This is a genomic window from Streptomyces sp. NPDC045899, from assembly GCF_056431485.1.
On sequence record NZ_JBWKKP010000004.1, the window covers coordinates 396,448 to 491,493 of the forward strand.

At 73.0% G+C, this 95,046-nt stretch carries 82 protein-coding genes (1 of these 82 only partly in view); 42 read left to right on the top strand and 40 right to left on the bottom strand.

The genetic code is table 11. The annotated features are described in order from the left end of the window. From AC07FT_RS08595 to AC07FT_RS08605, 3 genes are all read right to left on the bottom strand, one after another. Positions 1 to 687, bottom strand: partial view of a D-2-hydroxyacid dehydrogenase family protein gene (locus AC07FT_RS08595; RefSeq protein ID WP_479175069.1) — the 5' portion only. The gene continues 279 nt to the left of window position 1, outside the view; only the first 687 of its 966 coding nucleotides appear in the window; it begins with the start codon at positions 685 to 687; its stop codon lies beyond the left edge, outside the window. A 71-nt stretch (positions 688 to 758) separates the two neighbouring features. Then, a complete protein-coding gene (locus tag AC07FT_RS08600; RefSeq protein ID WP_479175071.1) occupies positions 759 to 1,637 on the bottom strand; it encodes an alpha/beta fold hydrolase in 879 nt (292 codons plus the stop codon). Further along, the gene (locus tag AC07FT_RS08605; protein WP_479175072.1) at positions 1,634 to 2,236 is read right to left on the bottom strand and encodes a TetR/AcrR family transcriptional regulator; all 603 of its coding nucleotides are present in this window, start codon (positions 2,234 to 2,236) and stop codon (positions 1,634 to 1,636) included. The genes AC07FT_RS08600 and AC07FT_RS08605 overlap by 4 nt, the downstream gene beginning before the upstream one ends. A gap of 402 nt (positions 2,237 to 2,638) precedes the next feature. Here AC07FT_RS08605 and AC07FT_RS08610 point away from each other — a divergent pair, with 402 nt between their 5' ends. Continuing rightward, on the top strand, positions 2,639 to 3,385 hold the full coding sequence (locus AC07FT_RS08610; RefSeq protein ID WP_479175074.1) for a prephenate dehydrogenase: 747 nt from the start codon (positions 2,639 to 2,641) through the stop codon (positions 3,383 to 3,385). 276 nt (positions 3,386 to 3,661) lie between these two features. On the opposite strand, the gene AC07FT_RS08615 is transcribed toward AC07FT_RS08610, so the two are convergent. Further along, positions 3,662 to 4,798 (bottom strand): MGDG synthase family glycosyltransferase, encoded by a 1,137-nt coding sequence (locus AC07FT_RS08615; RefSeq protein ID WP_479175076.1) that lies wholly within the window; start codon positions 4,796 to 4,798, stop codon positions 3,662 to 3,664. Between the two features lie 131 nt (positions 4,799 to 4,929). Between AC07FT_RS08615 and AC07FT_RS08620 the strand changes: the two genes are divergently transcribed. From AC07FT_RS08620 to AC07FT_RS08630, 3 genes are read left to right on the top strand one after another with little or no spacing between them, the layout of a single operon-like run. Beyond that, positions 4,930 to 5,748 (top strand): SDR family NAD(P)-dependent oxidoreductase, encoded by an 819-nt coding sequence (locus AC07FT_RS08620; RefSeq protein WP_479175077.1) that lies wholly within the window; start codon positions 4,930 to 4,932, stop codon positions 5,746 to 5,748. A gap of 6 nt (positions 5,749 to 5,754) precedes the next feature. Continuing rightward, positions 5,755 to 6,726, top strand: coding sequence for a DMT family transporter (locus AC07FT_RS08625; RefSeq protein ID WP_479175078.1), 972 nt, complete (start codon positions 5,755 to 5,757; stop codon positions 6,724 to 6,726). After that, positions 6,723 to 7,463, top strand: a complete 741-nt coding sequence (locus tag AC07FT_RS08630; RefSeq protein WP_471198558.1) for a polysaccharide deacetylase family protein — start codon at positions 6,723 to 6,725, stop codon at positions 7,461 to 7,463. Before AC07FT_RS08625 ends, AC07FT_RS08630 begins: the two co-directional genes overlap by 4 nt. On the opposite strand, the gene AC07FT_RS08635 is transcribed toward AC07FT_RS08630, so the two are convergent. Together AC07FT_RS08635 and AC07FT_RS08640 are read right to left on the bottom strand one after the other, a co-directional pair. Further along, positions 7,453 to 8,919, bottom strand: a complete 1,467-nt coding sequence (locus AC07FT_RS08635) for a class II fumarate hydratase (RefSeq protein ID WP_479175080.1) — start codon at positions 8,917 to 8,919, stop codon at positions 7,453 to 7,455. The two genes, AC07FT_RS08630 and AC07FT_RS08635, sit on opposite strands and share 11 nt — an antisense overlap. Before the next feature lie 133 nt (positions 8,920 to 9,052). Next, complete coding sequence (locus AC07FT_RS08640; protein WP_479175223.1) at positions 9,053 to 9,928, bottom strand: TauD/TfdA dioxygenase family protein; 876 nt, start codon at positions 9,926 to 9,928, stop codon at positions 9,053 to 9,055. A 334-nt stretch (positions 9,929 to 10,262) separates the two neighbouring features. Between AC07FT_RS08640 and AC07FT_RS08645 the strand changes: the two genes are divergently transcribed. Then, a complete protein-coding gene (locus AC07FT_RS08645; RefSeq protein ID WP_479175082.1) occupies positions 10,263 to 10,946 on the top strand; it encodes a GNAT family N-acetyltransferase in 684 nt (227 codons plus the stop codon). Between the two features lie 15 nt (positions 10,947 to 10,961). Here AC07FT_RS08645 and AC07FT_RS08650 read toward each other — a convergent pair whose 3' ends face one another. Further along, positions 10,962 to 11,882 carry a LysR family transcriptional regulator gene (locus AC07FT_RS08650; RefSeq protein WP_479175084.1) on the bottom strand — a complete coding sequence of 307 codons (921 nt, stop codon included), beginning with the start codon at positions 11,880 to 11,882 and terminating at the stop codon, positions 10,962 to 10,964. 88 nt (positions 11,883 to 11,970) lie between these two features. Here AC07FT_RS08650 and AC07FT_RS08655 point away from each other — a divergent pair, with 88 nt between their 5' ends. The 5 genes from AC07FT_RS08655 (at position 11,971) to AC07FT_RS08675 (ending at position 16,156) form a co-directional block, all read left to right on the top strand. Then, positions 11,971 to 12,354 (top strand): YybH family protein, encoded by a 384-nt coding sequence (locus tag AC07FT_RS08655; RefSeq protein ID WP_479175085.1) that lies wholly within the window; start codon positions 11,971 to 11,973, stop codon positions 12,352 to 12,354. Positions 12,355 to 12,562: 208 nt separating this feature from the next. Next, positions 12,563 to 13,705: an inorganic phosphate transporter gene (locus tag AC07FT_RS08660; protein WP_479175087.1), complete on the top strand. Its 1,143-nt coding sequence runs from the start codon at positions 12,563 to 12,565 to the stop codon at positions 13,703 to 13,705. 50 nt (positions 13,706 to 13,755) lie between these two features. After that, positions 13,756 to 14,007, top strand: coding sequence for a hypothetical protein (locus tag AC07FT_RS08665; RefSeq protein ID WP_432589987.1), 252 nt, complete (start codon positions 13,756 to 13,758; stop codon positions 14,005 to 14,007). A gap of 69 nt (positions 14,008 to 14,076) precedes the next feature. Then, positions 14,077 to 14,925: a pentapeptide repeat-containing protein gene (locus tag AC07FT_RS08670; protein WP_479175089.1), complete on the top strand. Its 849-nt coding sequence runs from the start codon at positions 14,077 to 14,079 to the stop codon at positions 14,923 to 14,925. Positions 14,926 to 14,962: 37 nt separating this feature from the next. Then, entirely contained in the window at positions 14,963 to 16,156 is a 1,194-nt protein-coding gene (locus AC07FT_RS08675; protein ID WP_479175091.1) for a damage-control phosphatase ARMT1 family protein, read from the top strand. Positions 16,157 to 16,198: 42 nt separating this feature from the next. Here AC07FT_RS08675 and AC07FT_RS08680 read toward each other — a convergent pair whose 3' ends face one another. Continuing rightward, complete coding sequence (locus AC07FT_RS08680; protein ID WP_479175093.1) at positions 16,199 to 17,161, bottom strand: hypothetical protein; 963 nt, start codon at positions 17,159 to 17,161, stop codon at positions 16,199 to 16,201. A gap of 389 nt (positions 17,162 to 17,550) precedes the next feature. On the opposite strand from AC07FT_RS08680, the gene AC07FT_RS08685 reads away from it, so the two are divergent. The 3 genes from AC07FT_RS08685 to AC07FT_RS08695 all read left to right on the top strand — a co-directional run bounded on the left by AC07FT_RS08685 (position 17,551) and on the right by AC07FT_RS08695 (position 20,118). Further along, a complete protein-coding gene (locus AC07FT_RS08685) occupies positions 17,551 to 18,141 on the top strand; it encodes a GNAT family N-acetyltransferase (protein ID WP_479175095.1) in 591 nt (196 codons plus the stop codon). A 134-nt stretch (positions 18,142 to 18,275) separates the two neighbouring features. Then, the gene (locus AC07FT_RS08690; protein ID WP_479175097.1) at positions 18,276 to 18,944 is read left to right on the top strand and encodes a pentapeptide repeat-containing protein; all 669 of its coding nucleotides are present in this window, start codon (positions 18,276 to 18,278) and stop codon (positions 18,942 to 18,944) included. 64 nt (positions 18,945 to 19,008) lie between these two features. Further along, positions 19,009 to 20,118, top strand: coding sequence for a diaminopropionate ammonia-lyase (locus tag AC07FT_RS08695; RefSeq protein ID WP_479175098.1), 1,110 nt, complete (start codon positions 19,009 to 19,011; stop codon positions 20,116 to 20,118). Between the two features lie 25 nt (positions 20,119 to 20,143). Here the strand turns inward: AC07FT_RS08695 and AC07FT_RS08700 are convergent, their stop codons facing one another. Beyond that, positions 20,144 to 20,905, bottom strand: a complete 762-nt coding sequence (locus tag AC07FT_RS08700; protein WP_479175225.1) for an ArsR/SmtB family transcription factor — start codon at positions 20,903 to 20,905, stop codon at positions 20,144 to 20,146. 124 nt (positions 20,906 to 21,029) lie between these two features. Here AC07FT_RS08700 and AC07FT_RS08705 point away from each other — a divergent pair, with 124 nt between their 5' ends. Beyond that, entirely contained in the window at positions 21,030 to 21,413 is a 384-nt protein-coding gene (locus AC07FT_RS08705) for a tautomerase family protein (RefSeq protein WP_254746786.1), read from the top strand. Positions 21,414 to 21,438: 25 nt separating this feature from the next. On the opposite strand, the gene AC07FT_RS08710 is transcribed toward AC07FT_RS08705, so the two are convergent. The 4 genes from AC07FT_RS08710 to AC07FT_RS08725 form a co-directional block, all read right to left on the bottom strand. Then, positions 21,439 to 21,945, bottom strand: coding sequence for a mycothiol transferase (locus AC07FT_RS08710; protein WP_479175099.1), 507 nt, complete (start codon positions 21,943 to 21,945; stop codon positions 21,439 to 21,441). 97 nt (positions 21,946 to 22,042) lie between these two features. Then, positions 22,043 to 22,861: a maleylpyruvate isomerase family mycothiol-dependent enzyme gene (locus AC07FT_RS08715; protein ID WP_479175101.1), complete on the bottom strand. Its 819-nt coding sequence runs from the start codon at positions 22,859 to 22,861 to the stop codon at positions 22,043 to 22,045. Between the two features lie 98 nt (positions 22,862 to 22,959). After that, on the bottom strand, positions 22,960 to 24,249 hold the full coding sequence (locus tag AC07FT_RS08720; protein WP_479175103.1) for a cytochrome P450: 1,290 nt from the start codon (positions 24,247 to 24,249) through the stop codon (positions 22,960 to 22,962). Between the two features lie 49 nt (positions 24,250 to 24,298). Beyond that, complete coding sequence (locus AC07FT_RS08725; protein ID WP_479175227.1) at positions 24,299 to 25,618, bottom strand: glutamine synthetase family protein; 1,320 nt, start codon at positions 25,616 to 25,618, stop codon at positions 24,299 to 24,301. Between the two features lie 305 nt (positions 25,619 to 25,923). Here AC07FT_RS08725 and AC07FT_RS08730 point away from each other — a divergent pair, with 305 nt between their 5' ends. The 10 genes from AC07FT_RS08730 to AC07FT_RS08775 all read left to right on the top strand — a co-directional run bounded on the left by AC07FT_RS08730 (position 25,924) and on the right by AC07FT_RS08775 (position 34,794). Beyond that, complete coding sequence (locus AC07FT_RS08730) at positions 25,924 to 26,121, top strand: ferredoxin (protein WP_254746796.1); 198 nt, start codon at positions 25,924 to 25,926, stop codon at positions 26,119 to 26,121. Beyond that, complete coding sequence (locus AC07FT_RS08735; protein ID WP_479175105.1) at positions 26,118 to 27,371, top strand: NAD(P)/FAD-dependent oxidoreductase; 1,254 nt, start codon at positions 26,118 to 26,120, stop codon at positions 27,369 to 27,371. Before AC07FT_RS08730 ends, AC07FT_RS08735 begins: the two co-directional genes overlap by 4 nt. 11 nt (positions 27,372 to 27,382) lie before the next feature. Next, the gene (locus AC07FT_RS08740; protein ID WP_479175107.1) at positions 27,383 to 28,204 is read left to right on the top strand and encodes an acetoacetate decarboxylase family protein; all 822 of its coding nucleotides are present in this window, start codon (positions 27,383 to 27,385) and stop codon (positions 28,202 to 28,204) included. A gap of 38 nt (positions 28,205 to 28,242) precedes the next feature. Continuing rightward, positions 28,243 to 29,718 (top strand): aldehyde dehydrogenase, encoded by a 1,476-nt coding sequence (locus tag AC07FT_RS08745; protein WP_479175109.1) that lies wholly within the window; start codon positions 28,243 to 28,245, stop codon positions 29,716 to 29,718. Then, positions 29,711 to 30,631, top strand: coding sequence for a 3,4-dihydroxyphenylacetate 2,3-dioxygenase (locus tag AC07FT_RS08750; RefSeq protein ID WP_479175111.1), 921 nt, complete (start codon positions 29,711 to 29,713; stop codon positions 30,629 to 30,631). Before AC07FT_RS08745 ends, AC07FT_RS08750 begins: the two co-directional genes overlap by 8 nt. Continuing rightward, on the top strand, positions 30,624 to 31,472 hold the full coding sequence (locus AC07FT_RS08755) for a fumarylacetoacetate hydrolase family protein (RefSeq protein ID WP_479175113.1): 849 nt from the start codon (positions 30,624 to 30,626) through the stop codon (positions 31,470 to 31,472). Before AC07FT_RS08750 ends, AC07FT_RS08755 begins: the two co-directional genes overlap by 8 nt. Positions 31,473 to 31,529: 57 nt before the next feature. Next, on the top strand, positions 31,530 to 32,210 hold the full coding sequence (locus AC07FT_RS08760) for a TetR/AcrR family transcriptional regulator (protein ID WP_479175115.1): 681 nt from the start codon (positions 31,530 to 31,532) through the stop codon (positions 32,208 to 32,210). Between the two features lie 125 nt (positions 32,211 to 32,335). Next, positions 32,336 to 33,784: an APC family permease gene (locus AC07FT_RS08765; protein ID WP_479175117.1), complete on the top strand. Its 1,449-nt coding sequence runs from the start codon at positions 32,336 to 32,338 to the stop codon at positions 33,782 to 33,784. 45 nt (positions 33,785 to 33,829) lie between these two features. Further along, positions 33,830 to 34,069, top strand: coding sequence for a hypothetical protein (locus tag AC07FT_RS08770; RefSeq protein ID WP_479175119.1), 240 nt, complete (start codon positions 33,830 to 33,832; stop codon positions 34,067 to 34,069). After that, a complete protein-coding gene (locus AC07FT_RS08775) occupies positions 34,066 to 34,794 on the top strand; it encodes a gamma-glutamyl-gamma-aminobutyrate hydrolase family protein (RefSeq protein WP_479175121.1) in 729 nt (242 codons plus the stop codon). Before AC07FT_RS08770 ends, AC07FT_RS08775 begins: the two co-directional genes overlap by 4 nt. Before the next feature lie 10 nt (positions 34,795 to 34,804). On the opposite strand, the gene AC07FT_RS08780 is transcribed toward AC07FT_RS08775, so the two are convergent. The 3 genes from AC07FT_RS08780 to AC07FT_RS08790 form a co-directional block, all read right to left on the bottom strand. Then, complete coding sequence (locus AC07FT_RS08780; protein WP_471198484.1) at positions 34,805 to 35,377, bottom strand: MarR family winged helix-turn-helix transcriptional regulator; 573 nt, start codon at positions 35,375 to 35,377, stop codon at positions 34,805 to 34,807. A 124-nt stretch (positions 35,378 to 35,501) separates the two neighbouring features. After that, entirely contained in the window at positions 35,502 to 36,497 is a 996-nt protein-coding gene (locus tag AC07FT_RS08785) for an ArsR/SmtB family transcription factor (RefSeq protein ID WP_471198481.1), read from the bottom strand. Between the two features lie 184 nt (positions 36,498 to 36,681). Beyond that, complete coding sequence (locus AC07FT_RS08790; RefSeq protein ID WP_479175124.1) at positions 36,682 to 38,733, bottom strand: phosphocholine-specific phospholipase C; 2,052 nt, start codon at positions 38,731 to 38,733, stop codon at positions 36,682 to 36,684. A 232-nt stretch (positions 38,734 to 38,965) separates the two neighbouring features. Between AC07FT_RS08790 and AC07FT_RS08795 the strand changes: the two genes are divergently transcribed. Together AC07FT_RS08795 and AC07FT_RS08800 are read left to right on the top strand one after the other, a co-directional pair. Then, entirely contained in the window at positions 38,966 to 40,087 is a 1,122-nt protein-coding gene (locus tag AC07FT_RS08795; protein ID WP_479175126.1) for a CapA family protein, read from the top strand. 30 nt (positions 40,088 to 40,117) lie between these two features. Further along, entirely contained in the window at positions 40,118 to 40,759 is a 642-nt protein-coding gene (locus AC07FT_RS08800) for a class I SAM-dependent methyltransferase (RefSeq protein WP_479175127.1), read from the top strand. 9 nt (positions 40,760 to 40,768) lie between these two features. Here AC07FT_RS08800 and AC07FT_RS08805 read toward each other — a convergent pair whose 3' ends face one another. From AC07FT_RS08805 to AC07FT_RS08830, 6 genes are all read right to left on the bottom strand, one after another. Beyond that, a complete protein-coding gene (locus tag AC07FT_RS08805) occupies positions 40,769 to 41,776 on the bottom strand; it encodes a lysylphosphatidylglycerol synthase transmembrane domain-containing protein (RefSeq protein WP_479175129.1) in 1,008 nt (335 codons plus the stop codon). A gap of 74 nt (positions 41,777 to 41,850) precedes the next feature. Next, the gene (locus AC07FT_RS08810; protein ID WP_479175131.1) at positions 41,851 to 43,086 is read right to left on the bottom strand and encodes a glycosyltransferase 87 family protein; all 1,236 of its coding nucleotides are present in this window, start codon (positions 43,084 to 43,086) and stop codon (positions 41,851 to 41,853) included. Beyond that, the gene (gene mptB / locus AC07FT_RS08815; RefSeq protein WP_479175133.1) at positions 43,083 to 44,546 is read right to left on the bottom strand and encodes a polyprenol phosphomannose-dependent alpha 1,6 mannosyltransferase MptB; all 1,464 of its coding nucleotides are present in this window, start codon (positions 44,544 to 44,546) and stop codon (positions 43,083 to 43,085) included. The genes AC07FT_RS08810 and mptB overlap by 4 nt, the downstream gene beginning before the upstream one ends. A gap of 149 nt (positions 44,547 to 44,695) precedes the next feature. Then, entirely contained in the window at positions 44,696 to 45,904 is a 1,209-nt protein-coding gene (locus AC07FT_RS08820) for an NAD(P)/FAD-dependent oxidoreductase (RefSeq protein ID WP_471198462.1), read from the bottom strand. After that, on the bottom strand, positions 45,901 to 46,098 hold the full coding sequence (locus AC07FT_RS08825) for a ferredoxin (protein ID WP_471198459.1): 198 nt from the start codon (positions 46,096 to 46,098) through the stop codon (positions 45,901 to 45,903). The genes AC07FT_RS08820 and AC07FT_RS08825 overlap by 4 nt, the downstream gene beginning before the upstream one ends. 70 nt (positions 46,099 to 46,168) lie before the next feature. After that, positions 46,169 to 47,404, bottom strand: a complete 1,236-nt coding sequence (locus AC07FT_RS08830) for a cytochrome P450 (RefSeq protein WP_479175135.1) — start codon at positions 47,402 to 47,404, stop codon at positions 46,169 to 46,171. Positions 47,405 to 47,882: 478 nt separating this feature from the next. On the opposite strand from AC07FT_RS08830, the gene AC07FT_RS08835 reads away from it, so the two are divergent. Next, positions 47,883 to 49,820, top strand: coding sequence for an FUSC family protein (locus AC07FT_RS08835; protein WP_479175137.1), 1,938 nt, complete (start codon positions 47,883 to 47,885; stop codon positions 49,818 to 49,820). A 19-nt stretch (positions 49,821 to 49,839) separates the two neighbouring features. Here AC07FT_RS08835 and AC07FT_RS08840 read toward each other — a convergent pair whose 3' ends face one another. The 6 genes from AC07FT_RS08840 to AC07FT_RS08865 all read right to left on the bottom strand — a co-directional run bounded on the left by AC07FT_RS08840 (position 49,840) and on the right by AC07FT_RS08865 (position 53,949). Next, a complete protein-coding gene (locus AC07FT_RS08840; protein WP_479175139.1) occupies positions 49,840 to 50,505 on the bottom strand; it encodes an alpha-ketoglutarate-dependent dioxygenase AlkB family protein in 666 nt (221 codons plus the stop codon). Further along, positions 50,493 to 51,077 carry a type 1 periplasmic-binding domain-containing protein gene (locus AC07FT_RS08845; protein WP_479175140.1) on the bottom strand — a complete coding sequence of 195 codons (585 nt, stop codon included), beginning with the start codon at positions 51,075 to 51,077 and terminating at the stop codon, positions 50,493 to 50,495. The genes AC07FT_RS08840 and AC07FT_RS08845 overlap by 13 nt, the downstream gene beginning before the upstream one ends. Beyond that, positions 51,074 to 51,364 carry an Ada metal-binding domain-containing protein gene (locus AC07FT_RS08850; RefSeq protein ID WP_479175142.1) on the bottom strand — a complete coding sequence of 97 codons (291 nt, stop codon included), beginning with the start codon at positions 51,362 to 51,364 and terminating at the stop codon, positions 51,074 to 51,076. Before AC07FT_RS08850 ends, AC07FT_RS08845 begins: the two co-directional genes overlap by 4 nt. 17 nt (positions 51,365 to 51,381) lie before the next feature. Continuing rightward, entirely contained in the window at positions 51,382 to 52,107 is a 726-nt protein-coding gene (locus AC07FT_RS08855; RefSeq protein ID WP_471198441.1) for a 2OG-Fe(II) oxygenase, read from the bottom strand. Beyond that, positions 52,104 to 52,610, bottom strand: coding sequence for a methylated-DNA--[protein]-cysteine S-methyltransferase (locus AC07FT_RS08860; RefSeq protein WP_479175144.1), 507 nt, complete (start codon positions 52,608 to 52,610; stop codon positions 52,104 to 52,106). The genes AC07FT_RS08855 and AC07FT_RS08860 overlap by 4 nt, the downstream gene beginning before the upstream one ends. Before the next feature lie 268 nt (positions 52,611 to 52,878). Further along, a complete protein-coding gene (locus tag AC07FT_RS08865; protein ID WP_479175146.1) occupies positions 52,879 to 53,949 on the bottom strand; it encodes a DMT family transporter in 1,071 nt (356 codons plus the stop codon). 116 nt (positions 53,950 to 54,065) lie between these two features. Here AC07FT_RS08865 and AC07FT_RS08870 point away from each other — a divergent pair, with 116 nt between their 5' ends. Together AC07FT_RS08870 and AC07FT_RS08875 are read left to right on the top strand one after the other, a co-directional pair. After that, positions 54,066 to 54,596 (top strand): DUF4240 domain-containing protein, encoded by a 531-nt coding sequence (locus tag AC07FT_RS08870; protein WP_479175148.1) that lies wholly within the window; start codon positions 54,066 to 54,068, stop codon positions 54,594 to 54,596. Between the two features lie 297 nt (positions 54,597 to 54,893). Further along, positions 54,894 to 57,236 carry a transketolase-like TK C-terminal-containing protein gene (locus tag AC07FT_RS08875; RefSeq protein ID WP_479175150.1) on the top strand — a complete coding sequence of 781 codons (2,343 nt, stop codon included), beginning with the start codon at positions 54,894 to 54,896 and terminating at the stop codon, positions 57,234 to 57,236. 43 nt (positions 57,237 to 57,279) lie between these two features. Here the strand turns inward: AC07FT_RS08875 and AC07FT_RS08880 are convergent, their stop codons facing one another. Further along, on the bottom strand, positions 57,280 to 58,056 hold the full coding sequence (locus AC07FT_RS08880) for an SDR family NAD(P)-dependent oxidoreductase (protein ID WP_479175152.1): 777 nt from the start codon (positions 58,054 to 58,056) through the stop codon (positions 57,280 to 57,282). 165 nt (positions 58,057 to 58,221) lie between these two features. On the opposite strand from AC07FT_RS08880, the gene AC07FT_RS08885 reads away from it, so the two are divergent. Together AC07FT_RS08885 and AC07FT_RS08890 are read left to right on the top strand one after the other, a co-directional pair. Continuing rightward, the gene (locus AC07FT_RS08885) at positions 58,222 to 58,812 is read left to right on the top strand and encodes a TetR/AcrR family transcriptional regulator (protein WP_479175154.1); all 591 of its coding nucleotides are present in this window, start codon (positions 58,222 to 58,224) and stop codon (positions 58,810 to 58,812) included. A gap of 45 nt (positions 58,813 to 58,857) precedes the next feature. After that, a complete protein-coding gene (locus AC07FT_RS08890; protein ID WP_479175156.1) occupies positions 58,858 to 60,072 on the top strand; it encodes a DUF4032 domain-containing protein in 1,215 nt (404 codons plus the stop codon). A 58-nt stretch (positions 60,073 to 60,130) separates the two neighbouring features. Here the strand turns inward: AC07FT_RS08890 and AC07FT_RS08895 are convergent, their stop codons facing one another. Continuing rightward, entirely contained in the window at positions 60,131 to 60,889 is a 759-nt protein-coding gene (locus AC07FT_RS08895; protein ID WP_471198407.1) for a thioesterase II family protein, read from the bottom strand. Between the two features lie 231 nt (positions 60,890 to 61,120). Between AC07FT_RS08895 and AC07FT_RS08900 the strand changes: the two genes are divergently transcribed. The 6 genes from AC07FT_RS08900 to AC07FT_RS08925 all read left to right on the top strand — a co-directional run bounded on the left by AC07FT_RS08900 (position 61,121) and on the right by AC07FT_RS08925 (position 65,494). Further along, positions 61,121 to 62,245: a PfkB family carbohydrate kinase gene (locus AC07FT_RS08900; RefSeq protein ID WP_479175158.1), complete on the top strand. Its 1,125-nt coding sequence runs from the start codon at positions 61,121 to 61,123 to the stop codon at positions 62,243 to 62,245. Further along, a complete protein-coding gene (locus tag AC07FT_RS08905; RefSeq protein WP_471198401.1) occupies positions 62,242 to 63,180 on the top strand; it encodes a pseudouridine-5'-phosphate glycosidase in 939 nt (312 codons plus the stop codon). The genes AC07FT_RS08900 and AC07FT_RS08905 overlap by 4 nt, the downstream gene beginning before the upstream one ends. A gap of 91 nt (positions 63,181 to 63,271) precedes the next feature. Further along, positions 63,272 to 64,048 carry a GNAT family N-acetyltransferase gene (locus AC07FT_RS08910; protein ID WP_479175229.1) on the top strand — a complete coding sequence of 259 codons (777 nt, stop codon included), beginning with the start codon at positions 63,272 to 63,274 and terminating at the stop codon, positions 64,046 to 64,048. 34 nt (positions 64,049 to 64,082) lie between these two features. Then, positions 64,083 to 64,409 carry an MmcQ/YjbR family DNA-binding protein gene (locus tag AC07FT_RS08915; protein ID WP_479175160.1) on the top strand — a complete coding sequence of 109 codons (327 nt, stop codon included), beginning with the start codon at positions 64,083 to 64,085 and terminating at the stop codon, positions 64,407 to 64,409. Between the two features lie 265 nt (positions 64,410 to 64,674). Beyond that, positions 64,675 to 65,085 carry a hypothetical protein gene (locus tag AC07FT_RS08920; RefSeq protein ID WP_479175162.1) on the top strand — a complete coding sequence of 137 codons (411 nt, stop codon included), beginning with the start codon at positions 64,675 to 64,677 and terminating at the stop codon, positions 65,083 to 65,085. A gap of 109 nt (positions 65,086 to 65,194) precedes the next feature. After that, positions 65,195 to 65,494: a hypothetical protein gene (locus tag AC07FT_RS08925; RefSeq protein WP_479175164.1), complete on the top strand. Its 300-nt coding sequence runs from the start codon at positions 65,195 to 65,197 to the stop codon at positions 65,492 to 65,494. A 228-nt stretch (positions 65,495 to 65,722) separates the two neighbouring features. Here the strand turns inward: AC07FT_RS08925 and AC07FT_RS08930 are convergent, their stop codons facing one another. The 3 genes from AC07FT_RS08930 to AC07FT_RS08940 form a co-directional block, all read right to left on the bottom strand. Then, entirely contained in the window at positions 65,723 to 68,146 is a 2,424-nt protein-coding gene (locus tag AC07FT_RS08930) for a tetratricopeptide repeat protein (protein ID WP_479175166.1), read from the bottom strand. A gap of 90 nt (positions 68,147 to 68,236) precedes the next feature. After that, the gene (locus tag AC07FT_RS08935; protein WP_471198387.1) at positions 68,237 to 68,545 is read right to left on the bottom strand and encodes an AzlD domain-containing protein; all 309 of its coding nucleotides are present in this window, start codon (positions 68,543 to 68,545) and stop codon (positions 68,237 to 68,239) included. After that, positions 68,542 to 69,210, bottom strand: a complete 669-nt coding sequence (locus AC07FT_RS08940; RefSeq protein WP_479175168.1) for an AzlC family ABC transporter permease — start codon at positions 69,208 to 69,210, stop codon at positions 68,542 to 68,544. The genes AC07FT_RS08935 and AC07FT_RS08940 overlap by 4 nt, the downstream gene beginning before the upstream one ends. 66 nt (positions 69,211 to 69,276) lie before the next feature. Here AC07FT_RS08940 and AC07FT_RS08945 point away from each other — a divergent pair, with 66 nt between their 5' ends. Beyond that, positions 69,277 to 69,846: a helix-turn-helix domain-containing protein gene (locus tag AC07FT_RS08945; RefSeq protein ID WP_471198381.1), complete on the top strand. Its 570-nt coding sequence runs from the start codon at positions 69,277 to 69,279 to the stop codon at positions 69,844 to 69,846. Between the two features lie 39 nt (positions 69,847 to 69,885). Here the strand turns inward: AC07FT_RS08945 and AC07FT_RS08950 are convergent, their stop codons facing one another. Continuing rightward, complete coding sequence (locus AC07FT_RS08950) at positions 69,886 to 70,662, bottom strand: FHA domain-containing protein (RefSeq protein WP_479175170.1); 777 nt, start codon at positions 70,660 to 70,662, stop codon at positions 69,886 to 69,888. 35 nt (positions 70,663 to 70,697) lie between these two features. Next, the gene (locus AC07FT_RS08955; RefSeq protein ID WP_479175172.1) at positions 70,698 to 72,572 is read right to left on the bottom strand and encodes a serine/threonine-protein kinase; all 1,875 of its coding nucleotides are present in this window, start codon (positions 72,570 to 72,572) and stop codon (positions 70,698 to 70,700) included. A 360-nt stretch (positions 72,573 to 72,932) separates the two neighbouring features. Here AC07FT_RS08955 and AC07FT_RS08960 point away from each other — a divergent pair, with 360 nt between their 5' ends. Beyond that, a complete protein-coding gene (locus tag AC07FT_RS08960; RefSeq protein ID WP_471198372.1) occupies positions 72,933 to 75,464 on the top strand; it encodes an ATP-dependent Clp protease ATP-binding subunit in 2,532 nt (843 codons plus the stop codon). Between the two features lie 46 nt (positions 75,465 to 75,510). Here AC07FT_RS08960 and AC07FT_RS08965 read toward each other — a convergent pair whose 3' ends face one another. Beyond that, positions 75,511 to 76,680 carry a CapA family protein gene (locus AC07FT_RS08965; RefSeq protein ID WP_471198369.1) on the bottom strand — a complete coding sequence of 390 codons (1,170 nt, stop codon included), beginning with the start codon at positions 76,678 to 76,680 and terminating at the stop codon, positions 75,511 to 75,513. Positions 76,681 to 76,982: 302 nt separating this feature from the next. Here AC07FT_RS08965 and AC07FT_RS08970 point away from each other — a divergent pair, with 302 nt between their 5' ends. Further along, positions 76,983 to 77,846, top strand: a complete 864-nt coding sequence (locus tag AC07FT_RS08970; protein WP_479175174.1) for a class I SAM-dependent methyltransferase — start codon at positions 76,983 to 76,985, stop codon at positions 77,844 to 77,846. 162 nt (positions 77,847 to 78,008) lie between these two features. Here the strand turns inward: AC07FT_RS08970 and AC07FT_RS08975 are convergent, their stop codons facing one another. From AC07FT_RS08975 to AC07FT_RS08990, 4 genes are all read right to left on the bottom strand, one after another. Further along, a complete protein-coding gene (locus AC07FT_RS08975) occupies positions 78,009 to 79,910 on the bottom strand; it encodes a Xaa-Pro dipeptidyl-peptidase (protein WP_479175176.1) in 1,902 nt (633 codons plus the stop codon). A 132-nt stretch (positions 79,911 to 80,042) separates the two neighbouring features. Continuing rightward, positions 80,043 to 80,273: a DUF5988 family protein gene (locus AC07FT_RS08980; RefSeq protein WP_471198360.1), complete on the bottom strand. Its 231-nt coding sequence runs from the start codon at positions 80,271 to 80,273 to the stop codon at positions 80,043 to 80,045. A gap of 29 nt (positions 80,274 to 80,302) precedes the next feature. Continuing rightward, on the bottom strand, positions 80,303 to 81,073 hold the full coding sequence (locus tag AC07FT_RS08985; protein WP_471198358.1) for an AfsR/SARP family transcriptional regulator: 771 nt from the start codon (positions 81,071 to 81,073) through the stop codon (positions 80,303 to 80,305). 720 nt (positions 81,074 to 81,793) lie between these two features. Then, positions 81,794 to 82,606: an SAM-dependent methyltransferase gene (locus AC07FT_RS08990; protein WP_471198355.1), complete on the bottom strand. Its 813-nt coding sequence runs from the start codon at positions 82,604 to 82,606 to the stop codon at positions 81,794 to 81,796. Positions 82,607 to 82,850: 244 nt separating this feature from the next. Between AC07FT_RS08990 and AC07FT_RS08995 the strand changes: the two genes are divergently transcribed. Then, entirely contained in the window at positions 82,851 to 90,194 is a 7,344-nt protein-coding gene (locus tag AC07FT_RS08995; protein WP_479175179.1) for a type I polyketide synthase, read from the top strand. A gap of 41 nt (positions 90,195 to 90,235) precedes the next feature. Continuing rightward, a partial coding sequence (locus AC07FT_RS09000; RefSeq protein WP_479175181.1) for a beta-ketoacyl synthase N-terminal-like domain-containing protein occupies positions 90,236 to 95,046 on the top strand: 4,811 nt, incomplete at its 3' end.

Below are 95,046 nucleotides of genomic sequence, written 5' to 3' on the forward strand. Positions count from 1 at the left end.
GGGCCGCATCCGCCGCAGCTCGGCCGCGCCCAGCAGTCCCCGGCTGCGGTCGCCGAGCACCAGGTGCACCGAGAGGACATCGCTGGTCCCGAGCAACTCCTCCAGGGAGGAGGCGAGCCGGACGCCTTCGGTGTCCGCCCGCTCCGCCGTGAGGTTCTGGCTCCAGGCGGCCACCTCCATGCCGAACGCCTGCCCGATGCGCGCCACTCTGGCGCCGATCTTCCCCAGACCGAGCAGCCCGAGACGGCTGCCGTGCAGATCGGTGCCGACGGTGCTCTGCCACGGACCGCCGTCGCGCAGCGCGGTGCTCTCGGGAACCACATGGCGGACGAGACCGAGGATCAGCGCCCAGGTCAGCTCGACGGCCGGGTCCGAACTGCTCGCCGTGCCGCAGACGGTGACCCCGTGCCGGGCGGCCGCCGCCAGGTCCACTGCGGCATTGCGCATCCCCGTGGTGACGAGCAGCCTCAGCCGTGGCAGCCGGGCGAACACCTCGGCGGGGAAAAAGGTGCGCTCCCGCATGATGACCACGATCTCGCAGTCCCCGACCGCCTCGACCAGCGCGTCCTGACCGGCGATGGGCCGGCGGTGCACCACCACGTCCACCGCGTCGCGCAGCTCCGACCAGTCGGCCATCGACAGCGCCACGTCCTGGTAGTCGTCGAGCACCGCGCAGCGCCGCTTCATCGTCGTCCCCTCGCCTGGTACGGGTAGGTCGTTTCTACCACCCCGCGGAACCGGCGGTGCCGGTACGCGTCTCAGTCCAGCGTCGCGGAGAGCACCTCGGCGAACTCCGCCGGGTGTTCGGCGAGGCCCACATGGCCGCCGGGGAACTCCGCCACCGCACTCCCGAAGCGCTCCGCGAGCAGTGCGGCGGGCCGCCGCAGGAGCTGACCGCGGGACTCCCGGCCCGCGGCCAGGACCAGCCGGTCCGCCACGCTCCCCAGGGCTGCCACATCCGGTACGTGGGAGGTGAACTGGCGCAGGATGTGCTCCAGGAAGTACGGCGTGTTGGCGTACATCCGGCTGAGCATGGGGGCCAGATGCGGCGGCAATTCGTCCGCCGGCGGGCTCTGCGCCCCTTCCCCGGCCGTCGGCCGCTCGCTCTCCCGCTCCCCGCCACCGGTCCCGGCGCTCATCGTGGCCATCGCCGCCGCGACGCCCTCCCTGCGGTACGCCGCGTGCACCTCGGCGAAGAGCGCACGATGGCGCTCGGCGTCCGGCAGCAGCTCCACCAGCGGCGGCTCATGGGCCACCACCCGCCGCAGCCGCTCCGGATGGCGGGCCAGCAGGTCCAGCGCGGCGATGGCGCCGGAGCTGGTGCCGAACACACAGGCCGGTGCGCCGTCCGGCGCCACCTCCTGGAGCAGGCGGTACGCGTCCTCGCCGTGCCGCTCCACCCGCTGGTCCTCCGGCGGGCCGTCGAGCGGGCTGCGCGACATCCCGCGCGGGTCGTAGGAGACCACCGTGAAGCGGTCGGTGAAGACCGGTGCCACCGCGTCGAAGAGGGCCGCGTCCGCGGATCCGCCGGGTATCAGCAGCAGCACCGGACCGCTGCCGCGCACCTCGTGGTGGAGGGTCGCGCCGGGCACCCGCAGGGTGCCGGTGGTGGGTTCGCCGGTGGTGTGCGTGCTCATGAGGTGCGTCGCCTTCCGCTCGTTCGGGACCCTGAGGCGGGCCAGTTCTCCAGTGCGATGTGCAGGGCCTCGACGGACCGTTCCCAGGACGCTCCGAGGTCACGGGGGTGTCCGAAGCCACCACCGGCCTCGAGGCTGACGAAGCCGTGGAAGGTGCTGCGCAGCAGCCGTACCGCGTCGGTGAGATCGGGCTCCGCCAGCCCGTAGCCCCGCAGCATCGAGTACGTGAGGTCGATCTTGCGCCGTGCGCCCGCCGATTCGGCGGCCAGGGCGGGATCGATCCGGAGCTGGGTGGCGGCGTACCGGCCGGGGCGCTCCAGCGCGTAGGCGCGGTAGGCGTCGGCGAACGCCACCAGGGCGTCCTTGCCCGAACGGCCCGCCACGGCCGCCCCGAAGCGGTCCGCGATCTCCTCCGCGGCCAGCAGTGCGATCCGCTCCCGCAGCTCCGACACGTTCTTGATGTGCGAGTAGAGACTCGCGTCCTTGACGCCGAAACTCCGCGCGAGCGCGGACATCGTGACGCTGTCCAGTCCGACGATGTCCGCCAGATCCGCTGCCGCCCGCACCACGCGCTCGGTCGTCAGACCGGCACGGACCATGTGCCACCTCCGTGTTGCTCATCGTGCTCACCCGGCAAAAAAACCTAGAGGCCCTAGGCAGAAAGCTAAGATACACAGGAAGTGTGACTGCGCACATCGATTAATCAGCGGGTGGGACGGGGTGCCGGGTGCTTCGCACGGGACCGTGCGCGCCATGCAACCAAGGCCACCATCAGGAGTTCTGACGTCTCGTCATCGTGTTTGTGGCGCCACTCTTCCGGATGACATCCGGGGCCCGCACATGGTGTCCGAGGACCGGTTCTTCACCAGAAGTTGGCCTCTCACGAGGGATCCGGACCCCTCCAGTTGTTTTGCGTCGTTGCACACCGGGCACCGCACACTTCTGATAGCAGGCATAATCGCAGCTGCGATGGGCCCAGAGGCCCAGAAAGGGGACGAATGATGGCGCACGCGTTGAGCGCGGACAGCAGTGTCGGATCCACCATCGAGGCATTGGAGGCGGAACTCCCGGAGCTCCAGAAGCAACAGCAGGCCCTCAAGGACGATTTGGACGCCGTCACCAAGCGGCTGGAAGCGGTCAGCACCGCGCTGAGCAGCCTTCAGCTGCTTTCCACCGGAGCGGTGTCCCCGCGGGAGGCGGCGACCGCGGTGGCCGTGGCGGCTTCGGTCACCGAGCCCGCCACCGGTGACGCGGCCGCGGACGAGGCCACCGAGGAGGCCCCCGCCGCCACGCGCAAGGCGGCCATCGGCCGTCAGCGCAGCAGGGGCAAGGCCAAGCCGGCCACCGGCCGGGCCACCAAGACCGCGGCCAAGAAGACCGCCACCGCCAAGAAGGCCACCAAGAAGGCCGTGGCCAAGGCCCCGAAGGCCACCAAGGCCGCCGCGGTGAAGGCCGCCAAGGCGCCCAAGACCGCCACCAAGGCCGCCAAGCCCGTGGCGAAGGCCGCCGAGAAGGCCAAGGAGTCCGGCACCGGTTCGGAGCGCGCCACCGGGCTCTCGGACAACGTGCTCGCCGCCCTGCGCAAGGCCGGTCGCCCGATGCGCGCCTCCGAGGTCAACGAGGCGCTGGGCCGCGACGAGACGCGGACCAACGTCAACTCGGTGCGCAACACCCTCGAGCGGCTGCGTTCGACGGACCGGGCCCAGCGCTCCGGCCGTGGCCTGTACGAGGCCGCGGCCACGAGCTGACGGCCCGGTGTCGCGCCGGTTCGGCACCGGCGTACCACATGGTCCCGCCCCCCACCACGGCCGCGCCGCCACCCCACCGCCACCCACGGGCAGCGGTGTTGGCGACGGCGCGCTCGCGGATCCGGACGGGTCGGGCCGACGTGGTCCGCGGTGCCGGCGATCGGCGCGGAGCGGCCCGGGAGAGGGTGGATCCGGCAGGCTTCGGCGGTCCGGAACCCGTCGAAGGCCACACGGTCCACCTTCTCCCGCCCGGTCTCACCGCGCCCGGCGCCCCGTTCAGCGCGGCGCCGCCGCGTTCCGCACCGTCTCGGCGAGCCGGGCCGCGGCGTCGTCCGCGAACAGCTCCCGCCCCGCCGCGATCCGGCGCTCACGTGTCCCGGACGGCACGGTGAGCACATCCAGCAGCCGGAGCAGGTCCCATGAGTCCCTCGCGTGGTCGGACAATCCCAGGGCGGCCATCCTGCGGACACCTTCCCGGCCGTGCCCCGGGATCGGGCGGTAGCCCACCACCGGCACCCCCGCCGCCAGCGCCTCCAGCGCGGTCTGTCCGGCGGCGTTGTCCACCAGGGCCCGGGAGGCCGCCAGCAGCCCCGGCATATCCGGCTCCCAGCCCAGCGCCAGCACCTCGGGCCACCGTGCGAGACCGCGGCGCAGCCGCTCGTCCCGGCCGCACAGCACCACCGGCAGATAGCCGCCGCCGTACAACAGCCGCGCCGTCTCCGCCACCCGGGAACCGGCGCCCCACGCGCCCACCGACAACAGCACCGGGGGCTGCCCGGGCGCCCGGGCGGTGAACCGCCGCCGCCAGTCGTCGGCGCCCGGCGCGGGTGCGGAGAACCGCGCCGCCACCACCGGGCCGGTGGCCGTGGCCGGACGCCCCAGCGTCCGCCGCACGGTCTCCGCGGCCTCGGCGGAGACGCACAGGTACCGGTCGTTGCCGGGGTGCAGCCATTGCCGGTGCACCGAGAAGTCGGTGACCACGACGGCGCTCGGCACGGTCAGCGCACCGCGCTGCCGCAGCCGCCCGGTGAGCTGGGCGGCGAGGTGGAACACCGGGACCACCGTGTCAGGCCGCAGCCGTTCCACGGTGTTCAGCAGACTGCCCTCGGCGAGTCCGGCCAGGGGAGCGGTGCCCGGACGCGGACCCGGGCCCGGGCGGAAGAACGCCCGGTAGATGCCCGCGTACAGCGCCGGGGCACGGCGGATCGTCGTCCGGTAGAAGGACCGCAGTCCCGCCCCCACCCCGGCGGGCAGCAGATCCAGCACATCGACCCGGTCCGCCCGGTGGCCCATCGCCTCCAGCCTGCGCACCAGCTCCGCCGCCACCGCGTCGTGTCCCGCGCCCATCCCGGCGCTCACCACCAGCAGACGCCCGGTGGCGGAGGCGCCGGACCGGTCGGACGTGGGACGCATGGACAACCTCCGATGGTGCGAGGCGCGCCGGGACATGGCTCACTGGAGGTATCCGCTCCGCGTGCCGTCAAACCGCACCCCACCGGCCGGTGTCCCGGCACCCCCGGTCCGCAGCGAGACAGGGAGATGACATGATCCGCCCCCTCCCGGACGTACACCTCCACCGCGGCGCGGGCCGGGACTCGGGACGCGCCACTCGTGCCGGGGCCAGGTTCGCCCTGGTGACCGGTGCCTCGTCGGGTATCGGCGCGGCCATCGCCGACCGGTTCGCCGCCGAGGACGACTGGCGGCTGCTGGTCAGCGGCCGCCACCGGGAACGGCTGGCCCGGGTGGCCGGGAGGACCTCGGCCATCGCCCTGCCCGCCGATCTGGCCACCCCCGAGGGCGGTCACGACCTGGTGCGCGACGCTCTGGACGCCTCCGGGCGGATCGATCTGCTGGTGGCCGGTGCGGGTGTGGGCTGGGCCGGATCGTTCGCCACCATGCCACCGGCCGCCATCGACCGGGTGGTCGGGGTCGACCTGCTGGCCGCCGTACGGCTCGTCCGCGCCGCGCTGCCGCATATGCTCGACCGGCGGCACGGACACATCGTGCTGATCGGGTCGGTCGCGGGCAGCGTGGGCGTCCGCGGCGAGGCGGTGTACTCGGCCGCCAAGGCGGCCCTGGGGGTCTTCGCCGACTCCCTGCGCTACGAACTGCGCCGGGCCGGGGTACGGGTCACCCATGTGGTCCCCGGTGTGGTGGACACCCCGTTCTTCGCACGCCGTGGCACCCCGTACACCCGCGCCCGCCCCCGGCCGCTGCCGCCCGAACGGGTCGCCGACGCGGTCTGGGACGCCGTCACACGCGGCCGCGAGGTGGTCTACGTCCCCGCGTGGCTGCGGTTGCCCGCGCTGGTCCACGGCGTGGCGCCGGGGCTCTACCACCGACTGGCCTCCCGCTTCGGGTGACACCCGGTGACCATGCTGACCGTCCTGCTGGCCCTGTTGTCCGCACTGGGCAACGGAGCGGCGTCGGTGCTCCAGCGACGGGCCGCGATGGACCAGGAGCGCGAACAGCCGGGCGGAGAGGGCCTCGGCCACGCGGTACGGCGGCTCGGCCGGCTGTTGTGCCGCCCGTACTGGCTGGCCGGGGGAGCGGCGATGGTGGTGTCGGCGGTGGCCCAGGTGGGCGCGCTGGCGGTGGGGCGGCTCTCCGTCGTACAGCCCCTGCTCGTCAGCGAGCTGCTGTTCACCCTCGTGGTGGGCAGCCTGGTGTTCCGGCAGCGTCCGGACGGCCGTACCTGGCTGGCGTTCGTGATGCTCGCCGCCGGTCTCGCGCTCTTCCTCGTCGCCGCCGACCCCTCGCATGGACAGGCCACCGCCCAGAACGGCCGCTGGCTGCCCGTGGGCGTGGTCGTGGTGCTGGCCGTGGCCGTACTGGGCGCGGTGGCGCGGGCGCTGCGCGGCGCGGCCCGCGCCGCCGTCCTCGGCTGTGCGACCGCGGCCTGCTTCGCCTGTACCGCCGCCCTGATCAAGGAGTTCACCGGCCGGTTCTCCGGCGGTGTGGCCGCGGTGTTCACCAGCTGGCCGCTATACGCCGTGTGTGCGGTCGGGCTGCTGAGCTTCCTGCTGCTGCAGAGCACCCTGCGCGCGGGCACCCTGGCCGCGTCCCAGCCCGCGCTGACCCTCGGGGACGCGCTGGTGAGCATCGTGCTGGGCTGGGTGCTCTTCGGCGAACGCGTCGAACTGGGGCTGCGCATCATCCCGGAGGCCATCGGCATCGCCCTGATGGCCGTGGGCATCGTCGGTCTGGCCCGCTCGCCCGCGATGGCGGGCGGCTGGGACGCCGACACCTCCGGGGCGGCCGAACCCTCCGCGGCCGCCAGCGCCGCCGTGGACGTCCCCGGCCGCCGCGACGGCCCCGGGAGCCCGGGGAGGAGCCCGTGAGCGCCCGCGGCCGGTCCGGTGCGCTGGCGCGGAACACCGCGCTGCTGGTGGCCGCCGCCCACGCGGTTCCGGCCGGCACCTGGCTGGCGGGTCCGCGGCGCGCGCTGTTCCCCGCGCTGGCGGGCAACGGCCGTGACGACCACGTCGCCCTCACCTTCGACGACGGCCCCGACCCCCGGTCCACCCCGCGGTTCCTCGATGTCCTCGACGAGCTCGCGGTGCGGGCCACCTTCTTCGTCCTGGGCGAGAGTGTGGTGCGCTATCCGCGGACCACGCGCGACATCGCCCGCCGCGGCCATGAACTCGCCGTCCACGGCTGGACCCACAGCCGTCCCTGGCTGCCCACGGTGGCCCGGGACGTGCGTGAGGTCACCCAGGCCGCGCGTGCCGTACGGATGGCCACCGGATCGGAGCCGCAGTGGTACCGGCCGCCCTACGGCATCCTCACCGGCGGCCGCTGGCTCGCGGCGCTCCGGGCCGGGCTGCGGCCCGTCCTGTGGTCGGCCTGGGGGCGCGACTGGTCCGCGGACGCCACCCCGCGCTCGGTCCTGGCCACCGTACGGCGCGATCTGCGCGGCGGCGCCACCGTGCTGCTGCACGACTCCGACCGGGCGGCGGCACCGGGCTGCTGGCGCGCCACGCTGGCCGCGCTGCCCGCGCTGGTGGCCGAATGCCGGGTGAACGGCCTGGAGGTGGGGCCGCTGGCCGACCACGGACCGGCCGGGCTCATTCGGTGAGCCGGGCCATCCTCCGGGGGTCGACGATGCGGTCGAAGTCCTCGGCGCCGATATGACCGCTGGCGATGGCCGCCTCCCGCAAGGTGGTCCCCTCGTCGGCGGCCATCTGCGCGATCCGGCGCGCCTTGTCGTAACCGAGCTCCGGGCAGAGCGCGGTGACCAGCATCAGCGAACGCGCCACCTGGTCGTCGATCCGCTCGCGGTTCAGCTCGGCGCCCTCGACGCAGTGGATCCGCAGCATCTCGCAGGCGTCGGCGAGGATCCCGGCGGAGTGCAGCACGTTGTTGATGACCAGCGGCCGCATCGTGTTGAGCTCGAAGTTGCCCTGACCACCGGCCAGCGCCACACTGCCGTCCTCCGCGAGCACCTGGGCGCAGACCATCATCATCGCCTCGCACTGGGCGGGGTTCACCGCGCCGGGTACGAGGGTGCTGCCGGGCTCGCTGGGCGGCAGGATCAGCTCCCCGATGCCGCAGCGCGGGCCGGACGCCATCCAGCGGATGTCATTGGCGATCTTCATCAGCGGGACCGCGAGGGCCCGCAACCCCGCCGAGGCGGCCACCATCGCGTCCAGACTTCCCTGTGCCGCGAAGGAGTTGACCGCCACCCGGAACGGATGGCCGGCCGCCTGGGCGATCTCCTGCGCCACCGCTGCGCCGAACCCCTCCGGGGCACCCAGCCCGGTGCCCACCGCGGTCCCGCCGATGGCCAGCTGGTACAGGCCGGGCAGAGTGGTGCGCAGCCCCTCGATCGCGTCGGACAGCTGCGCCGCGTAGCCGGACCACTCCTGTCCGACCGAGAGCGGGGCCGCGTCCTGGAGATGGGTGCGGCCGGTCTTCACCACGTCGTACCAGGCACGGGACTTGGCGGCGATCGCCTCCTGCAACAGGCTCACCCGGGGCAGTACGTGGTCGTGCAGGGCTGCCACGGTGGCGAGGTGCATGGCCGTGGGGAAGGTGTCGTTGGACGACTGGCCCATGTCGACATGGTCGTCGGGGTGCACCGGGTCCTTCGACCCCAGCACCCCGCCGACCAGCTGGATGGCGCGGTTGGCGATGACCTCGTTGACGTTCATGTCGACCTGGGCACCGGATCCGCTCTGCCACACGTGCAGCGGGAAGTGGTCGTCCAGCGCGCCCGAGACGACCTCGTCGGCGACATGGGCGATCAGATCGGCCTGCCAGCCCGCCAGCCGTTCCTCACGGCCGTTGACCAGCGCGGCGGCCTTCTTGACGGAGCCGTAGGCGTGGTAGACGGCCAGCGGCATCCGGTCCTGGCCGATCGAGAAGTGGACCAGTGCCCGCTGGGTCCGCGCGCCCCAGTACCGGTCGGCGGGTACGTCGATGGTCCCCAGCGCGTCCGACTCGCGGCGGCGGCCGGTGGCGTCGATACGTGTGGGCAGGTCCCACACCTGCGGGACCCCCTCCCCGCCCTGGCGCCCGGGGCGCTCGGTCATCGCGGCGGCCCACCCATACGCATACACCCCGCATCACAGAGATCCACCTCCCCCTGCCAGTGTGGCCCCGCACCGGCCGGGTCGCATCCGGCCCGTCCGGCGGGAGGGCCGGGACGGACCGGACACCGGCCGGTCAGAACGGGCGGTCGCCCTCGACGGCCACACGTTCGGCCACCCTGCGGTGCGGGGCGTAGTCACCCACCGCGTAATGCTGGGTGGCGCGGTTGTCCCAGAACGCCACATCGCCCGGCTGCCAGCGGAACCGCACCTGGTACTCGGGGGTGTGCGCCTGCCGGCACAGCAGGCTCAGCAGCCGGTCGCTCTCCGCCCGCTCCAGACCGGTGATCCGGGTGGTGAAGGAGGTGTTGACGAAGAGCGTCCGCCGCCCGGTCTCCGGATGGGTGCGCACCACCGGGTGTTCCACGGGCGGGAACACCTCCTGGAACGGGGCCAGCCGTTCGGGCCCGTAGAAGCGGGCGAAACCGGGGATGAAGTCATGGACCGCCGTGGCACCCTCGATCCGCTCCTTCACCTCCGCCGGGAGGTTGTCGTACGCGGCGGCCATGTCCGCCCACATGGTGTCCCCGCCGAACGGCGGGACCTCATGGAGCTGGAGCACGGCGCCGAGCGCGGGCCGCTCGCGGAAGGTCACATCGGTGTGCCATACGTTCTCGAAGGTCACGGGGGCACCGGCGGTCTTGTCGAAGCGGGCGACCTCGTCACTGGAACCGGCCGCGAGCAGCGGGTTGGTCTCCAGCGGCCCCCAGTGGCGGGCGAACGCGCGCTGCTGCGCGGAGGTGAGGTGCTGCGCGCGGAAGAACAGCACCTTCCACTCCAGCAGCGCCCGGTTCAACTCCTCGCGCAGTGCGGGCTCCAGGGGTCGTGACAGATCCACGCCCCGCACCTCGGCCCCGATGGTGGCGCCCAGCGGTACGACGTCGAACCGCCGGAACGGACGGTCCGGCCACCCGTCGGGCAGCCGGCGCAGGGTGCGCGGCCCTTCGTACATCCCGTCCGGCGGGATCCGGGCCTCGCGCAGGGCGGACGGTGGCGTGCTGGAGGTGGTGGCGGCGATGCTCACGGGGGCTCCTGACCGGCGTGGACGCGGTGATACGGGACGGGCGGAACGCGCGGGGCGGAGCGCCCGCGCGGCGGTGTCCGGCTATCGGCCGGAGCGCTCGCACCCGGTGCGGTCCGGGGTGCGCGGACATCCCGTGGTGGTGAACCGGCGCCTGGTCATGCGGGCAATTCTGGAATTCCCCATGCGGCCCTGTCAATGCTGTGTAATATGCGAAGTGCCTAGTTGCCTATTACCGACGGGGGATGCTGTGATGCTCTATCAGATGGCAGCCGAGCGCGTGGACGCCGCACCGGTGGATCCGGAGCTGGTGCGGGCGTGGGTCGAGGGATGGGTCATCTCGCGGCTGGCATCACCGCCGGAGCGGACCGCGTACGGCTTCGTCCTCGATGTGGGGGCACAGCCCCGTCAGGTGACCCGCCATGTGCTGCCCGCGCCGGACGAGGCGCTGGTGCGCGAGCTGACCGGCACCGTCACGGCGCCCGGCACCTGGATCAAGACGTTCGTGCCGGAGGAGGTCATCGGCCCCTGGATGGCGCCGGGCTGGGCCTTCGACGATCCGGGCTTCCTGATGTCCACCTCCCTGGAGCCGGTGGCCGCGTCGGTACCCGACGGCTTCCACCTGCGCACCTGGACCCGGGGCGGGCTCACCCGGGCGCTGGTGGTCACCGACGACGGCACCTTCGCCGCCCGTGGTCAGGTGGCGGTGCCGACGGGTGCGGGGACCGCCGTGGTGGACCAGATCGAGACCGCCACCGACCAGCGCCGCCGGGGTCTGGGCCGCCTCGTCATGAGCACCCTGGCCAATGAGGCCTTCGCGGTGGGCGCGCGGTCCGCGGTGCTCGGCGCGACCCTCGAGGGCCGCGCGCTGTACGAGGCGCTGGGCTGGCGCACCGACGCCCCGCTGACCGGGCTGATCTACAAGGCGTCGGCGGCGCCGGAGGTCTGATTCCGCGCCGGCTTCCTATCGGGCCGGGGCGGTCCCGGGCGGGGTGCCGGGTGCTGTTCCGGCCAGCGCTTCGCGGGCGCGGGCGACCAGGGCGCGTCCGGCCGGACCGCTCGGGCCGCCCGCGCGCCAGGCGAAGACCAGCCGTCCGCGCAGTGCGGGCGGATCGATGACGATCGTCCGCAGCCGGTCCGCCCGCGCCTCGGCGAACGAGCGAGGCAGGATGGCCGCGCCGAGACCGCGCGCCGCGAGCTGGGCCAGCACATCGGGATCGCTGGCCTCGAAGGCGATATGCGGGGTGAAACCGGCCGCGGCGCACGCCTCGTTCAGCCGGGTGCGCAGCCCGGTGCCGCGCGGCAGGCTGATGAGTGCGCGGCCGCGCAGGGTGTCCAGGGAGATGACCGGGTGGACGGCCAGTTCGTGGTCATGGCTCACCGCCGCGACGATCGGCTGGTCGGTGAGCACCTCCATCTCCAGACCGGCCGGGGGTATGGGGCCCACGCTGGCGATCGCCGCGTCCAGGCGACCGGTGCGCAAGCCCTCGACGAGCTCGTCGGACGTGCCCTCGGTCAAGGTGATCTCCACCGCCGGATGCGCGTCGTGGAACTCGGCCAGCAGCCCCGGGAGATCGACGCTGTGCGAGGTCACGGTGCCCACCGCCACATGTCCCCGCAGCAGCCCGGTCAGCTCGTCCACGGCGAGCCGGGCACCCTCCACGGCGGCCAGCGCGGCCCGTGCGTAGGGAAGCACCGCGGTGCCCGCCTCGGTGAGCCGCACCGAGCGCCCGGAGCGGTCGAGCAGTTCCTCGCCGAGCTCCCGCTCCAGCCGTCTGATCTGGGCGCTGACGCCGGGCTGGGCCACGTGCAGCCGCTCCGCGGCCCGGGTGAAGTTGTGCTCCTCCGCCACCGCCACGAAGTAGGCGAGCTGTCGCAGTTCCATAACCATTGATTCTAGCTGCCAGACCAACCATCTCTTGGACTTCTGGTTCTGATCGCGACAGGGTGGAAGGCGACGAAAGGAGCCGATCATGACCGAGACGACACGTGAACGCGCCACCCTCCCCGAGGACCTGGCCCGGCTGTTCGTGGAGCGGGCCAACGCGGGTGACGCCGAAGGACTGGCCGAGCTGTACGCGCCGGACGCGGTGCTCGCGTATCCGCCGGGGTCCTCGACCGTCGGCCGGGCCGCCATCCGCGCGGTGTGCGAGCGCATGCTGGAGCACACCACCGAGCCCTTCCGGCTGGAGGAGGCGATGCCGACGGTCCGCTACGGAGACCTCGCCCTCACCTGCACCCGCCCCGCCGACAACACCGGGGGCCGGGTGCAGGTGGCGCGGCGCCAGCCCGACGGCACCTGGCTGCGGATCATGGACCGTCCCGAGGTCCGGGCGCCCGGCCGGGACGGCGGATGACGGTACGGGGGCGCCGATGTCCATCGGCGTGCCACCGGCGGTGCCCGAGGGGAACCCAACACCCGCCCCCCGCCGGGCCCGACGCCTTCCCGGGAGCGTCCGGGGGTGTGCTCCGCACCGCGTTGGCGGCGCTCCGGCACCGCGCTTAGCGTGGAGGGGACAGCGTCCTCGCAGGGACGGTCCGCCGCGCGGTTGTGGGAGGTCCGAGGTGGAATCTGTCCCCTTCCTTCTCGTCGCCGTGGTCCTCACCGCGCTCGCCTTCGACTTCACCAACGGATTCCACGACACGGCCAACTCGATGGCCACCTCCATCGCCACCGGGGCGCTCTCCCCGCGCGTCGCGGTGGCCGTGGCCGGGGTGCTCAACCTCGCGGGGGCGTTCCTGTCCACCGAGGTGGCCAAGACGATCTCGGGCGGCATCATCGACGACACCAAGGTGTCCCCAGTGATGATCTTCGCTGGGCTGATCGGCGCCATCCTGTGGAACCTCATCACCTGGCTCGCCGGGCTGCCCTCCAGCTCCTCGCATGCCCTCTTCGGCGGGCTCATCGGCGCGGTGTGGGTCGGGTCGGGAGGCTCCGCGGTGCGCTTCGACGCCATCATGGAGAAGATCGTGATCCCGGCGCTCGCCTCACCGGTGGTGGCCTGTCTGGTCGCCCTGCTGGCGACCTATCTGGCCTATGTGATCACCCGGCGGGTCTCCGGCCGGACCGTGCGCAGGGGCTTCCGCGCCGGGCAGGCGGGGTCGGCGTCCCTGGTGGCGCTGGCCCACGGCACCAATGACGCGCAGAAGACGATGGGCGTCATCACCCTCGCCCTCATCTCCGGCGGTGTGCTCAGCCATGGCGCCGGACCGCCGTGGTGGGTGGTGCTCAGCGCGGGCCTCGCGATCTCGCTGGGCACCTACGCGGGGGGCTGGCGGATCATCCGGACCATGGGCAGAGGGCTGACGGACATCCAGGCGCCCCAGGGCTTCGCGGCCGAGACCAGTGCCACCGCGGTCATCCTCTCCTCCTCGCACCTGGGCTTCGCGCTGTCCACCACCCAGGTCTGCACCGGCAGCATCCTGGGCGCCGGGCTCGGCCGCAGACTGGCCCATGTGCGCTGGGGCGTGGCCGGGCGGATCGCGGTGTCCTGGCTGCTCACCCTGCCCGCGGCGGCGGCCGTGGGCGGCACCGCCGCCTGGGTCGCCGACCGGGGTGATGGGGGAGTGGCCCTGGTGGCGGGTGTGGCCGTCGCGGCGGCCACCGGCTTCTACGTGCTCTCCCGGCGCCGGCCGGTCAACCCCGACAACGTCAACGAGCTGCCCGCGCCCACCGCCGAGGGGGACACGGTGCGCTCGGCGGCGTGACACCGGACGTGGTACCGCGGAGGCACGGCACCAGGGAGGAGCCGGACGGGATGGACATCGAATGGGGCAGCCTCGGCGGGGTCCTGGGCGTGAGCCTCGGGGTCACCGTGGTGGTGGTCGTCATGTTCTCGCTCGGTGTCGCCGCGTGGAGCCGCGCCGAGTCGCACGGCGGGCGCGCCGGTGCCACCCGGCACGGTCTCCTCCACCGCCCCGGTGCCGTGGCCGCCGCCATCGCCGTGGTGTGCTTCGCCGCCTGTCTGGCGGTCGCCGCTTATGGAATCGACCTGATCGTTCCCGGCTGAGACACTGGGCGCTTGTGCCGAGCGCCGCTCCGGGCCCGCGGCGCCAGTGGAAACGGGAGATCACACACGGTGTCACAGCAGTCCGAAGCCCCCTCGGGCCATACGCCCTCCGATGAGGCGGACCGCCTCGGTCTGCGGGCCGACTGCGGCAGCTGCTTCGCGCTCTGCTGCGTGGCGCTGCCCTTCGCCGCCTCGGCGGACTTCGCGTTCGACAAGGACGCGGGGCGGCCCTGCCGCAATCTGCGCGAGGACTTCGGCTGCGGCATCCACGCCCGGCTGCGCGCCGAGGGCTTCTCCGGCTGCACGGTCTTCGACTGCTTCGGCGCCGGTCAGAAGGTCTCCCGTGACACCTTCGCCGGACGGGACTGGCGGCGCCATCCGCACACCGCCGCCGATATGTTCGCGGTGTTCCCCGTGATGCGGGTACTGCATGAACTGCTGTGGTACCTGAGCGAGTCGCTGGCCCTCCCGGCCGCGCGCCCCCTCCACGGTGAGCTGCGGGCCGCGCTGGACGAAACCGAACACCTCACCCGCGGCGGCGCCGACGAGCTGAAGGCCCTGGATGTCGCGGCCCACCGGGAGAAGGTCAACGGGCTGCTGCTGCGCACCAGCGAACGGGTCCGGGCCACGGTCCCCGGAAAGAGGAAGAACCGCAGAGGTGCCGATCTCATGGGTGCCCGGCTCCGTGGCGCCGATCTGCGCGGTGCCAACCTCCGCGGGGCCCTGTTCATCGCGGCCGACCTGACCCGCGCCGATCTGAGCGCGGCCGATCTGATCGGCGCCGACCTCAGGGACGCCGATCTGAGCGGAGCCGATCTCACCGGCGCCCTCTTCCTCACCCAGGCCCAGCTCAACGCGGCCCGGGGGGACGCCGCCACCCGGGTGCCGGGCACCCTCACCCGCCCCGCGCACTGGTGACGCCCGCCGCGGGCCGCGGTGTGGAATCCTGGCGGGCATGTCCGACGCATCCGCCGCGCCCGTGATCCGGAGCGACGCGCCCGGGTCGTTCGCCCGGAGCGTCCTGGCCGAGCGGCATCCGGCGCTCATCGAGAAGGTGCGCGACGCCTTCCCCTACGGCCCCGGACAGCACCGCGCGCTCGACGCCCTGCGCGATGAGTGCGCCGAGGGCGTCATCACCCCGCTCCCCGCCACCGCGTACGACCACGGCCAGTGGCAGGAGTGGGGACGGGAACACTTCGGCCGGTCCTGGTTCGAGGTGCCCTTCCTGTGGGCCGAGAGCTACTTCTACCGCCGACTCCTGGAAGCCGTCGGCTACTTCGGCCCCGGTCCCTGGCAGGGCGTCGATCCGTTCCGTCCCTTCAAACACGCCGAACTGCACACCCCCGAGGCCGCCGCGGAACTGGCCGCGCTCGACGCCGTGCTGCGCATGCCCGCCGAGGGGCAGCGGGACGCGCTGGTGCACGGGGCGCTGTGGGGCAACCGCGCGGACCTCGGCTTCCGGCTCTCCGCGACCGGTGACACCTCCGGCGCGGCCGGTACCCCGCTCGTCGCGGACGACACCGGCACCCTGTGGTCCCTGCTGCCCGGCGGGTCCCCGGCCACCGTGTACCTGGTGGCGGACAACGCCGGGCGGGAACTCCTGCCCGACCTCGTCCTCCTCGACCACCTGCTGCGCCACGACCGTGCCGACCGGGCCGTGCTGGCGGTGAAGCCGTGTCCGTACTACGTCTCCGACGCCACCACCGCCGATGTCATCGACTGTCTGCGCCGGCTGACCCGGGCCGGGGGCGCCGCCGCCGAGGTCGGCGGACGGCTGTGGTCGGCGATGGGCGACGGCCGGCTCACCGTCCGGGCCCATGACTTCTTCCGGGCGCCGCTGCCCTACGCCGATATGCCGGGCGACCTGCGGAGCGAATACGCCGCGGCCACCGTGACCATCATGAAGGGCGACCTCAACTACCGCCGTCTGGTGGGCGACCGGTTGTGGTCCCCGACCACCCCCTTCACCGAGTGCACCGCGTACTTCCCCGGACCGGTCGCCGCGCTGCGCACCCTGAAGTCCGATGTGATCACGGGCCTCGACGCGGCCACCGTGAGCGCGCTCGACACGGAGCGTCCCGACGGCTGGCGCACCACCGGCAGCCATGCGCTGATCCAGGTCGACCCCGGCCCGCCGCACCGGCGGTGAGACACCGCCGGTGCGGGGCCGGGACCGGTGGGAGCCGCCCGGTCAGCCGAGGCGGATGCCCAGCGCCCAGGTGGTGAGGGTGGCCGGATCGGGTGTGTGGTGGTCCTTGGACGCGGCCGCGAAACTGGGGGTCTGCGTGGTGGCCGGTTCCAGCTTCCACAGCAGATTGCCCGAACCGTTCCAGTGCACCTCGGCGCCGCCGCCGGTCAGCGCGTAACCGGGCGTCAGCGACGCCACCGCGGCCGGGTGCGGGGCCCGTCCGGCGTCGGCCCGGGTGAAGGTGTTGAACACCGTCCCGACCCGCAGCCGGCGCCGCAGCGCGACGGCGTACGCACGGATGTTCGCGGGGTCGGAGACGATGTGGTCCTTCGACCGCGCCTTCCAGGAGGTCTCGGTGGCGGGGAAGGACGCGGTGGCGAGATTGCCCCCGCCGTGCCAGTCCACCCGGAACCCGCCGCCGACCAGGACGTACTCGTTCGACGACGGCAGCCCGGCCTCGGCCTCCGGGTGCGGGGCCACACCGCTGTCCGCGCGCGAGACGTACACCGACCGCAGCAGCTCGTCCCGGCTCATCCCGGCGATCTTCAATCCGATGACGTAGGAGACCAGCTCGTACGCCTGGGCGTCGATGTGGTCCTTGGCGCCGACGGTCCACCCCGACAGGTCGTCATTGGGGTACGACGCGGTCAGCAGCGCGCCGTGCGGGGACTCCACCGCCGTGGCGCCGCCACCGATGGCCACCATGTCGCCGTCGCCGACGAGCACGGTCTCGTCGATCCAGTGCTGCTGCGGCGGGTTCCCCCGGTGCGAGAACACCGACACGGTCACCCGGCCCGAGGCGTCGTGGAAGGTGTTGAGCCGGGTCCCCACCGAACTCAGCACTCGTCTGGTGCCCCGGGAGCCGCTGGACACGGCGGCGGCCGCACCGGCCCCGGCAGCACCGACCGCGGCGGCCCCCGCCACGGCTGTCGCCGCCCTCAGTACGTCCCTTCGGCTACGCGTCACGTCAGTCAACCCACCTTCTCCATAAGAGACCTGACCTGATGTCAGGGCGAGCAGAAAGCTAGCCGTGCCCCGCAAGACACGGATATACCCGAAATGACGGATTGACAATGTCCTGGGTGGCCGAGCAGACACCCCAGGTACCTGTCCACACCGTCCCCACCTGGAGGAAACCGCTCCGCCGAGGGTCCCGTCCCGGGCTTCCAGGACGCCGGAGAACCACTCGGGTCCGGCCGGACCCCGTCAGGTCGGCCAATTCGGGCCCCGGCAGGGCGTGCCCGTCGGCCAATCTCGCCGTGGGGAGGATGAACCGGGGACCGAGGTCCGGGCGGTGTTCGCGGGGCGCCGAAAAGCCGTGGCGGATCGCTCGCCCCTCCCAACAGAATCCACGGATGAGCTCGCTGCCCCCCGGCCCGACGGCCGGCTTCGCCACCAAACCCGTCCTCGTCGGTCAGAAGGTGGCGCTGCGCCCGTTCACCGAGGACGACGCGGTGGAGATGGCCGTGATCCTCGAGGACGAGGAGGTCCGCAGGTTCACCGGTGGATCGGACTCCACCGTCTTCGATGAGCAGCGGCTGCGGGACTGGTACGGAAGCCGGAGCGCACAGCCGGACCGGCTGGACCTCGCCGTCGTCGACCGGGCCGATGACTCCCTGGTGGGCGAGGTGGTGCTCTACGAATGGGACGAGCCCAACCGCAGCTGCGCGTTCCGTACGCTGCTCGGGCCGCGTGGGCGGAACCGGGGCCTGGGCACCGAGGCCGCCCGGCTGGTCGTCGGCCACGCCTTCGAACGGCTCGGACTGCACCGTGTCTCGCTGGGTGTCTACGCCTTCAACCCCCGCGCCCGCCGCGCCTACGAGAAGGTCGGGTTCGTCGCCGAGGGAGTGGAGCGCGAGGCGCTGTGGCACGACGGCGCGTGGGCCGACGCCGTGATGATGTCCGTGCTGGACCGGGAGTGGGCGGCGCACCGCGGCCAGCCGTGACCCGCGGCGCCACCCCGACCTCCGGACCGCGCGCCGGGGGACGGTGGGTCCCGGCCGGTGGGGCGGGCCGTGCCGCCATGATGGGAGCCGCGCCGCGAAGCCCGGCGCCCCGCTCGTTCCGGAGGAGAGACCCCATGCCCTCGCCCCGTCGGTTCACCGATCTGCCGTACGCGCGCCATCTGCACGCGTACGACGGTCCCCTGGCCGAGGGGGGCGACTACGACACCGTTCATCTGGACGGCGCCGCCTTCGACGGGGCCGTCGCCGACCACGCCCGGTTCCTCGAGTGCGCCTTCTCCGCCGTGACGTTCACCGAGGGGCGGCTGCGCGGCACCCGTTTCAACGACGTCTGGCTGGACGGGGTGCGCTGGGTCGGTACCGGCCTGGCGGAGACGGAGTGGATGGACGCCGAGCTCATCGGCTGTGTGCTCGCCGGTCTGGAGGCGTTCGGCGCCACGCTGCACCGGGTCACCTTCCACCGCTGCAAGTTCGAGTCGGTCAACCTCCGTACCGCCACCCTGCGGGAGGTCATCTTCGCCGACTGTCTGCTGCGGGACGTCGACTTCGGCGGTGCCGCGCTGCGGCGGGTGGAGTTCCCGGGCTCGGCCCTGGAGGGGGTCCGGTTCGCGGGGGCGCGGATGGACGGGACCGATCTGCGGGACGCCACCCGGCTGGAGATCACCGACGGCCATGACGCGCTGCGCGGGTCCGTCATCACCGGGGCACAACTGATCGAACTGGCACCGGCGTTCGCCGATGTCCTGGGGGTCACGGTGAAGGACCACGGGCGTGCCGGGCGCTGAGGGCACGGCGCCCCGCCCCGGGGACGACTGGACCCGGGGCGGGGGAGGACGGCACGGTGGTCGGGTGCACACGACACCTGCCACTCGGCCCGCTGCCTGGTTCGCCCGCCCCGCCGCCCGGTCCTGGCGGTGTTCGCCCGCCCCGGAGGCGGTACGCCGCTTCCACGCCGGACAGCCCGGCCACGCACCCACCCCGCTCAGGGAACTGCCGGAACTCGCCGATGAGTTGGGCGTCGGCCGGGTGTTCGTCAAGGACGAGTCGTGCCGCTTCGGGCTGCCGGCGTTCAAGGCGCTCGGCGCCTCCTGGGCGGTCCACCGGATCCTTTCGGAGCGGGCGCCCGGGGACCCCGTACTGCTGGTGACCGCCACGGACGGCAACCACGGCCGGGCGGTGGCCCGGATGGCGCGGCTGGCCGGCCGGCCCGCCCATGTCTTCGTACCGCGCGGGGTGCACCCCGGGGCGGTGGCCGCCATCGAGGCCGAGGGCGCGCGGGTGACCCGGGTGGACGGGCCGTACGACGCGGCGGTGCGCCGCGCGGCCGGGGCCGCCGCCGAGCCCCCGGCCGTGCTGGTCCAGGACACCGCCTGGCCCGGCTACGAGGAGATCCCGGGCTGGATCGTCGAGGGCTACGCCACCCTGTTCCACGAGATCGACGGACAACTGCGCGCCGCGGGTGCCGAGGCGCCCGGTCTCCTCGCCGTACCGGTGGGTGTGGGCTCGCTCGCCCAGGCCGCCGTCACGCACTACCGGAGCCGGCCCACCGGGCCCGCTCCCGCCGTACTGGCCGTGGAACCGGTGGCCGCGGCCTGTGTGCTGGCGAGCCTGGTGGGCGGGGAGCCGGTGACCGTGGAGACCGGCGAAACCGCCATGGCGGGTCTGAACTGCGGCACTCCCTCCAGCCTCGCCTGGCCGTCACTGCGCGAGGGGCTGGACGCGGCGGTCGCCGTGACCGACGCCGACAGCGCCCGCGCCGCGTCCGACCTCGCCGCCCTCGGGCTCTCCTCGGGCCCGTGCGGCGCCGCCTCACTGGCCGGGGTGCGGGCCGCCCTCACCGGGGCGGACGCCGGTGAGCGCCGTGCCGCGCTCGGACTCGGAAGCTCGGCCACCCTCGTACTGCTGAGCACCGAGGGCACGGCCGCGAATCCCGCCACCGCGCCGGAGGACCCGTCCTGACTGCCCCGCACCCGGCGGCAGCCGGTCAGCCGTTCATCAGCCACGGCTGCCGGGACAGCGGACTTCCCGTCTCCAGCAGGGACTTCAGGTTGGACAGCACCGCCGCCCAGCCACCGGCCGCCGCCTCCCGCTCGGCCTCGTCCGCCAGGTTCTCGTGGGTCACGGTCAGCCGGACGATCCCGTCGTACGGCTGGATGTCGAAGGTGACCCGCGAGGGGCCGCCGGCCGGTTCCTCCCCGGGTGCGGCCCAGGTGGTCACCAGCCGCGTCGGCGGCACGCTCTCCTCGACCGTGCCGACCACGTCGGCGATGCCCGAACCGTCCGTCCGCCGGTGCTCCCAGGGGGAACCGGCGCGCCAGTCGGACACATTGCTGTGGCCCCAGTACGCGGCGGTCAGATCGGCGTCGGTCAGCGCCTGCCACACCTTCTCCGGTGTGGACTCGATGTAGATGACGTACACGAACGTCGGCTTCCCGGTCATCGCTTCCTCCGCTTGTCGTCTCACCGCGCTCAGCGCGCGCAGCCGCGGGCGCTCGAACCGGTCGATCCACCGCTCCTGGACCTCCTGGAGGGGGACGGGGTTGAGGTAGTGGAGCTTCTCGCGCCCGCGCCGGACCGTCGTGACGAGGTGGGCGGCTTCGAGCACGGCCAGGTGCTGGGTGGCGGACTGACGGGTCATCTCCAGCCGGCGGCACAGCTCGCCCAGCGTCTGCCCGTTCTGCTCGCGCAGCCGGTCCAGCAGGTAGCGCCGGGTCTGATCGGCCAGCGCCTTGAAGACCTTGTCCATCTCCGTACTCACACCTCACGTTATGCAGGCGATTACCTGCATGTCAACCGGTCTGGTGCACCGCAATTGTACCTACTAGTATGTACAGCTCCTTGAGGCCGCGACGACGAAGGAGAACCCTGTCATGCCCCTGGTCCGCATCGACGCGCTGAAGGCCGACCGCGAGCGGCTGGACGCGCTCGGCCGCGCCGTGCACGACGCCCTCGTGGAGACGATCGGCTTTCCGCCCGACGACCGGTTCCAGATCCTGACCGGCCACGACGGCATCAGCGGCACTCTGGTCTACGACGACTACCTCGGGGTGCGCCGCGACGACGGCATCGTGTTCATCGCCATCACCATGCGCTCCGGGCGCCCGGCCGAGCGGAAGCGGGCGCTCTACCGGCGGATCGCCGAACTGGCCGAGGAGTACGCGGGGACCGCGCCGCGGAACGTGTTCATCACGGTCACCGAGAACGAGTCCGTCGACTGGTCCTTCGGCCACGGGATCGCGCAGTACGCGCCCTGACGCCCCCGGCCGCCGGTCTCGCTCCCTAACGCCGCAGCAGCGCCCCGCGCACGAAGGCCGCCTGCCCGGCGTGCTGCAGATCGTCGGCGATGACGCTCACCAGCCGGACGCCGAGGGTCACCGCCGGGGTCCACGCCTCGTCCACGATCCGGTCGAGTTCGGTGTCCCGGAGCCCGCGTACGTAGGCCAGGGTGTTCTCGTGCACGGCGTCGTGGTACCCGGTGAGCAGTTCGGCGTCCGCGCGGACCGCCGCCACGTCCTTGGCGCGGTGGCCGAAACCGGTGGCCGCCGGGGGGAACGGCAGCCCGAACCGCTCGTACCAGCCGTCCGAGGTCCACAACTGCTCGGTGCCCGCCGCGCCGGCGATGTGGTCGTCCTGAATGCGGGTCAGATGCCACACCAGCCAGGCGATGGAGTTGGCCCCGGCGTCGAGCCGTACGGTGAGCTCCTCCTCGCCGAGGCCGTCCACGGCCTCGTGTACGGTCTCGGACACCCGGTCGAAGGCGTCGGCCAGCAGATCTGCGCTCCTCATACGGGCTCCTCGTCGCTGTCGGGCGGTTCGCCTCCCGGGTGGCCGGTCGCCCGGTCCGTGGGTCATCGTCGCACCCCGCGACGGCCGGACGGCGGGCTCAGACCGGTGGCACGAGGGTGAAATACCGGTCGAGCACGGCGCGGTCGCCCCGCACGGAGGTGAGCCGGTCCGCGGGCAGACGCTGCCAGAGGAAGAGCATCAGCTCCGAGGCCGTGCCGGTCAGCTCCACATCACACGGTTCTTCCGGGGCGCCGGAGTCGGTGTGCGCGGTGAGCCGGACATCGGGGCCGTCGAAGCGGACCGACCAGACCTCCGGGCCGTCGGCGCGGCGGAACCGGAAGTGTTCGCCCGCGCCGGGTGGCGCCTGCTTCCAGCGGCGCCGGGCCGGTGCCATCACCTCGAAGGTGTGGGGGATCGCGTCGACCGCCAGCGCGGCGGCCATCGGCCGGGGCGGCAGGGAGGCGGCGCGTTCGGCGTCCCAGCGGTGCAGGGCCGCCTCGATGGTCTGGATCCGCAGCCAGAACCCGGCCGTCTGCTCCGTGGACCAGGTCCACGCCGGCTCGTCCGGATCGACGGTCCGGAACAGGGAGTCCAGCGCGGCGGCCCCCTCGGCGAACCAGTCGAGGAGACTGAGCGGAACCGGTCCGAGATGCGGTCCGCCCTCGGGCGCGGGCCAGCCCTCACGGTCCTCCGGCGGCTGGAACAGGGAGAGGTCCGAGGTGTCCGGTGCCTCCGTGAGCCGCTCGCGCACGGTGTGGGCGACATAGCGGTGGACCGCGCCCAGGTGGAACACCAGGTCGGACATCGACCAGCCGGGACAGGACGGGACCAGTGGTGCGTCACTTCCGTCGGCGGTCCGGCGGGCGGCGGCCTCGAAGTCCGTGATCTCACGGTGGAACTGCGCGGTGAAGTCCATGCCCCTCAGTCTTCCCGCCCGGCTCCGGCCGCAGGCCGCCCGTTCACCGGTGGCGGATCTTCTCGGCCGAGAGCCGAATTCCGCCGCCCGCCGGACCGTCAGGTGGTGACCACCTCGACCGGCAGGTGCTTGATGCCGTTGACGAAGTTGGAGCGCACCCGGGGCACCTCACCGGTCAGCCGGATGTCGGCGATGCGCGGGATCAGCTCCTCGAACATGATGCGCATCTCGGTACGGGCCAGCAGATTGCCCAGGCAGAGATGGGGGCTGCCCTTGCCGAAGGTGACATGGTCGTTGGAGGTCCGGGTGACGTCGAAGCGGTACGGATCGGGGAAGACGGCCTCGTCACGGTTGCCCGAGCCGTACCACATGACGACCTTGTCACCCTCCTTGATGTGCTTGCCGCCCAGCTCCACATCGCGCGTCGCGGTGCGGCGGAAGTGATAGACGGGGGAGGCCCAGCGCAGGAACTCCTCGACGGCGCCCGGGATCAGGGACGGGTCACGGCGCAGCAGTTCGAGCTGGTCCGGGTTCTGGATCAGCGCGAGCATGGAGTGGGTGATGGCGTGGCGGGTGGTCTCGTTGCCCGCGACCACCAGCAGCAGGAAGTAGTTGTCGAAGTCCTGCCCGGAGAGCGGTACGCCGTCCCGTGGGGTCTCGTTGACCAGCCGGGACACCAGGTCGGTGCCGTTGCCGCCACGCCGCCGGCGGGCCAGTTCCCGGCCGTAGGCGAACACTTCGAGGGAGGCGGGGGAGCGGAACGGCAGATCGCGGTAGTCCTCGCTCTCCGCGCTGTCGAGCAGGACGTCGGCGTAGTCGGGGTCGGTGTTGCCGATGATGCGGTTGCCCCAGTCGATGAGCTGCTGGGTGTCGCCCTCGGGGACATCGAGGAGACGGGCGAGCACATTGATGGGGAAGTCCGCTGACACCTCCCGGACGAAGTCGAAACCTCCCCTGACCAGGGCCGCGTCCAGGGTCTTGGCGGTGAGTCCGCGCAGGAAGTCGGTGTAGGTGTTGATGACCCCGGCGCCGAACTGGCGCTGGAGCAGCCTGCGCAGCGCCTGGTGGCGCAGCCCGTCCAGTTCGAGGATGGAGGCGCGGCGGGCGATCTGGTCCTCGTCCACCTCCTCCAGGTTGACGAACCGGGTGGAGGTGAACGTCCCGGGGTCGCGGTCGACCCGGACGATGTCCTCGTGCCGGGTCACGGCCCAGAAGCCGTGGTGGGGCGCGGCCTCGGGCTGCCAGTGGACCGGGTCCTGGTGGCGCAGGGTGTGGAACATCCGCCAGGGGGTGATCCCGTCGCGGAAGCTGTCGAGGTCGGTCAGGTCCACCTCGTCGAGCGGGAGGGGTTCGGGAACCCCGGTGCGGGCGGTGGCGGGGGAGGTCACGCTGGCTCCTTCGCGGGCGGGGTCGTCACGGCCGGGCTCGGCGCGGCCGTCAGAGGTGGTAGGCGTACTCGGTGAACTCCCAGTCGGTGACATGGCGTTCGAAGCGCTGGACCTCATCGCGTTTGTAGGAGAGGAAGGAGGCGGTGAAGTCCTTGCCGAGGACTTCGGTCAGGGCCTCGTCGGCCTCCAGGGCGTCCAGCGCCGCGCCCAGGGTCCGCGGCAGCTGTGCGGACTTCCCGGGGTCGTAGCCGTAGCCCTCGAGCGGGGCGGGTGGCTCCGCGGCGTCCCGGATGCCGAGCAGCGCGGCGGCGCACACCGACGCGATGGCGAGGTAGGGGTTGGCTCCCGCGTCGCCGAGGCGCAGTTCGAGACGGGTGCCGGCGCCGCGCTCGGGCGGTATGCGGACCATGGCGCTGCGGTTGTCCAGACCCCAGTCGATGAGCCAGGGAGCGAGGGTGTCGGGCCCGAAGCGCTTGTAGGAGTTGACGGTCGGGTTGTGCAGCGCGGCCAGCGCCGGGGCGTGGGCGAGGATGCCCGCGACGGCGTGGCGCGCGGTGTCGGAGAGGCCGAAGGGGGCACCGGTGTCGGCGAAGGCGTTGTGGCCCTCGGGGGTCTCACAGGACAGGTGGAGGTGGAAGCCGGAGCCGCCCGCGTCATTGCGCGGTTTGGCCATGAAGGTGGCCAGTTTGCCGTCCTTGCGGGCCAGTTCCTTGACGGCCGACTTGAAGCGGAAGGCGCGGTCGGCGGCGTCCAGACAGGCGGAGTGGATCAGGTTGATCTCGTACTGGCCGCCGTCGAACTCGTGGTTGCCGGTGACCACCCCGATGCCGAGGTCGCGCAGTTGCCGCAGGGTGCGCAGCAGATGGTTGCCGGGGTCGGCGCGCAGTCCCGCGGTGTACACGGCGCCGGGGACCTCCGAGTGGCGCCGCCAGCCGGACGGCGCGGCCGGGTCCGGTTCGAGCAGGAAGTACTCCAGCTCGGGGCCGACGACCGGGTGCAGCCCGGCCTCGGCGCAGCGGGCGAGGACGGAGCGCAGCAGATCGCGCGGTGATTCGGGCGCCGGTGCGCCGGTCGCCGGATCGGCGGTGTCACCGAGGCACCAGGCGACCCCGGGCTCCCACGGCAGGGTGACCAGGGTGTCCAGATCGGGGGTGACGACCACATCGGGCAGTCCCGCGTCGAGGCCGCCCGCGACCGGGACCACGTCCCCCTGGGGGCTGGTGTGGTAGACGGCGCGGCAGAAGGCCAGTCCGTGTGCGCAGGCGGACGGGAGGTGCTCCAGCAGGACGTCGCGGGACCGGTCGATCCCGATGAGATCGGGGAAGGACACCCGGACCACGTCGATGCCCTCGGTGGCGAGCCGGTCCATGTGGTGGCGGATATGCGCGGGGTCGTGGGCGGTCACCGATGCCTCCTCGGGCGGTTCGGATACCTGGGGGGCGTTCATTTGACGCCAAACGTTATGGAGGGAGGTCTCGCCCCGCAAGGGGGTCGGGCCACATATTTATCCATCTGGATAGGCATTGACCAGGGTCCGATGGCTGCCTATCTTGTTTGAAGCCAAACGAGTCAAGGGATGCGTTCCGCGCCCCTTGTGGCCGGGGCCCGGCCACCGTGCCGGGCCCCTTTCTCCCCGCACTCCCCGGACGCCCTCACCTCCAGGAGGAACCGGCCATGAAGGTCGTCGTCGACATGAACAAATGCCAGGACCACGGCCAGTGCGTCTTCGCCGCCCCCGATGTCTTCCAGCTCGACGACGCGGGACATCTGGTGTTCGTGAGCGAGCCGGACGAGGCGCTGCGCACCGATGTCGAGGACGCGGCCGACGTCTGTCCGCTCCAGGCCATCCGGGTCGAGGACACCACCCCGTGACCGGCCGCATCGCCGTCGCCGGTGCCTCCATGGGCGGACTGCGCGCCGCCGAACAACTGCGCGCCGCGGGCTGGGCCGGAGAGATCACCGTGTTCGGCGACGAACCCCATATGCCCTACAACCGGCCGCCCCTCTCCAAGGAGGCGCTGGCCGGCGAGACCCCCTTCGCCTCCCTCGCCCTCACTCCGCGCGCGAGCGCCGCCGATGTGATGTGGCGGCTGAACACCACCGTGACCGGCGCCCGGCTCACCGAGCGGGTCCTCGAACTGGACGGCGGCGAGCGGTTCGGCTACGAGGGACTGGTGGTCGCCACCGGTACCCGACCCCGGCGGCTGCGCTGCGCGGGCCCCTCCGGCCCCGGCAGCGGCCGCCACACCGTACGCACCCTCGACGACGCCCGCGGTCTGCGGGAGGAGCTGTCTCCCGGCGCGCGCGTGGTCGTGATCGGCGCCGGGTTCATCGGCTGCGAGGTGGCCGCCACCGCGGCCGGACTGGGGGTCGCCGAGGTGACCGTGGTCGACCCCGAACCGCTGCCGATGCTCCGCCCGCTCGGCGCGCCCCTCGCCCGTGAACTGCTCCGCCGCCATGAGCTGCGCGGGGTGCGCTTCGCGCTGGGCCGCGGCGTCACCGGCCTCGAAGGCGCGCGGCGGATCAGCGGTGTGCTGCTGGCGGACGGCTCGGTGCTGCCCGCCGACGTGGTGGTCGAGGCCATCGGCTCGGTCCCCGGCACCGGATGGCTGGAGGGCAATGGACTCGACCTGTCCGACGGGGTGCTGACCGACGCGCACCTGCGCGTGGTGGCACACGGGGAGGCCGTACCGGAGGTGGTCGCGGTGGGTGACGCGGCCCGTTTCCCCAACGCCCGCTACGACACGGTGGCGCGCCGGGTCGAGCACTGGTCCATCCCCGGCGACACCGCCAGATGCGCCGCCAGGAGCCTGGTGGCGGCCCTCACCGGAGCCGAACGCGACCCCGCGCCGTTCGCGCCGCTCCCCACCTTCTGGAGCGATCAGCACGACTTCCGGCTCCAGTCCTTCGGCGTCCCCGGACTCGGCACCGCCGACATCCGGATCCTCGACGGCGACCTCGCGGGCGATGTGGTGGCCGGCTACCACACCGCGGACGGACGGCTGACCGGAGTGGTCGCGCTCGGCGGCCGCGGCGCCGTCGCCCTGGCCGCCCGCCACCGCGCCCGGCTGCTCCAGCAGCCCGCCCTCACCGCCCCCGCCCCCACTCCCGCCACTGTCTGAGGAGCCACGCCATGTCCGGCCTCCGCGGCTACTTCCATCCCAAGACGGCGACCGGAGCGTCGTCCCTCATTCCCTCACCGCCCTGGCACTACTCCGGCGACCTGCTCACCGTCGAGTACCGCACCGACCCCGCGCGGGTGCGGGAGCTGCTGCCCGGTCCGCTGGAGCTCGCCGAGGAGGACCCCGGCGCGGTCGCGCTGATCTGGGCCGACTGGCAGTCGTGTTCGGCCACCGGGGAGGAGCTGCTGGACCCGGTGCGCGCCCAGTACAAGGAGGTGTTCGCGGTGGTCCGCTGCGCCTACCGCGGACAGATCTACTCCCGCTGCGTCTACATCTGGGTCGACAAGGACTTCGCCATCGCCCGCGGACTGCACCAGGGCTACCCCAAGAAGCTGGGCTCGGTGCACCTGACCCGCCCCCACCCCTACGGTCCGGCGCCCCGGATCGCCGCCGGCGCCCGCTTCGGCGCCACCCTGGCCGCCGCGGACCGCCGGCTGGCCCAGGCGGTGCTGACGCTGCGCGAACCCTCCGAGACCGGTGGCTTCGTCAACGGCCACCCCATGGCCCACCACCGCTGGCTGCCCTCCATCGAGAAGGGCGGGGGACTGGCCCTGGACGAGCTGATCGCCACCGGCGCGGCCGCGTTCGAAGCCGGTCAGGCATGGACCGGTGACGCCGAGCTCGAGCTCTTCGAGGCGCCCACCGAGGAACTGGCGCGGCTGGAGATCCATGAACCGATCGCCGCGTACTACCGGCAGGTCGGCGTCGTCTGGGACGGCGGCCGCCTGCTGGAGTCCGGCACCTCGGGCGCGTCCCGACCGCCCTCGGCATGAGCCGGACGACCCGACCCCCTCGTCACACGGAGCGCAGGATGACCCACCGGACCACCGTCGCCGGAATCCCCGTCGACACCCGGCACTGGATCGGCGGCCGGCGTGTCGCCTCCCCGGACACCTTCACCGATGTCTCTCCTGTCGATGGCACCGCCCTCGCCGAGATCGCCCGGGGCGGCGCCACCGAGGCCGCGGCGGCGGTGGCCGCCGCCCGCGACGCCTTCCCCGCCTGGGCCGCGACCCCGCACACCGAGCGGGCGCGGGTGCTGCACGCCATCGCCGACGGCGTGGAGAAGCGGCTGGAGGACCTCGCGGCCGTCGAAACCGCCGACAACGGCGCGCTGCTGCGCTCCCACCGCCGCGGAGTGATGCCCCGGGTCGCCCACAACTTCCGCTTCTTCGCCGACTGGCTGCTGAAACTGGACGGGGAGCACGAGGACTTCACCACCCGCGGCCACACCAACCACATCACCTGGGACCCGGCCGGGCCCTGCGCGCTCATCACCCCCTGGAACGCGCCGCTGATGCTGGCCACCTGGAAGGTCGCCCCGGCCCTCGCCGCCGGGAACACGGTGGTCCTCAAACCCGCCGAATGGTCCCCGCTGACCGCCTCGCTGCTCGCCGACATCGCCGCCGAGGCCGGGCTGCCGCCCGGTGTGCTCAACGTCCTCCAGGGCTTCGGGGCCGAGGCGGGCAGTGCCCTGGTCTCCGACCCCGGGGTGCGCCGCATCAGTTTCACCGGCTCGGTGCCCACCGCCGGGCACATCGCACGGGCCGCCGCCGCGCATCTCACCCCGCTCAGCCTGGAACTGGGCGGCAAGTCGCCGCTGCTGGTGTTCGCCGACGCCGATCTCGACCTGGCCGTGGACCTGGCCGTGGAGCAGTACGACAACGCCGGGCAGGTGTGTCTCGCCGCCACCCGGCTGCTCGTCGAATCCCCGGTGGCCGAGGAGTTCACCCGGCGCTTCACCGAGAAGGCCGCCGCACTCGTCCAGGGCGACCCCCGGGACGAGGCCACCGACATCGGCCCCGTCATCCACGCCCGCCAGCTGGAGAAGATCGACGGCTTCGTCCGCCGCGCCCTGGATGCGGGGGCCCGCGCGGTGGTCGGCGGCGGCCCGCTCACCGGACCCGGCGGCCCGTACTACGCGCCGACGCTGCTCACCGACGTCACGCAGGACTCCGAGATCGTGCAGGAGGAGGTGTTCGGACCGGTGCTCACCCTCCAGACCTTCGACACCGAGGAGGAGGCCGTCACCCTCGCCAACGACACCCGGTTCGGTCTCGCCGCCACCGTCGCCACCGGCGACCGGGAACGCGCCGGGCGGGTGGCCGGCCGGCTCGTCGCGGGCACCGTCTGGGTCAACTGCTTCTTCGTCCGCGACCTCCAGGCGCCGTTCGGCGGCTCCCGCAGCTCCGGTATCGGCCGCGAGGGCGGCACCTGGAGCTTCGACTTCTACTGCGACCTCAAGAACACCGTCACCGCCCCGAAGGGATGGCAGAGCCATGGGTGAGATCTCCGGGGCGGGACTCCTCGCCCATGTGCCGACCATCGTCCTCCCGAAGGAGGACCGGCTGCGGCTGAACGAGGGCCGGGAGATCACCCTCGTCACCGGGCTCGAACAGCTCCGCGGCGAGGTGTTCGAACGCGATGACTACGACACCGTGGTGGTGCTCGACTCCCACTGGGCCACCACCGTGGAGTTCGTGGTCACCGCCCAGTCGCGCCGGGCGGGTCTGTTCACCTCAGAGGAACTGCCGCGTGGGATGTGCCGGATGCCCTACGACTTCCCCGGCGACCCCGAACTCGCCCACAACGTCGCCCGGTTCGCCGGACAGCACGGCACCTGGATCACCGCCGTCGACGACCCCTGGCTCCCGGTCCATTACGCGACCGTCAACCTCTGGACGTTCCTCGGCGCGGGTCTGGCGGACAAGCGCTGGGTGTCCATCGGCGTCTGCCAGACCGGTGACACAGAGGACCACCTCCGGCTCGGCCGGGCCCTGGCCGACGGTATCGCCGCCACCCCCGGACGCCGGGTGCTGCTGATCGCGTCCGGTGCGCTCTCGCACACCTTCTGGCCGCTGCGCGAACTGCGTGACCACGAGTCCAGCGACCCCGCGCACATCTTCACCTCCGAGGCCCGCGCCGCCGACGAAGAGCGCATCGCGTGGTTCAAGGAGGGCCGCCACGACGAGGTGCTGCGCACCATGCCGGAGTTCCTCGTCCACAAGCCCGAGGCCCGCTTCTCCCACTACCTGATGATGGCCGGAGCCCTCGGCGGGACGGACTGCACCGCAACCGCCCGCCAGTTCGGCGCCTACGAGAACTCCATCGGCACCGGCCAGGTCCACCTCTGGTTCGACCGTCCCGCCGCCGGCTGGACCGCGCCCCGCACCGTGACACAGGAGTCCGCCCATGCCTGAGTACCGCCGCATCCTGCTCGACGGCGCCGTCGTCCAGGCCGTCGTCGACGGTGAGGAACTGGTCGCCGGGGACGGCCGGAGGGTCAAGGCGGAGGACGCTCGCCACCTGCCGCCCGTGGTGCCCACCAAGGTGATCGCCGTCCACCTCAACCACCGCAGCCGGGTGGAGGAGTTCCGGATCGAGCTGGCCTCCGCGCCCACCTACTTCCACAAGCCCACCTCGGCGCTCAACGCCCATCGGGGCGCCGTGGTCCGCCCCGAGGGCTGCTCATGGCTCAACTACGAGGGCGAGGTGGCCATCGTCATCGGCCGGACCTGCCGCAATGTGTCCCCGGACGAGGCGGGCGCGTACATCGCCGGATACACCGTGGCCAACGACTACGGACTGCACGACTTCCGGGACACCGACGCCGGGTCCATGCTGCGGGTCAAGGGCTCGGACACGCTGTGCCCGCTCGGCCCGGGGCTGGTCACCGACTGGGACTTCCGCGGCAAGTACCTGCGGACCTACGTCAACGGACGGGTGGTGCAGGACGGTTCGACCGACGAGATGGAGTGGGACATGCACTACCTCGTCGCCGACATCGCCCGCACCATCACCCTCCACCCCGGGGATGTGCTGCTCTCCGGCACCCCGGCGGGCTCGCGCCCGGTGCGGCCCGGCGATGTGGTGGAGGTCGAGGTGGAGGGGCTGGGCAGGCTGAGCAACCACATCGTGACCGGGCCCACCCCGATCCGCACCGACGTCGGGGCCCAGCCCACGGAGTCGGAGGAGGTGCTGTCCACCGCCCTCGGCGGGGACTGGGAGTTCCGCGGCATCCGCCCGCCCCGGCGTGGCTGAACCCTCCCGGGGCGCCACCGGTCCGGTTCCGGACGGCCGCCGGGTAGGGTCGCCGCCATGACCGAATCCGCCGGAGCCGCCGGGAGCGGCGAGGCGGCCGCGAACGGCGGCAGGGCCGCGGCCGGTGGCGGCACGTCCCGCAGACGGGTGTCCTATGGGGCGGGCCGCGAAGCGCTGCTGGCCGCCGCCGTGCGGGTGGTGGCACGGCGCGGGCTGCGCCACCTCACCTACCGCGCGGTGGCGGAGGAGGCCGGGGTCACCCACGGGCTGGTGGTGCACCACTTCGGTTCCCGTGACGCGCTGATCGAACAGGCCCTGGCCCACTCCGTGCGCACCAGTCTCAGCGTCAGCGCGGTCGAACCCGGGACCGGCCGGGCCACCGATTTCGCCACCGGCCTGTCCGCGATGGTGACCGGCGATCCGGACGCCCAGGCGTTCCAGTACGAGCTGCTGCTGGAGTCCCGGCGCAGGCCCGAGCTGCTGCCCCAGCTCCGCGGCCTGTACGAGGAGTACTTCGACGCGGCCCAGCGCGAGCTGTCCCGGATGCTGCCCGAGGGTGCGAACCGCGCACTGGCCCGGCTGGTGTTCGCGGCGCTGGACGGCCTGGTGCTGCACCAGCTGGTGCTGGGCGGGGCGGAGCACACCGACGCCGCCCTGGCGGAGCTTCGCTCGCTGTTGCGGGCGCTGACGGCCGGCACCGCGCCCGGCGCACACACCGACACCGCCGACGACGCCTGACGGACGTCCGCCGGGGGAGATCCGGTGGTCCGGCCCCTTGCCAAACGTGTCCGAGCGGCCCACCATGAGGCAACTCGTTTGGCTCAAAACGAAAATTCGTTCCTCTCCCCGGACAGGTGATCCGCGTGGACAGTCAAACGGTCGCCCGACGCGAGACCGTGCAGGACACCCCCCGTACCACCCAGCTCAAGCCCAACGCCCTCGGAGTCCTGGGCATCCTCTTCTTCGTCCTCTCCGCACAGGCCCCGCTCACCGGGATCGCGGGTGCGGTGCCCATCGCCATCGCGGTGGGCAACGGACCCGGCGCCCCGGCCGCGTACGCCGTGGCGGGCGCCGTGATCCTGCTGTTCTCGGTCGGCTTCGTCGCCATGGGGCGCCACGTCGTGGACGCCGGCGCCTTCTACACCTACATCGGCAAGGGGCTCGGCCGGACGGCGGGCAGCGGCAGCGCGGCGGTCGCGCTGTTCGCGTACTGCACGGTGCAGGCCGCCATGTACGGGCTCTACGGCGCCACCATGGGCGTGCTGATGGCCCACCACACCGGGGTCGACCAGCCGTGGTGGGTGTGGTCGCTGGCCACCATGGCCGTCGTACAGGCACTCGGCGCCACCGGGATCGAGGTGGGCGCCAAGGTGCTCGCCGTGTTCGTCCTGGCGGAGTTCAGCATCCTGCTCGTCTTCGGGCTGGTCACCTTCTTCCGGGGCGGCGGGCCCGAGGGGCTCGCGTTCACCGAGTCCTTCTCACCGGACGCGGTCCTCCAGGGCGCGCCCGGGGTGGCGCTGATGTTCGCGGTGGCGTCCATGTTCGGCTTCGAGGCCACCGCCATCTACGGCGAGGAGGCCCGCGAACCGCGTACCACCGTGCCACGCGCCACCTATCTGTCGGTCGCCGTCGTCACCGGGTTCTTCGCCTTCACCTCATGGATGCTGGTCTCCTCCTACGGACCCTCGAAGGCCACCGAGGCCGCGGGGAAGGCACTGGAGGGCGGCGACTCCACGGTGTTCGTCTTCGCACCCGTCACGGACCGGTTCGGCTCCTGGGCCGGCGATGTGCTGCCGGTCCTCCTCGCCACCTCCCTCTTCGCGGGCGTCCTCGCCTTCCACAACTCCGCCAACCGCTATCTGTTCTCACTCGGCCGGGAAGGGCTGCTGCCCGCGCGGCTCAGCGCGCTCAACCGCCGCCACGCGCCCTGGGCGGCCGGTGCCGTACAGACCCTCATCGCGCTGGCGCTGGTGGTGCCGTTCGCGGTCAGCGGCAAGGACCCGGTGCTGACCCTGTTCTCCTGGTTCAGCGGGGTGGGGGTGCTGGGCATCATGCTGCTCTACTTCCTCACCTCGGTCTCCGTGATCGTCTTCTTCCGCCGGGAGCGGCTGGACGCCCGGCCCTGGAACACCCTGATCGCACCCGCGCTGGGCGCCCTCGGTATCGCCGGTGCCATCTGGCTGATCCTCGCCAACTTCACCACCCTCATCGGCGGTGAGACCTCCACCGCCGTCTGGCTCGCGCTCACCGTCCCAGCCGTCCTGGCGCTCGGCGCCGTGACGGCCCGTCTCGTCCGTCGGCACACCGTCTGAGGCGCCCCGGCCGACCGCCCGGGCGCCGTCCAACGAGAGGACACCATGCCGGACCTCAGCCATGAGGAGTGGCAGCGCCGCGCCCCGGCGCTGCCCGCCGCACTGCCCGTCCACCACCACATCGACAAGGCGGACGAGCCCGGGCCGGGAGCCGTGTTCCCGGTGGTGTCGCCCCGCGACGGCACGGTGCTGACCGAGGTGGCCGACGCCGGTTCCGACGAGGTGGACCTGGCGGTGGCCGCCGCCCGCCGGGCGTTCGACACCGGCCCCTGGATCCGGCTGTGACCGGCACCCGACCGCTGATCGCCGTCCCGGCCCGCTTCTCCGCCACCACCTCGGCGCTGCGCTTCGCCGCCGAGGTGAACGCCCGCGCCCTGGTCGAGGCGGTCTGGCGGGCCGGGGGCGAACCCGTCACGATCCACCCCCACGCACCGGACGGCACCGCCGACCCCGCCGAGGTGGCCGCCCGCCTCGCCCGGTTCGACGGGGTGCTGCTGCCCGGTGGCGGTGATCTGGACCCCCGCCGCTACGGTGGCGGTCCGGCCCACACCAGCGTCTACGACGTGGACGGCGAACAGGACGGATTCGACCTCGAACTGGCCCGCCGAGCCCTGGACTCCGGGCAACCGCTGCTCGCCGTCTGCCGGGGGCTCCAGGTGGTCAACACCGCGCTCGGCGGCACCCTTGAGCAGGACATGGGCGGTCCGGACCGCGACCACCGCCATCTGACGCATCCGGTGGCCCTGCGTCCCGGGTCGCTCGTGGCGCGCGCCACCGGAACCGAGAAGACGGAGGTCTCCTGCTACCACCACCAGCGCGTGGACCGCCTGGGGGCCGGGCTCGAGATCACCGCCACCGCGGCCGACGGCACCGTGGAGGGGTGTGAACGGCCCACCGAGCGCGGCTGGTTCACCGCCGTCCAGTGGCATCCCGAGGACACCGCCCACCGGGACCCGGCCCAGCAGGGTCTGTTCGACGCGCTGGTGCGCGCCGCCCGCGAGCGCCGCTAACGGCGGTGGCTCATCCCTTCGGACGGCGCCCGCTGCGGCGCGGGGCCGGTTCGGCGCCGTCCAGCAGGGTGAGCCTGCGCTCCTCTCCGTGCGTCTCGACCTGGAGCACCACCTGGCGCAGTGCCTCCGCGGTGCGCAGGCACTCCTCGTCGGACAACTGCCCGGCGACGAACGCCTCCTCCTCGTTGAACTCGGGGAAGACGCGCCGCATCAGCGCCTCGCCCTCCTCGGTGAGGCTCAGCAGCACCAGTCGGCCGTCGCTGGGGTGGCCGGAGCGCCGGATCAGACCGCGGGACTCCAGAGTGCGGGCCACACCGGTGAGCGTGCCCTTGGAGATGCCCGCCTCCTCCGCCACGTTCCGGGTCTCCGATTCGCCCCAGATCCACACCACCCAGAGCACCACGAAGGCCGTCCAGGTCAGATCGCAGCCGCGCAGCACCGAGTTCTCCAGGTGCTGCCGCACCGCCGACGCGGCCCGGTAGATGTTGGACACCATGGCCATCTGCTCACGGCGGATCGGAATGCCTCCGAGCTTGGCGGCGACCAGCTTCTCGGTGTCGGTGATGGATCGGTGGCCGGACACGGGCGGGCTCCTCACATCGGCGGTGAAACGGTGGTGCGACGGAGCACCGGCGACTCCATCGTTCGAGGTCAAATGTACCGTGCCCGCGGTGGGGCGGCCGGTGCGGACGGCCGGGGCGGCCCGCTCAGCGCCCCGGTTCGGCGAGCGTCAGGGGCACCGAACCGCGGTACAGCAGCTGGCTGCCGAGTGGGGTGAGCGAGTGCACCACCGTATTGGACACCCGGGTACTGGTGAGCAGTCCGGCGTTGCGCAGGACGGTGGCGTGCTGGCTGGCCGAGGAGATGAGGATGCCCGCGCGCTGCGCGAGTTCACCGGTCGTGCAGCGCCCCTCGGCCGCCTCCAGCACAGCGGCCCGGGTCGGCCCCAGCAATTTGGCCAGCGAGGTGCGGCCCTGGGTCTCCGGACCCTCCTCGAGCAGCCGCTGCTGTACCGGGTACACCAGCACCGGTGTGCGGTCGTGGTGCAGCAGGGTGATGCTGGTGCGCCAGCAGAAGAACGAGGGGATGAGCAGCAGTCCGCGGCCGTCGAGCCGCAGATCGCGGTCGACGGGGTAGTCCGCCTCCAGCACCGGCCGGCGCCAGCGCAGGCACGGCGGCAGCGCGGCCAGCAGTGCCTCGGTGCCGCCGCCCAGCATCGGCGTGGACAGCCGTAACCGCTCGTGGTCGACCTGGGCCCGGATGCGGTCCCAGTACGGGGCGATGGCGACCTCGTGGTACGCCTGGACGGCACGTCCGAGCAGGGCCAGGGCATCCGGTTCGCCGTCGGCCAGCGAACGCGTCCACGGGGGCAGCCGCCGCCCGTCGGCCAGCAGCGAGAGATCGCGCCGCAGCCGGGCCCGGGGGGTGCTCAGCACCGCCTCGAGCCCCTCCTCCACGCTGTACAGCGGGTCCGCCGGAGTGAGAAAGTCCGGAAAATAGCCCCTCGTTGGCACCAGGGCGGTCAACAGGGCGGTCGAACGGGGGAGTTTGGGGCCGACCGACCGCCGCCACCGCGCGGGGACCAGCCCCTGGTTCTGCTGGCGGAGACTGTGCAGGCTCAGCATGGTCTCCCACATGGCGACCGGGCCCGCGGCCACGCGGGTGAGTCCGAGATCCTGACCGGTGAAGTGAATGCGTAGCACAGCGCCCCCGTGTCTCCCCGCCTGCTTCCCTCACCTCCGTATCACGTTCCGGGCGGAGGCCGTACCGGGGCACGGCGACGACGCGCTGTGTTTCAGTCTGGAGTGAACGTCCCCCGTACGCACACGAGTCCGCCCGGCGGAAACCGCCGGGCGGACGCGCGCGGGAGTGCGCCGGGCGCCCGGGTCAGTCCGCGGAGAGCGCGGGGTCGCTGCTCCCGGTGCGGCCCGTCTCCACACGGCCGGACAGCCGTCGCAGATAACCGCTGTCCCCGTCGGAGGCCACCGACACGTCGTACCAGTGGCGGCTGCGCCGGGTGTCCACGGTGTGCACCGCCCGTCCGCCCGGCCGCAGCCGGTAGGTGGCGTTCTTCTGGTGGTGGTAGCCGTCGGTGACGGTCAGCCGCACGGTCTTGTCGCCCTCGTTGGTCAGGGTGAGCTCGACGTCGCCGGTCGTCCGGTCGTGCCGGGCGGTCACCTCCGGGCCGCGGCCGGTGAGGCGTCCGGTGAGATGGCGCACGAAACCGCCCGGCCCGTGCACCTGGACGTCGTAGGTGTCCTTGCCCTCGGCGGCCTGCCAGGTGCCGGAGAGGTGCTTGCCGGCCTCGACGGTGTAGCCCCACGGCCCGTCCGGGTGGTCGGCGGAGGTGATGTGGAAGTGGGCGCCGCCCTTGCCGCGGTTGGTGAAGTCCAGCCGCAGCCGGCCGTCGGCGACGGTGGCGTCGGCGCACAGGTCGTACGGCAGCGGCCGGGAGCGGCGCAGACCGGATTCCTGACGGGGCAGGGAGCCCTTGGCCGGGGGCGTGGGCACGTAGTCCGGGTGCCGCTCGTTGTCCGGCGGCTGGTAGGCGTCGGTGTCCGGCAGCGACGGGACCTTGGTGTCGGTGTGCGCGAAGTCGAAGGCCGTCGTCAGATCGCCGCACACCGCACGCCGCCAGGGCGAGATGTTGGGCTCCTCGACCCCGAAGCGCCGTTCCATGAACCGGATGATCGAGGTGTGGTCCAGGGTCTGGGAGCACACAAAGCCACCGGTGCTCCACGGCGACACCACCAGCATCGGCACCCGCTGGCCCAGTCCGTAGGGGCCGGCGGGCTGGGACGAGGAACCGGGATACAGGTCCTCGGTGGTGTCCACGGTCGAGGCGCCGTGGCCCTCGGCGGCCGGGTAGGCCGGCACCACGTGGTCGAAGAAGCCGTCGTTCTCGTCATAGGTGATGAACAGCGCGGTCTTGCTCCAGACCTCGGGGTCGGAGGTCAGCGCGTCCAGCACCTGCGCGATGTACCAGGCGCCGTAGTTGGCGGGCCAGTTGGGGTGCTCGGTGAAGGCCTCGGGCGCCGCGATCCAGGAGATCTGGGGCAGCTTGCCGTTCTGGACGTCGGCCCGCAGGTTGTCGAAGAGACCGTCGCCGTTCTTGACGTCGGTGCCGGTACGGGCCTTGTCGTACAGCGGGTCGCCGGGCTTGGCGTTGCGGTACTGGTTGAAGAACAGCAGTGAGTTGTCACCGTAGTTGCCGCGGTAGGCGTCGTCGATCCAGCCCCAGCCGCCGTCGGCGTCCAGTCCGTCGCCGATGTCCTGGTAGATCCGCCAGGAGACCCCGGCCTTCTCCAGGCGTTCGGGGTAGGTGGTCCAGCCGTAGCCGAGCTCGGCGTTGTCCAGGACCGGCCCGCCGCCCTTGCCGTCATTGCCGGTGTAACCGGTGTACATGTAATAGCGGTTGGGGTCGGTGGACCCGATGAACGAGCAGTGGTACGCGTCGCAGACGGTGAACGCGTCGGCCAGCGCGTAGTGGAACGGGATGTCGTCACGGGTGAGGTACGCCATGGTGGTGGCGGACTTCACGGGCACCCACTTGTCGTAGTTGCCCTTGTTGAAGGCGGCGTGGCCGTCCGGCCAGCCGTGCGGGAGGTCCTGGAGGAACTGGAGCCCCAGGTCGTTCACCTCGGGCCGGAACGGGAGGACCTCCTTGCTGCCGTCCGACTGGTGCCACACCGGCTTGCCGCTGGGCAGCCGCACCGGATGCGGATCGCCGAACCCGCGCACGCCGCGCAGGGTTCCGAAGTAGTGATCGAAAGAACGATTTTCCTGCATCAGCACCACGATGTGCTCGATGTCGCGCAGACTTCCGGTGCGACGGTTCGCCGGAATCGAGGCGGCGCGGGCGATGCTGTTGGACAGCAGGGACATGGCCGTGCTGGTACCGGCCAGTTGCATGAATCTGCGACGGTCGATGGAGGTCATGTCGGTCAGGTCTCCCTGTGTCGTACGAGGTGGTGCAAGCAACCGGGGCAGTCTGTTCCGCATGGGCCGTCCGACACAACGGGTCGGAGGAGAAACGGCGGGAAAGGCTCAGTAAACCCTTGGCCATTGCGCCGTGAGGACACCTGGTCATCGCGTCGCGCGGGCACCGTCCCCGGCGGGCCGCTCCGCCGGGCGACGGGCGTCCGGGGGGCCGAGGAGTTACGTTGAACCCATGGACGGCGACACGTTGACGCTCTTCCTCTGCGGCGATGTGATGCTCGCCCGCGGCGTCGACCAGATCCTGCCGCACCCCGGTGCCCCGGAGCTGCGGGAGCCGTACATCCGGGACTCCCGCGCCTACGTCGGGCTGGCCGAGCGGCGGAACGGCCCGATTCCGCGCCCGGTCGACTTCACCTGGCCCTGGGGCGACGCCCTCGCGGTGCTGGACGAGGCCGCGCCCGACGTCCGTGTGGTGAACCTGGAGACCAGCGTCACGGCCGGTGGTGAGGACGCCCCCGGCAAGGAGCTCCACTACCGTATGAACCCCGCCAACCTCCCGTGTCTGGCCGCGGCCCGCCCCGATGTCTGCGTACTGGCCAACAACCACGTCCTGGACCGCGGCACACACGGTCTGGAGGACACCCTCGACGCCCTCGCCGGGGCCGGACTCCGGGTGGCCGGAGCGGGACGTGACGTCACCGCCGCCCGGCGCCCGGCCGTCGTCCCGGTGGAGGAGGACCGGCGGGTCCTGGTCTTCGCCTTCGGGACACCCTCCAGCGGCATTCCGTACCGCTGGGCCGCCACCGACGACCGCGCCGGGGTCGACCTCGTGCCCGAGCTGACGGACGCCGGGGCCGCCGCGATCACGGACCGGGTGCGCCAGGTCAAACGGCCCGGCGACATCGCGGTCGCCTCGGTCCACTGGGGCGGCAACTGGGGGTACGACGTCCCCGCGGACCAGATCCGCTTCGCCCACGCGCTGATCGACGGCGGGGTCGACCTCGTCCACGGCCACTCCTCCCACCACCCCCGCCCGGCCGAGGTGTACCGCGGCCGGCTGATCCTCCACGGCTGCGGGGACCTCATCGACGACTACGAGGGCATCGCCGGCTACGAGCGGTACCGGGACGATCTGCGACTGCTCCACCTGGTGCGGGTGGCCGCCGGCAGCGGAGAACTGCTCGACCTGCGCATGGTGCCCCTCCAGTCCCGGCGGATGCGGCTGCGCCACGCCACCCGCCGGGACGCGCGGTGGCTCGGTGACACCCTGGACCGGGTCGGCGCCCGGTTCGGCACGCACATCGGGGTCGCCCATGACGGCCCGTACGACGTGCTGACCCTCCGGCACGGCTAGGCCGTGTCGACTCAGGCGAGGAGGCCGCACATGTCCCCGGGCAATCCCTCCGGCAGGCGTCCGGCGCACCCGCCGGAGACGGCCCACGGGCTGCTGGACGCCGCCTTCGGCCGTCCGCGCGGCCCCGCGGGCACCGTCGGCGGTGCGGTGATGGCGCGCCTCAACGGCTCGCAGGAGCGCTGGGCCGTGGACCGGGCCGCGCTGTGCCCCGGTGAACGCGTCCTGGTCGTGGGACCCGGACCGGGCGTCGGACTGCCGGCGGCGGTGGCCGCCGTTCAGCCGGACGGCCGGGTCATCGCCGTGGACCCCTCCGCCACGATGCGCCGGGCGGCGATCCGGCGGTGCGCCGCGCAGATCGCGGCGGGCACGCTGGAGGTCCGCGACGGCGCCGCGGAGCACACCGGATGCGCCGACGCCACGGTCGACGCCGTGCTGTCCGTCAACAACGTCATGCTCTGGGACCGTCCGGCCGGGTTCCGCGAACTGCTGCGGGTGCTGCGCCCCGGCGGGCGGATGGTGCTCACGGTCCACCGTCACGTCCTCGGCATCAGGCCCGAGCGGCTGGTGACCGAGGCGACCGGGGCCGGATTCGGCGGTGTCGAACTCACCCTGCGCGACCGCCGGGTCCTCGGCCCCGCCGTGCAGATGCTGCTGCACCACCCCGGCAACTGAACCGCCCCGTCAGACGATCTTCGCGCGGACCAGGGCGGCCAGCACCAGCGCCCCCGGCACCAGTGGCAGCCACACCGTGATGAAGCGGTAGGCCAGTACGGCGGAGGTGGCGGCCTCGATCTGCGCACCCGCCGCGACCAGCGCGAGGACCAGCGCGGCCTCGACGGAGCCGATACCACCGGGGGAGGGGATCAGAGAGGCCACCGCCGTGGCGGCCAGATACGCGAGCAGCACATGCGGCGGCCGCACCTCCAGCTCCAGCGCGAGGGCCACCGCCACCAGCCCCGACGCCTGGAGCAGCGGAAAGGCCAGCGAACCGCCCCACAGGGCCAGCGCCCGGGAGGGCCGCCGGTGCACCGCCCGGGCGTTCGACAGCGCGGTACCCAGGAACGTCCGCGCGAGCCTGCGCACCGGGCGGATCAGCGCCACGCCCACCAGCAGGAGGACCACCCCGGCCGCCACCGCCGCCACCACCAGCGAACCGGACCGGTCCGGCAGCACCGGGCCCAGCCGCAGCGCCTCGGGGAAGGCCAGGAAGAGCACGGCCAGCAGACCGACCCGGGTCACCCCCTCCGCGAGGAAGTACAGCGCCAGCGCCGCCGAGGAGCGGGCGGCGGTCAGCCCGCAGCCGGTCATGAAGCGGATGTTGACCGCACTCGCGCCGATACCCGACGGCAGCAGGTGGTTGGCGGCGCCCGCCGCGAACTGCGTGGCGAACAGCCGCCGGGCCGGAAGCCGTTCCAGGACCGCGCCCTGCCGAGCGAACGACACGGCCACCCAGCCGAACCCCGTCGTCGCCACCGCCACCAGCAGCCACCAGGGGTTCGCGGTCAGCATCTGACGGGCGCCGGAGCCGATCAGCGACCGGTGCTGGAGCACCCATACGGCGACGGCGGCCAGCGGCAGCACACACAGGATCCGGCGCACCGGGAGCCTGCGGTGCACCGGACGGCGTGCCTGCTGCGGCACCGGGTGGGGCAGTGGCTGGGGCAGCGCCCGCGACATCGTCTGGGACATGGACCGCGACCTCGCTCTCGGCTTCGTGCCGGACATCTCTGTTGCCGGTATACGGGCCGGGCCCGGTTCCGTGCTCATCGCTCCGTCTGCCCCGTCATCGGCCGTGCAGTACCCCCAGCTGCCGGCGGACCCCGATCCGGGTCCGCCCGGCGCAGCGGAAGGGCGACCAACAGCCCCACACAGATCCACACATAGGCGTTGCCGCCGAGGAAGCCGTCCACCCCCGCGGTGTCGAACCGCCACAGCCACACCAGACTGCTGCACAGCAGCACATGGACCACCCCGGCCGTCCGCAGCAGCACCCGGCGGCGGGCCGGGGACGCTCCGGGCCGCAAGCCGGACCCGGCGAGTACCGCCAACGCCGGGACCAGCCACACCAGATGGTGCACCCAGGTGACCGGGCTGATCAGACACGCGGCCACCCCGGTCAGCGCGTACCCGGCCGTCTCGTCCCCGGCGGCCGCCGCGCCGCGCACCCGGTGCGCCCAGACGGACAGTACGGCGAGCACCCCGAGCCCCCACGCCGTCCCGCTCGGCGGGAGCGGGTCGACGAGGCGGGCCAGCACCCCTTCCCAGGACTGGTTGGAGACGTAGGCGAGGACACCGACGCGGTCGGTGTCCCACAGCGCCTCGGTCCAGTACTCCCGTGAGGCGCCCGGAGCCACCCACGCGGCCAGCAGCGTGGCGGCCACCGCGGTGGCCGCGGCGGTGGCGGCGGCACGCCACCGCCGGGTCACCGCGAGATAGACGATGAAGATCGCCGGGGTGAGTTTGACGGCCGCGGCCAGACCGGTGCCGTACCCGGCGTACCGGCCGCGCCCGGAGGACAGCAGCCACGCGTCACCGAGCACCAGGACCAGCAGCAGCAGATTGACCTGGCCGAAGCTGAAGGTGTCCCGCACCGGCTCCAGCAGCGCGAACAGACAGGCCGCCACGGTGAACGCGAACCAGGGGGTCCAGCCGTGCCTGCGCACCAGGGGGCCGACCAGCCAGCCCAGCACGGCGGCCGAGGCGGCCACATTGAGCGCCGTGCTGATCGTGACCGCCCCGGGCCAGCTCATCAGCGTCATCGGCAGCATGCACAGGGCGGCGAACGGCGGATAGGTGAAACCGTAGTCCGCGCCGTCCGCCCCGGGGGTGGTGAACGCGTAGATGTGGCCGTCCCGCAGCCAGTGGCCGACGGCCCCGTAGTACACCTGGAGGTCGAACCAGTGCCGGTGCAGCGGGACCCTGCCCAGGAACAGCGCCACCGCCGCCACCAGACCGGCCGCCACCAGCAGCCGACCGCGCGGGGTACGCGGCCCGCTCACCGCGGACGCTCCGGGTGCCGGCCGCCGGACGCGGATGACAGGGCGGCCCCGGTGGCCGGTCCCGGAATGTGCCGGACGGCCCACAGCACGAGGAGTGCCACCACCCCGCCACCCACCGCACAGGTCAACTGCCGGGTGTCCGGGGCGAACCCACTCGGCAGCACGGCCAGGGCCAGCACCCCGCTGCCCGCCGCCACTGCCCGTCGCACCGCACCACCCGGCGCCGCCGCCGCGAGGAGGAACAGCCCCCACAGCACGTACCAGGGCCGCAGCGCCGGGCCGAGCAGGGCCACCGCCGTCAGGCTCAGCCCCAGCGCGTACAGGGGCCGACGGGGCGGACGCAGCCAGACCACCACCACGGCCACGGCGGTGGCCAGCAGCCCGAGCCCGTGCCACACCGGGGTGGCCAGTGGTGCCAGACCGCTGCCCGCCGCCTCCAGCAGGGCCCTGGTGGCGTGTCCGAGGGCGCTGGTCAGCGCCCAGTTGCCGGGTGACGCCGGGGTGCCGAGCGCGCTGATCCAGCCGTATCCGGTGCCGGTCACGGCCGTGGCAGCGCCCGTGGTGGCGAGCGCCAGCGCGGCGGTGGTCAGCACGGCGCCCACCCGGTGCGCGCGGCCCTCCACCCGGTGCGCCCAGAGCGTGGCCACCGCCAGCAGCCCCAGCGCGGCGGGTGCCTTGACCAGGGCGGCGAGGGTGACCAGTACCGCGCCGCACGCGGGCCACCGGCCTGTCGCGGCCACCAGCCCGGCACCCAGCAGCCCCAGCATCACGGCGTCGTTGTGCGCACCGCCCACCAGGTGCAGCAGCGACAGCGGGTTGAGTGCCCCGAACCACAGTGCTCCGGCGGGGTCGGTGCCGCAGCGCCGGGCGAGCACCGGCAGTGCGAGCGCCATCAGGGCCACTCCGAGCAGTGCGACCAGCCGTAGCCCCAGCACTCCGAGGGACGGTTCGGCACGCGCCGCGTGCGCGGCCGCGGTCTCGAACACCAGGGACACCGGGCCGTACGGGGTCGGGGTGTGCTGCCACACCGGTGCCACCTCGGCCGCGAGCGGTCCGCCCAGCCGGATCGGACCGTGGACGTAGACGTCGATCCGCGCGTGCACCATCGCGCCCTGGGCGAGATAGCTGTACACGTCCCGGCTGAACAGCGGGGGAGCGGGCAGCAGTGGCGCCGCCCAGACGGCCAGGGTGAGCAGCAGGCTCCGGGTGCCGGGCGGCCGCGGTCCGCGCACCGCCCGGCCCAGCCACCACCAGGCCGCGATCAGCAGGACCAGTCCGAAGTAGGTGCTGACCAGGCCGAGGGCCGCTCTGCCGGAGTCGGGGGTGAGGGCGTCCGCCACCGGCAGCGCCCCCGCCGTCGCTCCCCCCAGTGCCAGCGCCACCGAGCCGGTGAGCCCGAGCAGCCGGCAGTGGTGCGGGGCGACGGTGACGCCTGGGACGGGAATGCGACGGACGAGCATCGGGCCAGCCTCACCCCGGCGCATGACCGAGACCTGACGCCGTGGTCACCGGCGACTTGCCGCGAGGTGTCGGCCCGGGCCCCGGGAGCGTCGGCCCCGGGGCCCGGGCGTGTCAGCGGCAGGTGTCCGGTGCGGTCCTCAGCGGGTCCTCACCAGGCGGCGGTCAGACACTCCTGCGCCCCGATCGATGACCAGGGCGCCCGCTCGACCACCAACTGGCGCAGTGTGCGCAGCTCGCGCGGGCAGTTCCAGCCGAGCACCCCGACCACCCGGCCCCGGTGACCATAGGCGGCGACGAAGCGGCGGCCGGCCAGTTCGCCGTGGAGCACGGCGAGGTCCGCGTCGGCGGGGAAGATCCCGTACGCCTGGATCCGGGCGTCGTACTGGTCGGTCCAGAAGTACGGCACCGGAGCGAACGGCAGCTCCGCGCCGAGTACGTTGCGGGCGACGGCCTGCGCCTGCTCGGTGGCGTTCAGCCGGTGTTCCAGCCGCATCGGGGCGTCGAAGTGGCTGTTGTGCCAGGAGGCCACGTCCCCGGCGGCGTAGACGCCCGGGGCGGCCCGGCAGGTGGCGTCACACTCCACGCCGTTGGTGAGCAGCAGTCCGGACTCCCGCAGCCAGCCGGTGGCGGGGGCGGCGCCGACCGCGACCACGACCAGGTCGGCGTCGAGTTTGACGCCGTCGGTCAGCTCGAGCCCGGTCACCCGGCCGTCGGTCTCCAGGAACTGGTTCACCCCGGTGCCGCAGCGCACGGACACCCCGTGGTCCTGGTGGAGCTCTCCGACCAGCGCGCCGACGCGGTCGCCGAACTGGCGCCGCATGGGCACCGGCCGGGGGTCGATCAGCGTGACCTCCAGCCCCATCCCACGCGCGGCCGCCGCCGCTTCGGCGCCGAGGAAACCTGCCCCGACCACGGCCACCCTGGGACCGCGCAGCATCGCGGCGCGCAGGGCGAGGGCGTCGTCGAGGGTGCGCAGCAGATGCACCCCCGCCAGTTCGACACCGGGCAGCCGGCAGGGGTTCACCCCGGTGGCGATGACGAGCGAGCCGTAGGGCACGCTGTCGCCGCCGTCCAGCAGCACCCGCCCGGCGGCGACGTCCAGTCCGGTGGCGGACCTGCCGAACAGCAACTCGGCGTCCAGTGCGGCCAGTTCCTCGTCGGTGCGCAGTCTGATCCGGTCCGGTTCCCAGGTGCCCGCCAGGATCTGCTTGGACAGCGGGGGCCGGTCGTACGGGGTGTGCGGCTCGTCCCCGATGAGGGTGAGACGGCCGTCGTAGCCGAGGGTGCGGAGGGTCACGGCCGTGGTGAGCCCGGCCACGGAGGCTCCCACGATGACCACGTCGCGGGTGGTGTTCACGACTCTGCCAGGGTGATGGCGAGGGCGGGGCAGACGGCGGCGGCGTGCCGGACGTCGTCATGCGCTCCGGCGGGCGGGTTGTCGTCCAGCAGGACCGCGACACCGTCCTCGTCGCGCTGGTCGAACACCTCCTGCGCGGCGAGTACGCATTGGCCGGAGGCCACGCATTTGTCCTGGTGCAAGGTCACCCGCATAGGGCTGTCTTCTCCTCGATGGGGGGTGGGGGTCGCCGGAGCGGCGGTGGTGGGGGCGGAGGATCCGCCCTCACCACGCGACGGGAAGTTCATGGACCCCGTAGACGATGGAGTCGTGCTTGTAGGGGAGTCCGGCCGGGTCGGCGGCCAGGCGCAGTGTGGGGACGCGCCGGTAGAGCGTGCTGTAGACGACCTGGAGCTCCATCCGGGCCAGCTGCTGGCCCAGACACTGGTGGACGCCGTAGCCGAAGGCCACGTGGCGGCGGGCGTCGCGGCCGAGGTCGAGGCGGTCGGGTTCGGTGAACGCCGTCGCGTCGTGGTTGGCCGCGTCGATGGCCAGGATGACCGCCTCGCCCGCGCGGATCACCTGGCCGGCGATCTCGATGTCCGCCAGGGCCACCCGGCGCAGTCCGGTCTGCACGATGGTGAGGTGGCGCAGCAGTTCCTCGACCGCGCCCGCGATGCGCGCCGGATCGTCGGTGGCGCGCAGCGCGTCGAGCTGATCGGGGTGGCGGAGCAGGGCGAGCGTGCCCAGCGCGATCATGTTGGCGGTGGTCTCGTGTCCCGCGACCAGCAGCAGCATGGCGATGGCGGTCAGGTCCCGCCGCTCGAGCAGACCGGGCGCGACCTGCTCGGTGGCCAGCACGGAGAGCAGATCGTCGGCGGGGCGGACCAGCTTCTCGGCGACCAGGCCGTCCAGGTAGTCCGTCAGGATGCGCTGGGCCTCGGTGGCCCGCTCCGCGGAGTCGCGGTTGAGCAGCGCGGTGCTGTGGCGCTGGAAGAACGTGTGGTCGGCGTAGGGGACGCCGAGCAGCCGGCAGATGACCAGGGACGGCAGCGGCAACGCGAACTCCCGTACCAGGTCGGTGGGGGAGGGACCGGCCAGCATGGTGTCGATCAGCTCGTCCACCAGATCCTGGACGGCGGGGCGCAGCGCCTGGATCCGCCTGACCGTGAACGGCGCGGTCACCAGTCGGCGCAGCCGGGCGTGGGCGGGGTCGTCCATCACGATGAAGGACGTCTGGCGGCGGGCCCGCTCCAGACTGCCGAGGCTCACGTGCGGATAGCCGGGGCGCAGGATGTCGCTGCTGATCCGGGGGTCCGCGGCCAGGGTGCGCAGTTCCGCGTACCGGGTGACGAGCCAGGCGCCGCTGCCGTCCCACAGCCGGACCTTCCGCAGCGGTGCCGTGGCCTGTAACTCGCGCAGCCCGGCGGCCGGGGAGAAGGGGCAGCGCGGGCTCCTGTCGATCGGGTAGCCCGGTTCCCGGCCGGTGCCGCTCGCCGTGTCCGTGAGGGTGTCGGTCATCTCTCCTCCGTTGCCGGTGCAGGGCCTGGAGCAGTTGCTCAACGCGTGTACCGAAGGGGTACTAAACGTGCGTTCGGTAACACGGCGGCTACGGAGGCTAGTTGGGTCCGGGGGCGGAACACAACACGCTCCGTCTAAAGATGGCCACGCTTCGGACACATATGAGCGTGGCATGTGCGTGGTGAGGCACTGGGTGATCGGGTTCTGTCATTGCCGCGTTCGAGGCGATCGTGCGCCGTGCATCCCCTGCTGACCGGCCGCCCCGCGCCCCTCCCCGTCCCGGCGCGTGCCCCCTGCCGGACGCCCGGCGATCACCCACATCTCACATGGCGGAAATACACAGGTTACGGAAGTTCCGCATGACTCCCTTACGGTCGAGGAGACCTGGCCTGATATCCACCCGACCCGGATTCCGACGCAGGGCCCGGCGTCGGCCGTACCCCAGCGGTACCCGCACCACCCGCACCACGGAGGACCCTTGCGCGTTCGCCCCGCTCCGCCCGACTGGCTGGCCCATCCCCTGCGCGGGGTGTGGGGGACCGGAGCCCCCGTGCCCTGGGGTGCCGTCCTGCGCGGGGCGCTCGGCGTCGGCCCCGCAGTGGCCGCCGGAGTCGCCTCGGGACACACCTCCGCCGGGGTCACCGTGGGGCTCGGCGCGATGTTCGCCCACATCAACGACCGCCCGGCGACCCGCGCCACCCGGATCGTCCGCATCGGACTGCCCGCCCTCGCGGGAGCCGTCGGGATGCTCATCGGCGCCTGGCTGGGCACCCTCGGCCTCGGCGCCGCGATCGCGGGCGCGCTCGCCGCCGTCGGGCTGGTCTCGGGCGCGCTCAGCGCCGTCGGCCCCGTCTGCTCGTCCGCCGGGGTGCAGTTGATGGTGCTGTGCGTCGTCGGCGCCGGGATGCCGCTGCCGGAGACCCCGGCCGCACGCGCCGGGCTGATCCTCACCGGCGCCGCCTGGGTGCTCACCATGGCGGCCCTGCTGCCCTGGTCGGCCCGGCCGCTCCGGCGCCGCCCGGCCGTCCGCTCCGACGCGGACGAGGCCGTGGCCGCCGTCTACGACGCCCTCGCCGACCTGATGGCGAGGGTCGGCACCGAGGGCGGCCGTCCGGCACGACGCCGTCTGACCACCGCGTACGACACCGCCTATGAAGCGCTCTACGCCCACCGGCTGCCGCTGTACCGGCCGGACACCCGGGAACGCGGACTGCGTGACCGCCTCGCGGTGGCCGGAGCGCTCAGCGAGGCGGCCCTCACCCTGCTGTGGGAGAACGCGCCCCTGCCCGACCACCTGGCGCGCACCCCCGCCCGGCTCGCCCGTTCGATCCGCACCGGACGGCCGCCCGGCCCGCTGCCCGCGCCCGTCCCCGACACCGCGGGCAAGGTGGCCGTGCACCGCGCCGTCCTGCTCGCCGCCCGGGTCTTCGACGGCGAACCGGCGCCCGCCGTCGGCCCCGTGGGCCCTGGCCCGCGGCAGCGGCTGCGCCGTGCGTCCGGTGCCGCGGGGCGCGAGTACGCGGCCCGGGTGGCGCTCTGCGTCGGGGTGAGCACCGCGCTGGCCCGCGAACTCCCCGGCGACCACTGGTACTGGCTGCCCGCCACCGCCGCCTTCCTCGTCAAACCGGATATGGGCCCGCTCTTCTCCCGGGCCGTCTCACGGTCCCTGGGCACCGCGGTGGGTGTGGCCGTCTTCGGGGCGCTCACCGCCCTCCTCACCCCGGTGGCCGGGGAGCCCGGGGTGTGGCCGGTCGCCGTGGCCGCGCTCTGCTCCGCGCTGATCCCGGTCTCCGTACGCCACTTCGCGCTGCAGACCGCCGTGCTCACCCCCCTGCTGCTCTCCCTGGTCTACCTCGGCGGGGACACCGACCCGGGGTACACCCGGCTGATGGACACCCTGCTGGCCTGCGCGGTGGTGCTGGCCGCCGGGGTCCTGCCGGGGCTCGGCGGGCCCCGCGCCCAGGTGTCCGTCCGGCTCTCGCTCGCCGTCCGCGCCACTCGCGACCACCTCGACCGGGTACTCGCCGCCGACGCCCCCTACGCGGAACGGCTGCGGCTGCGCCGCGAGGCGTACCGGGCGCTGGCCGACGCCCGTCGCGCCGTGGCGGTGGCCGGCGCCGAACACCCGCCCTTCGGACGGGACCTGGCGGTGTGGGCCCCGGTGGTCTCCGCGCTGGAGGAGATCGTGGACACCGCGACGGCCTGCGGGGTCCGGCTGGACCAGGGCGCCGCGGCCCCGGACCCGGAACTGGCCGAGCGGCTGCGGACCGGTCTGTCCGACCTGGCCGACGCCGTCGCCACCCGCCGTCCCCCGGCGGACCTGGCGCTGCCCGCGGGCGGCGCGGTGGAGGACTGCGCCACCCTCGCGGACGTCACGGCGGGGCTGCGCCGGGCGCGCCGGCTGGCCGCCTCATAGCGTTCGGCGGCCGGGGGCGTCAGGGCGGATCCGTCAGGCCCGTCACCCGCATCGTGATGTTCAGCCGCCCCGCCGTCAGTCCGGTCGCCGGATCGCCGGTGCCGGGCAGGATCCTGGGCACCCCGTGAAAGGCGTGGCGCGAGGCGCCGCCGAAGACGAACAGGTCTCCCGAGGCGAGTTCGAGATCCGTGTAGGGCTTGGTGCGGGTCTCGGTGTTGCCGAAGCGGAACACACAGCTGTCGCCGACGGTGAGGGACACCACCGGTGCGTCGGACCGCTCGTCCTTGTCCTGGTGCATCCCCAGCTTCGCCGCCGCGTCATAGAAGTTGATGAGCGCCGTGTCGGGGGTGTAGCCGTCCCCGGCCCGCTCGTCCTCGTACGCCTCGACCAGGGCACGGCGGCCCAGGTCCACCATCCAGTCCGGGAACGCGGCCACCCGCGCGCCGTTCACGTCGTCCGCGGTCCGGGTGTAGGCGTACGGCTTCCAGTGCCAGCCCACGCACACCGTGCGCACGGACATCACCCCGCCGTTCGGCAGCCGGGTGCGGCGGATCGGCACCGGACCGGTGGCCCAGGCCCGGCAGGCCGTGACCAGGCGGCGCTGCGCGTCGAGGCCGAGCCAGCCGGGCACGTGGACGGCGCCGGGGGCCACGCGCAGCCGGGGCCGGGGGATCAGCGCGTCCACCGGGGGGCACCGCCCTCCGGAGCCGGGAGGGAGGTGACCCAGCGGCGGTGGACCTCCCAGGTGCCACCGTCGGTGGTGGCACCGCGCAGCCCGTCCAGTGTCCGCGGCCCGGCCAGCGCCGGGAGGCGGGAATCCCGCAGCGAGGCGAACGCCACGGTGCGCGCCGGATCCCAGTCGGTGCTGTACCGCAGCCGGCGGCTCATCCGGACCCAGCCCAGCGGTGCGGCGGCCACCACCCAGGCGTCCGGCGCCGGTGCGGTCAGCCGACGGGCCGGGCGCAGCCAGGACGCGGCGGTCTCGGGCCAGTCCACCACCGCGACGACGTGTCCGCCCCGCTCCTGCCAGGCGGTGGCGAACGCCGTGGCCGCGGCGCGTGAGGCGGTGTCCCGGCCGTGGCCGACGGCCACCGTCCCGGTGCGGGGCGCCGACGCGGCCACCAGGCCGATGACGGCGGTGAGCTCGGCGGGGGTGTGTGGTGCGGGGTCCGGCAGCGGGCCGTACGCCCGCTCCTCGTCCTCGTCGAGCAGCGGTGGGAGGGGCCGGCCGGCGGTGTGCCGGGGTGGGTGCGTCACGGTGGTGTGGTCTCCCGGTTCGCTTTCCAGTGGGCGTATCGCGCGGGGAGACACACCGCGCACGGCCGGTACCCGGCCGCGCGTGCGGTGGTCTCGTCCGCGAAGAACACCCGGTGCCGGCGGTAGTCCCCGCGGGCAAGCGCCCGCAGTGCCGAGGGGCAGTCCAGCCGTCCGTACAGCCTGCTCCGCCGATGGCCGCCCAGGGTGCCCGGCGCCGCGGACCGGAACGGCCGGCCGCCGGCGTCCAGCAGGGTGTATCCGCGGCCGGGGCCCGGTGCGGTGGCCATGGCGGTGTCCGGGATCGTCAGGCGTCATGGAACACCAGGCCCAGGGCGTGGCGGCGGCCGGAGCGCACGGTGCTCACCCCGTGCCGCATCGCCCCGGCGGACCAGCCACGGGCCGAGCGCACCGGACGGTCGCGGGTGGTGAAGATCAGGCCGTGGCCCTGCTCCAGTACGGTGACCGTGCCGCGCGACTGCGCCCGGGGGCGCTGCTCCACCAGCAGGAACTCCCCGCCGGTGTAGTCGCTGCCGTGCTCGTCGAGCCCGATGACGACCTGGAGCGGGAACACCATCTCTCCGAACACATCGCGGTGGAGCGCGTTCCAGTCGCCCGCACCGTAGCGCAGCAGGATCTGGGCCGACCGGCCCTGCCCGGCCGCGTGGCACATGGTGAGCCACGCCTCCAGGGTGTCCGGCCAGGGCGCGGGGCGCCCCAGCCGGTCCGCCCAGTCGCGTGCGATGGCCAGCAGATGGGGATAGAAGGCGGCGCGCAACTCCGCCACCGGATCGGGGAGTTCATGGCTGAAGTAGCGGTACTGGCCGGAGCCGAAGCGGTGCCGGGCCATGTCGACCGTGGAGCGGAACCGCGCCTCCTGGTCGTAGAGCCCCGCCAGGGAGCGGCACTCCGCGGGGGTGAGCAGCTTCGGGGTGAGCGCGCAGCCGTGGCCGTCCAGCTCCCCGGCCAGGGCCCGCCAGTCGGCCGAGTCCAGGGCGCGGCGCGCCCTGGCGGCGGTGTTCTCGGTGATCATGCCGGGTCCACGATGCCCTCGAGCCGCAGCAGACTGCGCTTGCGGTCCGGGCCGCCCGCGTACCCGCTCAGCGAACCGTCCGCCCCGATGACCCGGTGGCACGGGCGTACGACCAGCAGTGGATTGCGGCCGATCGCCGTACCGACCGCGCGCACGGCGGCGCGCGACGCCCCGGCCCGCTCGGCGAGCGCGCCGTAGCTGAGGGTCGTGCCGTACGGGATCTCCTCGAGCGCCTGCCAGACCCGCTGCTGGAACGGGGTGCCGGCGGATGTGAACTCGATGTCGAACCGGGTGCGCCGCCCCGCGAAGTACGCCCGCAGCTGGTCCGTGATGGCGGCGAACGCCGCGTCATCGCGCCGCCAGCCGTCGCCGACCGTCGCCCCGCCCTGCTGCTCCGGCACCGAGAGGGAGGTCAGCGCGACACCGCCCGGAGCGGTCGCCGACTCCTCGCCCGCCAACAGCAGTTCACCCAGAGGGCTGTCGAACGTGGTGTAGACCGTCATGGTTTCGTTCGCTTTCCTGTGAAGTGTCCTGATCGCTGTCCAGTCTGCGGAAAACGGACACCGGATGCTGGCGGGATTCGGACATCGCGTTCATGGTGTCGCGACGGACCTGACCGGGGAGTTCGCACCGCACAGGGGTGCGTCGGGTGTCACCGGCCCCACGCTGTCCCGTACCTGCCGTCCTCATGCGTCATCCTCCCACGGTGCGCCATGCCGCGAGGAGCGCGCCGGAGGACATCGGACACCGCGGTCGGGGTGGCGCGGAGGGTCAGCGAGGACAGCGGGCGTGGTCGGACGCCTGCGATGGTGCGGGGCGGGCGTCCGTCCCGCTGGGGGTGCCGGATCCGCCGGTCCGCGGCGTGCCGCCGGCCACCGTCCGTGAGCCGCTGCCCCGCCGGGGCAGGGCGGCGATCGCGATCGCCACGAGCGCCACGGCGATCCCCGCGAAGGTCGAGGGGGTCACCTCGGCCCCCTCCCGGGGGAAGGCCGTGTTCAGCGCGAGCGAGCCCAGGAGCTGGCCCGTGATGGTGGCCAGACCGAGGATGAGCACCCCCAGGTGGTGGACGGCCGCGATGGCGATCCCGATGAACACGATCCCGACCGGTCCGCCGCAGTACACGTACCAGTCCGGGGCGAGGGTGCGCGGCGGGTGGACCGCGAGCGCGTGCACACCGAACACCGTGACCAGGACGGTGGCGCCGACCGCGAAGTTGGTGAAGGTCGCGGTCGGGGCCGAGCCGGTGGCGACCCGCACATGGCCGTTGACCGCCTGCTGCCAGCTCACACAGGCCCCGGCCACCAGGGGCAGCGCGAGCATCCGGAGCGGGAAGTCCGCGTCCAGTTTGCCGGCCGTGGACACCCCGACCGCCGCGAGGACCAGTACCGACCCGATGATCCGGGGCGCGGTCAGCGGCTGTGGCCCCGCGGGCCCGAGCCCCTTGCGGTCGAAGACCAGCCCGGCGGCGGTCTGTCCGGCCACCACGGCCACGGTGAACAGGGCCACCCCGAGCGTGGTGACCGTCAGGGACTGCGAGAGCACCAGCAGCGCGCCACCGCAGCCGCCGAGCACCTGCCACCACTTCAGCCGGTGCTCACGCACCGCCCGGACGACGGCGGCCGGCCCCGTACGTCCCGGCCCGTCCGGTGCGTCCCGCCGCCCCGCCCGCCGCGCACCCGCGATGAGCAGCCCGGCGGACATCACCACCAGCCCGGAGCCGAAGGAGATGAGCGCCGCGGCGTAGGGGTCGTGCGTCCCGTGCGCCAACTCACCGTTGAGACGGGACTGTACGGCGATCAGCCCACCGGAGACGACTGCGAGCAGCAGCCAGACGGCGTACATCGGCGTTCCTCTTCCGCGCGGGGCGATGGGCGCATGCGAGGCTACGCCACCCCTCCCACCGGGACGGACGCGCCCCCGGCCGCGCACTGTCGGAGGTGGATGCCATGTTGGCCGCCATGGACCGCGAAGAGTTCTGGAAGCTGATCGACGAAGCCCGCGCCACGGCGGCGGACCCGGCGGACGCCGAGGCGGTGGCCGCACGGGCGGCCACCCTGCTCGCGACCCGTCCGCCCGCCGAGATCATCGCCACCGAGCAGGTGCTGTGGGACCGCATGGGCGACTCCTGCCGCTCGCTGCTCTGGGGCGGTGCCTACGTCATCAACGGAGGCTGCTCCGACGACGGTTTCGACTACTTCCGCGGCTGGCTCCTCCTCCAGGGCCGCGAGGTGTTCGAGCGCGTCGTGGCCGACCCCGACGCCCTCGCCGGCCTCCCGGCCGTCCGCGCCGCGAGCGAGGACGGCCGGGAGCTGGAGTGCGAGGCGGCCCTGCGCATCCCGTGGGACGCCCACCGGGCGGCCACCGGTGCGGAGCTGCCCTCCGACACGTTCACCGTCGAGTACGCCGACCCGGACGGGGATTTCGATGTCGAGGACGACGAGGAGAGGCAGCGCCGGCTGCCCCGTCTCTCCGCCCTCTACCAGGACTGACCCACGTTCGCGGCCCCGTCCGGCTCCGGGTCCGGTCTTCGGGCGTGCCGGACCGCCGCACATGTACCTCCGACGTGGGGCGGTGCGGCGCGGGCCGCGAGGGGCGATCGGGACCCGGCAGCCCTTGCGGAGCGCGCGGGCGGAACGGAGACTACGTCTCGCTGGTGATCTCCGAATCCGCTGGCCACGACGCGTCCCACCAGGACGCGCACGACCGAGGCGCATTCCCACCAGACCGCGCCTGACGAACACGCCGTCCCACCACGACGGGCCCGAACGCCGAGGAGACCGACCCTCATGACCACGAAGACCAGCGCGAGAACGCCCGGGGTCCCGGACGCGCTCGCGGCGCGGGACGCGCTGCTGCACGAGGTGGAGCAGCGGGTGCTCTGGCTGGCCACCGCGATCATCGACCACGCCAACCGGGTGCGGCCCAACCCCACCGGGCTGAAGGTGGGCGGGCACCAGGCGTCATCCGCGTCGATGACGACGATCATGACGGCGCTGTGGTTCGACCGGCTGCGCGCGGGGGACCGGGTGTCGGTGAAGCCGCACGCCTCTCCGGTGCTGCACGCGATCAACTACCTGCTCGGGGAGCTGGACGAGCGGTATCTGACCACGCTGCGGGAGTTCGGCGGTCTGCAGAGCTACCCCTCACGGTCCAAGGACCCCGACCCCGTCGACTACTCCACGGGTTCGGTGGGCATCGGCGCCACCGCGCCGATCTGGGGCGCGCTGGCCCGCCGCTACACCGACTCGGTCGCGGGCGGCGCGGGCACCGGACGGCAGTACTCGCTGGTCGGGGACGCGGAGCTGGACGAGGGCGCCTGCTGGGAGGCGATCCTCGACCCGATGGTCGGCGAGCTGGGCGAGATCTGCTGGATCGTCGATGTGAACCGGCAGTCGCTGGACCGCGTGGTGCCCGACATCGGCGCCAAGCGGTTGCAGGGGATGTTCGAGGCCGCGGGCTGGCAGGTGCTCACCGTCAAGTACGGGCGGCTGCTGCGCGAGCTGTTCGCCCGGCCCGGCGGGGACGCCCTGCGGCGGCGGATCGACGAGATGACCAACCCCGAGTACCAGCGGCTGCTGCGCTGCACCCCGGAGCAGCTGCGGACCCGGCTGCCCGGCGACGGCCCCGACGCCGCGGCCCTGCGCGCCCTGCTGGAGCCGCTGGAGGACGCCACCCTGCACGCCGCCATCCGCAACCTCGGCGGACACGATCTGCGTGCGCTCGACGAGGCGCTGGGCGCCATCGACGACACCCGGCCCACCGTGATCTTCGCGTACACGGTGAAGGGGAACGGGCTGGCCAGCGAGGGCCATCCGCAGAACCACTCCTCCCTGCTGTCGGCCGACCAGATGGCCGAGCTCGGGCAGCGGGTCGGCATGTCGCTCGACGATCCGTGGCGGCGCTTCGCCCCGGACTCCGCGGCGGGACGGCTGTGCGCCGGGGTGGCCGCCCGGCTGCGGCGCGAACCGGTCTCCCTCACCCCGGTCCCGGAGCTGCCCACCGACATCGGCCGCACCCCGTCGGGGAAGGCCACCACCCAGGCCGCGCTGGGCCGCGCCCTGCTGGACCTCACCCGGGCGGCACCGGAAGCGGCGCGGCGCGTGGTGACGCTCTGCCCCGATGTCAGCTCCTCCACCAACCTCGGCGGCTGGGTCAACAAGGTCGGCGTGTGGTCGGCGGCCGACGACCGCCGCGACTGGTTCGAGGACGACCCCGAGACCATCCTGCACTGGCGCGAGCGCCCCACCGGGCAGCACCTCGAACTCGGCATCGCCGAGGGCAACCTGGTCGGGCTGCTCGCCGAACTGGGCGCCACCTGGAGCCGCTGGGGCCAGCCGCTGCTGCCCATCGGGGTGCTCTACGACCCGTTCGTGGAACGGGCCCTGGAGCCCTGGTCGTTCGGCATCTACGCGGGCGGGCAGTCGATTCTGGTCGGCACGCCCTCCGGGGTCACGCTCGCGCCCGAGGGCGGCGCCCACCAGTCGGTGACCACCCCGTCCGTCGGGCTCGAACAGCCCGGCTGCATCACCTACGAGCCCGCCTTCGCGATCGACGTGGAGTGGACGCTGCTGGCCTCGCTGGCCCGGCTCGGACGGCCCGACGGCACCTCTGCCTATCTGCGGCTCTCCACCCGCCCGGTGGACCAGAGCCTCGCCGCGGTGCCCACCGATCCGGCGGCCCGTGAGCGCCGTCGCCGCCAGGCCGTCGCCGGGGCGTATCCGCTGGTGCGCTCGGCCGGACAGCCCGCGGTCACGATCGCCGCGATGGGCGCCGTGGTGCCCGAGGCGCTGCTCGCGGCCGAGCGGCTCCAGGCCCAGGGCACCCCCGCCGACGTCATCTGCGTGACCAGCCCCGGGCTGCTCTTCGACGCCGTGCAGGCCCGTTCCGGCCGGGGCGAGGGCGACAGCTGGATCCTGGACGCGGCCTTCCCCGCGCACCGGGCGGCACCCCTGGTCACCGTGCTCGACGGCCATCCGCACACCCTGGCGTTCCTCAGCGGCGTCAACCAGGTGCGCGCCACCCACCTCGGGGTGACCCGGTTCGGACAGTCCGGCGACCTGGAGTCGGTGTACCGCTACCACGGTCTGGACGCCGACAGCATCGTCGGCGCCGCGCTCGACGTGTCCTGACCGGGTCCCGCGGCGGCACTCCGCGGGCGGCGGGCCCGGCGGTCTAGCGGACCGCCAGCCCGCCGTCCACGTTCATGATGGTGCCGGTGGTCCATCCGGCCTGCGGGGAGGCGAGGAAGGCCGCCGCGGCGGCCACCTCCCCCGGCGCCCCGATCCGGCCCAGGGGGTAGGCGTCGGCGGTGCGCCGGTCGTGCTCCGCACGCTGCTCCTCGCTCATCGGGACGTCCGGCTCGCGCTCGTACCCGGTGGTGTGGACGGCCCCCGGGGCGATGGCGTTGACCCGGACCCCGGACGGGCCCAGTTCACCGGCGAGCGCCCGGGTCATCGCGTTGATCGCGCCCCGGGTGGCGGAGTAGGCCGCCGACGGGCGGTCGGTGCCTGTCGAATCCGCCCAGTAGCTGGTGATGTTGACGATGCTGCCGCGCCCGTCGGTGAGTGCCGGGAGCAGCGCCTGGGCGAGCAGGAACGGCACCCGCACATTGAGGTGGAGCATGGTGTCGAAGGTGTCCGCGGAGGTCTGGGCGAGCGGGCTGAAATGAGCCGTCCCCGCGTTGTTGACGAGGGTGTCCACCCGGTCGGTCAGCTCCAGCACGCGCTCCGCCGCCGTATCGGCGGCGCCGTGGTCGGCCAGGTCGAGGCAGAGCGTGCGGACGGTGGTCCCGTGCGCGGACAGGGTCCGCCGGGCCCGGTCGAGTCCGTCCTGGTCGCCGGCGATCAGGACGAGGTCGGCGCCCTCCGTGGCGAACGCGTCGGCGATGGCGTAGCCGAGACCCTCGCTGCCACCGGTGATCACTGCGGTGTTGCCGGCGAGATGAGGCAAGGCCGGGCTCCCTTCGGATGGACGGCGGCACACGGACGGACGGGGCCGGGATCCGTAGGACGGACGGTGATCGACCCCCGTAAGCGGACAGATCATGTCCGCTTAACCTCTTCGCAGCGTAGATATGTGGACAGAATCTGTCCAATTCTGTCTAGGGTTGAGGACATGCCCTCCGCAGAGCGGCCCGAGCGACCGCCCCGCGCGGACGCCCGGCGCAACGCCGCCCGGGTGCTCACCGGCGCGCGCCAGGCGGTCGCGGCCCACGGCCTCGACGTCAGCTACCACGAGATCGCCCGCCGGGCGGGCGTCGGCGTCGGCACGGTGTACCGCCGCTACCCCGAACGCGGTCAGCTGATGGAGGCCGTCCTCCTCGATCTGCTCGGCGAACTGACCGCCGGTGCGGAACGGGCACTGGACCGGGGCGCGGACTGGCCGGCCTTCACCTCCTTCTTCACCGATCTCGCGTTGCGCACCGGTGAGAACGCGGGCCTGACGGCCTCCCTCGACGACCGCGGCGGACCGCGGGTGGCCGCCGCCCGGTGGCGTCTGCTCGAGCTCCTGCGACGGCTGACCGAACGCGCCCAGCGCGCGGGCACCCTCCGCGCGGACCTGCGGTGGCACGACATCCCGTTCCTGGCCAAGGCCGCCACCAGTGCCGCCGGGGTGCTGGACCTGCCCGACGACCGCTCCCGGGCCGAGCGCTGCATCCGCGTCGTCCTCGACGGGATGCGGCCGCCGGTGGCCGGGCGCTCCTGACGCGGCCGTCCGCGCCCGCACACCCGTACCGCACACTGGTGTGTCATGGAGCTGCAGATCACCGCCACCTCGCCCGAGCACCCGGCATCCCTCCTCGATCTGCCGTGGCACATCCCGCTGGAGGAGTGGCCGGAGGAGCACCTGGTCTCGCTGCCCCGCGGTATCTCCCGCCATGTCGTCCGGTTCGCCCGCGCGGGCGGTGAGGTGGTGGCGGTCAAGGAGGTCGGCGAGTGGGCGGCGGTCCGCGAGTACGGGCTGCTGCGCGACCTGGACCGGCTCGCGATCCCCGCGGTGGACGCGCTGGCGGTGGTCACCGGACGCCGCGGCGGGAACGCCGAGCCGCTGGAACCGGTACTGGTCACCCGGCATCTGGTGGGCTCGCTGCCGTACCGCTCGATGTTCGAGACGACGATGCGGCCCAGCACCATCAAGCGGCTGCTCGACGCGCTCGCCGTCCTCCTGGTGCGGCTCCACCTCGCGGGCTTCGCCTGGGGCGACTGCTCACTGTCCAACACCCTCTTCCGGCGGGACGCGGGCGCGTACGCCGCGTACCTGGTGGACGCCGAGACCGGGCAGCTCCAGCCGCGGCTCACCGCCGGACAGCGCGAGTACGACGTCGAGGTGGCGCGGGTGAACATCGCGGGCGAGCTGATGGACCTGGAGGCCAGCGGCTCGCTCCACCCCTCGGTCGACCCGGTGCTCTTCGGGCAGGCCATCGCCGACCGGTACGCCGAGCTGTGGCATGAGCTGACCCGGCAGTCGGTCTATCCGGCGGCCAAGCGCCACTACATCGACCGGCGGGTGCGGCGCCTGAACGACCTGGGCTTCGATGTCGCCGAGATGCAGATCGAGCGTTCCCCCGACGGGGACATGGTCACCTTCGTGCCCAAGGTCGTCGACGCGGGCCACCACCAGCGCCAGTTGCTCCGGCTGACCGGTCTGGACGCGGAGGAGAACCAGGCCCGCAGTCTGCTGAACGACCTGGAGACCTGGATGGCCACCCAGGACGACTACGCCCCCGGCGATCCGCTGGGCGCGCGGCCGGAGGTGCTGGCCCACCGCTGGGTCCGCGATGTCTTCCGGCCGACCGTCCGCGCCGTCCCGCTGGAGCTGCGCGGTGCGACCGACACCGCGCAGATCTACTACGAGCTGCTGGAACACCGCTGGCTGCTGTCCGAGCGGGCGCGCCATGACGTGGGCCTGGACGCCACCGTCGAGGACTACACCCGGACCGTGCTGGCCGGACGCCCGCACGGCTGACCCGCACCGCCGCGTCCGGACGGTCCGGTGTCCGGGCGGTGCGGTGCGCGTACGTCTGTCAGGCCGGTGGCGGGGACAGCGTCTCGGAGATCGACGCGATGACCCGTGACGCCTGGCTGTTCAGGTAGAAGTGACCGCCGGGGTAGGTGTGCAGGGCGAACTCCCCCGAGGTGTGCTCGCTCCACGCGCGGACTTCGTCGACCGTCGCCTTGGGATCGCTGGTGCCCACATGGGCCTGGATCGGGGCGGCCAGCCGCGGGCCCGGAACGTAGGCGTAGGTCTCGGCGGCCTTGTAGTCGCTGCGGATCGCGGGCAGCACCATCCGCAGGATCTCGTCATCGCCGAGGAGCTGGGAGTCGGTGCCGCTGAGCGACTTCACCTCGGCGATCAGACCCTCGTCGTCCCGCTGGTGCACCGTCTCGTCGCGGTGCGCGGACGGCGCGCGGCGCCCGGAGGCGAACAGCGTCACCGGCACCACGCCCTTCTGCTCCAGGCGCAGCGCGACCTCGAAGCCGAGGGTCGCCCCCATGCTGTGGCCGAACAGCGCGAGGGGCTTGTCCGTCCACGGCAGCAACTCCGGGACCAGGGCGTCGGCCAGGTCGCGGATGGAGTCGACGCACTTCTCGTTCCGGCGGTCCTGGCGGCCCGGGTACTGGATCGCCAGGACGTCGACCTTCGGCGAGAGCGCCTTGGAGACGGGGAAGAAGTAGGAGGCCGATCCGCCGGCGTGGGGCAGGCACACCAGACGCGTCGCCGCGTCCGGGGCGGGATGGAACTGCCTGATCCACAGACTCGTGCCGGTGGGCTGTGCGGTCACCTGACGTCCTTTCGTACCACGGGGTCGGCCGGCCGCCGCCGCGGACCGTTCACAGGGATGCCCGGTCCTCGCGCGGAGGCGACAGGAAGGTCAGCCTGCCGGGGCCAACGGAGCGCTGACAACCCCTATTTCGGACGGCACCGCCCCTGGCGTCGGGTGCGGGCGCGGCACCGTACCCGCCGTCGGTCCGACTCTGTTTATCCGGGTAAGTTTCCTTTACTCTGCTGAACCATGATGCTGACGCGCCGGGAGCGCGAAATCCTCGCGTTGCTGCGACGGGATCCGCTGACCGGGCCCCAGGCCATCGCCGACGCCCTCGGGACCACCCGGGCCGCGGTCAACGTCCATCTGTCGAACCTGGGCAAGAAGGGCGCCATCCTGGGGCGCGGCTACATCGTGCGCCAGGAGAACGCGGTGGTGGTCATCGGCGGCGCCAACGTGGACGTCAAGGTGCGCAGCCTCGCCCCGGTCGCGTACCACACCAGCAACCCCGGGCGCTCCCACACCAGCCCCGGCGGGGTCGCCCGCAACATCGCCGAGAACCTGGCCCGACTGGGCACCCCCACCCACCTCATCGCCGCCGTCGGCCAGGACGCGGCGGGGGAGCGGCTGCTGAGCGAGACCCAGGCCACCGGGGTGCGGGTGGACCATGTGCACCGCAGCGCCCATCCCACCGGCACCTACACGGCGGTGCTCGACGCCGACGGCGATCTGGTGGTGGCCATCGCCGACATGGCCGCCACCGACGGACTCGGCCCCGGACATCTGCACCACGCACGGGAGCTGATCGGCCACGCCGCCATGCTGGTGCTCGACGGCAACCTCTCGCCCCAGGTGCTGGCCTACGCGCTGGACATCGCGTCCGCGACCGGCGTCCAGACCCTGATCGACCCGGTGAGCGTGCCCAAGGCGGCGCTGCTCGCACCGCTGTTCTCCGGTGAGCGCCCCGTGTACGCCGTCACCCCCAACCTGGCCGAGCTCGGCGCCCTGACCGGCCACCCGGTGGGCGGGGACGACGGCGAGCTGCTCGCGGCCGTGGCCACCCTCCATGACCGCGGGGTCCAGCACGTGTGGGTACGGCTCGGGGAGCGCGGCAGTCTGTTCAGCACCCCCGGCACGGGCCACACCTTCCTGGACGCGGCCCCGGCGGAGGTGCACGACGTCACCGGCGCCGGGGACGCCATGCTCGGCGCGTTCGTCCACGCCCTGCTCACCGGCGCCGAACCGGTCGAGGCCGCCCGCTACGGCCACGCCGCGGCCGCGCTCACCGTGGCCACGACCGCCACCGTACGACCCGACCTGACCCCGCGTCTGATCGAGGACGCGCTGAACGCCCCCCTGCGGAGGACCCCATGACCAGCCCTCACCCCCGGCTCACCCTCGGCGAGGAGGTCCGGGACGCGCTGCGCGACGGCCGTCCCGTGGTCGCGCTGGAGTCCACCATCATCAGTCACGGGATGCCGTATCCGCAGAACGTGGAGATGGCCACCGAGGTCGAGGAGATCATCCGCGCCGAGGGCGCCGTCCCTGCCACCATCGCCGTACTGCACGGCCGGCCCCGCGTCGGACTGGGCCGGGACGATCTGGAACTGCTCGCCACCAGCCCCGAGGTGGGCAAGGTCAGCGTGCGCGACCTGGCCCGGGTGATGGCGCGCGGCGGTCATGGCGCCACGACCGTGGCGAGCACCATGCGGCTCGCGTCGCTCGCCGGTATCAAGGTGTTCGTCACCGGAGGCATCGGCGGAGTGCACCGCGGGGCGCCGCACTCCTTCGACATCAGCGCCGACCTCACCGAACTGTCCACCACCCCGGTGGCGGTCATCAGCGCCGGAGTGAAGAGCATCCTCGACATCGGGCTGACCCTGGAGACCCTGGAAACCCTGGGTGTGCCCGTCCTCGCCTACGGCACGGACGACTTCCCCGCCTTCTACTCCCGGGTCAGCGGCTTCGCCTCGCCGCTGCGCGCCGACTCCCCCGAGGAGATCGCCGCCATCATGCGCGCCCAGTGGGACCTGGGGCTGACGGCGGGGCTGTCCATCGCCAACCCGGTACCGGAAGCCGATGAGATCCCCGCCGGGCGGATCGACGGCATCATCGAGCGGGCGCTCGCCGAGATGACGGCAGCGGGTGTCACCGGCAAGGACACCACCCCCTATCTGCTCGGCCGGATCGTCGAGCTCACCGAGGGGGAGAGCCTGGCCACCAACATCGCCCTCGTCAAGAACAACGCGCGGCTGGGGGCCCGGATCGCCATCAGCTACGCGGCGACCGCCGAGGACACCTCGGTCTAGGCGCGGTCCGCGCGGAGACCGGTCCCCGCGGAATCCGGTCCGCGCGGAAACCGATGGCCCGGCGGCCGGGGGAGGTGCTGGGATGGGCGTCATGGATCGTGACGCGGTACTGGCCCTGTACGACCGGCGGATGCGCCGGGGAGCACTCCCCGACGGCCCCGGCGCGCGGATCGAGCACGTGGGCGCGGTGGTGCGCCAGACCGGTGCCCGCGAGGACTGGAACGGTGTGCTCTGGTCCGCTCTGGACCCGTCCACCGCGGATGCCGCGATCACCGCGCAGATCCGCCACTTCGCAGCCATGGGGCGCGAGTTCGAGTGGAAGCTCTACGCGCACGACCGGCCGGACGACCTCGCCGCGCGGCTCCGGGCGGCCGGTTTCACGGCGGGTCCCGAAGAGACCCTGATGGTCGCCGCCACCGGGGACCTGGACCTCGGCCACCGTCCGCCCGAGGGCATCCGGCTGTGCCCGGTGCTGGACGCGGCCGGGGTGGAGGCGGTGATCCGGGTGCACGAACGGGTCTTCGGCCCCGACGGCGGACGTCTGCGCCACCGGCTCCTGGCCCGGCTCGCCGCGGCGCCGGACACCGCCGTCGCGGTGCTCGCCCTGGCCGGTGACCGCCCGGTGGGCGCGGCACGGCTGGAGCTGACGCCGGGCGCCCCGTTCGCCGGGCTCTGGGGCGGGGGGACGGTTCCGGACTGGCGCGGCCGGGGCGTCTACCGCTCACTGGTCGCCTTCCGTGCCCGGGTCGCGGCCGGACACGGCTGTCCCTGGCTCCAGGTCGACGCCTCCGATATGAGCCGCCCGGTGCTGCGGCGGCTCGGTTTCGTACCGCTGACCAGCACGACCCCGTTCCACCACCCGGGCTAGCCCCCTTGTCGGTGGGGTGCCCTACGGTCATGCCATGACGACGTCCGACGATGTCCGCGAGATCGCTCTGTCGCTGCCCGAGACGACGGAGAAGGTCGCCTGGTCCATGCCCACGTTCCGGGTCGCCGGGAAGATGTTCGCCACCTTGCCGGAGGACGAGACCTCGATGGCCGTCCGCTGCCCCAAGGAGGAGCGCGACGAACTCGTGCTCGCGGAGCCGGAGAAGTTCTGGATCGCCGACCACGAGGCCGGGTTCGCCTGGGTGCGGGTCCGGCTGGCCGCGCTGGACGACCGCGAGGAGCTCCGGGACATCCTCCTCGACTCATGGCGGCAGGCCGCCCCCACCCGGCTGTTGGACTGAAGCCCCCGGCCCCTCCGCCGTTGCTCCCTCCTCGTCGCCCCGACCGCACGGCCTCGACCGCACCGCTCCTCGAAATGTCCGGCATGTCCGTTCGAGTGCATCACCGACACGGGTGAAAGCCGGGTCACATCCGGGATATCGGAGTGCTGGATTCCGCTGAGCGGGGTTCCCTGGAGAGGGATCGGCCAAGGGAGGCCGCATGGTGCACGGCCACAGGACGAACCGCTCGGCGGACCGCCGCGGACCCTGCGCGACCGTAGTGGTCGTGCTGTTGGCGATGACCCTGCTGCACACCCTGCTGTCCCTCGGCGCCTCCCACGCTCCACCCCCTGACCTGGGCCATTGCGGTGCGCTCCGCGCTCCCGCCCCGGCCCCGGCACCCGCCGGGCCGCGCGCCGAGGAGCGGACCCCGGACGCCTCCCGGCCCGCCGCGCTCCCGGTCCGGGACCACGACGGGCACCCCGTCGGCCGTACCGGACACGCGGGTCACATCGGACGGGCCTGTGCCGCCTCGACACCGGGCGCGCGCTCGATGCCGTCCGCGCCCGGCCATCTGGTCCTCGCCGCGGTCCGCGGCCATGTCGCCGACCGCGCCCCGGGCCCCGGCGCCCTCGACACCGGCGCGGAGCCGCCGGTGCCCCAGTTCTCCTCGCGCAGCGTCGTGCTGCGCTGCTGACCGGCCCCGGGCCGTCCGTAACCCGCTTCCCGCGCGTGCCCCGCGGGCCGTGGGGACGGTCCGCCCTGCCCGGTCAGCAGCCAGACGTCCGACACGCAGGAGTACAGCCATGCCTCACGATGTCCACGCCGCCATGCGGGCACTGATGCGGGCCGAAGCGGCCCGGTGCCCCTCCGCCCCGGCCGGCGTCACCCCGCCGCCCCCGCCCGCCATCGACCCGGACGACCCCCTGCCCGATCCGTACGATCCCACCGGGGACCCGCGCTTGGTCACCGCGGCGGTGTCCGTCCCGGCGAACGCGCCGTGGCGGTGCCCGTCGGAGCCGCGCCGACGCCCGGCGCTGCTGCGCGCCCTCCAGCGGATCTGGTCGTTCCCCCTGGTCCGCAGCCGACCGGCCGGGGATCGATGACGCCGGTCGCGGACCACGCCGACGGCACCGGGCGGACGCGGTGCGCGTGGTCAGCCGTACGGTGTCCCGTGTTCCGTCGCCCGGCGACCCGTTGACCGGTCCACCAGGTCCCCCGGACCGCGACAGCGGTGGGCGGTGACGGCCGGCCCGGACCGGTGCCACGGTCCGCCGGCCCGGTACCGCCGGCCGTGGCCGGGACGGTGGCCACCCGCCCCTGCCGTCAGGCCGTCATCCGCCGCTCCCTGACGGCCCGTTCGACAGGAGTCTCTCGCGCTGCGCCACGGCCCAGGCGTAGCCGGGATCCAATGCCACGGCGCGCTCCAGGTCCGCCAGTGCCTCCGGGCGTCTGCCCAGGGCCTCCAGGGCCATCGCCCGGCTGCCCAGGGCCCATGCGTACCCGGGGTCGAGTGCGAGCGCACGGTCGTACTGCGCCACGGCCTCCTCATGACGGCCCGACAGCCGGTGGACCTCACCCCGCTGCCCCGCCGTGCCCGCCACCTCGGGCTCCAGCTCCTCCGCGCGGTCCAGATCCTCCAGCGCCCCCGCCACGTCCCCGGCCGCACCGCGCAGCCGGGCCCGCCGGACCAGGGCCCAGACATAGTCCCCGCGCAGCCCGATGGCCCGGTCGAAATCGGCCAGCGCCTCCCGTGCCCTGCCGAGCGCCGCCTTCGTCTGTGCCCGGCTGCCCCAGGCCACCGGATCCGCCGGATCGGCCTCGACCACGCGGTCCAGCCACTCCAGGGCCTCCTCGTGCCGCCGTGCCCTGCGGTAGGTCTCCCCGCGCTCGCGGGCGATCCAGGCCGCGCCCGGATCCAGGGCGTCCGCGCGGTCCAGCGCGGCCAGCGCGCCGTCGGTGTCCCCGGCGGCCCGGTGGACCACCACACCGCCGAAACGGGCCCGTACGCAGCCGGGGTCGAGGTCCAGTGCGCGCTCGAAGTCGGCCAGTGCCTCGCCGTACTCCTCGACCGAGCGGCGGTGCCAGCCGCGGACGACCAGCGCCCCGACCCGACCTGCGCGGTCCAGCTCCGCCCGGTCCAGCAGCAGGCCCATCACCTCGATGCCGCGCCGCCGCTCGTCCTCCAGCGCGGCGAGCGTGTCGCGCCCCCAGGCGCGCAGGGTCTCGTCACCGGAGTCCTCGCCCGCCTCCAGCAGGGTCCGCGCCCACGGCCGCGCGGCCTCCGGGCCCGCGTCACACGCGTCGACACCGTCCCTCAGCACCCCCGGCAGCGCCGCCGCGGGCCGCGCGCACAACAGGTGGTAGGACTCCTCGAGGCGCAGTGCCCGCCATCGCTCCCGCTGCCACGGCTCCGCCGCGGGCTCCAGATCGCCGGCGGCCGTCTCCCGCCACCGCGAGAAGGACTCCGCGAGCCGGGTGTGGGCCGCGCTCCACCGCTGGGGCGAGGTGGTCCGGCGGAGCCTCAGCATGGGCGCGCGGACCACGTCGTGATAGCGGATGTGCCCCGCGCGCCCGCTCACGAACGGCAGCGCGCGCAGCCAGCCGAACAGCTCCGCCGCGTCCTCGTCCCCGGACCGGGGGACCTCCCCGTCCAGGGCCGCCCGGAACACGTCCTCGTCCAGCAGCCGCGGCAGCGCGCCCGCCTGGGCCGCGGACCGGCGCACCGGATCCGGCTCCCACTTCAGGAACCGCTCGACGGCCGAGGCGCTGGGGTCGTCCACCCCGTCCGGTCCGCCCGCGTTCTCCGCGAGGGTGGACACCAGCACCGGCAACCGGCCCGACAGCCGCAGCACATCGCGCACCACCGGTTCGTCGGTGATCCCCTTGGCGGCGAGCAGCTGCCGTGCCTCGGCGTCGGTGAACGGCTCCAGCGGCAGCTCCGCGACCACCTCGCTGAGATCGGCCCAGCAGCCGGGGTCGAGCCGGGTCTGACCGGCGAGCACGATCACCGTGTTGTCGGGGAGGGAGCCGTACCGCTCGCTGGTGAGCAGGGTGCGCAGCCACGGGTCGAGCAGCGGACCGGTGCGCTCGTAGGTGTCGAAGCACAGCACGACCCACGGCGCCGCGGCGGCCGCCTGCGACACCTCCCGCACCAGCAGCGGTGTGAGGGCCTGCACCGGGTCCAGCACCAGCTGGACGTCCTTGTGGTCGCGGAAGCGGGAGCTCAGCGCGGCCCGTACCCGGTCGGTGCCCTGGGCGAGCGACACCGGATCGACCGCGCCCGCCAGCGCCCCGACCCCGGGCACCAGGCCCAGCCCCGCCAGCCCGGCCCGGGCCGCGGTGAGGCCACCGGAGGAGGGTGCCACGGCCTCGCCGTCCACCGGTATCGCCTCCGCCTCATGGCGGCGCTGCCGGTAGAGGGCCAGCTTCCGGTCCAGGGCGGTGCACGCGTGCCCCTGACGACCGAACGCGGTGCTGATCGCGGCCATCGCCTCGACCACTCCGTCGGCCGACTCGTCGACACGCGCGGTGAGGCCGCCGTACTCCTGACGGGCGGTCTGCTCGAACTGGCGCAGCAGCCAGGACTTGCCCACTCCCGCGTTGCCGTGGACGTGGAAGACGAAGCGGTGCCGCTCGTCGTCCGGTGGCAGCCCGAAATTGGCCCGGAACGCGTCCAGTTCGCCGCGCCGCCCCACGAACCCCGCGCCCCGGCGCCGCTGGATCAGCTCCTGCATCGACGGCCGTGCTCGCCCCATCCGCCCCTCCTCACCGTCCTGCCCCAGTCTGCCAGCCGCGTACGACAACGGGCCCGTCCCGCCGCTCCGTTGTGACCGGCCGGAGCACCGTCACGGGACCCCGGCCAGGCGCAGCAGCGCGGTGGTGAGGGCCGCCGCGGCCACGATCACCATGAACGGGGCCCTTCGCCACGCCAGTACGGCCGCCGTCAGCACACCCGCCGGCCGGGCCCAGCCCGCGAAGCCCTGCCCCTGGGTCAGGGCCGCAGTGGCCAGCAGGGCGACCAGCAGAACAGCGGCGCCGACCCCGAGGAGCCGCCGCACTTCCGCGGAGGGCTGGAAGCGGCCGTGCAGCAGCGGACCGGCCAGCCGGAAGGCGTAGGTCCCCACGGCCAGCAGCGCGACGGCGACGAGGATCATGACGGCCTCCCTGCGGTGAGCACTCCGGCGAGGGCGAGCAGCACCGGCAGCCCCGGGGGCAGGAACGGTGTGGCGGCCAGCGCCACGGCGGCGCCGATGACCGCGGCGCGACGGGTGCCGGGATCCCGGAGGGCGGGCAGGGTGAGGGCGAGCAGTACGGCCGGATACGCGGCGTCGAGGCCCAGCGCGCCGGGATCGCCCAGCGCGGTCCCGACGAGGGCCCCGGCCGGCACACCGAGGTTCCAGGTGATGAAGAGGGCCGACCCGGAGAGCCGGAACGTGGCCCGGCGGCGCGCCGGATCGTCCTCGGCGAGGGCGAAGGCGGCCGATTCGTCGGTGATCAGATGCGCGCCGAGCATCCGGGCGGCGCGGCCGGAGCCGAGGGAATCGGTGAGGGCCAGGCTGAACGGCACCGTGCGGGTGTTGAGCAGCAGCCCGGTGGCCGCCGCCGCGAGGGGACTGCCGCCCGCCAGCAGTACGCCGACCGCGCTGAACTGCGCGGCGCCCGCGAAGACCACGAGTGACATCACCACGGGCAGCCACACGGGCAGGCCCCCGGCGACCGCGATGGCACCGAAGGAGGCGCCGATGACGCCGTCGGCGAGACAGACCATGGCCACGTCCCGCAGGAGACGGGGAGCGTATGTTCGGTATAGCGAACGCATGTTTTCTACAATGGACACGTGGGAAGATGTTCGTCAAGGCGAACGAATGTACTTCTGGAGAGAACGATGACTGATGGTGCCTCCCCGCCCCGCCTGCCCCTGGACCGGATCGCCGCGTCACTGCGCCGCGAGCGCACCCGGGCCGGGATCTCCCTCTCCGAGCTGGCCAAACGCGCCGGGATCGCGAAGTCCACGCTGTCCCAGCTCGAAGCGGGGAGCGGCAATCCCAGCGTGGAGACCCTGTGGGCGCTCGGTGTGGCGCTCGATGTGCCGTTCAGCGCCCTGGTCGATCCGCCGCGCCCCGCCGTCCAGCTGATCCGCGCGGGCGAGGGCCCTTCCGTGCCCTCCGAACGGGCCGACTACCGCGCCACCCTGCTCTCCGCGAGCCCGCCGGGCGCCCGGCGGGATGTGTACTTCGTGCGGGTGGAGCCGGGGTCCGCGCGGGAGTCCGACCCTCATATGCCGGGCACCGTCGAGCATCTGATCGTCGGGACCGGCCGGGTGCTGGCCGGGCCGGAGGACGAGCCGGTGGAGCTCGCGGCCGGGGACTACCTGTCGTACCCGGGCGATGTGCCGCACCTCTGCCGGGCCCTGGAGCCGGGCACCACCTGCGTCATGATCATGCAGCACCTGTGAGCGCCGGCCGGTGCCGTGGCGGTGCGCTCGGACGGCGGCTCAGCCGGGGGATCCGTCCTCGATCAGCTCCAGGTCCGGCGGTACCAGCGTCGTGGAGTCCACCAGCCCCCTGAGCAGGTTGTGCAGGAGGGTGTGATCGCTCGGATCGGTGCCCTCCCGCTCCCGCACCACCGGATGGGGGAAGTCGCCGCCCTTGGACAGCCGGTGGCGTACCGCCTCCACCTTGTGCTCGATCCGGCGCCTGGACCACTTCTCGGCCGGGCGCACACAGGCGAGTTCGGCCGCCGCCTCCCGATACGACAGGGGACGCGGCTCCGCCTCGTAGAGCAGGTAGCGCTGCCCCAGCACCACCAGGACCAGCCGCTCGTCCTCCTCCAGCGGCCATCGCCTGGGAGGCACGGTGATGGCGGCGTGACGGGCCACCATGCCCTCGTCGCCGTGGTCGGTCACATACAACTCGACCAGGTGTTCCCGGGGTCCCGAACCCCGTACGAACAGAGGGGTGTACCCGGTGGCGAGCGGGTAGGGCTCGGTACCGGTGTGCATCATCCGGCCACGGGGCAGCCGCAGCAGCTGCTGTCCGGTGTTCCGCAGCCACCACTGGCGGTCGTGGTAGCTCAGTTCGCCGTGGCGGCGGCTGACCCGCAGGTCGTCCTCGCCGACGCGCAGATCGACCTCCGGTTCACCGCCGCGGCCGAAGCGGATGGTCGCGCCCGCCCGCGGTGCCACCGCGAGACCGCCGGTGAGCGAACGGGCGTGCAGGGTGCCCGGCCGGGAGGGAGTGACACCGTAGGCGAGGCTCCGGGGGTGGTTCATCCTGGCTCTCCTTGGTGATCGGATCCGTGGCGGCGTCAGGCCGGGCGCAGTGCGGCGGCGGCCGAGCGGGTCAGCTGCCGGGCCGTGGCGCACAGTTCGTCCGGGGCGGACTCCCCGGCCACCACCAGGTGGAGCGTCTCGACCGCCTTCTCGCCGTTCTCGTCCACGTAGGAGCGGTACACCAGCCGGGCCAGACAGGTTCCGTCGCCGTCCCCCTCCGGTTCGACGAACCCGTGGTAGCCGCTGAACAGCGCCGGGGTGCCGTCCTCGCCGTCCAGTGGCCGGCCGCGGTCGAACCGCAGGTCCACCGAGAGGTCCCGGGTGCTGCTGGACCAGTCGCAGTCCCACCCCGCGTACCCGACGTCCGGATCGTCCGCGTCGATACCGGGGACGACCTCCAGGGCGCCGGGATCCAGCAGCTCACAGGCGTGCTTCCGGGCCAGCGAGGTGGCGGGGAACTCCGGTGAACGACGGGCGATCTCTCCCCGGCCGAGCGTCGCCACCGCGCTGTCGGTGGCCGTGTCGGCGATGGCGCACAGCGGCGCACGGCCGGACTCGACCTGTTTCGCGGCCACCCGTACGAAGGAGTCGTCCTCCCCGGCGACGACCAGTGTCCGTTCACAGGTCTCGCCATCGGGCCGGTCCTTGATGATCCTGACGTTCCCGACCGATGTCACCGATCCGGTCAGCTCGGGCGGCGGCCCGTGGTCGAAGTCCACGGTCGCGTCCACGACGCCCTTCCCGTCCGACGTCACCAGCACGTCGCAGCGGTCGAAGTTGCCGTAGTCCCGGTCGAGTTCGGTGTCCCCGTAGCGGCGCAGCGCCGGGGCGTCGGTCAGCGCGCAGGGATCGGCCGTGGCCGGGTTGCCGAACACCGGCCCGCTCCTCCGGTGCTCATCCGCCCGGCCGCCCGAGGTGAACGGATTGAGCGGGGTGAGGGGAAGGACGACCGCGAGCGCCACCGTGGCCGCGCCGACGACGGTGAGCCGGGGGTGCTGCCGGACGAGCCTGATCAGCCGGCCGCCCCCGTGGTCGTCGCCCCTGTGGTCGTCGACTCCGTGCTCGTCGGCCGCGTCGGTGGCCGGGAGGGTGGTGCCGGCGCGGAGGTCGGCCAGGCCGGGCAGGGTGTCGATGTCCCCGGCGGCGTCCTCCAGCAGGGCGCGGACCTCGTCGGCGCCGGGCCGTCCGGCCGGATCGGCGCACAGCATCGCCGGGAGCACCGCGCCCAACGGGCCCAGTCCGCCGTCCGGTTCGGGGGCCCCGGCGCCGCCGTCCGCGGACTCCGGCAGGGTCACGGTGCTCTGCGCTCCGGCTCGCGGATCACTGCCGTCGCGGCCGGGAGGGCTTCCGGTGACCAGTGCGTACAGCGTGGCGCCCAGCGAGAACACATCGGACACGGGTTCGGGCCGGCCCCGTACGACCTCGGGCGCGGCATAGGCGGGGGTGTAGCCGACGGCGGTGTTCGGGGTGATGGACGTCCGGTCACCATGCCGGTAGGCGGTGCCGAAGTCGGTCAGCTTGGCCGAGCCGCCCTCGGTGACCACGATGTTCCCCGGCTTGATGTCGCAGTGCACGATGCCCTCGCGATGCAGGGCGGCGAGCGCGTCCGCGATCTGCGCGCCGACACGGGCGGCGAGCTCGGGCGGCACCGGCGGCCACGTGTCCAGGCTCCCGCCGCGTACGAATTCCAGCACCAGCCACGAGGTGGAGCGATTGCGCCTGCCCGCGCGGACCGCGTCGTACAAGGTGACGACATGCGGATGACTGAACCGCGCCAGCGCCCGGGCCTCGGCCCGTAACCGGTCGAAGGCGAGGGCGCCGCCGTCCTCGAGCACGGTGCGCTTGAGCACCACCCGGCGGCCCAACTCCTTGTCGTACGCGGGCCAGACCTCGCCCATCCCGCCGCGCATGGGTTGCTTCCCGAGCCGGTACCGCCCGCCGACTTCCTCCCCTGAGCGCACCGTGACTCCCCCTCACCCATGGTCGGATTCCCGCTGCGGACAGCGCGCGGACCGAACCTAGTGCGTGAGGGGAGCGGGGGTCCGGCGCTTACGCACGGTGCAACCCTGATTCACACTCCGCTCACATCGTCGCCATGTGTGCGGAGATCATGGGCAGAGCGCGACGGACTCGCCTCGTCCATCATGCCCACGACAGATTCCTCCACGCGCGGCGGATACGCGACCCCGAGGGCGGCGCGGCTCCCTCGGTGCGGCCACGGTGCACCCGGACAGCGGGTCAGAGACGGCAATCACCCGTAAAGTGGTGATATGGGCAGCGGCAACGACGGCCCTGATGACTTCGGGCCAGACCCCTTGGGCGATTTCCTCGCGCGCTTCCTCGGAACCGGGCCGGCCGGGCAACGGGCCGACTCGCGCCATGTCGACTTCGGCCGGCTGATGAGCGAGACGGCGCGCAACCTGGTCTCCTCCGCCGCGTCATACGCGGCCGAGCACGGCAGTACCGACCTGGACACCGAGCATCTGCTGCGGGCGGCCCTCCTCGCCGAGCCCACCCGCACGATGGTCTCCCGCGCCGGAGCCGACCCCGACCGGCTCGCCGAGGAGATCGACCGGGAGGCGGGGGAGGGGCCACCGCGCAACTCGGTCGCCGTCACCCCCGCCGTCAAGCGGGCGCTGCTCGACGCGCACGAGGTGGCCCGCTCCCGGGGGTCCTCGTACATCGGCCCCGAACACGTGCTGATCGCGCTGGCCGGCAACCGGGACTCCACCGCGGGCCAGATCCTCAACGCCGCCCGCTTCGAACCCCGGCCCGGCCCCCAGGGCGGTCTCGCGGCCGGAGCGGGTCCGGCGGACCAGCGGCCCGTCCTGGACCGCCGGGCCAACACCCCCACCCTCGACCGGTTCGGCCGCGATCTGACCGAGATGGCCCGCGAGGGCCGTATCGACCCGGTGATCGGCCGGGACGAGGAGATCGACCAGAGCATCGAGGTGCTCGCCCGCCGGGGCAAGAACAACCCCGTGCTCATCGGCGAGGCCGGGGTCGGCAAGACCGCCGTCGTGGAGGGGCTGGCCCAGCGGATCGCCGACGCCGACGTACCGGACATCCTGCTCGGCCGCCGGGTCATCCAGCTCGACTTCGCGGGCATCGTGGCGGGCACCCGCTTCCGCGGTGACTTCGAACAACGGCTCACCGGCATCATCGACGAGATCCGCGCCAACTCCGACGAGTTGATCATCTTCATCGATGAGCTGCACACCGTCGTGGGCGCGGGAGGGGGCTCCGAGGGCGGCTCGATGGATGCCAGCAACCTCCTGAAGCCCGCGCTCGCCCGCGGTGAACTCCACGTCATGGGCGCGAGCACACTCCAGGAGTACCGCCAGTACATCGAGAAGGACGCCGCGCTCGCCCGCCGCTTCCAGCCCATCATGGTCCCCGAGCCCACCACCGCCTCCGCCGTGTCGATCCTGCACGGGCTGCGCGACCGCTACGAAGCCCACCACCAGGTCCGCTACACCGACGAGGCGCTGTTCGCGGCCGTCGAACTCGCCGACCGCTATCTCACCGACCGCTTCCTGCCCGACAAGGCCATCGACCTGATGGACCAGGCGGGAGCCCGGGTCCGGCTGCGCTCCAGCGCCCGGGGCACCGATCTGCGCGCCCTGGAGCGCGAGGTCGAGCAGCTCACCCGGGACAAGGACCAGGCCGTCGCCTCCGAGCAGTACGAACGTGCCACCTCGCTGCGCGACCGGATCGCCGAGCTGGGCGCCCGGATCACCGAAGGCTCCGGCACCCAGTTCCACGGCACCCGTGTCGCCGAGGTGACCGTCGAGGACGTCGCGGACATCGTCTCCCGGCAGACCGGGATCCCCGTCAGCAGCCTCACCCAGGAAGAGCGGGACCGGCTGCTCGGCCTGGAGGAACACCTCCACCAGCGGGTCATCGGCCAGGAAGAGGCGGTCTCCGCCGTGGCCGACGCCGTCCTGCGCTCCCGCGCCGGTCTCGCCGACCCCGACCGGCCCAGCGGCAGCTTCCTCTTCCTCGGCCCCACCGGCGTCGGCAAGACCGAACTCGCCCGTGCCCTGGCCGAGGCGCTCTTCGGCAGCGAGGACCGGATGGTCCGCCTCGATATGAGCGAGTACCAGGAGAAGCACACCGTCAGCCGTCTCATCGGCGCCCCGCCCGGCTATGTGGGCCACGACGAGGCGGGACAGCTGACCGAGGCGGTACGCCGCCAGCCCTACTCCCTGGTACTGCTGGACGAGGTGGAGAAGGCGGACCCGGACGTGTTCAACATCCTGCTCCAGGTCCTCGACGACGGCAGGCTCACCGACGCCCAGGGCCGCACCGTGGACTTCAAGAACACCGTCATCGTGATGACCAGCAACCTCGGCTCCGAGGCCATCACCGGCCGCGGCGCCGTCCTCGGCTTCGGCGGCGGGGACGAGGAGGCCGACGAGGACGCCCGCAGGGAGCGGGTGCTGCGGCCGCTGCGCGAACACTTCCGCCCCGAGTTCCTGAACCGCGTCGACGAGACCGTCATCTTCCGCCGTCTCGCCGATGAGCAGCTGCGCCAGATCACCGATGTGCTGCTGGAGGAGACCCGGCGCAGGCTGCGCGCCCAGGACGTCCCCGTCGACTTCACCCCGGCGGCCGTGGACTGGCTCGCCCAGCGCGGACACCAGCCGGAGTACGGCGCCCGGCCGCTGCGCCGCACGATCCAGCGCGAGGTCGACAACCCGCTCTCACGGATGCTGCTCGGCGGCACCCTGCGCCCGCACAGCCGGGTCGAAGTGGATGTGGAGGACGGCAAGTTGGCGTTCCACACCCAGGGCGGCTGAGGCCGTCGACGGTGACGGACCCCGGCCGCCGGGTGTCAGCGGCGGCTCAACGGCCCATGGCGAGCCCGTCCTTCTTGGCGCCCCGGCTGAGCACCGCCTCCTGGATGGTGCTCAGCGCGCTGGTCCAGCCGCCGTTGCCCGGGCTCCTCTCCAGCGCGCGGGGCAGGTTCACCAGTGAGATCGGGTCGTTGTCCACCGCGTGCGGGATGTACTCCGCCTTCTTCACCCGCCACGCCTTGCCCTCACCGGCGGGCGGGGAGAAGGTGAAACGGGCCGCCGAGCCCATCTGGCCGCGCTTGTCGCCCATCACGCCCGCGATCTGGTCCCCCATGCCGTACACCACCCAGGTGCCGTTCACCTTCTCGTACGCCTGCGGGATATGGGCGTGGGTTCCGAGGATGAGGTCGATGTCCCGGCGCCCGCCGTCGGTGGACGCGGTGAGCTTCTTGGCCAGCGAGAGCTGGAGCTTGTCCGGCGCCTGCTGCCACTCGGTGCCCCAGTGCACACTGACCACGACCACATCGGCACCGGCCCGTCGGGCGGCCCGCGCGTCCCTGATGATCCGCTTGGGGTCGATGACGTTCACCAGCCACGGCTTGCCGTCCGGTACCGGGATGCCGTTGGTGCCGTAGGTGTACGCGAGCTGCGCCACCTTGGCGCCGCCCGCCTCCATCAGGGCCGGGCGGTGGCTCTCGGTGGCCGAGCGCGCCGATCCGGCGTGCTTGAGCCCCGCGCGGTCCATCGCGTCGAGGGTGCGCACCACACCGTCCGTTCCGGCGTCCAGGGTGTGGTTGGACGCGGTGGAGCAGGAGTCGTAGCCGAGCTTCTTGACGGCCGCGGCGAGTTGGGGCGGGGTCTTGAAGGTGGGATAGCCGGTGTACGGGCCCTCGTCGGCGCCGTAGACCGTCTCCATATGGCAGATCGCCAGATCGGCCCGGGCGACGATGGGGGCCGCCGCGGCGATCATGCGCCGGAAGTCATAGCCCGTGCCGCCCGCGTCCGCCTTGGCCTGACGGATGACCGAGTCATGGACCAGCAGATCACCGGTGGCCACCAGAGTGAAGTCCTTGACGGGCTCCCCCTGCGCGGCCGCGGCCGACTTCGAGGGCTTCTCCTCGGCTTCCGGGGCGTCGGACGTGCCGCCGCCGCACGCGGTGACGGTGCCGAACAGCGCGACGGCGAGGATCGCCGTCCGATGGCGTCGGTGAGAGGACACGGTTCGCTCCGCACTCGTATGGGGGTATATCGGTAGGATTGTCATATTTATACGCGCGGAGGGAGGAGTCCTTGCGGAACGGTGCGGAGCTTCACCGGATCGGCGGACCAGAAGCACTCGACCGACCAGGGGCCGACGGCGGCCGCGCGAGGGTGGACCAGCGGTGGCGGGTGATGTTCCGGCCACCTTCTGGCCGGAACGAACCACCCCTATTTCCAGGCCCTTTGATGGTGCGCCGCACGCCCGGCTGAGATCATGGCGGTGCGGTCCCACCGTCGGGGGGCCCGGGGGAGGACGCGCCCATGCAGGTCGGCAGGCCCAGCAGCACCGCCCGTGCCGCCGCTGCGCTCCGCGCGGCCCATCAGGAGCTGGAAGGGGGCCGGGTGTTCCCGGACCCGCTGGCCCTGCCCATCCTCGGCGCCGACACCGGTGACCCGGTGGTCGAGGCGGCCTTCCGGCCCGAGCGGGAGGACGTCCGGCTGACGGTGGCCTCCCGTGCCCGTTTCGCCGAGGACGCGGTCGGCGCGGCCGTGGCGCGCGGGGTACGGCAGTGCGTGGTGCTGGGCGCGGGCCTGGACACCTTCGGCTGCCGAAATCCGTGGGGCTCCGCGGGTCTGCGGGTGTTCGAGGTGGACCATCCCGCGACCCAGGAGTGGAAACGGCACCGGCTGGCCGAGTCCGGGATCGCCGTACCCCCGTCCCTGACCTTCGCGCCGGTCGACTTCGAGCGGTCGGAACCGGCCGACGGACTGCGCGCGGTGGGCTTCGACCAGGGGCGTCCGGCGTTCTTCCTCTGGCTGGGCGTGGTGCCCTATCTGACCCGCGCGGCCGTCTTCGTCACCCTCGGTTTCATCGCGGGGCTGCCCAGCGGATCCGGAGTGGTCTTCGACTACGGAGAGCCACCGGAGTCACTGCCGCCGGAGCAGCGTGCCGTCCACGCGGCACGCGCCGACTGGGCGGCCCGGGCCGGCGAGCCGTTCCTCAGCCACTTCGCACCGGAGGAGCTGGGGGCGGCCCTCCGTGACCTGGGCTTCTCAACGGTCGAGGACATCCGCTACGGCGATCTCGCCGCCCGCTACACCGAGAGGGCCGGGCCGGGCGCGGCCGGGGCGCCGCCGGACCTGGGCGCCCATGTGGTGCACACCTGGAGGGGCGCGGTCCGGTGAGACCCCAGCCCGGCTCGAACCCCGGCCTCCATGAGGAGAGGGACCCGCCATTCGCCACGCAGTCGTCGCAGGGGGAGGCCCGAGCCCGCTCGGGCTCGGGCCTCATCGGCATGGTCCTTTGCGTCTTCTCGAGGTGCGTCCCTTCGGGGTGCGTCCCCTCGGTCAACGCCGCTTCGCGGTGAGCGCGTTGGCGCCGCTCGTCGTGGTCACCGGTACGGTGATCCGGCTGGCGCCCAGGTCCACCGTCACCTTGGCCGCGGTCGGGTCCTCGAAGTAGAGGAAGTCGGCGTCGGTGCCGCCGATGACCAGCCCCAGCCGGTGCCCCGGCTTGAGGCGGTAGTCGTTCGGCAGGGTCCGCCAGGTGATCCGGGCGTACTCCCCGGGGGTCATCGGCTCAGCAGTGCCGGCCGAGTGGCGGTTCTGCGCGTCCATCCAGCCACGGGCGATCACCTCGAACGGCTTGGTGGCCGTCACCGAGGCGGTCTTCCGGTAGCAGGCGTCGTCCTGGGCGGTGCTCTCGCCGTGGCAGGACTCCTCGGAGAGCCCCCGCAGACCGTCGTGGATCCCGTTCTGCGGGTCGTTCCGCGCCCAGTCGATCCGTTCGTCCTCGCCGTAGTCGACCAGCAGGGCGGTGAGGTTCGACGTCGGCTTGTCCAGGGAGACCCGCAGGTCCACGGTGGGCGTGCCGGACAGCCGTACCGTATTCGGCAACGGCGGGGTGACGAACGCCAGCCGCCCGGGCCGCGCCGTCGAGGGGTCGGCACTCAGCTCGGCCTCGCTGAGCTTGAGGTCCGTGAAGGACCCGGTGCCCTGGGCAGCCCGGGGCGACAGGGAGCCGTCGGACGCGGGCCGCAGCGACACCGAGGAGGTGTGTGCGGGCCAGTCGGCCTGTGTGGTCCAGCTCTCCGGCCCCGTCTGGAGGTCGACCCGGGGCTCGTCCATGATCCCGTTCTGGAGACCGTAGAGCCAGTGGTCGAACCAGCGGTGCACGGTGGACACCCACTGAGCCCGCCGTCCGGGCCAGTCGAAGGGATCGGTGTGCCCGTAGCGTCCGAGCCACAGCTTGCGCGGCACATCGCGCTGTGCCAGCGGCGCCCACCAGTTGGCGAACTGGTCGATGCGCACGTTGTAGTCGTTGACATCGTGGACCGCGAACACACTGGCACGGACCTTGCCCGCCTCGGGCGCGGGGGGCGCCAGGTAGTTGCGCTCGTGCCAGTAGGCGTTGTAATTGCCGGTGGCGTCGTCCTCACCGGCGGCGAGCGCGTCGCGGACCGCCTGGCACTTGGTGTCGGGGTCGGAGTCCAGCTCACCGGCCAGCCAGGGGCCGAAGCCGTTCCAGTGCTTGGCGCCGTTGTGACGGGCGAAGTCGTACCATGAACTGATCGCCGATATCGGGACGATGGTCTCCAGGCCCTCCACTCCGGTCCCGGCCACCGCGTTGGCGAGGGTGCCCTCGAAGGAGTGGCCGATCATCCCGGCCTTGCCGGTGGACCAGGTGGCCTTGACCTCGCTGCCATCCGCCCGGTACGCCTTCGCGCGTCCGCCGAGCCAGTCCACGGCCGACTTCGCCGCCGCCACGTCGGAGGGTCCGCCGACCGTCGGGCACCCGTCCGATCTGCCCGTTCCGGTGGAGTCGACATCCACGACGGCGTAGCCGCGCGGTACGAAGTAGTTGTCGTAGAACAGCGGGAAGTCCACCGGGTTGCCCTGGGTGTCCCAGGACTTCTTCTCCGCCTCGAAACCACGCCCGACGGTGTCGCTGTAGGGGCTGGCCATCATGATGGTCGGCACCTTGAGTCCCCGCTCCGTCTCCCTGGGGCGGATGATGTCGACGGCGGCCCGGTCCTTGTGCCCGTCCCCGTCGCTGTCGACGGGGGTCTGGACCATGATGTGCTCGCGGACGGCGTCCTGGTAGGAGAAGACCGGCTGGGTGCGGCCGTTGGCCACGCCGGCCGACGGTGCGGCCGGGGTGCGGGCCGCCGCCGGGACGGCGGGCAGGGTGGCGAGGGACGTCGCCACCGCGAGCGCGATCACGACCCCGCGCCATCGTGGGGTGAGCACGCGGACCTCCTGGTCGCTGGGAACGTCGACTGGCCGGCGGGAAGCCGACGGATGTCGCTGGGACGTACGGGCGGACACCAGCGGTCCGGCCCGGGGACAGTCACCGACGGCTGTCCCCGGGCCGGAGGGGTGCTATTCCGCGATCTTCGTCCGCCCGGTCCAGCGGAAGGTCGCGGGGCTGAAGTCATCCGCGCCGCCGACGAGTTCGAAGTGCTCGTACCCATCACGGTGCTGGATCTTGAGTCTTCCGGAGTCGAGGGTCGACCGCACGGCCTGGTGAGCCCGTGGCAGGTCGTCCGGACCGCCCTCGAGCAGGATGTCGACCTCGGTTGCGCCGGTCAGGAAACCGATCTGTTCATTCATACATCCCCCTTTGTCCGTCCGCCGGTTGCCTACGCGGGGACCTGCAGTTCAAGCCGGTCATCCGAGGTGAGGATGGCCCGCTGCATGTCCTGGAGGGCCCGGCAGGGCTCCAGCCCGAGTTCTTCGTTGAGTGTCTTGCGCGCGGCCTGGTAGACGTGCAGGGCATCCGCCCGGCGGCCGCAGCGGTAGAGCGCGAGCATCAACTGGCGGTGCAGCGCTTCCCGCAAGGGGTGCTCGGTGGTCAGCTGGTAGAGATCGCTGACCAGTTCGCGGTGGCGGCCGAGCATAAGCCGGGAATCCGTCAGCATCTCGACGCACTCCAGACGGGCCTCTTTCAACCAGGTCTGAAATCCCTCGAGGATCGGACCGTGGCAAACGTCGTCCAGCAGCGGGTCACGCCAGAGGTCGAGTGCGGATTCGAAGCTGGTGGTCGCCTGCTTGTAGCGGCCGTCCCGGAGGTGGTTCCGGCCCTCGCCCACCAGGCGTTCGAAACAATGGAAGTCGAGTTCGTCGGACCCCAGTTGCAGGACATATCCGGGGGTCCGGGTCTGTACCGGGCTTTCGCTCCGGCAGGGGCGGCGCAGAAACTTGCGAATCTGCGAGACATATACGTGGAGTCCGGCGATGGCCCGCCGCGGCGGGTCCTCTCCCCAGATCTCCGCGATGAGCTGGTCGATCGGAACCACCTGGTCGGCGCGGACCAGAAGGACCGTCAGCAGGACCTCGATCTTTCGGGCCCTGATGGTTAATTTCTTCTCCCCCTCGACCACCCGGAGAGGCCCCATGATCTCATATCGCACAGTACGTCCCATCCCAGTGGCCGACGGGTGCGGTGGGCATGCGGGCGGGGCGGTCTCTGGCGTGCCGTTCCGGCCGCGGACCCGGGCCGCCCGGGCGGTGTGCCGGTCTCCTGGTCCCGGGGCCGCGCAGCCCCGGGGGGGATGGGAAGAAGCGGGAAACCGCCGAGCCGTCCACGTGTGAAAGGTGGTCCCGGTGTGCCTCGTGGCACGGAGACGGACGGTGCCGCCGGACCCACGGAGTCACGTCGTTCGCGACTGCCATTACTCACCCCTCATTTATTGCGGACCTGCCGGTGATGGAGAGAACGGACGAGTCCGATGTGCCACGGCAGGTGCCCCAAAGTCGTCAACGCGTCCTATGACTATCCACCCCGCCTTGAATCCGGATATAAGCATCCTCGAGGCGTCGTCCCCGGTTCGAGACAATACGGGGCTCTCGTTGGCGGGGACAACCGTGCGATACGAGATCTTGACGCCGTTCCGCATGGTCGGTACGGATCGGATTTCTTCTCGAGCATTTCCGGAAGATCGGGGTCCGGATTTCTTGGATCCCACGGTGTTGCGGTCCGCGATGAGAGTACGCGGACCGCAACGGCCGGGACAAGCGCCTTCAACGAGATCTAGGGTTGTCATGACGCTGATGAGGGGTGGGTAATCCCTGACACCAGGGGGGGCGGTACCCCTACCGAACGTTTGGGAAAAACGTCGGATTCCGTGCCTTCAGGGTTTGTGGGCGACCACGATCGCGCATCCGGCGCTGGGCACCGTCGGCAGCGCCGACTTGGCGGCGTCGAGCACTTCCTGGACGCTGACCCCGTGCCGCTGCTCGAACTCCCGGCGGCAGCGGATGATGCCGTCGATCATGCGGTTCGCGGTGTCCTTCGTGTGCTCGGTGACGTCGGTGAGTTCATCGAGCGTCAGCCCCGCGTCGCTGATCAGGCCGGGCCAGTCCGCCAGCTGGGTCAGTGAGGTGACGACCTTCGGATCGTCCTCCGGCCGGTAGCTGCCGTCGCTCGGCGGCGTCACGTCCGTCAGCACCAGCCGCCCTCCCGGCCGCAGCAGCCGGGCCATCTCCCGCAGCGCCGTCGGCCGGTCCATGTGATTGATCGACTCGAATGCGAGTACGGCGTCGAATGACGCATCGTCAAAAGACGTGGCCATGGCATCGGCGTATTGGAATGACACCCGATCGGACAGCTGCTCGATCCGGGCGGATTCGGTCGCCTGTTTGACCTGGAGCTCACTGATCGTGATGCCCACGACATTGGCACCGGTGGCGGTCGCCACCCGCATCGCGGGTTTCCCGATACCGCAGCCGGCATCCAGTACCCGGTCTCCCGGGCCCACTCGCAGTCGTTCGATGAGCAGATCGGTGAAGCGGTCCGTGGCTTCCTCCACCGAACTGGTGTCTGACGGTCCGTCCCAGTAGCCGAAGTGGAAGTTGTCGTCCCACGCCATCTGCAACAGGGGTCCGAGCGCGCTGTAGTAGTCCGACACCGTGCCGTCGGGCGGTACGGATGAGGGGGATGTCATGGGCTCCTCCTGATTCTCGGAAGCTCCGGTCGGCCATCACGGGCCCGGTACGGGCCCACCCGTCAACTCATGATCCGGGGTGCCGTTAACGCGTCTCTAAAGTGACCGGCCGCCCATCTTTTTGGTGTGCCTTTAGACCTGCGCCCCAGGATGGGCGATGTGCTCGCACCGATCATCAATCCGGAGCGGGAGTGCCTCCCATGACCAAGGACACACACCATTTCCCAGCGCCCCGAGCAGTGTGATGGATAGCGCCGCGTCCACCCGGACACCTCAGCCCGCGGAACCCGTCGCCGTGGTGGGCATGGCCTGCCGACTGCCCGGGTCGCCCAGCCCGTCCGCGTTCTGGCGGCTGTTGCGGCAGGGCGGCGACGCCATCACCACGATGCCCGCCGACCGCCGCCGCACCGGCGCCCCCTCTGACGACGGGGCCCCCTCCGACGACGCGGCCACCGCCGGTCAGAGCCGTCAGCGGACGGCCTGGTCCGGTGGATTCCTGGACCGCGTCGACACCTTCGACGCCGGTTTCTTCGGCATTCCGCCGCGCGAAGCGGTGACCATGGACCCCCAGCAGCGGCTGATGCTCGAACTCGCCTGGGAGGTGTTCGAGGACGCCGGAATCCGCCCCGGAGCGATGGAGGGCAGTGCCACCGGTGTGTTCGTGGGCGCCATCTGGGACGAATACGCCACCCTGCTGCGCGGGCACCCCACCGGCGCCCGCCCCCGGCACGCGATGACCGGAGTGCACCGCAGCATCATCGCCAACCGTGTCTCCTACGGGTACGGACTGCGTGGCCCCAGCATCACGGTGGACACCGCACAGTCCTCCGCGCTGGTGGCCGTGCACACCGCATGCGAGAGCCTGCGCCGCCAGGAGTGCACCCTGGCCCTCGCCGGCGGGGTCAACCTCATCCTCACCGAGGACAGCATGGAGGCGGCCGCCGCCCAGTTCGGCGGACTCTCCCCGGACGGCCGCTGCCACACCTTCGACGCCCGGGCCAACGGCTTCGTCCGGGGTGAGGGCGGCGGTGTCGTCCTGCTCAAACCACTCGACGCCGCCCTCCGCGACGGTGACGACATCCACTGCGTCATCCGCTCCGGCGCGGTGAACAACGACGGCTCCACCGACGGTCTCACCGCGCCCAGCCCGCGGGCCCAGGAAGAGGTCATCCGCGCCGCGCACCGGCGGGCGGGTGTCTCGCCCGGGGACGTCCAGTACGTCGAACTCCACGGCACCGGAACCCCCGTGGGCGATCCGGTCGAAGCCACCGCGCTCGGCGCCGCCTTCGGCGGTGCCCGGACCGACGGCACCGCGCTGCGCGTCGGCTCCGCCAAGACCAACATCGGCCACCTCGAGGGCGCCGCCGGAATCGTCGGCCTGCTCAAGACCGCCCTCGCCATCCGTCACCGGCAGCTCCCGCCCAGCCTCCACTACGTCACACCCCATCCGCGCATTCCGCTGGCCGACCTCGGACTGCGGGTCCAGGACACGCTCACCGACTGGCCCCGTCCGGACCGGCCACTGCTCGCCGGGGTCAGCTCCTTCGGCATGGGCGGGACCAACTGCCATCTGGTGCTGGCCGAAGCCCCCGCCTCCGCCGAAGCCCCCGCCCCCGCCACCGCCTTCGCCGAGCCGTCCGGTGCGGCTCCGGGAACCACCGGTCACCACCCCGCCGCCGCTGCGGGGCCCGTGCCGTGGGTGCTCTCCGCCAAGAGCCCCGCGGCCCTGCGCGCCCAGGCCGTACGGCTGCGTGAGCACCTCGCCGCGGACGACCATCCCCGTGCCACACCGGAGGACATCGGGCACGCCCTGGTCACCACCCGGACCGCGTTCCCCCACCGCGCCGTGGTCCTCGGCGATGAGGAGGACGCCGACGCGCTGTCCCGTGGACTGGACGCGCTCGCCCGGGAGACCGAGACCGCGGGGCTCGTCCGGGGCCGGGTGGCCGACGGTGGACTCGCGGTGCTCTTCAGCGGCCAGGGCAGCCAGCGCGCCGCCATGGGCCGGGAGCTGTACACCGCCCATCCCGTCTTCGCCATCGCCCTGGACGACGCGTGCGCCCATCTGGACCCCCATCTGGACCTGCCCCTGCGCGAGGTGATGTTCGACCGCGACACCACGGCGCTGGACCGGACCGCGTACACCCAGCCCGCGCTGTTCGCCATCGAAGTGGCCCTGTACCGGCTGGCCGAGAGCTGGGGACTGCGTCCCGACTGCCTGATGGGACACTCCGTCGGCGAGCTCACCGCCGCCCATGTGGCCGGGGTGCTCTCCCTGCCCGACGCCTGCGCCCTGGTCGCCGCCCGCGGCCGCCTCATGCAGTCGGTCACGGCCCCCGGCGCGATGGCCGCGTGGCAGGCGACGGAGGAGGAGGCCACCGAGGCGCTCGCCGGAGCGGCGGACCGCCTCACCATCGCCGCCGTCAACGGCCCCTCTTCCGTGGTGGTCTCCGGGGACCGCGACGCCGTCCACCGGGCCACCGAAGCCTGGCGGGACCGCGGCCGCAAAGCGCACCGGCTCAAGGTCAGCCACGCCTTCCACTCACCCCATATGGACGCCGTCCTCGACGAACTGCGTCAGGTGGCCGCCGGGCTGACGTTCGCAGCCCCGGCCATCCCCGTCGTCTCCAACGTGACCGGCCGGATCGCCACCGCCGAGCAGCTCGCCTCGCCCGACTACTGGGCGCGGCACGCCCGTGACGCGGTCCGGTTCCTGGACGGTGTGCACACCCTCCGCGACACGGGCGCCACCACCTTCGTCGAACTCGGCCCCGACGGCCTCCTCGCCGCCATGACCCGCGAATGCCTCGCGGACCACCCCGGCACCGCCCCCGGACAGCCCCGCCCCGCCGCCCTCGCCGTGCTGCGCCGCGACCGTTCCGAGCCACGGACCTTCGCCACCGCCCTCGCCCAGGCGTACGTACGGGGCGCCGAGGTGTGCTGGGAGCGGGCCTTCGCCGAACGGCCCCGCCGGCATGTGGCCCTCCCGACCTACGCCTTCCAGCGCGAGCGCCACTGGCCGGACTCCACGGGCGGGGCCGCCCCGGACCTCCCGCCCGCCACCGGGGTGAACGCCGCACGGCCCGGCCCGGGACCGGCCCCGGCGCGCCCCGCGGACCCCCTGGACACCGTCCGTACCCAGGTGGCCGCCGTCCTGGGACATCCCGATCCGCGCGCCGTCGACCCCGGACTCACCTTCAAGGAGCTGGGCTTCGACTCGCTGGCCGCGACCGAACTCGGCGAACGGCTCGCCGACGCCACCGGTCTGCCCCTCACCGCCACCCTCACCTTCGACCACCCGACACCTCTCGCCGTCGCCGCGCATCTGCGCGAAGCCACCGCACCGGCTGCCCCGTCCGCCCCCTCCACCCACCTTCCGTCCACCGCGCACCCCGACGACGATCCCATCGCCGTGGTCGCCATGAGCTGCCGCTACCCGGGCGGTGCCGACACACCGGAGGCGCTGTGGCATCTGGTGTCCGAAGGGGCGGACGCCATCGGGGAGTTCCCCCGCGACCGAGGCTGGGACCTGGCCGCGCTCTTCGACCCCGACCCGGACCGTCCCGGTACCAGCTACGCCCACGAGGGCGGGTTCCTCTACGACGCGGCGCGGTTCGACGCGGAGTTCTTCGGCATCAGCCCGCGCGAGGCGCTCGCTGCCGACCCCCAGCAGCGGCTGCTGCTGGAGACCGCGTGGGAGGCGTTCGAACGGGCCGGGCTGCGCGCCACCGACCTCAAGGCCAGCCCCACCGGGGTGTTCGTCGGGGTGATGCCCCAGGACTACGGCCCGCGGCTGCACGAGGCGCCCAAGGGCCTTGACGGCCATCTGCTCACCGGAGGCACCCCGAGCGTGGTGTCCGGACGGGTGGCCTTCACCTTCGGACTCGAAGGCCCCGCGGTCTCGGTGGACACCGCGTGCTCCTCCTCGCTGGTGGCCCTGCACCTGGCCGCGCAGTCGCTGCGGCGTGGCGACTGTTCGCTCGCCCTGGCCGGAGGGGTCACCGTGATGGCCGCCCCGGGCATGTTCACCGGCTTCTCACGTCAGCGCGGACTCGCCCCGGACGGACGGTGCAAACCCTTCGCCGCGGCGGCCGACGGCACCGGCTGGGCCGAGGGAGCGGGACTGGTCCTGCTGGAACGGCTCTCCGACGCACGGCGTCACGGCCATCCGGTGCTGGCGCTGATCCGGGGCTCCGCGGTCAACCAGGACGGCGCCTCCAACGGGCTCACCGCCCCGAACGGCCCCTCCCAGCAGCGGGTGATCCGCGCCGCCCTGGCCGCCGCCGGACTCGAGCCGTCCGAAGTGGACGCCGTCGAGGCACACGGGACGGGCACCACCCTCGGCGACCCGATCGAGGCCCAGGCGCTGCTGGCCACCTACGGCCGGGACCGGCCCGGGGACCGCCCGCTGTGGCTGGGCTCGTTGAAGTCGAACATCGGCCACACCCAGGCCGCGGCGGGCGTGGCCGGTGTCATCAAGATGGTGATGGCGCTGCGCCACGGAACCCTTCCGGCCTCCCTGCACATCGACGCGCCCAGCCCCCATGTCGCATGGGACAGCGGCGCGGTGCGGCTGCTGACCGAAGCGGTGAGCTGGCCGGACACCGAGCGTGCACGCCGGGCGGCCGTGTCCTCCTTCGGTATCAGCGGTACCAACGCGCATGTGATCGTGGAACAGGCCCCCGATCCCGCACGCCCCGGCGGTGTCACGGTCCCCGAGCCCGCGTGTCCCGACGGTGCCACGGCCGTCGTGCCGGTGCGCGCACCGCACGGTGCGGTGCCGTGGGTGCTGTCCGCGCGGAGCGCGAAGGCCCTGCGCGGCCAGGCCCGCGCGCTGGCCGGCCGGCTGGCCGCCATGCCCGGGATTCCCCCCGCGGACATCGGCTGGTCCCTGACCGGCACCCGTTCGGTGTTCGAGCACCGGGCCGTGCTCGTGGGCGAGGACCGCGACACCCTGTCGGCGGCCCTCGCGGCGCTGGCCGGGGAGGAGAACCACCCCGCCGTGGTGGGACCCGGAGCCGTCCACCCCGGTGCGGGGACCGACTCCGGCGCGGGACCGGTCCTGGTGTTCCCCGGGCAGGGCTCACAGTGGCCGAGGATGGGCGCGGCGCTCCTCGACGGCTCCCCGGTGTTCGCGGAGCGGGTGGCCGAATGCGAGCGGGCGCTGAGCCCCTATGTGGACTGGTCGTTGAGCGATGTGCTGCGCGGCTGCGAGGGCGCAGCCGACCTCGGCCGGGTCGACGTCGTCCAGCCGGTGCTCTGGGCGGCCATGGTGTCCCTCGCCGCCGTATGGGCCGCCCACGGCGTCCGCCCCGCGGCCGTAGTGGGCCACAGCCAGGGCGAGATCGCGGCGGCCGTGGTGGCGGGCGCGCTCTCCCTGGACGACGCCGCCCGTGTCGTGGCCCTGCGCAGCCGGGCGCTGCGGCGCCTCGCGGGCGACGGCGCCATGGCCTCGCTCGGACTCGGCCGGGAACGGGCGGCCGAGCTGCTGCTCCGGCTCGGCGACCGGACGGACACGGTGGTGGTGGCGGCCGTCAACGGACCGGAGTCCCTCGTGGTGTCCGGCCCGCCCGAGCAGGTGGCCGTGGTGGTGGAGGAGTGCCAGAAGGACGGGGAGCGGGCCCGGCTGATCGAGGTGGACTACGCCTCGCACAGCCCCCAGGTCGACCGCATCACCGGTGAACTCACCACGCTGCTGGCCGGGATCGAACCCCTTTCCGCGGGCGCCGACGAGGTGGCGTTCTACTCGACCGTGACCGGCGGCCGGATCGGCGGCCAGGCGCTGGACACCGGATACTGGGTGCGCAACCTCCGGGAGCAGGTGCGGTTCGCGGACACCGTCGAGGCGCTGCTGGTCGCGGGGCACCGGGTGTTCATCGAGGCCAGTACCCATCCGGTGCTCACCATGGGCATGCGCGAGACCTTCGAACAGACCGGGACCGACGCCGCCGCGGTGCCCACCCTGCGCCGTGACCACGGCGATCCGGCGCAGCTCATACGGTCGGTGGCGCAGGCGTTCACCGCCGGGGTCACCGTGGACTGGACGGCCGCGTTCCCGGCCGGCCCGCCGCCGCGCACCGTCGACCTGCCCACCTATGCCTTCCAGCGCGAACGCTACTGGCTCGAGACCACCGGTGGCCGGGGCGGTGATCCGGCCGGTCTCGGACTGACCGCCACAGGACATCCCCAGCTCGGTGCCGCGGTGCGGCTCGCGGACGGCAGCGGCCACGTCCTGACGGGTCGTCTCTCGGCACAGACCCATCCCTGGCTGAGCGACCACACGGTGGCCGGGGTGACCCTGGTGCCCGGGGCCGCGCTCGTGGAGTGGGTGCTACGGGCCGCCGACGAGGTCGGCTGCGGCGAACTGGCCGAACTCACCCTGCGCCGGCCGATGGTCTGGCCCGCGACCGGCGGACTGCGGATCCAGGTGGTCGTGGGTCAGGGCGGTGACGACGGACGCCATGACGTGGCCGTGTACGGCTGCCCCGAGGGCGCGGCGCACCCCGGAGCCCCTGACGCCGAGTGGACGTGCCACGCGGTGGGCCTCCTCGGCCCGCCCGTCCCCGAGGACCCGGAGGCGCAGCTGACCGGCGCCTGGCCGCCGCCGGACGCACGACCGGTGGACACCGACGGGTGCTACCGCCGTCTCGCCGCCGCGGGATACGGCTACGGCCCGGCCTTCCAGGGGCTGCATGCGCTGTGGCGTTCCGGTCATGACCTGTTCGCCGAGGTGGAACTGCCGGAACCCGCCGGGACACCGGAGGAGTTCGGCATTCACCCCGCGCTGCTGGACGCCGTGCTGCATCCGCTGCTGCTGGACACCGACGAGGCGCACCGGGAACAGGTGTGGCTGCCGTTCGCCTACGGCGGTGTGTCGCTGTGGGCGGCCGGAGCGACCACCGTACGGGTACGGCTCACCGTGCCACCGCCCGGTCCGGACGGCGGCCGGGAGCTGCGCGTGGTGGTCGCCGACGCCGTGGGGGCGCCGGTGCTGAGCGTCGAGGCGCTGGCGATCCGCCCGGCCGGGCCGAGCCTGCTGAACCCCACGGACCCGCACACCCCATCCGCGCGTCCCACGGCCACCGCCGACGGCGGCCCGAACGTGCGGCGGCGTACCGCGGCAGCCACCGGTGCCCCGACCGTCGACTGGGCCGCCCGGCTGGCGGAGCTGTCCGCGGCGGACCGGTACCGGCAGGTCCTCCAGCTGGTCCGAGACCACGCCGCCACCGTGCTGGGGCACTCCGACGCCGGGGCCGTGCATCCCGAGGCCAGCTTCAAGGAGCTGGGTTTCGAATCCCTCACCGCCGTGGAACTGCGCGACCGTCTCGCCGCCGCCACCGCGCTGCGGCTGCCCGCGGCGCTCATCTTCCGTCATCCGACCCCGGCGGGGGTGGCGAACCACCTGGTGGGGCGGCTCGCACCCGGGGATACCGGCTCCGCCACGTCCCCCGCCCCGGTGGCCGTACCGGTGCGATCCAGCCCGTCCCACCACCGTTCCGAGGCCGGACCGAGCGCCGCGGAACGGCTGGAGTCCGCGTCCGCGGATCAGGTCCTTGACTTTATCGACAACGAGCTTGGTGTGTCCTGAATGTGCTGGGCGCCACGAACGCTGAAGGCCGGGTGACCCCCATGGCGAACGAAGAGAAACTCGTCGAGTACCTCAAGCGCGTCTCCGCCGATCTGCATGACACGCGGCTGCGGTTGCGCGAGGTGGAGGAGCGTGCGCAGGAGCCGGTGGCCGTGGTGGGCATGGCCTGCCGCTTCCCCGGTGGGGTCACCTCCCCGGAGGAGCTGTGGGACCTGCTCGTCGCGGGGGTCGACGCCATCGGTGACTTCCCCACGGACCGCGGCTGGGACCTCGACGGCCTCTACCACCCCGACCCGGAGCACTACGGGACCAGCTGTGTCCGCCAGGGCGGGTTCATCGCGGCCGACCGGTTCGACGCGGCGTTCTTCGGCATCAGCCCCCGTGAGGCGCTGGCGATGGACCCCCAGCAGCGGCTGGTCCTGGAGTCCGCCTGGGAAGCGCTCGAGCGGGCCGGGATCGACCCCCACTCACTGAAGGGCAGCCGCACCGGTGTCTACGCCGGGGTGTCCAGTCAGGACTATCTGGCCCGTGCGCCCCGGATCCCGGAGGGCTTCGAGGGGTACGCCACCACCGGCAGCCTGACCAGCGTGATCTCCGGCCGGGTCGCGTACACCTTGGGTCTTGAGGGGCCCGCGGTGACCGTGGACACCGCGTGTTCGGCCTCACTGGTGGCCATGCATCTGGGCTGCCAGGCACTCCGGCAGGGCGAGTGCACCCTCGTGCTGGCCGGTGGCGTCACCTCCCTCGCCACCCCCGTGATGTTCACCGAGTTCACCCGGCAGGGAGCACTCGCCCCCGACGGACGCTGCAAGTCCTTCGCCGCCACCGCCGACGGCACCGGCTTCTCCGAGGGCGTCGGCCTGGTCGTGCTGGAACGGCTGTCGGACGCGCTGCGCAACGGCCACCGGGTCCTCGCGCTCATCCGGGGTTCGGCCATCAACCAGGACGGGGCCAGCAACGGGCTCACCGCGCCCAATGACGTCGCCCAGGAGCGCGTCATCGGCCAGGCACTCGCCGGCGCCGGACTGGGGCCCGGCGACGTGGACGCCGTCGAAGCACACGGCACCGGCACCAAACTGGGTGACCCGATCGAGGCCGAGGCGCTGATGGCCACCTACGGCCAGGACCGGCCCGACGACCGCCCGCTGCTGCTCGGCTCGCTCAAGTCCAACATCGGCCACACCCACGCCGCGGCCGGTGTCGCCGGCGTGATCAAGATGGTGATGGCCCTGCGCCACGAGGAGTTGCCCGCCAACCTCCACCTCGACGAGCCCACCCCGCACGTGGACTGGGACGGCAGCGGTATCCGGCTCCTCGACGAACCCCGCGCCTGGCCCGCGCTGGACCGGCCGCGCCGCGCCGCGGTCTCCTCCTTCGGCGTCTCCGGCACCAACGCCCATCTGATCCTGGAGCAGGCCCCGGAGACGGACGAGCCGGTGGCCGCGGGCGAGTGCCCCGGCGAGGTGCTCCCGTGGGTGCTCTCCGCACGGAGCGCCGAGGCGCTGCGGGCCCAGGCGGCGGCGCTGGCCGGGCGGATGGCGGGGGACAGCGGGGCCTCGCCCTCCGAGGTCGGCTGGTCGCTGATCACCACACGTGCGGTGTTCGAGCACCGGGCCGTGGTGGTGGGGCAGGACCGTGCGGAGCTGATGGCCGCGGTGGAGGCGCTGGCGGCGGGCACCGCGCATCCCGGCGCGACGGCTCCCGGAACCGCCGCGACCACGGGCGATGCCGGCCCGGTGCTGGTGTTCCCCGGCCAGGGGTCGCAGTGGGTGGGCATGGGCGCCGGACTGCTGGAGGCGTCGCCGGTGTTCGCGGAGCGGGTGGCCGAGTGCGAACGCGCCCTCGCCCCCTATGTGGACTGGTCACTGACCGAGGTGCTGCGAGGTGCCGACGGCGCCGCGGACCTCGGCCGCGTCGATGTGGTGCAGCCCGTGCTCTGGGCGGTGATGGTGTCACTGGCCGCGGTCTGGGCCGGACACGGTGTACGGCCCGCCGCCGTGGTGGGCCACAGCCAGGGCGAGATCGCCGCCGCGGTGGTGGCGGACGCGCTCTCACTGGACGACGGCGCGCGGATCGTGGCGCTGCGCAGCCAGGCGCTGCGCAAACTGGCCGGAGGCGGGGCGATGGCCTCGCTCGGGATCAGCCGGCAGCGGGCGGGCCGGCTGCTCTCCGGACTGGGAGAGACAGCCGACGGTGTCGGGATCGCGGCCGTCAACGGGCCGTCCTCCACCGTGGTGTCGGGCCCGCCCGAGCGGGTGGCCGCCGTGGTCACCGCATGCCAGGAGAACGGCGACCGGGCCCGGCTGATCGAGGTGGACTACGCCTCGCACAGCCCTCAGGTCGACCGGATCACCGCCGAATTGCACGACCTTCTGAGCGGTATCCGCCCGAAGCCGTCCTCCGGCGTGGCGTTCTACTCCACGGTGACCGGCGGCCGCGCCGACACCACCGTTCTGGACACCGCCTACTGGGTGACCAACCTGCGTGAACGCGTACGCTTCGCCGACGCCGTCGCGGAGCTGCTGGCCGACGGGCACCGGGTGTTCATCGAGGCGAGTACCCATCCGGTGCTGACGGTCGGGATGCAGGAGACATTCGAGGACGCCGACATCCGGGCGGTGACGGTACCGACGCTGCGCCGTGACGAAGGCGGCCCGCGGCAGCTGGCACAGTCGCTGGCACAGGCGTTCACCGCCGGGGTGGAGGTGGACTGGACACCGTTCTTCCCCGCCGACCCGCGTCCCCGTACCGTCGACCTGCCCACCTACGCCTTCCAGCGCCTGCGGTACTGGCTGGACGGGCTCAACGACCGTGGCACCGACCCGGCGGACCTCGGCCTCGTCGCCGCCGGACATCCGTTGCTGAGCGCCTCGCTCGAACTGGCCGACGGCGGCGGTGGATTGCTGACCGGCAGGCTGTCGTCCCAGACGCATGGCTGGCTCGGTGACCATGTCGTCGCGGACACCGTCCTGGTCCCCGGTACGGCCCTGGTCGAGTGGGCCCTGCGCGCGGCCGACGAGGTGGGCGGCGGCGGTGTGGAGGAACTGGCGCTCCAGGTGCCGCTGGTGCTTCCGCCCTCGGGCGGGCTCCGCCTCCAGGTGGCCGTCGGTGAACTGGGTGGCGACGGACGGCGCGGGATACGGATCTACTCGCGTCCCGATGACTCCTCCGGCCCCGACGCCGGGTGGGTGTGTCATGCCGACGGTGTGCTGAGCCCGCCGGACCAGGCACCGGCGCCCGGGGCGGAGCAGGGTGGCGTATGGCCCCCGGCGAGTGCGGAACCCGTCGAACTGGACGACTTCTACGAGCGCGTCGCGGCGTCGGGCTATGCGTACGGGCCCTCCTTCCGGGGCCTGCGCGCGGTGTGGCGCGACGGGGCGGATCTGCTCGCCGAGGTGGAACTGCCGGAGGCGGCCGGGGAGCCGTCGGGATTCGGCGTCCACCCCGCACTGCTCGATGCGGCGCTCCACCCCGTGCTCCTGACCGACCGGCCCGCGGACCATGAGGGAACGGCCGATGGCCGGGTGTGGCTGCCGTTCACCTGGAACGGGGTGTCGCTGTGGGCCGGTGGGGCCACCCGGGCGCGGATCCGGCTGTCACCCGGCGAGTCCGGCGGAGACGGTGAACGGACCGTCGGCGTCAGCGTGGCCGACGCCGTGGGGGCCCCGGTGCTGAGCGCCGACGCGGTGGTGCTGAGGCCGGCCGACCCCGCGCGGCTGGGCAATGCCCGGCCGTCCGGCGAGGACGGGCTGTTCGCCCTGGACTGGACCCCCTTGCCCGTTCCGGCCACCCCGGACGACAGCGGCCCGGCACGCCCCGCCGACTGGGCGGTGCTGGGGACCGGGACACCGATGGTGATGCCCACCGCGGCCCGCCATCCGGATCTGGAGGCACTGGTCCGCGCACTGGAGGACGGCGCGGCCACCCCGGACGCCGTCCTGGCGTACCCGGCGGGGCCCGACGAGAGCGGCGCGAGCGACCTGGCGGCCGGGGGACTGGCCTCCGCGGAGCGGACGCTCGCCCTGCTCCAGGGCTGGCTGGCCGAACCACGGCTGGCCGAGGCCACCTTGGTGGTCGCCACCCGTGGCGCCGTCACCACCGGCATCCTCGCGGGCGAGGCGCCCGCACCCGTGGACGTGGCAGGAGCCGCGCTCTGGGGACTGGTCCGCAGCGCGCAGACGGAGAACCCGGGCCGCTTCCTGCTGCTCGACCTGGACCCGGATGACACCTCCCCCGACGGTGCGCCGGGAGCCAATCTCCTCGCCGGGGGTATGGCACGCGCCCTGGAACTGGACGAGTCACAGCTCGCGTTGCGCGACGGCCGGGTGCTGGTGCCCCGGTTCGTCCGCGCCGCGGGCACTTCCGGCCTCGTCCCCCCGGCGGGAGCCCGGGCGTGGCGCCTGGCGGCCGAGGGCACCGCGACAGTGGACAGCGTCCGCCCGGTGGCCTGCCCGGAGGCGCTGGAGCCCCTGGGCCCGGGACAGGTACGCATCGATGTCCACGCCGCGGGCGTCAACTTCCGCGACGCGCTGATCGTGCTGGGGATGTACCCCGGTGGCGCGGAGTTCGGCGGCAGCGAGGGCGCGGGTGTGGTGCGGGAGGTGGGACCGGGGGTCACCGGTCTCGCCGTCGGCGACCGGGTCATGGGCCTCTTCGAGGGCGCCTTCGGAACGGTGGCCGTCGCGGACGCGCGCACCGTGGTGCCGATTCCGTGTGGGTGGGGTTTTCGGCGGGCGGCTGGGGTGCCGGTGGTGTTTTTGACGGCTTGGTATGGGTTGGTGGAGTTGGGTGGGTTGGGTTCGGGTGAGTCGGTGTTGATTCATGCGGGTGCTGGTGGTGTGGGGATGGCTGC

Bases quoted from the DNA above. Each gene is read 5' to 3' on its own strand.
- AC07FT_RS08600 (WP_479175071.1), bottom strand. From the start codon at position 1,637: ATGAGCACGCACACCACCGGCGAACCCACCACCGGCACCCTGCGGGTG.
- AC07FT_RS08605 (WP_479175072.1), bottom strand. From the start codon at position 2,236: ATGGTCCGTGCCGGTCTGACGACCGAGCGCGTGGTGCGGGCGGCAGCG.
- AC07FT_RS08610 (WP_479175074.1), top strand. From the start codon at position 2,639: ATGGCGCACGCGTTGAGCGCGGACAGCAGTGTCGGATCCACCATCGAG.
- AC07FT_RS08615 (WP_479175076.1), bottom strand. From the start codon at position 4,798: ATGCGTCCCACGTCCGACCGGTCCGGCGCCTCCGCCACCGGGCGTCTG.
- AC07FT_RS08620 (WP_479175077.1), top strand. From the start codon at position 4,930: ATGATCCGCCCCCTCCCGGACGTACACCTCCACCGCGGCGCGGGCCGG.
- AC07FT_RS08635 (WP_479175080.1), bottom strand. From the start codon at position 8,919: ATGACCGAGCGCCCCGGGCGCCAGGGCGGGGAGGGGGTCCCGCAGGTG.
- AC07FT_RS08640 (WP_479175223.1), bottom strand. From the start codon at position 9,928: ATGTACGAAGGGCCGCGCACCCTGCGCCGGCTGCCCGACGGGTGGCCG.
- AC07FT_RS08645 (WP_479175082.1), top strand. From the start codon at position 10,263: ATGGCAGCCGAGCGCGTGGACGCCGCACCGGTGGATCCGGAGCTGGTG.
- AC07FT_RS08650 (WP_479175084.1), bottom strand. From the start codon at position 11,882: ATGGAACTGCGACAGCTCGCCTACTTCGTGGCGGTGGCGGAGGAGCAC.
- AC07FT_RS08655 (WP_479175085.1), top strand. From the start codon at position 11,971: ATGACCGAGACGACACGTGAACGCGCCACCCTCCCCGAGGACCTGGCC.
- AC07FT_RS08665 (WP_432589987.1), top strand. From the start codon at position 13,756: ATGGACATCGAATGGGGCAGCCTCGGCGGGGTCCTGGGCGTGAGCCTC.
- AC07FT_RS08675 (WP_479175091.1), top strand. From the start codon at position 14,963: ATGTCCGACGCATCCGCCGCGCCCGTGATCCGGAGCGACGCGCCCGGG.
- AC07FT_RS08685 (WP_479175095.1), top strand. From the start codon at position 17,551: ATGAGCTCGCTGCCCCCCGGCCCGACGGCCGGCTTCGCCACCAAACCC.
- AC07FT_RS08690 (WP_479175097.1), top strand. From the start codon at position 18,276: ATGCCCTCGCCCCGTCGGTTCACCGATCTGCCGTACGCGCGCCATCTG.
- AC07FT_RS08700 (WP_479175225.1), bottom strand. From the start codon at position 20,905: ATGGACAAGGTCTTCAAGGCGCTGGCCGATCAGACCCGGCGCTACCTG.
- AC07FT_RS08705 (WP_254746786.1), top strand. From the start codon at position 21,030: ATGCCCCTGGTCCGCATCGACGCGCTGAAGGCCGACCGCGAGCGGCTG.
- AC07FT_RS08710 (WP_479175099.1), bottom strand. From the start codon at position 21,945: ATGAGGAGCGCAGATCTGCTGGCCGACGCCTTCGACCGGGTGTCCGAG.
- AC07FT_RS08715 (WP_479175101.1), bottom strand. From the start codon at position 22,861: ATGGACTTCACCGCGCAGTTCCACCGTGAGATCACGGACTTCGAGGCC.
- AC07FT_RS08725 (WP_479175227.1), bottom strand. From the start codon at position 25,618: ATGGACCGGCTCGCCACCGAGGGCATCGACGTGGTCCGGGTGTCCTTC.
- AC07FT_RS08730 (WP_254746796.1), top strand. From the start codon at position 25,924: ATGAAGGTCGTCGTCGACATGAACAAATGCCAGGACCACGGCCAGTGC.
- AC07FT_RS08740 (WP_479175107.1), top strand. From the start codon at position 27,383: ATGTCCGGCCTCCGCGGCTACTTCCATCCCAAGACGGCGACCGGAGCG.
- AC07FT_RS08745 (WP_479175109.1), top strand. From the start codon at position 28,243: ATGACCCACCGGACCACCGTCGCCGGAATCCCCGTCGACACCCGGCAC.
- AC07FT_RS08750 (WP_479175111.1), top strand. From the start codon at position 29,711: ATGGGTGAGATCTCCGGGGCGGGACTCCTCGCCCATGTGCCGACCATC.
- AC07FT_RS08755 (WP_479175113.1), top strand. From the start codon at position 30,624: ATGCCTGAGTACCGCCGCATCCTGCTCGACGGCGCCGTCGTCCAGGCC.
- AC07FT_RS08760 (WP_479175115.1), top strand. From the start codon at position 31,530: ATGACCGAATCCGCCGGAGCCGCCGGGAGCGGCGAGGCGGCCGCGAAC.
- AC07FT_RS08770 (WP_479175119.1), top strand. From the start codon at position 33,830: ATGCCGGACCTCAGCCATGAGGAGTGGCAGCGCCGCGCCCCGGCGCTG.
- AC07FT_RS08790 (WP_479175124.1), bottom strand. From the start codon at position 38,733: ATGACCTCCATCGACCGTCGCAGATTCATGCAACTGGCCGGTACCAGC.
- AC07FT_RS08795 (WP_479175126.1), top strand. From the start codon at position 38,966: ATGGACGGCGACACGTTGACGCTCTTCCTCTGCGGCGATGTGATGCTC.
- AC07FT_RS08800 (WP_479175127.1), top strand. From the start codon at position 40,118: ATGTCCCCGGGCAATCCCTCCGGCAGGCGTCCGGCGCACCCGCCGGAG.
- AC07FT_RS08805 (WP_479175129.1), bottom strand. From the start codon at position 41,776: ATGTCCCAGACGATGTCGCGGGCGCTGCCCCAGCCACTGCCCCACCCG.
- mptB (WP_479175133.1), bottom strand. From the start codon at position 44,546: ATGCTCGTCCGTCGCATTCCCGTCCCAGGCGTCACCGTCGCCCCGCAC.
- AC07FT_RS08825 (WP_471198459.1), bottom strand. From the start codon at position 46,098: ATGCGGGTGACCTTGCACCAGGACAAATGCGTGGCCTCCGGCCAATGC.
- AC07FT_RS08830 (WP_479175135.1), bottom strand. From the start codon at position 47,404: ATGACCGACACCCTCACGGACACGGCGAGCGGCACCGGCCGGGAACCG.
- AC07FT_RS08850 (WP_479175142.1), bottom strand. From the start codon at position 51,364: ATGGCCACCGCACCGGGCCCCGGCCGCGGATACACCCTGCTGGACGCC.
- AC07FT_RS08855 (WP_471198441.1), bottom strand. From the start codon at position 52,107: ATGATCACCGAGAACACCGCCGCCAGGGCGCGCCGCGCCCTGGACTCG.
- AC07FT_RS08860 (WP_479175144.1), bottom strand. From the start codon at position 52,610: ATGACGGTCTACACCACGTTCGACAGCCCTCTGGGTGAACTGCTGTTG.
- AC07FT_RS08865 (WP_479175146.1), bottom strand. From the start codon at position 53,949: ATGTACGCCGTCTGGCTGCTGCTCGCAGTCGTCTCCGGTGGGCTGATC.
- AC07FT_RS08870 (WP_479175148.1), top strand. From the start codon at position 54,066: ATGGACCGCGAAGAGTTCTGGAAGCTGATCGACGAAGCCCGCGCCACG.
- AC07FT_RS08875 (WP_479175150.1), top strand. From the start codon at position 54,894: ATGACCACGAAGACCAGCGCGAGAACGCCCGGGGTCCCGGACGCGCTC.
- AC07FT_RS08885 (WP_479175154.1), top strand. From the start codon at position 58,222: ATGCCCTCCGCAGAGCGGCCCGAGCGACCGCCCCGCGCGGACGCCCGG.
- AC07FT_RS08890 (WP_479175156.1), top strand. From the start codon at position 58,858: ATGGAGCTGCAGATCACCGCCACCTCGCCCGAGCACCCGGCATCCCTC.
- AC07FT_RS08900 (WP_479175158.1), top strand. From the start codon at position 61,121: ATGATGCTGACGCGCCGGGAGCGCGAAATCCTCGCGTTGCTGCGACGG.
- AC07FT_RS08905 (WP_471198401.1), top strand. From the start codon at position 62,242: ATGACCAGCCCTCACCCCCGGCTCACCCTCGGCGAGGAGGTCCGGGAC.
- AC07FT_RS08910 (WP_479175229.1), top strand. From the start codon at position 63,272: ATGGATCGTGACGCGGTACTGGCCCTGTACGACCGGCGGATGCGCCGG.
- AC07FT_RS08915 (WP_479175160.1), top strand. From the start codon at position 64,083: ATGACGACGTCCGACGATGTCCGCGAGATCGCTCTGTCGCTGCCCGAG.
- AC07FT_RS08925 (WP_479175164.1), top strand. From the start codon at position 65,195: ATGCCTCACGATGTCCACGCCGCCATGCGGGCACTGATGCGGGCCGAA.
- AC07FT_RS08930 (WP_479175166.1), bottom strand. From the start codon at position 68,146: ATGGGGCGAGCACGGCCGTCGATGCAGGAGCTGATCCAGCGGCGCCGG.
- AC07FT_RS08935 (WP_471198387.1), bottom strand. From the start codon at position 68,545: ATGATCCTCGTCGCCGTCGCGCTGCTGGCCGTGGGGACCTACGCCTTC.
- AC07FT_RS08940 (WP_479175168.1), bottom strand. From the start codon at position 69,210: ATGCGTTCGCTATACCGAACATACGCTCCCCGTCTCCTGCGGGACGTG.
- AC07FT_RS08945 (WP_471198381.1), top strand. From the start codon at position 69,277: ATGACTGATGGTGCCTCCCCGCCCCGCCTGCCCCTGGACCGGATCGCC.
- AC07FT_RS08950 (WP_479175170.1), bottom strand. From the start codon at position 70,662: ATGAACCACCCCCGGAGCCTCGCCTACGGTGTCACTCCCTCCCGGCCG.
- AC07FT_RS08955 (WP_479175172.1), bottom strand. From the start codon at position 72,572: ATGCGCGGCGGGATGGGCGAGGTCTGGCCCGCGTACGACAAGGAGTTG.
- AC07FT_RS08960 (WP_471198372.1), top strand. From the start codon at position 72,933: ATGGGCAGCGGCAACGACGGCCCTGATGACTTCGGGCCAGACCCCTTG.
- AC07FT_RS08970 (WP_479175174.1), top strand. From the start codon at position 76,983: ATGCAGGTCGGCAGGCCCAGCAGCACCGCCCGTGCCGCCGCTGCGCTC.
- AC07FT_RS08980 (WP_471198360.1), bottom strand. From the start codon at position 80,273: ATGAATGAACAGATCGGTTTCCTGACCGGCGCAACCGAGGTCGACATC.
- AC07FT_RS08990 (WP_471198355.1), bottom strand. From the start codon at position 82,606: ATGACATCCCCCTCATCCGTACCGCCCGACGGCACGGTGTCGGACTAC.
- AC07FT_RS08995 (WP_479175179.1), top strand. From the start codon at position 82,851: ATGGATAGCGCCGCGTCCACCCGGACACCTCAGCCCGCGGAACCCGTC.